Raw genomic sequence first — 115343 nt, 5'->3', positions numbered from 1 at the left:
GCCTCCGGTGCCTCCGAGGTTGTCCTGCTCGGTGACACCGCCATGGCGCCCGCGCCGTCGTGAACTGGGCCCAGTCCGTTTGGGGAGTGTGTGGTGACGGGGCAGATGTGATCTGAGGAGTCGGACCTGACGTCAGCGGGAACGCTGGGGGCGCGCCGAGGGCCGCCATGGGAGGGGCACGCCGGGGAGGCACGCCGGGGCGCCGTTTCAGGCCGTGCCCCTGGACCTCACACCTCGTACCTCACACCTCACACCTCGCACCCGGCACTGGCACTGGCACTGGCGCTGGCGCTGGCACCTCACAGACTCATCGTCAGGATCCGTGCGTTGCGCCGGGGGTCGAGGGATGCCGCCCAAGCGGTGGGTGCCCGGTGCGCGGTCGTGGGGGCGAAGCCGTACCGCAGGAAGAGGTCGCCGCCACCGGTCGTCGCCGTGAACAGCGCGCTCAGCGAACGGGCACGTGCCACGGTCAGAACGGCGCGGAGAAGCCCCGCTCCCACACCGCGGCCCTGACGGTGCCCGGCGACGCAGAAGTTGTACAGCACGCCCACAGGTCCGGGGCCCTCCCCCGGCCCCGCCGGATACAACCGCAGCCCCACGCAGCCCGCCAGGGAGCCCGGGGAGCCGGCGGAGGCGTCCGCCACGAGGAAGTCGTCGGACTGGGCGGCGTACAACGAGGCCGGTCGTTCGCGCAGCGCGCCGGAGCGTACGAAGGGGCGGGACAGAGCCACGAGGGCCGGGGCGTCCTCCGCTCGGGCGGAGCGCACGGAGGGCGCCGGCAGGGAACCGGAGGACGTCGGCACGTACGCAGAGGTTGCTGGCGCCGAGGCTTCCGACGCTGCGGACGGTGTCCGTGCGATGAGTGCGTGCGGCAGCTGGGCAGGGCGCGGCGTAGCCGTGATCAAGGCTGTACCTTTCCGGTTCCGCGGTCGGAGGGCGGCTCGACGCCGTGGCACAGCCCCGACGAACCGAGCTCAATAAGGCTAGCCTTACCTAAGTCATGAGTCCAACCGGCGCAGGACCACCAGGCACCTCAGGGGCACCGCAGGGGCACCGCAGGGAGACCGCGCAGGAGGACCTCAGGGAGCCTCCACGAGAAGTCGAGCGCCGGGCGTCGGCGTAGGGGGAGACGAGCTCGAACGGCACACCGAACACCGGACACCGGACACCGGACACCGGACACCGGACATCAGCCGTACAGAACGGCACAAAACAAAAGGCAAGAGGGAGTGCCCACCTCTTGCCACTCTCAACTTATAGCGCACCGGGGGGCTTGCGGCAAGGCCCCCGTGCTGCCGCACAATCACTGGCCTCGGAACGGAGTGACGACGTGAATCCCCTGGCCACCAGTGCTTTCAACCTTCCCGACAACCTCTCGGCCAAGGCCGACCCGGCGTTGATCGCCGCCGACGAACGGCACTTCGCGGCCATCGCGGAGAGCCTCGACCAGACCGTCACCGAACTCTCCGGACGGCTCGACGCCTTGCGCAGGGCGCCCGGCGGCATCGGCCGGGAGGCGCTGGAGCGGGACTCGGAGATCCACCGGGTCAGCAGCCGGCTGCGCGCCCTGCGCCGGTTCGGTCTCGACCTGTGCCTCGGGCACGTCGTCGGTGCCGACGGCGCCGAGCCCCTCTACATCGGACGCCTCGGCCTCACCGACAGCGAGGGCCGCCGGTTGCTCGTCGACTGGCGCTCCCCCGCCGCCGAGCCGTTCTTCGCGGCGACGCACGCCCATCCAATGGGGCTGGCGAGCCGCCGCAGGTACCGCTGGTCCGGTGGGCGGATCAGTGACTACTGGGACGAGGTGTTCACGGCCGACGGCCTCGAACACCACGCCGCGCTGGACGATCAGTCGGCCTTCATCGCGAGCCTGGGCAGCAACCGTTCGGCGCGGATGCGTGACGTGCTCGGCACCATTCAGGCCGATCAGGACGCCATCATCCGCGCGGGCTCGCGCGGCGCCCTCGTGGTGGACGGTGGTCCGGGCACCGGGAAGACGGTGGTGGCCCTGCACCGTTCCGCCTACCTGCTCTACTCCGACCCCCGCCTCGGGCACCGGCGCGGTGGGGTGCTCTTCGTCGGTCCGCACGAGCCCTACCTGGGGTACGTGGCGGACGTCCTGCCCAGCCTCGGCGAGGAGGGCGTCCAGACCTGCACGCTGCGGGATCTCGTCGCCGAGGGGGCCTCCGCGGTGCCCGAGAGGGATCCGCAGGTGGCCCGGCTGAAGTCGTCGGCGGGCATGGTGCGGGCGATCGAGAAGGCCGTCGCCTTCTACGAGGAGGCGCCCGCCGAGAGCATGACGGTCACGACGCCGTGGTGCGAGGTACGGGTGAGCGCCGACGACTGGGCCGAGGCGTTCCGGGCGCCGGGCCCGGGGACCCCGCACAACGAGGCGCGTGAGCAGATCTGGGAGGAACTCGCCACGATCCTGATGGACAAGCAGGGCATGGACGAGGACGAGGACGGTGTCGCGCCGGAGCAGTTCCTGCGGGCGCTGCGGCAGGACAGGGAGCTCGTCACCACCCTCCACCGCGCGTGGCCGCTGCTGGAGGCGGCCGATCTCGTGTCCGACCTGTGGACGGTCCCCGCGTATCTGCGGTTGTGCGCGCCCTGGCTCGACCGCGACGAGGTGGCAAAGCTGCAGCGCAAGGACGCGCCGCAGGCCTGGACCGTCTCCGATCTGCCGCTCCTGGACGCGGCACGGCAGCGGCTCGGCGACCCGGAGGCGGCGCGGCTCAAGCGCCGTCAGGATGCCGCCGTCGCCGCCGAGCGCGCGCGCATGGCCCTGGTCATCGACGACATCATCGCGGCCGCCGACTTCAACTCCGCGGGTGACGACAGCGAGGGCGCGGTACGGATGCTGCGCGGCAAGGACCTCCAGGACAGCCTGATCGACGAGAGCGCACTGCCCACCGCCGCACCGGACCGGCTCGCCGGGCCGTTCGCGCACGTCGTCGTGGACGAGGCGCAGGAACTGACCGACGCGGAGTGGCAGATGCTGCTGCTGCGGTGTCCGTCGCGGAGCTTCACCGTCGTCGGGGACCGGGCGCAGGCGCGGCACGGGTTCGCCGAGTCGTGGGAGGAGCGGCTGAAGCGGGTCGGGATCGACCGAATCGACTTGGCCTCGCTCGGCGTCAACTACCGTACGCCGGAAGAGGTCATGGCGGAGGCCGAGCCGGTCATCCGGGCCGCGCTGCCCGACGCGAACGTGCCGACGTCGATCCGCAGCAGCGGAGTTCCCGTCGTCCACGGGCCGGTGGAGGATCGGGACGCGATCCTCGCGGCGTGGCTCGACGAGCATGCCGAAGGGGTGGCCTGCGTCATCGGCGACCCCACGTTCCGGGCCACGTCCCGGGTGCGGTCGCTGACGCCGGAGCTGTCGAAGGGGCTGGAGTTCGACCTGGTCGTCCTCGTCGACCCGGAGACGTTCGGCGACGGGATCGAGGGGGCCGTCGACCGCTATGTCGCGATGACCCGGGCGACCCAGCGGCTCGTGGTGCTCAGGAGTTCCCCGCGGGCGTCCGCGGACTCGTCTCCCCAACTCTCCCTAGCGCTCCATGACTCTCCCTAGCTCTTCCTAGAGGACACCGCAGGTCTCCCTGGAGGACACCGCAGGTCTCCCTGGAGGACACCGCACGCCCGCCCACGTACGTGGCCACCACCTCGATGTCGCCGATCCGCTCCACGTCGACGTGGTGCGGGTCGTCAGCGAGCACCGTCAGGTCGGCGAGTTTGCCCGGCGTGAGGGAGCCCAGGGTGTCCTCCCAGTGGCAGGCCCTGGCGGCGGCCACCGTGTAGGCGTGCAGGGCCTCGTCGACCGTAATGCCCTCGTCGGGGCCGATCCTCCGGCCGGACGCGGCGGCGCGCTCGACCATGAACTGGACGGCGCGCAGCGGGGATCCGTCCGTGACCGGGCGGTCGGAGCTGCCCACCAGGGGGACGCCGTGGTCCAGGAACGCCCTGCCGCGGTAGAGCCAGGGGGCGCGTTCCTCGCCCATGATCGTGGCGTAGTCGTCGCCGAAGTACCGCAGGAAGTTGGGCTGGACGACCGCGGCGACGCCGAGCCGTGCCATGCGCGGCAGTTGGTCGGGGCGGATCAGGCCCGCGTGCTCGATGCGGTGCCGGGCGTCCGGTCGGGGGCGGCGGCGCCGGGCCTCTTCCAGTGCGTCCAGCGCGAGGTCGGCCGCGCGGTCGCCGATCGCGTGGACGGCGAGCTGCCAGCCCGCGAGGTGCCCCGCCACGATGGTGTCCGCGAGCGCCTGCGGGTCGTCCTGCAACTGGCCCGTGTGGCCGAGGCCTTCGTACGGGCTGCTGAGCGCGGCGGTACGGGCCATCATCCCGCCGTCCGTGTAGATCTTCAGCGCGCCCACCGAGAGCCGGTCGTCGCCGAAGCCGGTGCGCAGGCCCAGGTCGAGGGCACGGGGGATGCCGTCGGCCCGGTGTGCGGCGACCGGGCGCAGCCGGTCGGCGGAGACCATGAGCTGCACGCGCAGCGGCAACAGGCCCTCGTCGCGGGCGAGTTGATAGGCGCCCAGCTCGACCGGACTGTGACCGAAGAGGGTGCCGCCGATGCCCGCCTCGGCGCAGGCGGTGACGCCCTCGGCCAGACAGGTGCGGGCGGCGCGGCCGATGGCGTCGGCCAGTTCGCGCTGGGAGTACGGCAGGCGCAGCGCGCGGGCGGCGCCCATGGCGCCCTCGGCGAGGAAGCCGTTCTCGTGCGGGAGGTCGCCGGGCAACAGCGCGAGGACGGCGGAGTTGACGACGCAGCCGTGTCCGGAGTCGTGCAGCAGGTACACCTTGCGTCCGCGGCTGACCCGGTCCAGGTCGGCGGCGGTCAGATGGCGGCCGAGGGCCCGCTGGTCGTAACCGGCGACGTTCACCCAGGCGCCGGGCGGGCTCTGCGCGACGGCTTCGGCCACGACGGCGAGCACGTCGTCGATCCGGGTACGGCCCGCGATGCTCGGGGTCCGCTGCTTGAACCCCGTCCAGGCCAGGTGCACATGGGCGTCGATGAACCCGGGCAGCACGGTGGCGCCCCGGAGGTCGACCACCTCGGCCGCGGGCAGTGACGTCACGGCCTCGTCGAGGCCGACGATCCGGCCCCGCCAGATGCCGAGGTCATGGGCGACGGGGTGGTCCGGATCCATGGTGAGGAAGCGCGCGTTGGTCAGTCGGGTGCAGAGCATCGACGGGGTTCCTCCACGCCGTGGCGCGGTGGGTCAGCTGTCCATCGAGGCGATGAGGGACTTGGGGCGCAGGTCGGTCCAGTTGGTCTCGATGTACTCGAGGCAGGCCTCCCGCGAGTTCTCCGGGAAGGCGGTCGTCCACCCGCCGGGCACCTCGGCGAACGACGGCCAGAGCGAGTGCTGGCCCTCGTCGTTCACCAGGACGAGGAAGCGGCCCTCGGGGTCGTCGAAGGGGTTGGTGCTCATGGGTGAGTGCCTCCTTGGGCTGACGGGCTGACCAGGGATGGAAGGGAAGAGCTTGATTAGGTTAGGCTCCCCTAAATTACTGCGAGCTTAGCCTCTTCCCCTTCCCTCTCACAAGGAGACGTTCATGCGCCCGGGTGCCGATACGGAGAACGCTTCCCACGCCTTCGACGCGTACGGGCTACCCGGTGAACCCGGTACCGACGCGTTCTGGGCCGCGGTCGGTGCGCCCGTCTCCGTTCCCGCCGACGCCGACGGCGACAGTGACGGGGGCGGCGGCGGGGGTTGGACGATGTTGTTCCTGTGGCGCGGGGCGCCGGCGACCCTCTCCTTCGAGAGCTGGTCCGACCCCGTCCCGCTGCGTCGCTGGCGGGATTCGGACTGCTGGTACGCCGAGGTGGCGATGCCCGCGCGGTTGTGCGTGACCTATCAGTTCCTCGTGGGCGGGGACGGGGACGGCGGCGGGGACGTGGGCATGGACGGTGCCGCGTACGCCGATCCCTTCAATCCGGCCGGCGCGGGCGGTGACCGGTCCATCGCCGCCACGCCCGACGTCCCGGCCGCGCCGCACTGGCCGCTCGTCGGTGCCGATGACGTCCTGCCCCTGCCGCGCACCCGCATCCGCTGGGCCAGCGAACGGCTCGGCGGGCGGCGGACCGTACGGGTCCATCCGGTGGGCGGCGGCGGGCCGTTGGTGCTGCTGCTCGACGGGGACGACTGGCTGTATCTGCACCCGGCCATGACCGCCTTCGACGCGGCGGTGGCCGCGGGCGAGATGCCTCCCGTCACCCTCGTCTTCCTGCCGGCCAAGGACCGGGCCGCCGAGTTCGGCTGTGACCCCGCGCTCTGGGAGGCGGTCCGCGACGAACTGCTGCCGTTGGTCGCGGAGAGCGGCGTGCCGGGTGATCCGGGGGGGCTCGTGGTCGTCGGGCAGAGCCTCGGCGGACTCAGTGCGATGTACGCGGCGTTGGAGTTCCCCGAGTTGGTCTCCCGGGTCGCCTGTCAGTCGGCGTCGTTCTGGTGGACGCGGGACGCCTTGGGGCGGGCGGATCTGATGGCGGGGCCGCTGGGTGGTGCCGTCGCCGAACGGTTGCGGGAGCGCCGGGCCGACCTGTCGGGGCTGCGGGTCGCGTTCGATGTCGGGGAGCACGAGGTGGGGATGTTGCCGCACTGTGAGGTGGTTGAGGGGCTGGTGGCGGAGGCGGGGGCGCGGGTTCGGGTCGACCGGGGGGCGTGCGGGCATGATCGGGCGGGGTGGCGGGGGGCGGTGCTCAGGGATGTGGCCTGGGCTTTGGGGTAGCTCCCTGGGGGGCTGTGATCTTGCGGGGTCCGCGGGGCGGGGTGGGCGAGTTGGCCGTCCGGCCGGTGGGGGGTGGTCGCGCGGTTCCCCGCGCCCCTTTGCCTGCGCCGTGTGTGGCCTTGGACGTCTCGGCCCCCGGCGACGGGGTGTGTGAGTTGGCCGTCCGTCCGGTGGGGGCTGGTCGCGCAGTTCCCCGCGCCCCTTAATCGGCGCCGTACCTGACGTCGTACGTTCGCGACCCTTAACCGGCGCCGTGCGTGACGTCGTACGTTCGCGACCCTTGACCGGCGTCATACGCGACCTCGTACGTTCGCGACCCCTACCGGCGCCATACGCGACCTCGTACGTTCGCGCCCCGGGCCGGGGCCCACCCCCTGCCCCTCAGCTCAGCAGCTCACCTCACCTCCCCCTCAACGCGCCACCGCCGCGCAGTACTCCTCGTCGTGGGTCAGGAGGTTTCGGTGGGTGTCCTCCCTGGTGATCGTGCCGTCGGACAGGATCAGGACGCGGTCCGCCGCGTCCAGGAGGGCTGGGCTGCTGGTGATCACGAGTGTGGTCCGGCCCCGCCGGAACTTCGCCACGTTGCGGGCGATGAGCTGCTCCGTGACCGCGTCGACGGCCGTCGTCGGGTTGTGCAGGACGAGGACGTCCGTGTCGGCGGCCAGGGCGCGGGCCAGGGACAGGCGTTGGCGCTGTCCGCCGGAGAGGTTCGCGCCGCGGTCGCGGACCGCGTAGTCGAGGCCCTCGCGGTGCAGCGCGACCACATCGGTCAGCATGGACGCCTCGACCGCCTCGGGGACCGAGCCACTCGTGCCCGCCGGGTCGATGTTGCTGCGCAGCGTGCCCGCGAAGATCTCCCCGTCGTACGGGTTCACCAGCAGGTGCTCGCGGACCGACTCCACCGACAGGGCGGCGATCTCCTGCCCGCTGACCCGCACCACACCCTCGTACGCCTCGGGCGGCACGTTCACCGCCAGGATCGAGGCGAGGTCGGCGACCGCGCGCGGCTGGTAGCCGGCGATGGCCACGAACTCGCCCGGTGCCACCGTGAACTTGAGCTCGCGCAGCGACCCGTACCGGACGCCGTCGACCTCCAGGCCGCCGCCCGCGGCCGGGCGCCCCGTCCCCGGGTCCGACACCGGCGGCGCGGCGAGGACCAGCGCCATCCGCTGCGCCGACGCCCGCGCGATCATCACGTACTTGGGCATCTCCGAGAACATCTTGAGCGGCTCCATGATGAACTGCGCGAGGCCCACGGCCATCACGAGCTCACCGATGGTGATCCGGCCCTCGAACGCCAGCCAGCCCGCCGTCAGGGTCACCGCGGCGGCCAGGACGGCGTTGAGGGCCTGCGCGGTGCCCGCGTACACGCCGTTCACCCGGGCGACGGTGACCGACTGGTGCATCGCCTCCGCGCTGACCTCGCGGTACGAGCGGAACGCCGCGTGGTTGCCGCCGAAGCCGTGCAGCGGGCGCAGGCCGCTGATCAGGTCGGCGACCTTCGCGCCCGCCCGCGCCACCCGGGCCTGCTGCTCCCGGGTGCTGGAGCCGATGCGCTTGGACATCACGCTCAGGATCGACAGGATCGCTACCGTTCCCACCATCACGAGCAGACCGAGCCGCAGATCGGCCAGGCCCAGGGCGACGGCCGCAACCACCACCGCGACCAGCGAGCTGACCAGGAGCGGCACCACCTCGATGATGTCCGCGGTCTGGTCGGCGTCCTCGGTGGCGATGGTCAGCACCTCGCCGGACTTGAGGTCGACGTCCCGGGCCACCGGCTGCAGCCCGCACCCCGCGACCCGCACCCGCCAGCGGTGCGCCTCCGTCGTGTTGGCCTTCTGCAGGACGCGCATCCCGAACCGCCACGACAGCGAGACGGTCGTGATGATCACGGCGAGCGCGGCGATCGACAGGCCGAGGGCGCCGAGGGTCCGGTCGTCCTTCATCGTGTGCTCGACGATCATGCCGAGTGCGATGGGGAAGGCCGTCTCGCCCGCCTGGTACAGGCCCATGAGCAGGGTGCCCAGGGCCATGGCGCCGATGTTGCGGCGCAGGGCGGTCCTGAGGATGTCGGAGCCCTTGCGGGGCCGCGGCGGGTCGGGAGTCGTGTCAGGAGTTGTCATCGAGATGGCGGGCAATCGCTTCCGGGGTTCGCAGGGTGAACAGGTCACGGATGGTGACCACGGGGCCGTACTCGCGGCGGAGCAGCCCGATGAGGCGCACCGCCAGCATGGAGTGTCCGCCGAGGGACACGAAATCGCTCACCGCGCTCACCTCGTCGTCGTCGAGGTCCAGGGCTTCGGCGAAGAACTCGCAGACCACGCTCTCCGTCTCGGTCTCAGGGCCGCGCTCCCCCGCCGTGGTCAGCGCGCCGAGGGGCTTGGCCTCCGGCAGCGCCTTGGTGTCAGCCTTCCCGTTCACGGTGAGCGGGATGCCGTCGACCTCGGCGTAGTGGGTCGGGCGCAGGAAGTCCGGCAGTGCGGCGCCCACCTCGGCGGCGACGGCGGCCAGGTCGGCGCCGTCCAGGACGAGGTAGGCCGCCAGCCGGTACGCGCCGTCGACCTGCGGGTCGGCCTGCGCCACCGCCGCCGCGAACCGGACCGCCGGGTGGGCCGCGAACGCCGCCTCGACCTCGCCCAGTTCGACCCGGTGGCCGCGGATCTTGACCTGCTGGTCGGTGCGGCCCAGGTACGTCAGGTTCCCGTCGGGCCTGCGGACCACCAGGTCGCCGGTGCGGTACATGCGCTCGCCGGGTGCGCCGAACGGACACGCGACGAAGCGGTGCGCGCTCTGGCCGGGCTGTCCGAGGTAGCCGCGGGCGATGCCGACGCCGGCCACGTACAGCTCACCGGGGACGCCGTCCGGCAGGGGCCGCAGCCACGGGTCGAGGACGTACACGTCGGTGTTGTCGATGGCGACGCCCACCACCGGGTCCTGGCACTCGAAGGTGCCGACGCCGAGGGTGTTGATCGTGTACTCGGTCGGTCCGTAGAGGTTGTAGCCGACCGTGCCTTCGGTGTCGGCGAGCCGCTGCCACAGCGACGGGGTGACGGCCTCGCCGCCGAGCAGGACCAGCGCGGGGCGCCGCTCCGGGCGGTCGAGCAGGCCCTCGGCCACCAGCTGCTGGGCGTACGTCGGCGTCACGTTGATGACGTCGATGCCGTGTTCGGCGCAGTACGCGACCAGTCCCGGCGCGTCACGCCGCAGCTCCTCGTCGCAGATGTGCACCTCGTGGCCGTCGGCGAGCCACAGGAGCTCCTCCCACGACATGTCGAACGCGAACGACACGGTGTGCGCGATCCGGAAGCGCCGGTGGCCGTGGACCGCGAGGACCGGCTCGAAGATGCGGCGCTGGTGGTTGATCAGCATGTTGGTGAGACCGGCGTACTCGGTCACCACGCCCTTGGGCTTGCCGGTCGATCCGGAGGTGTAGATCGTGTACGCGGGGTGGCGCAGCCGGTCCGGGTCGTCCGGCGCGAACGTCACGAAGGGTTCGGCCGCGGGCAACGGCCGGTCCAGTTCGATCAGTTCGCAGGCGCCGGCGAGGCGCGGGGACACGGGGCTCACCGTGAGGATCACCTCCGGGCGGGCGTCCGCGACGATCGCCGCGATCCGCTCGTCCGGGTGGTCGAGCTCCAGCGGTACGTACGCGGCGCCGACGCGCAGCACCGCGAAGAGCGCCACGATCGAGTCGAGGGAGCGCGGGACCGCGAGACCCACCGTGGTCTCGGGGCCGATGCCGCGTGCGGCGAGGACACCCGCCACCGCGCGGCTGCGGTCCCGCAGCCCGGCGAAGGTCAGGGTCGCGCCATGGGCGACGAGGGCGGTCCGGTCCGGGTCGCGGTCGGCGGCGCGGTCGAACCGGTCGACGACGGTGTCCGTGCCGACGTCCGTGCGCGCGGCGGGTGCGGGGTGCTCGCCGAGGCCCGGCAGCGCGCCGAGCGGCCCCCTCGCGCGGGCGAGGTCCTGCAGGACGCGCACGTAGTCGTCGAGGAGGCGCCGGGCGTCCGCGGTGTCGCCGTGGCGGTGCTCCAGCTTGATCGTGAGCTTCTCGCCGGGCGTGACGACCCAGGTGTACGGGTAGTGCGTGGAGTCGTCGGCCTTCACCGAGGTGATGCCGTGCCGGGAGTTCATCTCCGCGAACGCGTCCATGTCCAGGAAGTTCTGGAGCACGAACAGGTTGTCGAAGAGCGTGTCGTGCCCGCTGGCGCGCTGGATCTCGCCGAGTCCGAGGTGCTCGTGCTCCATCGCGTCGACCCGGGAGGCCTGCACGGCGGACAGGTAGCCGCCGACGGTGTCGTCGGGGCGCGCCCTCGTCCACATCGGCACGGTGTTGAGCAGCACGCCGACGATGTCGGACAGGCCCTCGCCGTCGCGCCCGGAGACGGTCACGCCGAACACCGCGTCGGCGCGGCCGGTGTGCGCGCCGAGCAGGAGGCCGAAGGCGCCGGTCAGCACCGAGTTCAGGGTGACGCCGTGCTCCTTGGCCGCGTTCCGCAGCAGCTCCGACTGCTCGGCGGAGAGAGTGTGCACGAGCGCGGGCGGCAGCTCCTCGGTCAGGGTGGGCCTCGGTCCGGCGAGCAGGGTCGGGCCCGTCAGCTCGGCCAGGTGCTCCGCCCAGAAGCGGGTCGACACCTCCGGGTCCTTGGCGGCGAGCTCCCGCGCGTACTCCTCGAAGCTCGGCGTGGCCGGGCTCGCGTCGAGCGGCTCGCCCGCGACGACGGCCTCGTAGGCGTCGAAGAGGTCGCGCAGCACGATCTCGCGGGACCAGCCATCCCACAGCAGCAGGTGGTAGCTGAGCAGCAGGCCGTCGCGGCCGTCCGGCAGGCGCACCACGGTCAGCCGGATCAGCGGCGGCTCGCCCGGGTCGAAGCCCGTGTCGCGGTCGCGGGTGCGCAGCGCGTCGACCTCGGCCTCGCTCGTGAGCTCGACGGTGCGGACGGCGACGCGGCGGCCCGCCTTGAGGACCTGGACGGGGTTGCCGTCGTCGTCGGTGGTGAAGCCGGCGCCGACGACCGGGTGGCGTGCGATGACGTGCGCCATGGCGTCGGCGAGCGCGTCGGTGTCGAGCCGCCGGTCGAAGGTGAACCAGCTCTGCGCGACGTAGTGGCCCGCGGTGCCGGCCAGCTGCGCCTGGAAGAACAGGCCGCGCTGCAGCGGGGTGACCGGCGCGGTGCGCTCGGCGGTCACGGCGGCGTCCGCGAGGTGCTCCAGGGCGCTCGTCCAGTGCCCGGTGATCTCGTCGGGCACACCCTCGGCGAGGGTGAAGGCGGCGTGCAGGCTGCCGGTCGCCTCGTCGGTCCAGGCGTTGACCTCGACGGCGTACGGGCTCGGCTGGTCGCCGCCGGTGACGTGCACCGCCCGGGACTCGCCGCCCCGGCCGAGGTAGTTGAACAGCACCTGCGGGCGTGCGGTGAGCAGCGGCGCCGTCTGCGGGTTGAGGTAGCGGAGCCTGCCGTACGCGGTGTGGCCCTCCTCGTCCGGCTGGCGCGCGGCGACCTCGTGGGCGGCGGCGACGGGGTCGGTGTGCGCCGTGAGACGCACCGGCGCGATGGAGGTGAACCAGCCGACCGTGCGCGTGTAGTCGTGGTGGGCGAGGGCCGGGACCCGGCCGTGCCGCTCCAGCTCGACCGCGAGGTCGGTGGGGTCCTCCTGGACGTGGGTCAGCGCGGTGCGCAGCGCGCCGCAGAGCAGTTCGGTGAGGCCGACGCCGAGGGCGCCGGGCGCGGTGCGGGTGACGCGGTCGCTCACCTCGGGCGGCAGGACGACGGTCCTCTCGCGCAACGCGCCGACGGCGGGCAGCAGTTCGGCCGCCCGGAGCGTGTCGACCCAGTGGCCGAGGGAGTCGGCCGGCTCGGTGGCCCGCAGCGTCAGCGCCTCGGCGTACTCCGCGTAGGACGTGGTCGGCGGCGCGAACTCCGCGCCGCGCATGGCGGCGGTCAGGTCGTCGGCGATGACCAGCCAGGACACCGCGTCGACGGCGAGGTGGTGCACGGTGACGACCAGGGTGCGGGTCGACTCCAGCCAGGAGAACGCGACGACGTTGCCGGCCTCGGGGTCGAGCCGGTCGGCGGCCTCGTGCGCCGCCGCCGTCGCGTCGGCCGCGTCGCTGCGGACGACGGTGATCACGCGGGCGGGCTCGGTGCTCAGCGCCCACACGCCGTGCTCGACGCGCAGCCGCAGCCGCAGCGCCGGGTGCGCGGCGACGACGGCGTGCGCGGCCCGTTCGGCCTCGGCGAAGCCGGCGCCCTCCGGCGCCGGGACCGTCCTGGCCTGCACGAACCGGTCGAGGGAGCCGCCCAGTTCGCGCTGGCGCAGGATGATCGGCGTCGGCGGCAGGGGTCCGTCGGCGCGCCGGTCGGGTGCGGGCGCGGGCGTCCGCGGCGTGCTCGTCCCCAGGTGGGCGGCGAGGGCGCGCGGCGTCCTGAGCAGGAACACGTCCCGGGGCGCGATCGGCAGGCCGAGGGCGCGGGCGCGGTTGATGACGGTGATGGCGACGATGCTGTCGCCCCCGGCGGCGAAGAAGTCGGTGTCGGCGTCGACGGCGGAGCCGGGCAGCACGTCCGCGAAGACGCCGGTCAACTGGGAGAGGGCCGAGGAGCCTTCGGTCGCGGGCGCGTCCTGACCGGGGCACGCGGGCGCGTCCTGACCGGGGCCGCGCACGCCGGTGTCGTCGGCGGTCGCGGCCGCCCGTGCCACCAGGGCCTTCCGGTCCAGCTTGCCGTTGACCGTCAGCGGCAGCGCGTCGAGCGGCAGCACCCGGCCCGGCACCATGTGCACGGGCAGCTTCGCGGCGAGCCGTTCGGCGAGGTCGTCGGGGGCCCGGCCCACGACGTGTGCGACCAGGTGGTCGCCGCTGTCCGCGACGGTGACCGCCACGTCGACGACACCGTCGAGTTCGCGGACCGCGGACTCCACCTCGCCGAGCTCGATGCGGAACCCCTTGAGCTGCACCTGGTCGTCGGCGCGCCCGGCGAACTCCAGCTCGCCGTCGAGGGTGCGGCGGGCGAGGTCGCCCGTGTGGTACATCCGGGAGCCGTCGCCGGCGAACGGGTTCGCCACGAAGCGGCCCGCGGTCAGCCCCGGCCGGCCCAGGTAGCCGAGCGACACCTGGTCGCCCGCGACGTAGATGGCGCCCACCTTGCCCGGCGGCACCGGCCGCAGCCGGTCGTCGAGGACATGCACGACCAGGCCGGGGATGGGCCCGCCGATGGGACTGAGGTCACCCTCACCGACGAGGTCCGCGCCGAAGTCGCCGAAGTCCGCGTCCGTCAGCACCCGGTGCGTGACATGGACCGTCGTCTCGGTGATTCCGTACATGTTGACCAGCTCGGGCGAGCCGGTACCGTGCCGCTCGACCCAGCCGCGCAGCCGTCCGAGGTCCAGCGCCTCGCCGCCGAAGATGATCCGGCGCAGCGCACCGGCCGGCTCGTCGGCGTGCTTGTCGGCCTCGATGAACTGGTAGAACGCCGACGGCGTCTGGTTGAGCACGGTCACACCGCGCTCGCGGACCAGGCGGTGGAAGTCGACGGGCGAGCGCGTCAGGCCGTACTCCGGCACCAGCAGCTCACCGCCGTGGACCAGCGCGCCCCACAGCTCCCAGACCGCGAAGTCGAAGGAGAACGAGTGGAACTGCACCCATACGTCGTCCGGCCCGAAGCCCATGTCCGGCCGGGTGTTGGCGAGCAGCGTCACGACGCTGGAGTGCGGGACGACGACGCCCTTGGGGCGCCCGGTCGAGCCGGAGGTGTAGATGACGTACGCGGGGTCGTGCCAGCCGGCCTGCGGGGCGGGCGCGTCCGTCGCGTCGTGCGGCGGCTCCTCGCCCTGGACGAGGACGCGGGCGCGCACCCCGGTCCGGTCGAGGAGCGCGGTGAAGCGGTCCCGCTGCTCGCGGTCGACGAGGACGACCTGCGGGGCGGCGTCGGTGAGGATGTACTCCAGGCGCTCGTCCGGGTAGGCGAGGTCCAGCGGGACGTACGCGCCGCCCGCCGTGACGATCGCGACCAGCGCGGTGACCTGCTCGACGGAGCGCGGCACGGCGACGGCGACCCGTCGTCCCGGGCCGACCCCGGCGGCGCGCAGGGTGGCGGCCAACTCGTCCTTGGCGTGCGCCAGTTCGCCGTACGTGAGGGAGCGGGTGCCGCCGTCCAGGGCGCACTGGGTGACGGCGGTGGCGGCCGGGTCGCGGTGGGCGGCGGCGTCGAACAGGGCGCCCAGGGTGGCCGGTTCGACGCGGGCGGGCAGCCGGGAGTCCCCGGGCACGAGGTCGCGTACGAGCGCGTCGGGGCGGGTGAGCAGGCTCGTGAGGGTCTCGCCGAACGTCCGCAGGATGTCCTGGGCGCTGTCCTCGCGCAGCAGTTCACCGTCGTAGATGAGGTTGAAGCGCGGGCGGCCGTCGAGCGCGCGCTCGACGACGAGGGTGAGCGGGTAGTGCGGGGCGCCCTCGTTCACGAGGTCGGTGATGACGAGCTCGGCGTCGGGGGTCCGCAGGCTGTCCAGGTCGGTCGCGACGTCGAAGACGACCAGCGTGTCGAAGAGCGATCCGGCGCCCGCCTGGCGGCCGATCCGGGCCAGCGAGACGTGCTGGTGCGGCAGGACGGCGCCCTGGTGTTCGCGTACGGAGGCGAGCAGCTCGCGTGCGGTGGTGGCCCCGGACCAGCGGGCGCGGACGGGGATCGTGTTGATGAACAGACCCACCATGTCGCCGATGCCGGGCACGTCGGCGTCGCGTCCGGAGACCGTGGAGCCGAAGACCACGTCGTCGCCGTGCAGGATGCCGCCCAGCGTCACCGCCCAGGCGCTGTGCACGGCCGCGCTCAGCGGGACACCGGCGTCCCGGACCGCCGCGTCGACGTCGGCCTGCGCCTCGGCGGCGGTGTCGGCGAACCGGTCGGAGGGCGTGTGCCCCTCGGCGACCAGCGAGGCGCCGGGCAGCCCGGCGAGCTCCTCGCGCCACACCCGGTCGCTCTCGTCGTCGTCGCGTCCGGCCAGCCAGTGCACGTAGTCGGCGAAGCCGCCGACCGGGTACACGGTGCCCGGCGCGTGGTACTCGGCGAGCAGCGCGCGCAGCATCGGCGGCACCGACCAGCCGTCGGCGATGATGTGGTGCACGGTCTGCACCAGGACGGTGCGGCCCTCCCCCGCGCGGATGAGCGTGTACCGCATCAGCGGACCGGTGGCGAGGTCGAACCCGGCGCGGCGGTCGCGCTCGGCGAGCTCGCGTATCTCGGCGTCGGTGATGCCGGGGCGGTCCAGCGTGGTGAAGGGCGCCTCGACGCCGTGCTCCAGGACGGAGACCACGCGTCCGTCGGCGAGGGCAGTGAAGCGCGCCGCGAGGTTCGGGTGGAGGGCGAGGAGCCGGGTGGCTGCGGCCGCGAGCCGGTCGGCGTCCACCTCGCCGTCCGGCGTCTCAAGGGTGAGGAGCTGCTGTTCGACGTACGCACCGGCCGAGTCGTCGTCGAACACCGAGTGGAAGTACAGGCCTTCCTGCAGCGGGGTCAGCGGCAGGACGTCCCGCAGCGACGGGCCGTCCAGGGCGTCCACGTCGGCCTGGGTGAGCGGCACCAGGGGGAAGTCGCTGGGCGTGTGGCCGCCCCCGTCGAGCGCGGCGAGACCGGCGAGGGCCACCCGGAAGTAGCCGCCGAGGGTCTCGACGTCCTCGTCGGTGAACAGGCCCTCGGGCCAGGAGATGGTCGTGACGAGCTCGTACTCACCGCCGTCCGCGGCCGGTTCGGCGATGGCGTTGAACTCCAGGGCGCGCGGCAGCCGCATGGCGGGGTCGCGCTTCTCGCCGAGCTGGCCGGTGGCGCCCGCGAGGTTCCAGTCGCCCTGCGCGCCCGCGTCGAAACGGCCGAGGTAGTTGAAGAGCACCTGCGGCGCGGGAGCGTCGAACGCGGTGTCGGCGAGGTAGCGCAGCGCGCCGTACGAGATGCCGTTGCTCGGGACCCGCGCGAGGTCTTCCTTGACCGCCTTCAGGGCGGCGGCGAGGTACTCGGGCGAGGTGAGGTCGGGGGCGGTGCCGGGGTCGACGGTCACCGGGAAGAGGGTGGTGAACCAGCCGACCGTGCGCGAGAGTTCGGGTTCGAAGCCGGCGGCGTCCGCCACGTACCGGCCCTCGCGGCCGTGGCCCTCCAGCTCGATGTGGGCGAACGTCTGGTCCTGGCCGAGGTCACGGCGCCAGCGGGCGAGGGTGACGGCGAGCGCGGTGAGCAGCACGTCGTTGACGCCCGCGTGGAACTTGGCGGGGATCTCGCCGAGGAGCGCGGCGGTGACCTCGGGGCCGACCGAGACGGTGCGCAGCCGCTCGCGGGCGACGGTGTCGGCCGCGGACAGCGCGCGCCGGCCCACCGGCCGGTCCTCGCCCGGCAGGGGGCGCCGGAAGTACGCGTGGTCGGCCTCGAAGTCCGAGCGCCCGAGCAGCTGCGTCCAGCGGCGGAACGAGGTGCCCTCCGGCGGCAGTTCGACCGGCGTGCCCGCGGCGCACTGGCGCCAGGCCGTGGCCAGGTCCTCCATCAGGACCCGCCAGGAGACGCCGTCGACGACCACGTGGTGGACGACGACGACCAGTTGGCGCTCCGCGCGGCGCCAGACGGCGCGCAGCATCGCGCCGCCGTCGGGGTCGAGCCCGTCGGTCGCGAGCGTGACGCACGCGTCGAGCGGCAGGTCGCTCTCCCGCCACACCGGGGCGGCCGGGGCGCTCTCCGGGATGTCGAAGCCCCAGCGCTCGCCGCGCACCAGGCGGGCGCGGAGCATGGGGTGCCGGGCGAGGAGCGCGGAGAGGATCTCGTCGAGCGCTTCGGGGGTCAGGTCTACGGGGGTGTTGAGCACCACGGACTGCACGAAGCCGTCGATCGCGTCGGTCGTCTCGCCGAGCCACCGCACGATCGGTGAGCCCTCGACGGGCCCGGTCGCGACGTCGCCGTGGTCGACGGTGGAGACGTCCTCGCGGCTCGCCACCGCCGCCAGGGCGCCGACAACGCTGTGGTCGAAGATCTGGCGCGCGGTGACGTAGAGGCCCGCCTCGCGCAGCGCGCTCAGCAGCGAGATGGTCAGGATGCTGTCGCCGCCGAGCTGGAAGAAGTCCTGGTCGACGCCGACTTCGTCGAGCTGCAGGACGGCCGCGACCGCCGCGCAGACCGCGCGTTCGTCCTCGGTGGCGGGCGGGACGACGGCGCCGGTGCCGGTGGTGGGCTCGGGCAGCGCCTTGCGGTCGAGCTTGCCGTTGGCGGTAAGCGGGAACTCCGTCATCACGACGAGGTGGGCGGGCACCATGTACTCGACCATGTGCGCGGTGGCCCACGCCTTGACGTCCTCGGCGCGCAGCCCCTCGTGGCCGGCGGCCGGGATCACGTATCCGACGAGGTAGGTGCCGCCCGCCGTGTTCTTCTTGGCGACGACGCAGGTGTGCCGGACGCCGGGGTGCTCGGCGAGGCCGACCTCGACGTCCTCGATCTCCAGGCGCATGCCGCGGATCTTGATCTGGTTGTCGGCGCGGCCGAGGAAGTCCAGGGAGCCGTCCGGCTGGAACCGGGCGAGGTCGCCGGTGCGGTAGAGCCGGGAGCCGTCCGCGGCGAAGGGGTTCGCGATGAAGCGGGAGGCGGTCAGGCCGGGGGCGTTGACGTAGCCGCGGCCGAGCAGGAAGCCGCCCGCGTACAGCTCGCCGCCGACGCCGACCGGCACCGGGCGCAGCTCGTCGTCCAGGACGTACAACTGGGTGTTGGGGTTGGCCTTGCCGATGGAGGTCGACAGGCGTTCCGCGGCGCCCCGGTAGATGACGTGCGAGACGCCGATGGTCGTCTCGGCCGGGCCGTAGCCGTGGTACATCGGGATGTCGAGCCGGGTGCGGAACCGCTCGTACAGCTCGGGGGTGAGCACCTCGCCGCCGCACCAGACGTGCCGCAGGCTGTCCAAACGTCCGGAGTCGCCGGCTATCTCCAGGAGCACGTCCAGCATGGACGAGACCAAGTACGTGAAGGTGACGCGCTGTTCGGCGATCACGCCGAGCAGGTGGTGCGGGTCGCGTTCGCCGCCGGGGCGCAGGACGACCAGGCGGCCGCCGCTGACCAGCGGCAGGAAGATCTCGTTGATGGAGATGTCGAAGGACAGCGGCGCCTTGAAGAGCGAGGCGTCGTCGTGGCCGAAGTGCAGGATCTCGTCGACCTGCCAGAGCAGCCGCTCGGCGATGGCCTCGTGACGGATCATCGCGCCCTTGGGCCGCCCGGTGGAGCCGGACGTGAAGATGACGTACGCAAGGGCGTCACCCGGCACGGTGACCTCGGGCGCCTGGGTCGGCTCGGCGCCGAACCGCCAGTCGCCGAGGTCCACCTGGACGGCCTCGGGCTCGTCCGGGTCGCCGGCGCCGGAGTCGTCGAGCTGCAGCACGACGCGGGCGTCCTCGATGACGACGGCGCGGCGCGCGGCAGGCCACTGCGGGTCGAGCGGCACGAAGGCGCAGCCTGCCTGCAACACGCCGAGCAGGCCGATCACCATGTCCGCGGAGCGGCCGAGCGAGATGCCCACGACCTGTTCGGCGGTGAGCCCGCGGCCGACGAGGTGGTGGGCCAGCTGGGCGGAGCGTTCGGCGGCCTCGCGGTAGGTGAGGGACCGGTGTTCGTCGACGATCGCGACGGCGTCGGGGCGGTTGCGCGCCTGCTCCCGGAACATCTCGACGATGGTCGGGCGGACCCGCTCCGCGTCGGTGTCGTTCCACGCGAGGAGGGTCCGCAGCCGCTCCTCGGCGCCGGTCGCCGCGATGGTGCCGAGCGGCCGGTCGGGGAAGTCGGCCAGGTCGTCCAGGGCGAGCTGCGCGTCGGCCTGCGTGACGCCGTCCGGGACGGCGATGCTCCAGCCGTCCTCGCCGGCGTCCCGGCTGCCGGGCCCGGTGCCGCCGTTGGCGACCCAGCCGAGCACGTCGGCGAAGAGCGTGGCGTCGGTGAGCTCGATGCCTTCGGGGCTCTGTCCGGTGGCCCAGTACGTCAGCGCGACGGCACACGCGTCGGCGAGGGTCCGGTCGCGGTGGTCACCGGCCCGCCGACGCAGATCGGCCAGGCGCGGGGGAGAAAGCAGTACGAGGCGAGCGCTCGGTTCCATCATCGAAGACAGCGTCCCTTCCAGGTCATCGCAGTTAGGCTAACCTAAATAAGGGTTGCCTAACTACCCTCTCGCCAGGCCCGCCACAGACGCGCGTACCGGCCGCCCAGGGCCACCAACTCGTCGTGGGTGCCCTGCTCCACCACCCGGCCCGCGTCAAGCACGGCGATCCGGTCCGCCGCCATCGCCTGCGTCAGCCGGTGCGCCACGAACAGCGTGGTCCGGCCCGCGCACGCGGCCAGGACGGCACGCTCCAGCTCCGCGGCGCCCTCACTGCCCGCCTCGGCGGTCGACTCGTCGAGCACGACCACCGGGGTGCGGCTCAACACCAGGCGGGCCAGGGCGATGTGGGCGACCTTGGTGACGTCGAGGCGCTCGCCGCCCTCGCCGACCAGGGTGTCCAGACCCTCGGGCAGCGCGTCGACCCAGTCGGCGGCGCCGACCGTGCGCAACGCGTCCATCAGTTCGGCGTCGGTCGCCGTCGGCGCGGCGAGCCTCAGGTCCTCGGCGAGCGGGCCGGAGAACACATGCGTCTCCTGCGTCAGAATGCTCACCAGGGCCCGCGCCCCCGCCTCGTCCAGCTCACCGAGGTCCTGCGCACCGACCCGCACCGACCCGCTCTGCGGCGTCCCGATGCCCGCGATCAGCGCGGCCAGCGTGGACTTGCCCGCACCCGTCGCGCCCACCAGGGCCAGCGAACCGCCCGCCGGAATCGTCAGGTCGACGTCCCGCAGCACCGGGTCGTCGGTGCCGGGATAGCTGAACGTAAGGCCCCGCACCGTCACCGGATGGGGCCCGGTGCCGGCCGCCTCGACCGAGGCGTCACCCACGAGCCGCTCCTGCCCGGACTCCCCGAGCACCCCGACGAGACGGGTCAGGCTCGCACCCGACTTCTGCGCCTCGTCGAAGGTGAACATGATGGCGCCGAGCGGCGTGAACAGCCGGTGGAACATCAGCGGGGCCGCCGACACCTCGCCCAAGGTGGCGGCGTCCGCCTCCAACAGGGCGTATCCGACGACGAGGATCAGGACGAGCCCGATGAACTCGGCGCGGTTCTCCCGGCCGACGAACCGGCCGAAGAAGCGGAACACCTCGATCCCGAGGTCGCGCACCCGCCAGGACTCCTGGGTGACCTTCTCGCGGACCCCGTCCTCCAGGCGGTAGGCCCGCACGGTGTCGATCCCGTCCAGACCGCTGATCAGCGCCTGCGCGCGGTCGGCCTGGGCCACCCGCTGCTTGCGGTAGAGCGGGGCGGACCGCGGCAGGTACCAGCGCAGGGCCAGCGCGTACGCGGGCAGCGCGCCGGCGCCCGCGAGGCCGAGCCGCCAGTCGAGACCGAACATGCCGACGGTGGCGATGAAGACCAGCACCCCGGCGGAGAACACCGTGGGGATGGCCGTGCGGATGCCCTTGGACAGCACGGCCACGTCGTCACCGACCCGGGAGAGCACGTCGCCCCTGCCGACCTGCTCTATCCGCGCGCTCGGCATCCCGAGCACCGCGCGGACGGCGCCCTCGCGCAGCCGCGCGAGCAGATCCGCGCCAAGCCGGCCGATCAGATAGGTCGACAGGGCGGTGGCCACCGCGCCGAGCAGCGCGGCGGCCCCCATCAGCACCCCGATCGTGGTGAGGACCGAGCGCGACTCGCCCCCGGCCACCCCGTCGACCACCCGGCCGAGCAGGAGGACCGGGAGCACTTGGAGCGCGGCCCCCGCCACCGTGCTGAGCACGGTGGCGGCCGACAGCCAGGGCACCTCGCGGCAGTGGGCCGAGACCCACCGGGTGGCCTCGCGTCCGGTCGCCGTGCGCAGGGTCGCCGGGGCGGCGGGGGTCTCGGTGGTCGATGTCTCGATGGTGCTCACACGCTGGCCAAGTCGGGGTGGGGACGGGACGGGTGGAACGGCATCGCTAGGAGACCGACTTGACGAGCTCGTCGATCGCGTACGGCAGGGAGAGCGCGGTGCCCTGGGACATCGCCGCGCCGACGGCGGGGCCCTCGCTGTCCAGGAGGTAGGACACGTGGCCCTTCTTCACGGCCTTCAGGTTCTTGAACAGCTCGAACTTCTTCAACGCCGCCGTGTCCGCCTTGTCGTTGATGACGACGACGCGGTCCACGTCGACCAAGTCCGTGCGCTCGGGCGAGAGTTCGGTGGAGAACTTGCCGCCCGCGATCTCGTCGATCTTCGTCTGGTACGTGAAGCCCATGCCGGTCAGGAGCCGGCCGCGCACGTCCTTGGAGGTGAACGGGTTGATGGAGTCCTTGTACCAGGACAGCGCGACCGCCTTCTGGTCCGCGAACTCGGGGTGCGCCTTCTTGGCCGCGGCGAGCTTGTCCTCGATGCCGCTGACGAGCTTCTTGCCCTCGTCCTCCTTGCCCAGCGCCTTGGCGATGTGCACCGTGTTGTCCTGCCACGGGGCGCTGAAGAGCTCCTTCTCGCCCTTGGTGCGGCCCACGGTCGGGGCGATCTTGGAGAGCTTGTCGTAGCCGGCCTTGTCGATCTCCGAGTACACGGCGATGATCAGGTCGGGCCGCAGGGCGGCGATCTTCTCGTAGTTGGGGCCGGAGTCGCCGTTCTTCATGACGACCTCGGGCTTGGTGTCGCCCCACTTGTCCTTGACCCAGGGCCACTGGGTGTTGATGTCGGGGGACTTGCCCGAGGGGTTCGGGTACTGGTCGACCATGCCGACCGGCTTGGTGCCGAGCGCCAGGGCGGCCTGGTCGTCGGTGTAGCCGACGGTGACGACCCGCTGGGGCGCCTTGGTGATCTTGGTGGATCCGAACGCGTGCTCCACGGTGACCGGGAAGTTGCCGCCGCCGGCGGCCGCCGGGGTGTCGCCCGCCTTGTCCTCCGAGTCGGAACCGCATCCGGCGAGGAGGCCGACGCCGAGCGTCGTGGCAGCGAGCACCGCGGCCAGCCGCCGCCAAGGCTTCGTGAGCGTCGTTCGATGGAGGAGCATCCGGATTCCCTTGCTTTCGCGCTGACCGCTGCGCCCTGATGCAGAGCGAGCCAAACCTTAACCCGTACAGGTGAGGTTAGCCTAGCCTTACCGGTGCTTTCCTTCGCGGGGTCAGTCGAGTTGCACGTGCGTACGACCGATCGGCACGATCAACGGCCGGTCGCTCGCCGGGTCGTCGACCACCCGGGCGCGCAGTCCGAAGGCCTCGTGCAGCAGATCCGCGGTGATCACCTCGCGCGGGTGGCCTTGGGCGAGGATCGAACCCGCCTTCATCACCACGAGGTTGTCGCTGTAGCGGGTGGCCAGGTTGAGGTCGTGCAGGACCATCACGACGGTGTTGCCCGACTCGTGCAGGTCGTCCACCAGGTCGAGGACGTCGATGGCGTGCGCGAGGTCGAGGTAGGTGGTCGGCTCGTCGAGGAGGAGCAGATCGGTGCCCTGGGCCAGGGTCATGGAGATCCAGACGCGCTGACGCTGTCCGCCGGAGAGCGAGTCGACGGGGCGGTCGGCCAGGTCGGACACCCCGGTCATGGCCAGGGCGTGCGCCACGACGTCCGCGTCGTCCGACGACCACTGCCGCAGCCAGCTCTGGTGCGGGTGGCGGCCACGGGCGACCAGGTCGGCCACCGTGAGCCCCTCGGGGGCGACCGGCGCCTGCGGCAGCAGGCCCATCTTCTTCGCCACGTCCCGGGTCCTGAGCTTGTCGATGTCCTCGCCGTCCAGGACGACCGAGCCCTTCGCCGGCTTGAGCAGCCGGGTCAGGGTGCGCAACAGGGTCGACTTTCCGCAGCCGTTGGGGCCGATGATCGTGGTGATCACTCCGGGCGGGATGGCCACGTCCAGGTCGTCGATGACCGTACGGCTGCCGTAGCCGACGGAGATGCCCCGGGCCGCGAGGCGTGCGGCGCCCTCGGCCCCGGACACGGCGTCGGACCCGATCTCGGTGATGAACTGCGTGGCCACAAGCCCCCCTAATATTAGGTTTGCCTCACCTTTGTACCAGCTATCGGTGCCGTACCGGCTATTTGAGGTTCGCCCGGACCAACAGATAGACGAGGAAAGGGCCGCCGATCGCGGCGGTCACCACGCCGACCGGGAGGCTGACCGGCAGCCCGGCGCGCGCGGTGAGGTCCGCGCCGATCAGCAGCAGCGCACCCACCAGCCCCGAGGCCACCAGCGGCGGCGTCGGGCGGCGCGCGAGCCGCATCGCCACCTGCGGCGCCACCAGGGCGACGAACGGTACGGGTCCCGCCGCGCTCACCGCCACCGCGGCCAGCAGCACCGCGCACAGCAGCAGGACCGCCCGCACCCGGGAGTGGCGCACGCCGAGCCCCGCGGCGACGTCGTCCCCCAGGTGCAGCGGCTTGAACTGGAAGGACGCGGCGGCCACCACGACGAGCAGGGCGAGCGAGCACCAGAGCGCCACCCGGACCTCGTCCCACGACCGGTTGTCCAGCGAACCGACCAGCCACGCCTGGGCCCTGGCCACGTCCCTGATGTCGGCGGAGACGAGCAGCCAGGTCGTGACCGCCTCCATCACGGCGCTCACCGAGATGCCGATGAGGATGAGGCGGAAGCCGTCGATCCCGCGCCGCCAGGCCAGGAAGTACACGAGCAGTCCGGTGGCGAGACCGCCGCCGAGCGCCGCCGCCGACAGGCCCACGGAGTCGACGGCCGCCGCGGCGGCGCCGCCCGACACCGTGACGGAGAACACCGCGACCGCCCCTGCGCCGCCGGTGATGCCCAGGATGTCCGGGCTGGCCAGTGGGTTGCGCGCGATCGACTGCGTGATGGCCCCGGAAACGCCGAGGGCGACGCCGACGACGAGCCCGGCGAGGGCCCGCGGCATCCGCAGGTCCATGATGACGAACTCGTCGACCTGCTCGCCCCGTCCGACGATCGTCGCCAGCACGCGCGACAGGTCGATGGGGAAGTCACCGACGCTGATCGAGAGGCAGAACACCAGGAAGGTGGCGGCCGCGAGGAGCAGCGTGACGAGCACGAGCCAGGGCCGCCACACGAACGACATCCGGCCGAGCCGTACGCCCGACGCCACCGAGGCCCGCACGTCCGTCCCGCTCATCCGCTCCCGCATTCCGTCCGTGCGCTCGTCCGTCCCGCTCATGCGCTTGTCCCGCTCATGGGCCGTCCCGCTCATGCGTTCTTGAACTTTCCTCGCCACACCATGACCGCGAAGAAGGGCGCCCCGAGCAGGGCCACGACCACCCCCGCCTCCAACTCGCCAGGCCGCACGACCAGTCGGCCCACGATGTCGCAGACCAGCAGGACGACGGCGCCGAGCAGTCCCGCGTACGGGACGAGCCAGCGGTAGTCAGGCCCGGTCAGATGGCGGGCGACATGGGCCACCATCAGACCGAGGAAGGCGATGGGTCCGCACGCCGCCGTGGCCGCGCCGGCGAGCAGGGTGATCGCGAGGATGCCGATGGTGCGGCTCAGCGCGATGTTCACGCCGAGCCCGCGCGCCACGTCCTCGCCGAGGTTGAGCAGGTTGAGCGCGGGCAGCCGGCTCAGCGCGAGCAGCAGACCGACGCCGACGAAGAGCGTCACCGGCCAGATGACGTCGAAGCCGACGCCCGCGACCGAGCCGGCGTTCCAGAACCGCAGGGCGTTCAGCGACTTCTGGTCGGAGAGCGCGACCGCCGTGGTCATCGCGGCGAGGAACACGGTGATCCCCTGCCCGGCGAGCGCGAGCGTCAGCGGATTGCCGGCCCCGCGGCCGATGCTGGCGAGACCGAACACGACGACCCCGGAGACCGCGGCACCGAGGAACGCGAACCACACGTACTGGAACGGGTTGGAGAGCCCGAACACGGCGACCACCGACACCACGGCGAACGAGGCGCCGGCGTTCACCCCCAGCAGACCGGTGTCCGCGATGGGGTTGCGCGTGTACCCCTGGATCAGGGCGCCGCCGACACCCAGGGCGATGCCCGCCACGATCGCGAGCACCGTCCGGGGCAGCCGCACGGTCTGCACGATGAGCCGGATCTCGGTGAGCCGCTGGTCCGACTCCGGCGCCGCGAACAGCCCGTGCCAGACCTCGGTGGGGCTCAGCGAGCGCGCGCCGACGGCCAGCGAGAGCGCGGCCGCGATCACCAGGGCCGCGGCGAGCGCCGCGAGCCCCACAAGCCGCTTCCGGCGGGCCTCCGTCGCGCCTCTCGCCAGGGGGCGCTCCACTGCAGTCGTGCTCATTCGACGTACGTTATCCCTTTGATCGGACCGGGACGCACGGCCGGTGGGCCGACGCGGGACCGCGGCTACCGTGCGGCGCTGCCGGTCTCGCCGGCCACCGGGCGGGCCGCGTCGGGGGCGAACCCGGCGGTGCGGGTGCGCAGCGAGTCGAGGATCTCGCCGACCCGTATCGCGATGTTGGACAGCAGCGACGACGTGATGCCGTGCGTGTGCTCCGTACCGCCCTGCAGGTAGATGCCGCAGCGCAGTTCGGGGTCGGTCGCGATGCGGTAGTCGCGCTCGACGCGGACGCGGCCCTCGTCGTCGCGCAGGCAGCGGTCGGCGACCTCGCCGAGGATGCCGACCGGGTCGGCGGGGCTGTAGCCGGTGGCGAAGACCACGACGTCGGCGTCGAGGGAGGTCTCCTCCCCCGTGACGAGGGAGGTGACGGTGGCGCGGGCGCCGTCGTCCGTCTCCTTGACGCCGGTGAGCCGCGAGACGTTGATGAAGCGCAGCCGCTCGGTGCCGAGCACCTTCTCGCGGTACATCTCCCGGTACAGGTCGTCGATCAGGTCGATGTCCACCACGGAGTAGTTGGTGTTGCCGTGGTAGTCCATCAGCCGGCGCTTGACGCCCTCGGGAGCGGCGAAGTACTCGTCGACCGCGTCGGGGTCGAAGATCCGGTTGGCGAAGCTGCTGTCGTCGGCGGGGCTGTAGCCGTAGCGGGAGAAGACCGCGCAGACCTCGGCGTCGGGGAAGCGGCGGTGCAGGTACGCGACGTTCTCCGCGGCGCTCTGTCCGGCGCCCACGACGACGAAGCGGGAGGGCGCGGTGCCCTCCAGCGAGTCGACCTTCGTCAGCAGGTCGGAGTTGTGCCAGACGCGCTCGCCGCGCTCCACGCCCTCCGGCATGAGGGGGCGCAGGCCGGTGCCGACGACGAGGTTGCGCGCGCGGTGGACGGCGAGGCCCTCGGCCGAACGGACCGTCACGTCGAGGTACTCCACGACGCCGTCGCGGTGGTGCGGCGTGACGCCGACGACCTCGTGGCCGTAGGAGACCTGGTCGTCGACCTTGGCCGCGGCCCACTCCAGGTAGTCGTGGAACTCCACGCGCAGCGGGAAGAGGTTCTTGTGGTTGATGAAGTCGGTCAGGCGCCCCTTGCTCTTCAAGTAGCAGAGGAAGCTGAACTCACTGGTGGGGTTCCGCTGGGTCACCAGGTCCTTGAGGAAGGACACCTGCATGGTCGCGTCGTCGATCAGCATGCCGCGGTGCCAGCCGAAGCGCGGCTGCTGCTCGAAGAAGTGGGCGGTGACCGTCTCCTCCCTGCCGACGCCTGCGTTGTGCTCGCTGAGCGCGATCGCCATGGCCACATTGGACGGGCCGAAGCCGATGCCAATGAGGTCGTGGACCAGTGGTGCGTCGCCAGGAAGAACCTGTGACATGTCACTCCCATCGTGCGGGGAAGCCGCCTGTCAGGCGTGGGGAAGGTACAGATGGTGGGCACGTCGACACAGCAGCCCACCCGGAACTTAGGTGAGCCTAAGCTAATCCGGCTGAGCTGTCGACCCGCTGGAGGGGAGTCACCTTCCAACTCGGGCACAAAGCCACTGCGTTGCCTAATAAGGTAAGGCTTGCTTTACTTGTCGTCGGCTATTCCCTGCTCTGAGGAGGAACCCCATGCGGGTCGTCATGTTCGGTTACCAGACCTGGGGGCACCGCACCCTGCAAGCCCTCCTGGACTCCGAGCACGACGTGGTGCTGGTCGTGACGCACCCCAAGAGCGAGCACGCGTACGAGAAGATCTGGAGCGACTCCGTCGCGGACCTCGCCGAGGAGCACGGCGTACCCGTGGTGATCCGCAACCGCCCCGACGACGAGGAGCTGTTCCAGCGCCTCAAGGAGGCCGACGCGGACATCATCGTCGCCAACAACTGGCGTACGTGGATTCCGCCACGCATCTTCAACCTGCCGCGGCACGGCACGCTGAACGTGCACGACTCGCTGCTGCCGAAGTACGCCGGCTTCTCCCCCATCATCTGGGCCCTGATCAACGGCGAGCCCGAAGTGGGCGTCACCGCGCACATGATGGACGACGAGCTCGACGCCGGTGACATCGTCCGCCAGGAGTCGGTCGCCGTCGGCCCGAAGGACACCGCCACCGATCTCTTCCACAAGACCGTCGACCTCATCGCCCCGGTCACCATCGGCGCGCTCGACCTCATCGCCGCGGGCCGGACGGAGTTCACCCAGCAGGACCGCTCGCAGGCGACCTTCTTCCACAAGCGCTCCGTCGAGGACATCCGCGTCGACTGGACCTGGCCGGCCGAGGACCTGGAGCGACTCGTCCGCGCGCAGTCCGCGCCGTACCCGAGCGCCTTCTGCTTCCACAAGGGCAAGCGCCTTGAGATCGTCTCCGCCGTGGTCTCCGAGGGCCGGTACGGCGGCACGCCGGGCCGTATCTTCTACCGCGAGGGCGAGGGCGTGGTGATCGTCGCCGGCGCCGACGCACGCACCGGCCGCAACCACGGTCTGGCCATCACGCGCGTGCACACCGAGGAGGGCCAGGAGCTGCCCGCCGCCGAGTACTTCACCTCCATGGGCGGCTACCTGACCAGCCGCCCCTGAGGCCCCTCCGCCCGGCGGATCAGCCCGCCGCGGCGAGGACCAGGGGCAGCACCTGCTCGGCGCCCGCCCGCCGCACCAGGCGGGCGGCGACCGCCAGCGTCCAGCCGGAGTCGGTGAGGTCGTCCACGAGCAGGACGGGACCCGGCGTCGCGGCCAGCGCCTCGGCCAGCTCGTCCGGGACCACGAACGCGTCCGACAACGCCCGCAGCCGCTGTGCGGAGTTGCTGCGGCGCGCCGCGTGCGCGCCGTCCGGGCCGGTGTACGCCAGGGTGCCGAGGAGGGGGAGGCGGCCGATGGTCGCGATCCCCTCGGCGAGCGAGCCGACGAGCTGCGGGCGCGTCTGCGAGGGCACGGCGACGACACCCACCGGGCGGGGCGAGGCGTCCGCGACGCCGGGCGCCCAACCGCCGGGCGAGCGCGCCCAGTCGGCGATGACCGCCACCGCGGCCCGCAGCACGTCGTCGGGGACCGGGCCGTCCGGCGCGTGCTCCGCGAGGAGCGGGCGCAGCCGGTTGCCCCAGCCGATGTCCGAGAGCCGTCCGAGCGCGCGGCCGGTGGAGCACTGCTCCCTGGCCGGGATGCGCCCCTTGAGGTCCACGCCCAGCGCGGCCATGCCGGTCGGCCACATGCGGCGCGGCTCGATCTCCACTCCGGGGCGGTCCAGTTCCTTCGTCGCCCCGGTGAGCGCCTCCGTGGAGACGGACGCGTCGGTCCAGGGGCCCGCGCAGTTGTCGCAGCGGCCGCAGGGCACCGCCCCCTCGTCGTCCAGCTGCCGGCGCAGGAACTCCATCCGGCACCCGTCCGTGCTCACGTAGTCCCGCATGGCCTGCTGTTCGGTCCGCCGCTGCCCGGCCACCCACGCGTACCGCTCGGCGTCGTACACCCACGGCTCGCCGGTGGAGATCCAGCCGCCCTTGACCCGCTTGACCGCTCCGTCCACGTCGAGCACCTTCAGCATGGTCTCCAGGCGGGTGCGCCGGAGCTCGACCTGGGCCTCCAGCGCCGGTACGGACAGCGGCCGCCCCGCGCCGGCGAGCGCCGACAGGGTCTGGCGGACCTGCTCCTCGGGCGGGAAGGCGGTGTCGGCGAAGTAGCGCCAGATGGCCTCGTCCTCCTTGCCCGGCAGCAGCAGTACGTCGGCGTGCTCCACCCCGCGGCCCGCACGGCCCACCTGCTGGTAGTACGCGATCGGCGAGGACGGCGACCCGAGGTGGACGACGAAGCCCAGGTCCGGCTTGTCGAATCCCATGCCGAGCGCGGAGGTGGCGACCAGCGCCTTGACCCGGTTCTCCTGGAGGTCGATCTCGGCCTGCAGCCGGTCGGCGTTCTCCGTGCGGCCCGTGTAGGACGCCACCGTGAAACCGCGCTGGCGCAGGAAAGCGGTGGCCTCCTCGGCCGCGGCGACGGTCAATGCGTAGATGATGCCGGAACCCTGCAGCTCGTCCAGGTGTTCGGCGAGCCAGGCCAGCCGGTGCGCGGCGTCCGGCAGCTCGACGACGCCGAGGCGCAGGCTCTCCCGGTCCAGCGGGCCGCGCAGCACCAGCGCCTCGCCCGCGCCGGTGCCCAGCTGCTCGGCCACGTCGGCGGTCACGCGCGCGTTGGCCGTCGCGGTGGTGGCGAGCACCGGCACGCCGGCCGGCAGCTCGGTGAGCATCGACCGCAGCCGCCGGTAGTCCGGCCGGAAGTCGTGTCCCCAGTCGGAGATGCAGTGCGCCTCGTCCACGACGAGGAGTCCGGTCGTGGCGGCGAGCTTGGGCAGCACCTGGTCGCGGAAGTCCACCGAGTTGAGCCGCTCCGGGCTGACGAGCAGGACGTCGGTCTCGCCGCGCTCGACCTCGCCGTAGATCGCCTCCCACTCCTCCGGGTTGGCCGAGTTGATGGTGCGCGCCTGGATGCCGGCGCGGGCGGCCGACTCGACCTGGTTGCGCATCAGCGCGAGGAGCGGGGAGATGATCACCGTGGGCCCGGCGCCGCGCCGCCGCAGCAGGGCCGTGGCGACGAAGTACACGGCCGACTTGCCCCAGCCGGTGCGCTGCACCACCAGGGCCCGGCGCCGCTCCTCGACCAGGGCCGCCACCGCCTGCCACTGGTCCTCGCGGAGCCGGGCCGGACCGCCCGGATCGCCGACGAGCTCGGCGAGGATGGCGTCGGCTTCGGTGCGGAGCTCCAGGTTGTCCATGCCCCCATGCAACCCGATGCCACTGACAATCGCCGAATCTGCGGCGGGTCTGCGGCGGGTTGGCGCCGGGCCGCAGCGGTTCCCTGCGTCAGGAGGGGAAGGGGCGCGTCGGAGGGGGACGCACTGGGCAGGAATAGGCAGTACGTGATCGGACCCCGCGTGGCGTCCTGTCCGTGATCCACGCGCATGATCCATCGCCCTCCGCTCATTGCCGCGAGCGACCGAGGCGGGAACAATTGGAAGCGCTCCCGTGCGGCTCCTGCGACCGGCAGGGGTCTGCCCTGGCGCGCTCCCGCAGTCCGACCCCGCCCGTCTGGGGCGCGTAGCCGAAGGGAGGACCGTGACCTTCGGATTCGCGTCGTCCGGTGCGGCGTCGGTGCCGGAGCTGCCGGGTTCGCCCGAGCTGTCCGCCGACTCCGACCACCGCCTGGGCCGGATGCTGGAGCCCGCCGAGTGGTCGGCCGCGGGAATTCCCCTGCTGCGCAACCCCCGTGAGGTCGTGGCCGGTCTGCACACCCGCCACCGGCCGACCCCGTCGACGGCCGTCGTGGCCGTGCTCGACCCGGACGAACGGCTGCGGGCCAGCGCCTCGTTCCGCCGCCAGACCACCCCGACCGACGGCTGGGTCTTCCGCAACGCGCTGCTCGCCCAGTTGCGCCGGATCATCCCGCACGACCTGCGCCGCCGCACCCCGGTGCGTACCGCCGTCCTGCTCTACTGCCGTGACGGGGACGCCCGTTGGACCCACGAGGACGGCGCCTGGATGTGGGGCCTGCGGGACGCCTGCACCCTGCACGGGCTGCGGTGCGGCGCGTACATCACGCTGACGCGCGACGGGTGGCAGGTGCTCGGCGAGGGGCGGGGCGGTCGCCGGCCGAGCGCCGGTTCACGGCCCGAGGCGTTCGCCGGGACGGATCCGCCTGCGCCACGTACCGGAGGCGCCGCCTCCGACGTCCTGCGCCGCGCGGCGGCACGCTGACGCCACGACGGGTACAGGCCCACGCATACGTGGCCCCTCATACGTGGTCCCGCATACGTGCCCCCCGCATACGTGCCCCCCGCATACGGAGACGCGCGTACGAACTCGTACGCGCGAACTCCGTGGGCGTACGTCCGCTGCGTCGGCCTCAGACGCCCGCGCCGAGCGCCGAGTTGATGCGCTGCGGGTCGCCGCAGACGATCAACAGGGTGCTCGCGCGGGTGAGCGCCGTCGGCAGCGCCGCGACCGCGGTCTCTTCGCTGCCGCCGTTGACGGCGACGACGACCACGGGCCGGGCGGCGGCACGGGACAGCGCGGCGGCGTCGGCGTAGAAGACGTCGTCGCCCGCGTCGTGCTGCGCCCAGTAGGCGCTCTCGCCGAACGACAGCTCGTGCGCGGCCCACGGGTGGGGGTCGCCGGTGGTGATCACCAGGACCTCACCCGGGGCACGCCCGGCGTCGAGCAGCAGGTCGACGGCTTCCTCGGCCGCGTCCAGCGCGCCCTCGGCCGAGGCCGGGACGAGCTGGATCTGCGGAGCCGAGGCCGCGACGGGAGCGGGGGCGGCAGGGGCGGCCGGGGCGGAGGGCCCGGGCTTGGCGGCCGTGTCGCGCGGGGTTCGCTGCGCGGGCGGCATCGGCCGGGCAGGACCCGGACGGCCGGGACGCGGCGGAGCCGCGGGACGCGGACCGGGTACGGGGCGGGGGGTCGGCGCGACGCGGCCGCTGGCCTGCGTGGCGCGGGGACCCTGGGCACTCTCGTGAATCTGAGGCTCCTCGGGAATGAGAGGCATGAAGTGTTGTCTATCAAACGCCGACGCGACTCGCGTCGGCGGGTGGCACATGAGTGCGACCGGACGTGCCGGAAAAGCGTCAGAACTCAAAGCCGAGCTGACCCTCGATTTCCGGAACGTTTCCGTCCGCCCAGCTGCGGGCCTTCTTGAGGTGCCGCCACTGGGGCAGCGCATCAAGATACGCCCACGTGAGCCGGTGGTACGGGGTGGGCCCCCGCTCCGCCAGCGCGGTCTTGTGCACCGGCGACGGATAGCCGGCGTTGGCCGCAAAACCGAAGTCTGCATGTTCGATGCCCAGTTCGGCCATCATTTTGTCGCGCCGGACTTTCGCGATCACGGAAGCCGCGGCGACGGCCACACAGGACTGGTCCCCCTTGATCACCGTACGGACCTGCCAGGGAGCACCGAGGTAGTTGTGCTTTCCGTCGAGGATGACCGCGTCCGGGCGGACCGGCAGCCCCTCCAGCGCACGCACCGCGGCGAGCCGCAGCGCGGCCGTCATGCCCAGGTCGTCGATCTCCTCGTGCGAGGCGTGACCGAGGGCGTGGGCCGTGACCCAGGTCTCCAGCTCCGCCGCGAGCGCGGTGCGCCGCTTGGGGGTGATCAGCTTGGAGTCGGTGAGCCCCTCGGGCGGCCTGCGCAGTCCGGTGATCGCCGCACAGACGGTGACCGGTCCCGCCCACGCGCCGCGCCCGACCTCGTCGACACCGGCGACGATCTTCGCTCCGGTGGTGGCGCGCAGGGAGCGCTCGACGGTGTGGGTGGGTGCTTCGTACGGCATGGCGTCCTCAGCCTACGCCGCCGGGAACCGCCCGCGACACCCAGGCCCCGGCCGAGCCCCGCGGCGGGACCGTCACGGTCGCAGCAGCGGGCCGTCATGGCCGCAGCAGCGGGACCATCACCTGGTCGATGAGCGCCTCGAACTCCTCGTCCCGCCATTCGCTCGCGCACACCTTCGTGCGGTACATGAACATCGCCGGGATCACGTCGCACACGTACGCGTCCGTCCCACCGGAACGCACCTCTCCGCGCTCGACACCTCGGCGCAGCACCTCCTTGATCAGCTTCACGCTCGGCTCGATGACGCCCTCGAAGATCACGTCGTGGAAGAGCTCGGCCGTCGTCGTGTCGCATTCGTGAAGCACCGCGCGCAGGGCGAACCCGGTGCGCGAGAACATCGTGACCCGCATCTGCTTGCACAGCTGCAGCAGGTCCTCCCGGACGCCGCCGAGGTCCGGGACGCTGTCGAGGCGGGGCAGCCCGGCCCGCAGGGCGTGCACGACGAGGTCCTCCTTGGACGGCCAGCGGCGGTACACGGCCGCCTTGCCGGTCTGCGCCCCCGCGGCCACGCCCTCCATCGTCAGACCGCTCCAGCCGACCGTGCTGAGCTGCTCGAGGGCGGCATCGAGGATCGCGCGCTCCAGGACGGGCCCCCGCCGACGCGGGGACACCGTCCGGGCGGGAACGGCCGTCCAGCGCGAAGTAGCCATCTATTTCTCTCCGTTGAGCGAGCAGATGCATCAGGAACCAGCAGACACATCGAGAACCAGGTACCGAGAACAAAGGTGAGTGAACGCTTGCGTTCACTCAAGAGGAGTCACTACCGTCGTAGTGAACAGTGAACGGGCCCGTTCACTAAGGAACTTGCGGGGGATCATGACGACGACCTCTCAGCTGACACACGATCACAAGCCCGGGGCCGCCCGCCGGGAGGGGCATCCCGGCCTGGCCCTCACCGTCATCGCGGCCTGCCAACTCATGGTGGTCCTGGACGCGACGATTGTGAACATCGCGCTCCCCCACATCCAGGGAGCGCTCAAGTTCTCGACGACCGACCTCACGTGGGTCGTCAGCGCGTACACCCTCACCTTCGGCGGTCTGCTGCTGCTCGGCGGCCGCGCCGGTGACATCCTCGGACGCCGTCGCGTCTTCATGTCCGGCATCCTCCTCTTCACGCTCGCCTCGCTCCTCGGCGGATTCGCCCAGGAACCCTGGCAGTTGCTGGCCGCACGCGCCCTGCAGGGCGTCGGTGGCGCGATAGCCTCGCCCACCTCGCTGGCCCTCATCACGACGACCTTCCCCGAAGGGCCCGAGCGGAACCGCGCGTTCGGCGTTTTCGCCGCCGTCTCCGCAGGTGGCGGCGCGATCGGCCTGCTGGCGGGCGGCATGCTCACCGAGTGGCTCGACTGGCGCTGGGTCCTGTTCGTGAACGTACCCATCGGCGTCCTGATCGCCGTCCTCACCCCGCTCTACATCAACGAATCCGAGCGTCACCCCGGCCGCTTCGACCTCACGGGCGCGCTGACCTCCACGCTCGGCATGGTCTCCCTGGTCTACGGATTCATCCGTTCCGCCGAGGAGGGCTGGCGCGACGGCATCACGCTGGGTTCGTTCGGCGCGGCGGTCGTCCTGCTCGCGGCCTTCGTCCTCGTCGAGAAGCGGGCCAAGGAACCGATCACGCCCCTGCGGATGTTCGCCGACCGCAACCGCTCGGGCACGTATGTGATCATGCTCAGCCTGGCCGCCGCGATGTTCGGCATCTTCTTCTTCATCGTGCTCTTCGTGCAGAACATCCTGGGCTACACCCCGATCGAGGCGGGCCTGGCCTTCCTGCCGGTCACGGTGGTCATCGCGGTCGGTGCGGGCCTGTCGCAGAAGTTCCTTCCGGTGCTCGGCCCGAAGCCGTTCATGGTGTCGGGTTCGGTCATCGTCGCGCTGGGGCTCGGCTGGCTGACCCTGCTCGGTCCCGACAGCTCCTACCTCGGCGGCGTGCTCGGTCCGATGCTGCTGTTCGGCTTCGGCATGGGCCTGAACTTCGTGACGCTGACGCTGACGGCGGTCTCCGGCGTGGCCCTCCACGAGGCGGGCGCGGCCTCCGGCCTCCTCAACACCACCCAGCAGGTGGGCGGTTCGCTCGGTCTGTCCATCCTCACCACGGTCTTCGGCACGGCGAGCCGCAACGAGGGCAAGGACCAGATGGCGGACTTCATGGCCCACGCCTCCCCGGAGCAGAAGGCCCAGTTCGCCAAGACCCATGAGCTCCCGGCGCCCTGGGGTCACGAGGTGCTCTCCGAGGGCATCTCGACCGCCTTCATCCCGGCGGTCGGCATGGCCGTCCTCGCCCTGCTCACCGCCGCCCTGGTGATCCGCGTCCGCAAGAGCGACCTGGACGCGCTGGCCGGCACGGCGAGCGCCGCGGGCCCGGCCGCCGGCTGACGACACATCCCTCGCACCCGGGTGCCGGGTCGACCACGCCGGCGTGGCCGATCCGGCACCCGCTTGTGCGTTGACCAGAGCGACCCGAGAAGCCAGGGCGGGCGGCGCGAGTGCGGCACGTGCGGCGGACACTTCAGGCGGCATGAGGCGTGCGTACGTCGGGGCCTTGTCGTTCAGTACGAGGTGGTGGAGGGGTCGAGGTCGCGGCCGGGGTCACTCCCGCCGCACCGGGTGGCATCCACCGCGACCACCGGCCGCTTCTCGATGATCCGCCGGGCCCTTGCCTCCCCCACGCTGGTCGCGAACCACGGTCCACGCTCGTCACCGAGCTCGTCGGCCATCTCCTTCAGCGCGCAGGAGCGCTGCGGCTCCGGAAGCCCGTCCAGCGCCGGCACCGCGTCGGCCGACAACTGGCGCGCGTAGTCCAAGTCGAACTTCCCGGTCTCCTCGTAGCGCTGCACATTGCGCTCGGCTATCAGCGCGTCCGGCGACAGCAGCCCGAACGCCAGCACACCCGCCGCCGCACTGGCCGCCACGGCACGCGGCAGCCACCGGGCACCCCAGACGCCCGCGGCCATGATCAACAGGAGGATCACACCGAGCCAGAGCTCCACCGCGACCACCGAGATCCGCAGCCTGGTCAGCCCGTACGCCTCCACGTACATGTCCATGCGGCGCACCGCCGACGCCACCACGACCAACGTCATCACGCAGAGCGTGCCGAGCACCCCGCGCACCAACGTGCGGTCCCGCGCCCCGTCACGCGGCGCCCAGCGCAACGCGAACACGATCACCAGCAACGTGAGCAAGGTCGCGAGCAGCAACTGCCAGAACCCCTGCCGCGCATAGGCGGAGTACGAGAGTCCGGTCTTGTCGAGAACGGTGTCGTACCCCCCGAACAGCACGGCCAGCTGCACCGCGTTGAACGCCGCGAACAGCGCGGTGAGCACGACCAGCGGCAGCGCCCATTCGACCCGTCCCCGCGCCCGTCCGGGACCCACCACGAGCCGGTCCCAGCGCACGGGCGACGCGGCGGTACGCGCCACCGCGAGCGCTCCGACCACCCCCGCGGCCAGGAGCAGGACACGCCACGGGCCCCCGGCGACCGACGCATCGGGTATCAGCTCCCCGAGCAGGTCCGCGAAGGCCGCGTCCGCCCCGGCGAACAACGCCCCGAACACCACCAGCAGCACCACGGTCACCGCGACCGCCCGCAGCACGGGCGCGGCGCCCCGCGCCTCCCCCGCCCGCTCCCGCACCCCGGACCAGCCCCAGCGCAGCCCCGGGACGACCGCCTCGAACACGCCGAGCGGACTCAGAATGACACCCGTCCACGTCCGGGAACCGTGCAACGCCAACGACCCGAGCGCGAACGCGGCGACGATCGCCAGAAACGACGGCCACCCCGCGTCCCGCAACGCCGGCACGACCAACAGCGCGAGCACGCCCCCGGCCCACACCCACGACCACGGACGAGGCCACCGCCCCCGACGTCCGCCCCGCTGCGCCGAAAACCACGCGGCGACCCCGACCGGAACGGCGACCATCAACAGGTTCCACGCCAGCCCGTCCCCGAGCAGCACCATGCTCAACAACCCGGCGCCCAGCACGGCGCCCAACGTCACTGGCCCCACAGCCTCCGGCGGCTCACCCCGCAAATCGTCAAGGAGCGGCGCCACCTGCTCCTTCGCCCCCTCCCCGTCCTGCGTCCTCACCCGCTCCCCCGCACGCTCACTCGGCATCGGCCTTGGCCGCGGATAGCCACGCGCAGCACCGTACGAACCCGCCCTCACGGCCCGCCCACGCCCCCCGGCACCAGGAACTCCGTCAGCCACCTCGGCAAGCTCAGCTGCCTCAGCACTCTTGGCTGGCTCGGCAGACTCAGCTGCCTCGGCGGTCTCGGCTGGCTCGGCTGCCTCAGGGGTGTCGTTGGCCTCAGGCCCACCCCCAGACGACGGAGAACCGCCCGGCACCTCACGTCCGTCCGCCGCATCACGTCCAGCTGATGTATCCGACACGGGACCCCTCCCCCAAACCGGCCCTCTCACAGCACGCGGCCCACAACAGGTGGCCTCGGAGCTGCCGGAACCGGCACCCAGTTCAACGCACGCAAGGCCGACGCCAAGATCAACTGGTGGCCCGCCTCAGCGTAGCCGGGCGCCGCACTCACGCCCCCGGGCCGATCCATGCCTGTGGCATGACCGTGACAGTGGGACGTGCCGTTACCGAGCCCCGGGAACCCACCCAGGCAGGTCCTCGGTCCGCTCCAGCCACTCCCCAGGCGGCGCTCCGCCCTCGCCGGCCGCCACCACACCGCCCACGATGGCGCAGGTCGTGTCCATGTCCCCGCCCACCCGTGCCGTGTCCCAGACGGCGCGTTCGTACGACCCGAGCCCCCGCGCGGCGGACCACAACGCGAACGGCACCGTGTCATGGGCCGTCGTACGACGCCCGCACCCCAGAACCGCCGCGACCGTCCCCGCATCGCCGTAGTCGAGCATGTCCCGCGCCCTGCGCAGTCCCGCCCCCACCGCGCTGCGCGGCACCAGGTCGATCACACCGTCGAGAAGCTGCTGCGGCGTGGGCGGCCCGGTGGGAGCTGCCGTCAGCGCCGCCGCCGCGGCCACCGCCATGGCCCCGACGACCGCCTCACGGTGCTGGTGCGTGGGGTACGCCGAGATCTCCGCCTGATGCGTCGCCTGCTCCGGGTCGTCCGCGTACCAGGCGCCGAGAGGAGCGATCCGCATCGCGGCCCCGTTCCCCCAGGACCCCTGTCCCTTGAACAGTGCGGAGGCCAGCTCACGCCAGTCCCCGCCCTCCCGGACCTGACCCAGCAACCGGTTCACCGCGGGACCGTATCCACGGTCGACGTCATGGTGCTCGGCGAACGACCGGGCCAGCGCGTCCTGGTCGATCCGGCGATGCTTCATGAGGACGGTCAGCACGGAGCACGCCATCTCCGTGTCGTCGGTCCACTGCCAGGGGGCATCGGGCAGCTGTCGGCGCTTGAGCAGCGGGTAGTGCGCGGGCACGAAGAACTGTGAGCCCAGCGCATCCCCCACCGCCAGTCCGCGCAGGCTGGCCAGAGCGCGCTCGAGGCGCAGGTCGGGAGAGGAGTCAGCGGTCATCGCCCTGCCACTCTATCCGGTGAGGCCGCATACATTCGGTGAGGCCGCATCCATGCGTTGAGGCCATACCCATGCGGTGAGGCCATGTCTATCCGGTGACGCCGTACGACTCGGGCTCCCGCCACTGTTCGAACGGCCGGTCCATCGTGTACTTGCCGTCCTCGCCGAGCACCAGCACCCTCATCTCTCCGTTCCCCGGGTTGGACAACGACTCGAACTCCGCGACCGACCAGTGGAACCACCGCATGCAGAACAAGCGCATGGTCAGTCCGTGCGTCACAAGCAGGACGTTCGGCGGATGGTCCGGGGCCTCGAAACTCCGGTAGAGACTCTCCAGGAAGGCCCCCACCCGGTCATAGACGTCGGCCCCCGACTCTCCCTGCGCGAAGCGGTAGAAGAAGTGCCCGTACGCGTCGCGGTAGGCCTTCTGCAGGCGCACGTCGTCCCTGTCCTGCCAGTTGCCCCAGTCCTGCTCCCGCAGCCTCGGTTCCTCGCGCACCCGCACCAGCTCGGGATCGAGCCGCAGCGCCTGGAAGGTCTCGTGGGTGCGGCGGTAGGGCGAGACGTACACGCTCACCCGCTCGCGTCCGACCAGTTCCCGCAGGTGCTTGCCGGTCTCCTCGGCCTGGGACCACCCCGTCTCGGTGAGGGCGAGTGCGTGGTCGGGCTCGCGCTCGTACACGGTGTCGTCGGCGTTTCCGGCCGACTCGCCGTGCCGGACGAGGAAGATGCGCCGCGGGCGTGCCATACGGAAAGCCTAGATCGGGTCACCGGCGGGCTGCTCAGTCGGGTAGCCGCCCGGACTCCATCCGGCGTATTCGCCCCGTGAAACGCCGGCGCAGCAACCGGTCGTGCGAGACGACCACCAGGGCTCCCGTCCACTGTTCGAGGGCCGCCTCCAGCTCCTCGACCAGGCCGAGCGCCAGGTGGTTGGCGGGCTCGTCGAGCAGGAGCAGGTCGGCGGGTCTGGCGAGCAGCCGCGCGAGGGCCAGCCGCCGCCGCTGGCCCGCGGACAGGGACCCCACCGGGACGTGCAGGTCGCGGGGGCGGAACAGGCCGAACGAGAGGAGCAGTTCCCGCTGCTCGTCCATGGCGAGCCCCAGCCCTCTGCCGAACACCTCCAGGACGCGTTCCGTGGGCCGTCGGACCGGTATTTCCTGGGCGAGATAGCCGATCCGGCCTCTGCGGACGACGGTGCCCGCATCGGGTTCGAGCACGCCCGCCATGGCGCGGAGCAGAGTGGATTTTCCCGCGCCGTTCCCGCCATGGATCAGCAGTCGTTCGCCGGCCGAGACGGTGAGCGAGTCCACGGTGAGGCGCTCGCCCACGCGCACGTCCCGCAGGGTCACCAGGGCTCCCTCGGCCGCGCCCGTCACGGGTCGCGCCACGAACCGCAGCGGTTGCGGAGGTTGGGGCACCTCCTGTTCCCGCAGTCTGCGGAGCCGCTCCTGGGCGTTCCGAACCCGCCCGGAGACGGACGCCTGAACCCGCCCTCCGGCCCGGTCGTAGGCCATCTTGTTGTTGTCCTTCATGCCGCGGCCACCGGCAACGGTGTGTGCCGTCGTCGCCATGAACTCCTGGAGGCGACTCGTCTCCTCGCACCACTGCGCGTACTCCTGCTCCCAGCGTTGTCTGGCGGCCGCCCGCTCCGCGACGAGTCCTTGGTAGCCACCGCCGTGCCGCACGACGGAGCGGCGGTCCGCGTCCACTTCGAGGATCGCGGTCGTGACGCGCTCCAGGAACGTGCGGTCGTGGGAGACGGCGACCACCGTGCCGCGGTGTGCGGACAGGGCCTCCTCCAGCCAGTCCAGCGCGCTCTCGTCCAAGTGGTTGGTCGGTTCGTCCAGGAGCATGAGCTCGGGTGACGCGGCCAGCAGGCAGGCGAGGCCCAGCCGGGCCTGCTCGCCGCCGGACAGGCTGCCCAGGATTCTGTCCCGGTCGATGTGGGCTAGGCCCAGTCCGTGCATCGCCTTGTCCACGCGCGCGTCCGCCTCGTAACCACCCCGCAGCTCGAAGGCGGTCAGGAGGTCGCCGTACTCGCCCAACTCCCGCTCGGTGGCGGCTCCGAGTCCGGATTCGAGATCGCGCAACCGCGCTTCCATCGTTCGCAGTTCGGCCAGCGCCGCGTCGATCGCGTCCGCGACGCAGCGGTCGGCCGGGAGTCGTGGCGTCTGCGCGAGGAGGCCGACACCTCCCTCTGCGACGGTCACCACTTCGCCCCCATCGGGCCGCTCGTCGCCGGAGATCAGGTGCAGCAGCGTGGACTTCCCCGCGCCGTTCTCCCCCACCACTCCTATGCGCTCGCCCGGACGGATCGCGAGAGACACCCCGTCGAAGAGCAGGCGCTCCCCACGAGTCTTGGTCACACCATGCAGAGAGATCTGAGTAGGCATGGGCAAAGCACCCCCCGGTTTCACGTCCGGCCAACAAACGCTACGGCCACCAAACGCAACTGCTGTCGCATTACGACGAGTGTGACACACTGTCGAAGCTAATGCAACGCGAGTAGCGATAAATTTGCGGCGCGAGATTCCGCGGGAGCCGCGGCATGCCGAGGGAGAGGAACGAAGCGATGAGCGAGCGAGATGAGGAGCCGGCGAACCCCGCCCCCGGCACCCGCCGCCCCGGCGGCCGCACGGCCCGCACCCGCGCAGCCGTCCGGGACGCCGTGCTGAGCGGCCTCGCCGACCACGGCTACCCGGGCCTCACCGTCGAATACGTGGCCGATCACTCAGGGGTGCACAAGACCACGCTGTACCGGCGCTGGGGCGGCCTCGAGGGCATGGTCGCGGACGCCCTGGACATGGCGGGTGAGGACACCTGGACCCCGCCGGACACGGGAAGCCTGGAGGGTGACCTGCGCGAGCTGGCCCGCGAGGTGGTCGAGTCCTTCTCCGACGAGGCGGCCGCCTCCGCACCGACCGCGTTCGTCGCGGCGGCGTTCCAGTCGCAGAGGGCCGCCGACGCCCTGCACGCCTTCTACGCCGAGCGGTTCGGACGCTGCGAGACGGTCGTGGCGCGCGCCGTGGCCCGCGGCGAAGCTCCCCCGGACACGGACGCGGCAGCGCTCGTCCGCGCCGTTTCGGCCCCGCTGCTGCTCCGCGTATTCATCACCCGCGAACCGGTCGACGCGGCACTGGCCGACCAGTCGGCGGCGGCAGCCGTCGCAGCGACCCGCGAGGGCGCGTTCGCTCGGAGGTGACGCATGGCAGATCAACCAGCCACCCCGGCCACCCGGCCACTGACTCACCCAGTCACCCAGTCACTGAGTCACTGAGTCACTGAGTCACACCGTCCACGACGGCTCCAACTCCACGATGTCTCCCGCGAGCGCGGAGACATCGGCGTCCGTCTGCGCCCGGAGCGACAGGCGTTCCACCCGCTCGGCGCGGTACTTGCCGTGTTCGGCGGCCGACTGCCACATGGAGAGCACCAGGAACTCGTGGCCCGGCGCCTCTCCGAAGAGTCCGCGCACCATGCCCGGTGAGCCGGCCATCGCCGGGTTCCAGACCTTCTCCTGCATCAGCGCGAAGTGTTCGACCCGCGCCTCCCGGACCCTGCAGTGCGCGACACGCACCACGTCGGCGTCCGTGAAGCGCGGCTCGAACCCGGTCTTCACGTCGAAACGGTGGTCGAAGAGCTTGGCCCGGAGGTTCTTGTGCGTGCCCGCCTGCGCGGCCGCGAGGCGGTCGTGCGAGCGGGCCATGAAGGAGTCGTAGAAGGCGCGGCTCTCCCAGAACGCGAAGACGTGCGCGACGCCCTGCCGCCCCCGGCTCCACCCCCCGCCCTGCCCCCGGAACCCCGGCTCTCCCAACAGCCCCGCCCACTTTCGCTGACCTCGTTCGAACCCCCGACGGTCCACCACGGTGCAGCGAATCCACTTGACCAGCACCGCGCCATCGTACGGCGCGGAGCCCGGCCCGGGTCACGCTCCGGCGTAGTGCGCCCTGATCAGCTCCGCAGCGTCGGCCGCATCGAGTTCGATACCGAACTCCCGGTCGAGAACGGACATCAATTCGCCAACAGGAACGCTTCGTTCGTCCACCGTGCCCTCCGCGCGCGTGAGCGTGAACTGATCGCCCACGAGGCGCCGACGGACCTTTGGCCCGGCCTTCTGCAGTACTGGGCGGCGGATGAACGACGACCGGGGATGGGTCGACGTGTAGTGGTTCATCACCACGTAGTCGACGGGAAGGCGGCGTTCCTGGGTGTACGCGTAGAGGTCGAACCAGCCGTCGGGGCTCTGCGTCTGCAGCACCAGGACGCCCTCGTCCTCCTGCTTGATGCGGTAACGCCACTCTCCTTGTTGCCGTTCCACGCCGGCGCGCAGCGGGATGGGTTCGAGCAGCCCGTCGGCGCCGAAGCCGACGTCGCAGTGGAACGCCTCGCCGTCCACCTCGACCTTCAGGAGCATGTGCGTCACCGCGCGCGTGACGGAGGCCCCGGCCCTGACGCGGGCCCCGAGGCCGGTGACGTCGAAGCCGAGGCGTTCGAGGGCGGCCGCGAAGAGCAGGTTCTGCTCGTAGCAGTAGCCGCCCCGCCGGCTGTGGAGCAGCTTGTTCTGCAGTGCGGGCAGGTCCAGCGGGACCGGCCGGCCGAGCATCATCTCAAGGTTCTCGAAGGGGATGGCCGCCACGTGCTCCCTGTGCAGGAGGCGCAGCGTGTCCAGATCCGGCTTCGTCCCGCCCGTGTGCCCGAGTCTCGCCAAGTAGGCCTCGATATCGAGTTCTTCCCCGTTCCAAGTCATACGCCCATGATCCCCCGTTGTCAGGGGTACGTCGTAGCGTGGGTGTCGGACATGCCTGGTGGATCCGCAGCGGCCAGGTCACGAGGAGGGGGATATCCGGTGAGCAGTGTCAGCAAGGGAATCAAGAAGGTCGAAGTCGGGCTCAAGTGGGACCCGAGCCCGGCCGGGACGCCGCCCAATGATCTCGACATCATCGCCGCGACGTACGCGGCGGACGCCCCGTACGGCAGCCCGGTCTATCTGGTGCACTTCGACAGCCGCTCCCCCGACGGCACGATCACCCTCAACCGGGACAGCAGGACGGGGCAGGGGTTCGGCTTCGACGAGGTCATGACCCTGGAACTGGACCGGCTGGCGGGCTCGTTCGTCCGGGTCGTCGTAGGTGTGGCCATCCAGCAGCAGGAGGGGCAGAGGGTCTTCGGAGAGATCGCGAACACCGCGGTCCGCATCCGCGAGGGGTACACGGAGCTGGCGCAGCTCGACCTGTCCGAGGTCTCCGGGTACCCGGCGTCGACCGTCGCCGAGTTCACCCGGGACGAGTCCGGGGCCTGGTCGTTCCGCCAGGACGTCCGCGGCTTCGACACCGACCCGACGACGTTCGCCTCGGTCATGGGCTCCGAGCGCTGAGCCCCCGCCGCCGTCCGTCCGCGCAGCCGCGGCGGCGACGTACTCGTCGGAGCCGGCGGACGGGCGGCGTGGCCGAACAGGGTCCCGACGCAGAAGGGAGGGGCGACGGCCCATGGCCATCGCCCCTCCCTCACAGAGGACGCGCTTCGGGTTCAGCTACGTCGAATCTCGCATCCGACGCCGTTCCACCCGGTCACAGCGGCTCCGCCCGGTCAGCGCCCGGTCAGCTGCAACCGCTGGTCGAGCCGCAGCCCTCGCAGATGTAGCAGGAGCCCGCACGCTGCATCTTCGTACCGCACGAGAAGCACAGCGGCGCGTCGGCCTGGATGCCCAGCTGCATCTCCACGAGCTCGGCGCTGGTGTGCGCCTGCTGCGGAGCGGCCTTGGTCGCCTCCGACTCGGCCTGCGGCGTGGCGACGGCCTTCAGGGACTCGGTCTGCCGGGGGGCGGACTGCGCCAGGCCCTCGACGTCGACCTCGTCCTCGTTGGGCTCGTACGACCCGGTCTCCAGGTGGCGCTGACGCTCCTCGGCGGAGTGGATGCCGAGCGCGGAGCGCGTCTCGAAGGGCAGGAAGTCGAGCGCCAGGCGGCGGAAGATGTAGTCGACGATCGACTGCGCCATCCGCACGTCCGGGTCGTCCGTCATGCCGGCCGGCTCGAACCGCATGTTCGTGAACTTGGAGACGTACGTCTCCAGGGGCACGCCGTACTGCAGACCGACCGAGACGGCGATCGAGAAGGCGTCCATCATGCCCGCGAGGGTCGAGCCCTGCTTGGACATCTTCAGGAAGACCTCGCCGAGACCGTCGTCCGGGTAGGAGTTGGCCGTCATGTAGCCCTCGGCGCCACCCACCGTGAAGGACGTGGTGATGCCGGGACGCCCCTTCGGCAGACGCTTGCGGACCGGGCGGTACTCGACCACCTTCTCGACCGCGGCACGGATCGTGTCCTCGGTCTTCTCGGTGATCTCGGCCTTCGCCTCCTCCTTCTTCTTGGCGGAGAGGGGCTGGCCGACCTTGCAGTTGTCGCGGTAGATGGCGAGCGCCTTGACGCCCATCTTCCACGCCTCGAAGTAGACCTCTTCGACGTCCTCGACGGTGGCGGTCTCCGGGAGGTTGACCGTCTTGGAGAGGGCGCCCGAGATCCACGGCTGGATGGCGGCCATCATGCGGACGTGGCCCATCGCGGAGATGGAACGCTCGCCCATGGCGCAGTCGAAGACCTCGTAGTGCTCGGGCTTGAGGCTCGGGGCGTCGATCACATTGCCGTTCTCGGCGATGTGGGCGACGATCGCCTCGATCTGCTCCTCCTGGTAGCCCAGGCGGCGCAGGGCCTGCGGCACGGTGCCGTTGACGATCTGCATCGAGCCGCCGCCGACGAGCTTCTTGAACTTCACCAGGGCGAGGTCGGGCTCCAGGCCCGTGGTGTCGCAGGACATCGCGAGACCGATGGTGCCGGTCGGGGCGATGACCGACGCCTGGGAGTTACGGAAACCGTTCTTCTCGCCGAGGCGGACCACGTCCTGCCAGGCCTCCGTGGCGGCGGCCCAGATCGGCGAGTCCAGGTCGTCCACGCGGATGGCCGAGGCGTTGGCGTCGGCGTGCTGCTTCATGACGCGCTGGTGCGGCGTGGCGTTCTTGGCGTACCCGTCGTAGGGACCGACGACCGCGGCGAGCTCGGCGGAACGCTTGTACGAGGTACCCGTCATCAGCGACGTGATGGCGCCGGCGAGGGCGCGGCCGCCGTCGGAGTCGTACGCGTGACCGGTGGCCATCAGCAGGGCGCCGAGGTTGGCGTAGCCGATGCCCAGCTGACGGAAGGCGCGGGTGTTCTCGCCGATCTTCTGGGTCGGGAAGTCCGCGAAGCAGATGGAGATGTCCATCGCGGTGATGACCAGCTCGACGACCTTGGAGAAGCGCTCGGAGTCGAAGGACTGGTTGCCCTTGCCGTCGTCCTTCAGGAACTTCATCAGGTTCAGCGAGGCGAGGTTGCAGGACGTGTTGTCCAGGTGCATGTACTCGCTGCACGGGTTCGAGCCGTTGATGCGGCCGGACTCCGGGCAGGTGTGCCAGGCGTTGATGGTGTCGTCGTACTGGATGCCGGGGTCGGCACACGCCCACGCGGCCTCGGCCATCTTGCGGAAGAGCGACTTGGCGTCGACCTCCTCGATGACGTCACCGGTCATCCGGCCCCGCAGACCGAACTTGGAGCCGGACTCCACGGCCTTCATGAACTCGTCGTTCACGCGGACCGAGTTGTTGGCGTTCTGGTACTGGACGGACGTGATGTCGTCGCCGCCCAGGTCCATGTCGAAGCCCGCGTCGCGGAGCGCGCGGATCTTCTCCTCTTCCTTCACCTTGGTCTCGATGAAGCCCTCGATGTCGGGGTGGTCGACGTCGAGGATGACCATCTTCGCCGCGCGGCGCGTGGCGCCACCGGACTTGATCGTTCCTGCGGAGGCGTCGGCACCGCGCATGAAGGAGACGGGACCCGAGGCGTTGCCTCCGGAGGACAGCAGTTCCTTGGAGGAACGGATGCGGGAGAGGTTCAGGCCGGCGCCGGAGCCGCCCTTGAAGATCATGCCCTCTTCCTTGTACCAGTCGAGGATCGACTCCATGGAGTCGTCGACGGCCAGGATGAAGCAGGCGGACACCTGCTGCGGCTGGGGCGTGCCCACGTTGAACCAGACCGGCGAGTTGAAGCTGAAGATCTGGTGCAGGAGGGCGTACGCCAGCTCGTGCTCGAAGATCTCGGCGTCCGCGGGCGAGGCAAAGTAGCTGTAGTCCTCACCGGCCTTGCGGTACGTCTTCACGATGCGGTCGATCAGCTGCTTGAGGCCGGTCTCGCGCTGCGGGGTGCCGACGGCCCCGCGGAAGTACTTGCTGGTGACGATGTTGACCGCGTTCACCGACCAGAAGTCGGGGAACTCGACGCCACGCTGCTCGAAGTTGACCGAGCCGTCGCGCCAATTGGTCATGACGACGTCTCGGCGCTCCCAGACCACCTCGTCGTACGGATGCACGCCGGGGGTCGTGTGGATGCGCTCGATACGCAGACCCTTGCTGGCCTTGGACCCCTTGGCGCGGGAACCTCGTGCCGGGCCGCTCGTCGTCTCGGTCATGCCGCCTCCCTGTATCAGGCTAAAACGCCCTGAAGTGCCACGTTCTTCCCTGTGGCACGGATGTGTGTCTGGTGTTGCGGACGTCGCAGAGGACGCCCTCAACAGGTCTGGTTCGCCGCCGGCCGGTCGGTCAGCCGGTCAGTCGGCGGCAGTGGCGGGCACCGGGACTTCGGCAGTCCCTCCGGGCCCGCGGTCGTTCACGACGCGCTCTCCGCCCGCGTCGCGCGGCTCCGCGTACAGCCGCTGTTCCCTCAGCTCTCCGATGGCGGCCTCGAAGTCCTCGAGCGAGTCGAAGGCCCGGTACACGGACGCGAAGCGCAGGTAGGCGACGAGGTCGAGCTCCTGCAGCGGGCCCAGTATGGCAAGGCCCACGTCGTGTGTGGTCAGCTCCGCGCTCCCGGTGGCACGCACGGCCTCCTCGACCCGCTGGCCGAGCAGCGCGAGCGCGTCCTCGGTCACCGGCCGGCCCTGGCACGCCTTACGGACACCGTTGATGACCTTGGTGCGGCTGAAGGGCTCGGTCACGCCGCTGCGCTTGACCACCATCAGTGAGCACGTCTCCACCGTCGTGAAACGGCGGGAGCAGTCGGGGCACTGACGGCGTCGGCGGATCGACGTGCCGTCGTCGGTAGTACGGCTGTCGACGACGCGGCTGTCGGGGTGCCTGCAGAAGGGGCAGTGCATGGAACTCCCAACCCTCCTTCACGGCACGACTCATAAGCCTCAACGACCCCTTGGGGCCCTCGAAGCAGCCCCCAGCATAGGCGATCCGCGAGGTCCTGGAAGACCACGGACCACAACTTCTGGGCTGCTGCCGCAATCCAACCACTAGATCTGGGGTTGGGCCGCTTTTTCGGTACCGCGCGTGTCGCGTCGCCCCGTCGGGCGCCGGGCGGACACGGCCGCCCAGTACGCCGCTCGCGGCGGGGGGCCGGTGCGGGGTTGACGGGGCGCCGGATGGCACTATGGGAGCCCCGCTGAGGGGCTCACGGTCCCGGCGGTGAAGCGTACCGTAATGAACCGAATTGCCTTTCGGTCAGAGCGTCGGCCATACACCCAAACACGTGATCGCGGCAGGCAACCTGCAATTTTTCACTCGAACGTGTGTTTGGCGCAACCTTTCGAAAGCAACTACCGTTGGCTAGCTAGGGAGAGAACATCTCGAGAGGGGCCGACCGACGTGACCACCACCGCTGACAGCGCCACCATCACTGCCCAGGACCGTTCCCAGAGCCGACTCGAGCCGGTGCATGCCATGAATGACGCAGCCACGAACCAGGAGGGGCCCGCGCCCACCCGCTCCCTGCCGGGCCGACCTCCAGGCATCCGCGCCGACAGCTCGGGACTGACCGACCGGCAACGCCGGGTGATCGAGGTCATCAGGGACTCCGTGCAGCGGCGCGGCTACCCGCCGTCGATGCGGGAGATCGGTCAGGCCGTCGGCCTTTCCAGCACCTCCTCCGTCGCCCATCAGCTGATGGCCCTGGAGCGCAAGGGCTTCCTGCGCCGCGACCCGCACCGCCCGCGGGCGTACGAGGTGCGGGGCTCGGACCAGCCGAGCAGCCAGCCCACCGACACCACCGGCAAGCCCGCCGCTTCGTACGTCCCGCTCGTCGGCCGTATCGCGGCCGGTGGGCCGATCCTCGCCGAGGAGTCGGTGGAGGACGTCTTCCCGCTCCCCCGGCAGCTCGTGGGCGACGGTGAGCTCTTCGTCCTGAAGGTCGTCGGCGACTCGATGATCGAGGCCGCCATCTGTGACGGCGACTGGGTCACGGTCCGCCGTCAGCCCGTGGCGGAGAACGGCGACATCGTGGCCGCCATGCTGGACGGCGAAGCGACGGTCAAGCGCTTCAAGCGCGAGGACGGCCACGTCTGGCTGCTCCCGCACAACTCCGCGTACCAGCCCATCCCCGGTGACGAGGCGACGATCCTCGGCAAGGTGGTGGCGGTGCTGCGGCGAGTCTGAGGACTCCGCCCCTGACCGGGCCCCGGGACCAACTGCGCCGGTCCCGGGGCCCTGCTGCGTCCGCGGCGGGTGGGTGGGCCGACGGGTGTCCGACCCAAGCCCGTATGCCGTGCCTGCCAGGCCCCGCCGCGTCTGCCAGGCCCCGCCTCCCGCGCCCTACGCGTCGCCCTCGACGGCCTTGGCCGCCGCGTCGATAGCGGCCAGCGAGCGGCGCGCCTGGTTGCGGTCCGTCGTGTACCAGAAGTCGGGCAGCGAGGCCTTCAGATAGCTGCCGTAGCGCGCGGTGGCCAGGCGGGGGTCCAGGATGGCGACCACGCCGCGGTCCCCTGACGCCCGGACCAGACGCCCCGCCCCCTGCGCCATCAGCAAGGCCGCATGGGTCGCCGCGACGGCCATGAAACCATTGCCGCCGGCGTCGTCCACCGCCTTCTGGCGGGCGCTCATCAGCGGGTCGTCGGGGCGCGGGAACGGGATCTTGTCCATGATCACCAGCTGGCAGCTGGGACCCGGCACATCGACGCCCTGCCAGAGCGAGAGCGTCCCGAACAGACACGTCCTGGGGTCCGCCGCGAAGCCCTTGATCAGCTCGCCCAGCGTTTCCTCGCCCTGCAGCAGGATGGGCACGTCCAGCCGCTCCCGCAGTTCCTCCGCGGCCCCCTGAGCGGCGCGCATGGAGGAGAACAGGCCGAGGGTCCGGCCGCCGGCCGCCTCGATCAGCTCTGCCAGCTCGTCCAGCATGTCGCCGCGGGTTCCCTCGCGCCCCGGGCGGGCCAGGTGCTTGGCGACGTACAGGATGCCCTGCTTGCTGTAGTCGAACGGCGAGCCGACGTCGAGGCCCTTCCAGACGGGAGCGTCCTCGGACTCCGTACCCTCCGGGGCGAGGCCGAGCGACGCGCCCACGCCGTTGAAGTCGCCGCCGAGCTTCAGTGTGGCGGAGGTGAGGACCACCGATCGGTCGGCGAAGAGCTTCTCCCTGAGCAGCCCCGACACGGACATGGGGGCCACCCGCAGGGAGGCACCGAAGCGCTCGTGCCGCTCGTACCAGACGACGTCCCACTCGGAGCCGTTCGTGATGCGCTCCGACACGTCGTGGATCGACTCCACGGAGGCGAGCGCCTGCTTGCGGACCGCGTCCTCGTCCTGCACCGACTTGTCGCGGGTCGAGCCGAGCGCGGAGATCACCGTCCGCGCGGCGTCGCGCAGCGCCATCAGTGCGTACCCGAGGTCTTCGGGGATCTCTTCCAGCCGGCCGGGCAGCGCCAGCTCCATCAGCCGCTCGAAGCCCTCCGCAGCGGTCTGGAGCTGGTCCGCCGCCTTTTCGTTGACCAGCTTGGCCACGCGGCGCACGGCGCGGTTCACCTGTCCCGGCGTGAGCTCGCCGGTGGCCACGCCGGTGACCCGGGAGACCAGCTCGTGCGCCTCGTCCACGATCAGCACCTCGTGCTGGGGCAGGACGGGGGCGCCCTCGATGGCGTCGATGGCGAGCAGCGCGTGGTTGGTGACGACGACGTCGGAGAGCTTGGCGCGCTCGCGGGCCGCCTCGGCGAAGCACTCCGCCCCGTAGGCACACTTCGAGGCGCCCAGGCACTCCCGGGAGGAGACGGACACCTGGGACCAGGCGCGGTCGGACACGCCCGGGGTGAGGTCGTCGCGGTCGCCGGTCTCGGTCTCGTCCGCCCAGTCCCGCATCCGCAGCAGGTCCTGGCCCAGCTTGCTGGTGGGGGCGGCCGCCTCGAACTGGTCGAAGAGCCCCTCCTCCTCGTCCTGCGGCATGCCCTCGTGGAGGCGGTGCAGACAGAGGTAGTTCGAGCGCCCCTTGAGCATCGCGAACTGAGGGCGGCGGCGCAGCAGCGGATGCAGCGCGTCCACCGTCCGCGGCAGGTCCCGCTCCACGAGCTGGCGCTGCAGGGCGAGGGTGGCCGTGGCGATCACCACGCGCTCGCCGTGCGCCAGGGCGGGCACCAGGTAGCCGAGGGACTTGCCGGTGCCGGTGCCGGCCTGGACCAGCAGGTGGGAGCCGTCGTCGATCGCCTCGGCGACGGTCTCGGCCATGGACACCTGGCCAGGGCGTTCCGTGCCGCCGACGGCGGTGACGGCGGCGTGCAGGAGCTCGGGGAGGGAGGGCTTCGTCATAGCGCGACCACCCTACGGTGCCCCACTGACATTTCGCCGATCAAGGCTGATGGAGGGGGTTGGCCACGGTCCCGTGCACGGCGGCGTGCGGGCGCTGCGCCCGGTCGCGGTAGCCGTCGAGGTGGAGGCGGTTCCGGTTGAGGCACAGCCGCTCGATACGGGGTGTGAGCAGGTCGAACATCTCGTATCGCTCCTTGAGCTCCGGGGCGCGGGCCTGGTACCTGAGGATCTCGGCACGCACATACGCCCAGAAGTCGCCCTCCGTGATCCCCAGTTGTTCCTCGCAGAGCGGCGCGAGATAGCGGAAGACGCCGACGAAGAGGCCCGAGTGGATGAACTGCGTGAGGAAGCCGGGCGGCTCGGTGAGGAGTACGTCGCGAACGGCGGCCGGCATCGAGTCCTGTTCGGGCAGCGATATGGCACTGAGGTTGACGTCGTCCACGAAGTCCTTCACCGCCAGGCGGACGGGCACGTCCTTGTCGTCGAAGACCACGATCGTGTTCTCCCCGTGAGGGGAGAACACCGTGCCGTAGCGGTACAGGAAGTGCAGCAGGGGTGGCAGCAGCGCGGCGAAGAGCCGGCGCAGCCAGGTCGTCGGTGCCAGCCCAGAGCGCTCCACGAGTTCCGCGACGAAGGCCCGCCCCGTGGGGTCGGTGTGGGTGAGCGAGGCGAGGGTGCGGGCGCGCTCCCCCGGCGCGAGATGGCGGCCGACCGGCTCGCGCCAGATCGCTCCGAGGAGTTCCCGGTACTGGTACGGGACTTCGGGCAGCCCGTCGTAGACGGGGTGTTCGACGGCCACCGAGGCGACCTCGCCGAGCAGGATCACCCCGCACTCGTCCCGGAGGAAGGGATCTCCGTCGCGGAGTGCGTGCATCCAGGCCGTCACGGCGGGGGCGGCGACCGTGCGGCTCGTCGGCAGCCCGCGCCACACCAGGGTGTTGAGGACCGACAGGGGCAGCTTCACGGTGTGCCGGTCGGGGCGGGACACGTTGAGGAACGTACGGATGGACTGCTGGGGGAGGCGCAGGTCGCCGTCGCTGCAGAGCGGCACGATGGCGTCCGCGGCGATGGACGGGGCGAAGAGCGGCAGCACGATCTCGTCCCACTGCCAGGGGTGCACGGGGAGGTACAGGTACTGCCGCGGGTCCAGTCCCCGTGCCCGGAGTAAGTCGGCGAAGGCCTGCCTGGTGTCGGCGGTGAGTTCGACGTCGTAGAGCTGCTGGGCGGTGTCCAGTCCCGTGACGCCGCGGTACACGGCGAGGTCGGTGTGGACGGCGATCCACGGGAGCGGTGTCGAGCGGCGGGCCTCGGGCGCCCACCGGTCGGTGTCGGCCGCGGAGAATCCGATGCGGCCCTTGTTGAGGACGATCCAGGGGTGGCCGGTCTGGTGCCCTTCGAGTTCCGCGTAGCCGAGGTCCGCGAGCTGGGCCGCGCTCAGCGCCGTGTGGTCGATCCGGGCATCGGCGCCGAGCGTGACCGTGAGCTCGCGGATGAGGTGACCGAGTGTGGCGCCGTCCAGGCCGAGGGTCCGGCGGGCCAGGACGAGGAAACGCACCGGGTCGTCGACGGCGACGGCCGGCCCGTCCCCCTCGGTGAGGGTCAGGCCGGCCGTGTCCACGTACCAGCTGCCGTACGAGCCGCGTCGGGCCCGGAAGGTGAGGCAGGCGTCCTGCCCTCCGTCGGACGGGGAGGCTGCGTCCCGCCCGGCCGGTTCGAGGCGGAGCCGGTAGGTGTCCGGCTCCTCGTCCGCCGCCGGTACGGGGTGGATGACCTCCTCGTACGCGAACTCGCCGATCATCTTGGCCAGCAGGCGGCGGCCGGCCTCCCGCCATCTGTCCTGGGTCAGTTCGGGCGGGTCGTACAGCTCGGCGGCAGGGCGGGGGATCTGGCCGGCGGACGGATTCGGCACGGGGACTCCTCAGGGAGGGAACCGGATCGGGTCGAGCGGAGTTACTGAGAGTGACGGGGTCAGAGCACGGCGCGCAGGGCCCGGTCACGGATCATGAGCGCCGCGCGTTTGTCGGGCAGATCCACTTCGGCGGAGAAGCGGAAGCCGGCGCTCAGGAATGCGGAGACGGAGGGGGTGTTGCGAAGGTCGGGTTCTGCCACGACGCGTGTGCACGCGGGGCGATGGTCGAGGACGTGGTCGGCCACGGCCCTGAGCAGCGAAGTGCCGAGGCCACGGCCCCGGTTGGCGACGCCGCCGATCAGGAGGTGGATACCGGTGTCGTGCGGGCGCGAGGGATAGTGACGGGCCAGGGGGTCGAGATCCGCGCGGTAGATCTCCCAGTAGCTCATCGGCATTCCCTCCAGCACGCCCAGACAGGGGACGCTGCGTCCGTCGCCGTCGAGCTGGGAGCGCAGATGGGCTTCGGTGACGGCCTCGGGCCCCGACAGCTCCCAGAACGCGGCCACGGTCGGATCGTTCATCCAGCGGCTGATGAGCGGGAGGTCGCGTTCGAGTCGCACGGGTACGAGGCGGAAGGCACCGGCGTCTGTGGGGGTGCACCCCCACCCCCCGACGCCGCCCAGGAGATCGTCCCGCACCGCTGTGTCCCGCCCGTCGCCCTCGGCCAGCAGGGCGACGAGCTCCTCGGGCAGGCGCAGGTCGAGGGTGTCCGCGCAGTCGGCGCCCGGCGGGGCGGATCCGGTCCCGGCGTCGGTGCTCGCGTCGGTGGGAGTCACGGAGTCGCTCCTGTCAGAAGAGGTGGGGCTCAGGAGGGGTGGGGCTCAGGTGAGGTGAGGCATGTCCTCAGGAGTGGAGGGGGTTGGGGATGGTGACGTAGACGGACTGGGTGTCGACCGGGCCGACGAGCTCGTCGAGGCCGTGCAGCCGGGTCAGCAGGTTGGCCTTGCAGCGGAGTACGGGTGAGTCGAGCAGGATCGCGGGCAGCGGGGTGCGCAGCCGGTCGGGCCCTGTCGCGACATCGCCGAGGAAGCGGCGGAAGGCGGCGAGCAACAGCCTTTCGTCCGCGAGCCGTTCGGCGCCGAGGGCTCCGATGAGGCCGAAGACGTTGTTGATGCCGAGGTAGTAGGCGAACCGCTCGTCCGTCACCTCGTCGGAGACGAAGGTGTCGCTGTCGCGCCCGATGCCGGGAAGCCGGCGTTCGAGTTCGGCGCGCCGGGATTCGCGGAAGTAGTAGCCCTGGTTGTCGCGGTACCGGCCGCCCACGGGCCAGCCCTCGGGGTCGAGCAGCAACAGGGTGTTCTGCTGGTGCGCTTCCAGGGCGACGCCGGCCTCACTGTCCAGCCAGAGCACGGGACGTACGACCGATTCGAGGTAGCGCAGGAACCACTCGGCGGCAACGGCGCCTCGCGGGCGGCCTGTTCGGCCCGCGAGGCGGGTGACGGTCTCGCCGAGCCGGGAGCGCATCACGTGGCGTTCCTGGCCGGCGGGCAGTGTCGACGGCCGGGGCGAGACGAGTCCGGCGAGGCAGGTGGCGTTGTCGCCGAGTCCGAAGGGGTTGTGCCGGATCATGACGTCGAGCCCGGGGACGGGCGCGCCGTCCGGGCCGGTGACGCCGAGCCAGGCGGGGTCGCGGACCACGTCGAAGCAGGGGTGGGCCGACTGCCACTGTTCGGCGAGCCCGCTGCGGAGCAAGCGGTGGACCTCGACGCCGCGGCGGAGTTCCTTACGGAGGTTCTCACGACGGGAGTTGGTGATGCGCAGGCCGAGCGAAAGCTTCAGCATGGCGGCCGCGCCGGAGCGGTAGAGGGTACGGACGGAGGAGGTGGGGTGCCAGGGAGCGCCGTGCGGGCCGAGGTCCTGGAGCAGCCCGGCGTCGAGCAAGGCGGCGGCGGTGGGGCGGTGCCGGAGTTCGCGGATCTGCCAGGGGTGTACGGGCAGGGCGACGCGGCCGTCCGGGAGCGGCAGGTCCGGGCCTGCGAGGCGGGCGGTCAGGTGGTCGGCGGGGACGGTGCGTCCGCGCTCGGTCCAGGCCGAGTCGCAGGCGAGTACGGAGCGGTCGACGGCCAGCCAGTGCAGGGCGAACGCGCCGCGCAACTCCGGTGAGTACAGGTGGGATTCGGCGTCGGAGAGACCCTCGCGGCTTTTGGGGGTCGGATGCAGGGGGTGTCCGAGGAGCAGGGACTGTTCGGCGGCGAGGAAGGGATCGGGCTCGTCGTCCGGCCGGCTGCGGCGGTCGGCGATGAACTCGGCCGTGCGCCGGACCGAGTCGGCGACCCGGCCGACCAGGTCGGCGCCGTCGACGGGCTCGGCGGACCCGGCAGGCTCCACGGGCTCGGCAGGCTCGGCGGGCCCGGCAGGATCCACGGGCTCGGCAGGTTCGGGCGCGCGGGGGGCCTCGGCGGCTGCGGGGACATCGGCCGGAGCGGTGGCGTTGCCCGGGCCGGGCGGCCCCGTCGGGGGTTCCGTCGCGTGGCGGGCGGTCTCCCGGCTGAGCAGGGCGGCGACGGTGACGGCGTCCACGGCCGGGGCGCTCGTGGGCCCGTCTTCGAGGTACGGGAGGCTGAAGCGGTGCCATCCGCTGGCCGACCAGTACTGCACGGGGACGAGCAGCGCCGTTCCGCTGGCCTCCAGGGGGACGCGCAGGACTCCGCGGTCCGGGGCGGGGAGGTTGTTCTCCCTGACCCAGCAGCGCAGGAGGTTCTCGACGGCAGCCGCCTGGGCCGCGGTGTACGGGTCCGGGTGTTCGAGGAGGTCGGTGGACGTGCCGCGCAGGCGCTCGGCCTCCTGGCCGCCACCCTTCTGCCGCGGGACCGTCTCGGACTCCGCCACCACTGAGGTGCACGCGCCGCACGCGTCTGGGGCGTGGGGCTGGGGGCGGCCTTCGGATGCGGGGGTGGCGTTCAAGAGGGCTTCCTTGTGAGGTTGTCCGGGGCTCCGTGTGGCGACGGGTCCGGTGCGCTTCGGCGGTCAGTGCCTCCGCGTCGAAGGGCCGGGTTCCGTCGTGGTCATACGTGGTGGGTACGCGCCGCGGTCGCCAGCGCGTCGGCCAGGCGGTCGAGGACCGCGGCAGCCTGTTCGTCGGTGATGGTCAGCGGAGGAAGGAGTCGTACGACACTGGAGTGCCGGCCGCCGAGTTCGACGATCAACCCCCGGCGCAGGCACTCGCGTTGGACGGCCGCGGCGAGTTCGGGCGCCGGCGGATGAGGCCGGCCGGTGCCGGCCAGGTCACCCAGTACCGAGGTGCCGGGCCCCGACTCACCCGGTCCTGACTCCTCCCCCGCGGGATTCACCAGTTCCACTCCGATCATCAGCCCTCGGCCGCGGACTTCGCCGATGCACGGGTGTTCCGCGGCCAGGGAGCGCAGTTCGGCGAGCATACGGGCGCCGAGGGTGGCGGCGCGTTGGGCGAGGCCGTTCTCTCGGACGTAGGCGAGGGTGGCCGCCCCCGCGGCCATGGCGAGTTGGTTGCCGCGGAAGGTGCCCGCGTGGGCGCCGGGCGGCCAGACGTCGAGGTCGTCGCGGTAGACCACGACGGCCAGGGGGAGGCTGCCGCCGATCGCCTTCGAGAGCACCATGACGTCCGGGACGACGCCGCTGTGTTCGACGGCCCAGAAGGCGCCGGTGCGGCCGACGCCCGTCTGCACCTCGTCCGCGATGAGCGGGATACCGCGCGCGGCGGTGATCTCGCGCATCCGGCGGAGCCAGGCGTCCGGGGCGGGGAATACTCCGCCCTCGCCCTGGACCGGTTCGAGGATCATGCCGGCGGGCGCCGGGACGCCCGACTTGGTGTCGTCGAGGAGGCTCTCGGTCCAGTGGGCGGACAGCTCCGCGCCGCGTGCGCCGCCGAGCCCGAAGGGGCAGCGGTAGTCCTGCGGGTAGGGCAGGCGCGCGACCCGTACGTCGCGGGAACCGCCGGAGACTTCGAGCGCGCCGGCCGTCATGCCGTGGTAGGCGCCGGTGAAGGCGAGCATGCCGTCGCGGCCGGTGGCCGTGCGGACCAGTTTCAGTGCCGCCTCCACCGCGTCCGTGCCCGCGGGGCCGCAGAACTGGATCCGCGCGCGCTCCGCGAGGCCGCGCGGCAGCGTGTGGAAGAGCTCGGTGGTGAAAGCGTCCTTGACGGGTGTCGCCAGATCGAGGACGTGGAGCGGGGCCCCGGAGTCGAGGACCTTCCGGATCGCTTCCAGCACCACGGGGTGGTTGTGCCCGAGGGCGAGGGTTCCGGCGCCCGAGAGGCAGTCGAGGTAGCGGCTTCCGTCGGCGCCCTCGATCGTCAGACCGCGCGCCCGGACCGGCACGATCGGCAGGGCTCGCGCGTAGGTGCGCGCCGCGGACTCGCGGGCCGACTGGCGCCGCAGGATCGCCTCTTGAGCCTGTGCGGCTCCGGGTTGAGCCTGTGCTGCTCCGGGTTGAGCCTGTGCGGTCCCCGGCGGATCGTCCCTCGTCGGCTGAGGCGCCGGGTGCGGCAGGGGATGCGGCAGGGGATGCGGCACGGGGTGCGGTGCGGTCTGTGTCACGGGACGCCCTGCGGACACCGCCGCGGGCGCAGGCTCGGTCACGGCCACGACTGTTGGTCCTCCCGCTGGGGGCGGGCGCGTCCGTCCGGTGCGGCTCCGGGGGAGCTTCATGGGGCCGGTCGCGCGGGCGAGTTGGCAGGGGGATGAACGCAGGCCGCGGCTCCCCCGTACCTACCAACGACGAGGGGGCCGGAGGATCACGGGTCAACGGAAGATCCTTGCCGTGACGGAACCGTTGCCCTTCCGTCGGCCGTCCCCAACGGCATCGGCATAGTGTGGGGGCCGTTCATCAGCGACAGGTGCACCGCTCCCCCGAGCAAACCGGAGCAAATCCAGCGAAGGGGTGCCGCACCGGTGGCAACGGGTGCCGCTCGCCCGGATGTCCAGCACTTTGGAACGATTTCGAGGCCCAGGGGGATTCTCACCATGCGACCCATACGTCCGCTCTTCACCGTTCGCAATAGGAGGAGCGCGCGCACCAGAACGTCCCCCGTGGCGGCCGCCGTGGCGCTCGGCGCCACTCTCGCGCTGACCGCCACCGCCTGTGGCCCGAGCGACGACAACGCCGGTGGCGACTCGTCCGCTTCCCAGCCCGGCGACAGCAACGGCGACGACCCGCTCAAGATCCCGGACGACCTCAAGGACAAGCTCAAGGACCACGGGTTCGACCTGGACAAGTGGAAGAACGGCGCCTGGAAGAACTGGAACAGGGACGACTGGCTGCGCGAGGCGGGCGACTTCGTCAACCCGATCATCAAGGGTCTGTGGGACTCCGACCGGATGCGGGACGCCGACAAGAACCCGGACCGGGAAGTCGACGAGAACGACATCTCCGGTGACCAGGGCGTCACCGACCCCACCCCGAGGCCCGTCAGGGCCGCCGCCGTGCAGTCGCCGTACCACGGCCAGAAGCCCGCGTCGGGCAAGCTGTTCTTCGACAGCCCCAAGGGCTCGATGGTCTGCTCCGCCACGGTCGTGAAGGACCCGGCCCACCCCGGCAAGTCCAACATGGTGTGGACCGCGGGCCACTGTGTGCACGACGGCGCCAAGGGCGGCTGGTACCGCAACATGGTCTTCGTGCCCTCGTACAACGACAGCGGCAAGTCGGCCGAGGAACTGCGCAACGCCCCGAAGGAAGAGGTCGCTCCGTACGGCGTCTGGTGGGGCGACTGGGCGCAGACCTCCGACCAGTGGATCGAGCAGGGCGGTCCGACCGGCGGCAAGGGCGCGCCGTACGACTTCGCGGTCATGCACGTGAAGCCCGAGAAGGGCAGCGAGGGCAAGTCCCTGGAGGAGACCGTCGGTTCGGCGCTCCCGGTGGACTTCAACGCCCCGGCCGTGCCGCAGATCAAGGACATGACGGCGACCGGCTACCCCGCCGCTCCGCCGTACGACGGGCAGAAGCTGTTCCAGTGCTCCGACAAGCCGGGACGCCTCTCGCTCAGCAAGCCCGACCCGACGATGTACCGCATCGGCTGCACCATGACCGGCGGTTCGTCCGGCGGCGGCTGGGTCGCGCAGGGGCAGGACGGCAAGCCCGCCCTCGTCTCCAACACCTCCATCGGCCCGGTGACGGCCGGCTGGCTGGCCGGTCCGCGCCTCGGCAAGGAAGCCAAGGGCATCTACAACGCCGTCAGCAAGAAGTTCGCCGGTCAGTAGATCGGTAGTGCCGTAGAGCGGTAGTGCCGCAAGGCATTAGTGCCGCAGGGCATTAGCGCCGCAGAGCTGCCGGGACCGGCAGGACGGCGTGGCGGCGGGGCACCGTAAACCTTCACGACCCCGCCGCCGTTCGTCCCCGACCTCACGGGCATAGTGAGGTGTTGCGTCGGCGCGGATCCGCACGGAACTCCGCGCCCATGCATGACACGTACATGGCACATCTTTTCCAACGGGGGTAACAGCACCATGCGTTCCACTCGTGCGCCCTTCGCGCGCAGTCGCGGACGGCGGGTCGCGCTCGCCGCCACCGGCCTCGCGGCGACCCTGGCGCTCACCGCGACGGCCTGCGACCCGAGCGACGACAAGGCGAGCGACAAGCCCGAATCCACCACGTCCCAGGGATCCGACGGTTCCAGCTCCGGTACCGGCTCCGACTCCAAGCTGCCCGCCGGCCTCGCCGACAAGCTCAAGGAGAAGGGCATCGACCTGGACGACTGGAAGAAGGGTGCCTGGAAGAACTGGGACAAGGACGACTGGGTCCGTGAGGCGAAGGACTTCGCCAACCCGGTCATCGAAGGGCTCTGGAAGCCCGAGCGGATGAAGAAGGCCAAGGACCCGAACAAGACGATCGCCTCGAAGGACGCGGCCGCCGACCAGGGCGCGACCGATCCCGAGCCGACGCCGGTCCGGGCCAAGCCCGAGAAGACGCCGTACCACGAGAACGCGGCCCCCGTCGGCAAGATCTTCTTCGACTCCCCCAAGGGTTCGATGGTCTGCTCCGGCACCGTCGTGAAGGACCCCCGCAACCCCGGCAGGTCCAACCTCGTGTGGACCGCGGGCCACTGCGTGCACGCCGGCAAGAACGGCGGCTGGTACCGCAACATCGCCTTCGTGCCCGCGTACAACGACCTCGGCAAGTCCGAGGCCCAGCTGCGCAACGCGGCCCCGCAGGAGATAGCCCCCTACGGGCAGTACTGGGCGGACTGGATCTCGACCTCCAACGAGTGGATCGACGGCGGCGGTCCGACGGGCGGTTCGGGCGCCACGTACGACTACGCCGTCCTGCACGTGAAGCCCGAACAGGGCAGCAAGTCGCTGGAGGAGACCGTCGGCAACGCGCTCGACGTCGACTTCTCGACCCCGGCCACGCAGAGCGTGAGCGCGATGGGCGCCTGGGGCTACCCCGCCGCCCCGCCGTACAACGGCCTGATGATGCACAAGTGCGTCGACAAGCCGGGCCGCCTCTCGCTGTCGCCGTCCCTGCCGACGATGTACCGCATCGGCTGCACCATGACCGGCGGTTCGTCCGGCGGCGGCTGGTTCCGCATGGTGGGCGGCAAGAAGAAGCTCGTGTCGAACACCTCGATCGGCCCGGCCGAGAACACCTGGCTGGCCGGACCGCAGCTGGGCCGGGGCGCCGAGCAGGTCTACGACATGATGAGCAAGAAGTACGGCTCGCAGTAGGGCTCCCGGTAGCCGCTCACGAGCGAGCACTGATTCCACGGCGAAGGCCCGCCCCCTACGAGAGGGGGCGGGCCTTCGCCGTGTGTGCTGACGACCTACGTGCTGACGGTCTGTGTGCCGACGGTCAGTGCGCGGCCGGTACGTACGGAGCGAGCTCCGCGGCGAGTTCCTCGTGCACCTGCGCCTTGAGCAGGGTGCCCTCGGCGGTGTGCTCCTCGGAGAGCACCTCACCCTCGGCGTGCGCGCGGGAGACGAGCTGGCCGTGCGTGTACGGCACCAGGGCCTCGATGTCGACCTCGGGCCGGGGCAGCTCGGTGTCGATCAGCGTGAGCAGCTCGGCGATGCCGGCGCCGGTGCGCGCCGAGACCGCGATCGCGTGCTTCTCGTTGCGCAGCAGGCGCTGGAGGACCAGGGGGTCCGCCGCGTCCGCCTTGTTGATCACCACGATCTCGGGCACGTCGGTCGCGCCCACGTCGCGGATCACCTCGCGCACGGCGGCCAGCTGCTCCTCCGGCACCGGGTGCGAACCGTCCACCACGTGCAGGATCAGGTCGGAGTCGCCGACCTCTTCCATGGTGGAGCGGAACGCCTCGACGAGGTGGTGCGGCAGATGCCGCACGAACCCGACGGTGTCGGCCAGGGTGTAGACGCGGCCGCTCGGCGTCTCGGCCCGGCGCACGGTCGGGTCGAGGGTGGCGAACAGGGCGTTCTCCACCAGGACGCCGGCGCCCGTGAGCCGGTTGAGCAGGGAGGACTTGCCCGCGTTCGTATACCCGGCGATCGCGACCGACGGCACCTTGTTCCGCCGGCGCTCCTGCCGTTTGATGTCGCGACCCGTCTTCATCTCCGCGATCTCCCGGCGCATCTTCGCCATCTTCTCGCGGATCCGTCGCCGGTCCGTCTCGATCTTGGTCTCACCGGGGCCACGGGTGGCCATGCCGCCACCGCCGCCGCCACCCATCTGACGGGAGAGCGACTGACCCCAGCCGCGGAGCCTCGGCAGCATGTACTGCATCTGCGCGAGGGCGACCTGCGCCTTGCCCTCTCGGGACTTGGCGTGCTGGGCGAAGATGTCGAGGATCAGGGCGGTCCGGTCGACCACCTTGACCTTGACGACGTCTTCCAGGTGGATCAGCTGGCCGGGGCTGAGCTCACCGTCGCACACGACGGTGTCGGCTCCGGTCTCGAGCACGATGTCGCGCAACTCCAGGGCCTTGCCCGAGCCGATGTACGTCGCGGGGTCGGGCTTGTCGCGGCGCTGGACGACGCCGTCGAGCACGAGCGCGCCCGCCGTCTCGGCGAGGGCCGCCAGCTCGGCGAGGGAGTTGTCCGCGTCCTGCACCGTCCCCGACGTCCATACGCCGACGAGCACCACCCGCTCCAGACGGAGCTGTCGGTACTCGACTTCGGTGACGTCCTCGAGCTCGGTGGAGAGGCCCGCGACGCGGCGCAGGGCCGCACGCTCGGAGCGGTCGAACTGGTCGCCGTCCCGGTCTCCGTCGATCTCGTGGCTCCAGGCGACGTCCTCTTCCATCAGGGCATCGGCCCGAAGACCTTCGGGGTAGTTCTGCGCGAAGCTCTGTGCGTCCTGGGAAGGGGAAGAAGAGGAGGTCATTGGGTCCTTACGTCGATCCGTCGAGGGGAAAGCGACGGATGCGGGATCCGTCACAGTCGACAACGCCCGAGCAGGTCCGGAGATTCCCGGAGCCGTCCCGGTCCGGCCCTGAGATGTCCCCGAGGGGATGTCCCGGACGGGCCGCGCCGTCGACCTGAAGATGGTTGCACGACACGGCCCGTCTCGTCATCCGGGTTATGCGCCGGACTTCCAGTCGGGGTGCCCCGGCATCGGCGGCGTCTTCTTCCCGTACAGCCAGGCGTCGAAGAATCCGCCCAGGTCACGCCCGGCGGCCAGGGAGGCGAGCCGTACGAAGTCGGCGGTCGAGGCGTTGCCGTCGCGGTGGATGCGCACCCACTCCCGCTCCACGCGCTCGAAGGCCCGCTGCCCGATCTCCTGGCGCAGGGCGTAGAGCACCAGCGCGCTGCCGTCGTAGACGACGGGACGGAAGATGCTGATCTTCTTGCCCGGCGCGGGCGCCTTGGGCCTGGCGGGCGGGCCGCCGGCGGTGCGCCAGCCGTCCGAGAGGCGGTAGGCGTTCCGCATCCGGGCCGTCAGGGCCTTCTTCGCGCGGTCCTCGGAGTTCTCCGCGTTCTCCTCGGTGTAGAGGGCCTCGTACCAGGTCGCGTGCCCTTCGTTGAGCCACAGGTCCGACCAGTTCCGGGGGCTGACGCTGTCCCCGAACCACTGGTGGGCGAGCTCGTGCACCATGATCGATTCGATGTACCACGCCGGGTACTCGGGGCGCGTGAAGATCTCTCTCTCGAAGAGAGAGAGCGTCTGCGTCTCCAGCTCGAAACCGGTCTGCGCGTGGGCGATCAGCACGCCGTAGGTCTCGAAGGGGTAGCGGCCGACCTTCCGCTGCATCCAGTCGATCTGGCCGGGCGTCTTCTTCAGCCAGCGCTCCACGACCTTGCGGTCCTTGGTGGGCACCACATCGCGTACCGGAAGGCCGTCCGGACCCTCCCGGTGCACCACGGTGGAGCGGCCGATGGACACCTGGGCCAGTTCGGTCGCCATCGGGTGCTGGGTGCGGTACACGCTGGTGGTGGTGCCGCCCTGCCGGGTCTTGCCGACCGGCAGCCCGTTGGCGACCGCCGTGAGCCCCTTGGGGGCGGTGATCCGGAAGGTGAATTCCGCCTTGTCCGCGGGGTGGTCGTTGCACGGGAAGACCAGGTGCGCGGCGTCCGCCTGATTGGCCATGGCGAGCCCGTCGGAGGTGCGCAGCCAGCCGCCCCCGGCGTCCTTCGTGGGGAGGGGGTCGCTGGTGTGCCGCACGGTGATCCGCAGCCGGTCACCGCGCCCGATCGGTGCGTCCGGGGTGACGACCAGGTCCTCACCGCTGCTTTCGAAGCGCGCACGTTCGCCGTTGACCTCGACGGAACGCGCCTTGCCGTGCGCGAAGTCGAGGTTCACGTGCTTCAGGGGCTCGGTCGCCCAGGCCTCGATCTTGGTGACGGTCTCCAGGGGCTTGCGGTTGTCGCCTCCGTAGGTGAAGGCGATGTCGTACGACGCCACGTCGTAGCCGGGGTTGCCCAGGTGCGGGAAGAGCGGGTCGCCGATGCCGAGCGGGGCGACGGGGGCCGGGGCGCTCGCCGCGACGAGGGCGGCGGACGCGGTCGCCGCGAGCACGGCGACGGCGATGCGATGGGTGCGAAGGGCCTTCGGCCGACGGGCCGAGGTCCGAGGGGTGAGCAGCATGAACTACCGCTATCAGCGCACGTCTTCCCGCCGTGTGAGGGCGCGCTCCGAGCCACCCGAACGAGTCTCCGTCGTTCAGTGGGCGGCGGCAGCCGGGTGCTGGGCGCGGTTCACGTCGTACACCCCGGGGACCGCGCGCATGGCGCGCATCAGGCCCGGCAGGTGCGACGCGTCGGGGAGTTGCAGCGTGTACGTGTGGCGCACGCGCTGCTGGGTCGGCGGTTCCACGGTGGCGGAGATGATCGCGACGCCTTCGAGGGCGATGGCCTCGGTGAGGTCGGCGAGCAGATGGGCCCGGCCGAACGATTCGGCGATCAAGGTGACCCGGCACTCGGCGGTGTCCCCCCAGCGCACGCCGACCTCCGGACGTCCCACTTCTTTCATCCGCTCCACGGCCGGACAGCCGACCCGGTGGACGGTCACCACGCCGCCGCGGACGGCGAAGGCGGTGACGTCGTCCGGCGGCACCGGCGTACAGCAGCCGGCCAGGCGCACGGTGGCGCCCTCGCGGTCCACGACGGCGTTCGCGGAGGCGGGCCGTCCGGCTCCGGGGGCCTCCGCCCTGGAGACGCCCGCGGGGGCCTGCTGGGGCGGCCGCTGCACGGAGGGGGCGGGCGCGGTCGGCGCGGGCGCCGGGTGGGTGGTCAGCCAGCGCCGGATCGCGATCCGCGCGGCGGGCGTACGGGCGTGGTCCAGCCACTCGCGCGAGGGGCCCGACGTGAGGTCCTGGCCCATGAGCAGCTGGACCGTGTCGCCGTCGTGCAGGACCGTGCTGAGCGTCGCGAGGCGGCCGTTGACGCGCGCGCCGATGCAGGCGTGCGCGTCCTCGCCGTACTGGGCGTACGCGGCGTCCACGCAGCTGGCGCCCGCGGGCAGGCCGAGCGTGCCGCCGTCGGGCCGGAAGACGGCGATCTCGCGGTCCTGGGCGAGGTCCTCCCGGAGCGTGGACCAGAAGGTGTCCGGGTCGGGGGCGGCCTCCTGCCAGTCGAGGAGGCGGGAGAGCCAGCCGGGCCGCGTGGGGTCGATCCGCTCGTCGTCGACGCTGTCGGCGGGCTCCTCCGCGGGCGGGGCGTAGGGGTTGCGCAGCGCGACCACGCCCGCCTCGGCGACCTGGTGCATCTGATGCGTGCGGATGAGGACTTCGGCGACCTCGCCGTCGGAGCGGGTGACCGCCGTGTGCAGCGACTGGTAGAGGTTGAACTTCGGTACGGCGATGAAGTCCTTGAACTCCGAGACGACCGGCGTGAAGCAGGTGTGCAGCTCGCCCAGGACGCCGTAGCAGTCCGCGTCCTCGTTGACGAGCACCAGGAGGCGGCCGAAGTCGGAGGCGCGCAGCTCGCCGCGTTTGCGGTGCACGCGGTGGACGGAGACGGAGTGCCGCGGCCTGATGAGCACCTCGGCGGTGATGCCCGCGTCGCGCAGCACACCGCGGACCTCGCCCGCGATGTCCCCGAGCGGGTCGCCCTCGCTCGCGTCGTTGGCGGCGATCATGGCCTTCACCTGGGCGCACTCCTCCGGGTGGAGGATCGCGAAGACGAGGTCCTCCAGCTCGGTCTTGAGCGCCTGCACACCGAGGCGCTCGGCGAGCGGAATGAGGACGTCCCGGGTCACCTTGGCGATGCGGGCCTGCTTCTCGGGGCGCATGACGCCGAGGGTGCGCATGTTGTGCAGCCGGTCGGCGAGCTTGATCGACATGACGCGCACGTCGTTGCCGGTGGCGACGAGCATCTTCCGGAAGGTCTCGGGCTCCGCCGCCGCTCCGTAATCGACCTTCTCCAGCTTGGTGACGCCGTCGACCAGGTAGCAGACGTCGTCCCCGAACTCGGTGCGCACCTGGTCGAGCGTGACGTCGGTGTCCTCGACGGTGTCGTGGAGCAGCGAGGCGGTCAGGGTGGTGGTCTCCGCGCCGAGCTGGGCGAGGATCAGGGTCACCGCGAGGGGGTGGGTGATGTACGGCTCGCCGCTCTTGCGCATCTGGCCGCGGTGCGAGGACTCGGCGAGGACGTAGGCGCGGCGCAGGGGCTCCAGGTCGGCGTCCGGGTAGTGGGCCCGGTGGGCCTCCGCCACATGGCCGATCGCGTCCGGGAGGCGGTCCCGGGTGCCGGAGCCGAGCAGGGCCGCGCGGCCGAGCCTGCGCAGGTCGAGACGGGCGCGGCCGCGCCTGCGCTGGGCCCCGGGCGGCACGGGGCCGGGCGTGGCCGGGTTCGTGGCCTCCGCACTCATGAGCACCTCCGGCTGCTTCGACCGGCGGTGAACGGACGGCGGCATACTCCGTCCGGGCCGGTGCTTGATGCTACCGAGCCCATCACGCGGTGCTGACCGCCTCTCGCCGAGCGTGAAACGGATCACCCATTCGAGCGACAGTTCATGGGAGTACCGTTTCGAGCCATTCGGACGCGATCTCGCCTTCCGCGACGATCACCGCGCCACCGGTCATCTCGATCTCGCCGTCGGGCCGCTCGGTGATCACCAGGCGTCCGCCGGGCAGGTCGACGGTGTACGTGACGGGGGTCCCGGTCACGGCCGGGTCCACGCCGTCCTTGCGGGCCGCGGCCACGGCGACGGCGCACGCGCCCGTGCCGCAGGAGCGGGTCTCGCCGGCGCCGCGCTCGTGCACGCGCATGGCGACGTGCCGCGGGCCGCGGGGGGCGACGAATTCGACGTTCACCCCGTCCGGGTAGGCGGACGCGGGGCTGAAGGGCGGCGGGTCGTAGAGGCTGCCCGCTTCGGAGAGGTCGTCGACGAAGGCGACGGCGTGCGGGTTGCCCATGTTCACGTTCCGCGCCGGCCAGCGGTGGTCGCCCACCGCGACGGTGACGTCGCCTTCGGGGAACGAGGCCTTGCCCATCCCGACGGTGATGTCGCCGCCGGACTCCTCCTTGGCGATGTGCACGGTCTTCACGCCGCCACGGGTGGCCACCGCCAGATCGCCCTCGGCTGCGTACCCCGCGCGCTGCAGGTATCTGGCGAAGACGCGCACTCCGTTGCCGCACATCTCGGCGATCGAGCCGTCGCCGTTGCGGTAGTCCATGAACCACTCGGCGCGGTCCGCGAGGTGGCGCGCGTCGGGGTGGGCGGCGGACCGGACGACGTGCAGAAGGCCGTCGCCACCGATGCCCGCACGGCGGTCGCACAGGGCGGCCACCGCGGCCGGGCACAGCTCGACGGTGTTGTCGGGGTCGGGGATGATCACGAAGTCGTTCTCGGTCCCGTGCCCCTTGAGGAAGGCGATCCGCGTGCTCATTCCTCGATCGTACGGGGTGGCTACGACAGACGGCTCAGGCGGTGCGGCGGTCGCGGGCCACCACGGGCTCCCGCCCCGGTCGGCGGCCTCCCGCGCGTCCTCAGCGGAGCCTGGCCACGCGCCACACGGCGAGGACCACGGCGCCCAGGAACAGCAGCGAGTACGCGGAGACGACCCGCCAGTCCGGACGGCGGCCCGAGCCGCGCTCGGGCAGGCCGGGCCAGGTGTGCCCGACGCGACGGGCGGCCATCATGCCCCAGCCGGCGGCGCAGCAGCTGATCAGCAGACCGAGCATGGCGACCACCGCGCCGCCGTCGCCGAACTCGAAGGCGAGCGGGAACGCGAACATCAGGGAGCCGACCGCGGCCAGGACCACGATGGGCGCGAGCTGCCAGATGCGCAGGCGGCGCTGCGGGCGCAGCTCGACCACCTCGACCTCGGCCTCCGCCGACATCTCGTCGGCCCCGGGTCCGTCGTCCGTCACGCCGCCCGGGGTCTCGTCGGGACCATCCGGACTGAGCTGCTCTTCGCCGTCATGTGCGGTGTCACGAGGGCCGGCCTCCATCGCCACGCGCCCTCCTACTTCGGACTCCACCGGTCGATCGATGGTCGATGATGGCACGGTGTCAGGTGCCGGGATGACCGCCGGAGCGTCCCGATGCCATCACGTGATCAGGCTGTGACCGGTCGTTCGACCAACGCCAGTGCGCGTGCCGGGAGTTCCGCCCGGTCGGCCGCGGCACCGCTGAGCCAGTTCACCCGGGGATCGCGGCGGAACCACGAGTCCTGACGGCGCGCGAAGCGTTTGGTGGCGCGCACGGTCTCGACGCGCGCCTCCTCCAGCGTGCACTCCCCCGCGAGCGCGGTCAGCACCTGCTGGTAGCCGAGCGCGCGGGACGCGGTCCGTCCTTCGCGCAGCCCCTGCGCCGCCAGCTCGCGCACCTCGTCGACCAGGCCGCCCTCCCACATGCGGTCCACGCGCGTGGCGATGCGTTCGTCCAGTTCGGGGCGGGCCACGTCGACGCCGATCTGCAGGGTGTCGTAGACCGAGTCGTGGCCGGGGAGGTTGGCCGTGAAGGGCTTGCCGGTGATCTCGATGACCTCCAGGGCGCGGACGATCCGGCGGCCGTTGCTGGGCAGGATCGCCTGGGCCGCCCCGGGGTCGGCTGCGGCGAGGCGGGCGTGCAGCGCCCCGGAGCCGTCGCGGGTGAGCTCGTCCTCCAGGCGGGCCCGGACGGCGGGGTCGGTGCCGGGGAACTCCAGGTGGTCCACGGCCCCCCGCACGTAGAGCCCGGAACCGCCGACCAGGATGGGCCAGCGCCCCTCGGCGAGGAGACGGTCGATCTCGGTGCGGGCCAGCTTCTGGTACTCGGCGACGCTGGCGGCCTCCGTGACGTCCCAGATGTCGAGGAGGTGGTGGGGGATGCCGCCCCGCTCCTCGGGCGTCAGCTTGGCGGTGCCGATGTCCATCCCCCGGTAGAGCTGCATGGAGTCGGCGTTGACGATGTCGCCGCCGAGACGCTGGGCGAGGAAGACGCCCAGATCGGACTTTCCTGCCGCGGTCGGACCGACGACGGCGATGACCCGCGGGGCGGGGGTTGCACTACTCACCGCCCCAGTCTCGCAAACTCGCCGCCCGCTTCCCGAACGAGCTACGTGACGGCACGGCTTCGGGGTCGTTGCCTGTTGCGAGGTTCCGGCCGCCGGTTTCGAGGACCGATCACCCGGGCGCCGCAATGAGACGCACCGGGCGGGGCGGGATTTCGCCCACACGAGTAACGTATGGAGTAGATATGGGCGTTTTTGCACGGTTCCGCCGGAAGACCAAGAGCAGCGAAGAGGCGGCGGCCACGGAGGCGGCCACCGATACGGAGACGGCCGAGAAGGCGGCGGAGGGCTCCCCTGAGGCCGCAGCCGAGGCCGCCACCGATACGGATGCCAAGACCCCTGCCGAGGCCGGGACGGACGCCGAGGGCGCCGCCGATGAGGAGTCCGAGGAGTCCACGGGGTCCGCGGCGGCGGACGCCACGACCGTGGCCGAGCCGACTGGATCGACCGGCACCGATGGTGCGGCCGGTCCGGATGGCGCGGCCGACGCGGATGGTGTGGCCGACGCGGACGGTGTGGAGATCCCGAAGCAGCAGTCCGCGGAGGCGGCTGCCGACAACGAGGCCGGTGAGGGCGCCCGCAAGTAGCTCCCCGGCGAGGGAAGGTGTACCCATGAGCTTTCTGGACCAGCTGAAGGCCAAGCTCGCCCCGGCCAAGGGCAAGGTCTCGGACCTCGCACAGCAGCACGGGGACAAGATCGACCAGGGTCTGGAGAAGGCCGCGAAGGTCGTCGACGAGAAGACCAAGGGCAAGTACAGCGACAAGATCCAGGCGGGTACGGGGAAGGCGAAGGACGCCGTCGACCGTCTCGCCGGGGCGGACGAGGGCAGGAACGCGGGTGGCGGCACCACCCCTCCGTCACCCCCGCCGCCCCCTCCGGCATCCTGAACCACAGCGGCGGACGGCCGCGGAGCACCTCGCTGCGCGGCCGCCACCGTCTGTTGCCTCGGCCGGATGCCGGATGTCTGTTCCTCGGGTCCGGTGGGCCCCGCCGGACTATGACCAGGTGGCCACCACGTACCCCACGCCGTACGGCGCGTCCTCGTAGAGCAGTTCGCCGCTCAGGCCCGCGCCGTCCGCCGCCCCCGCGAGCACCTGCCACGGAGCGCGGCCCGCGGCCTTCAGCTCGTACGCGAGCTCCTCGTCCAGCGCCTTCAGTGCCGCCACGTCGGCCGCGCCGAGGGCCCGCCCCACCTCCGCGTCGAAACCGGCCGCCCGCTCGTCCAGATACCCCGGCGCCTTGAGCGTGCGGCAGGCGCTGGAGTCGCCCATCACCAGCAGTGCCACCCGGTCGGCCCGCTTCCCGATCTCCCCGCCGACCTGGATGCACCGCTCGGGGGCGAGAGGCTCCCCCACGCCGAGGCCTTCCACCGGAGCGGACGACCAGCGCGCGTGCGCGAGCAGCCAGCCGGCCACGGCGAGCGACGGCGGCAAGGGGCGCTGAGTTTCCGGTGAGGTGGCGGAGGCGTCCGGCGCCGGCGCGGGACCGAGGCGTACGTCAAGGTCCACGCCGAACCCCTGGAACGAGCCGCGCGCACCCTGGGGGTGCGGCCCGCGGCCGCTCTGCTCGGCGGGGCCGATCACCACGAGGAGGTCGGGCCGCGCCGCGGCGAGCACCGCGACGGCGTCGGAACAGGCCGCACGCGCGGCGTCCAGTTCCGGGGCGGCACCCGCGGCGACCTCGGGGACGAGCAGCGGCGGACAGGGGCAGACGGCTGCGGCGACAAGCATGGTCCGCAGGGTAACGCCCGCCACTGGGGCGGCCCGCTGCCGCGCCCGTCGCAACGATCACTGCCACGTCCCGTCAGGGCGCGCGCGTACGGCCTCCCGCGCGCCCAGGGACGTCGCCCAGGGACATCACCCAGGGACGTCAGTCGCAGCCGCAGCCGCTGCCCGTGGCGACCGGGAGCGGTTCCGGGACGCCGATCTTCGGCAGGCCCAGCATGACGCCGGCGGGCTTCGCGGCCGCCTCGGCGTTCCGCTTCTCCCAGGCGTCGCCCGCGCGCGTGGGACGCACGTTCAGCACGGCGCCCTCGGCGAGCAGGTGGTGCGGCGCCGCGTAGGTGATCTCGACGGTCACCACGTCGCCGGGGCGCACCTCGGTGTCCGGCTTGGTGAAGTGGACCAGACGGTTGTCGGGGGCGCGGCCGGAGAGGCGGTGCGTGGCGCCGTCCTTGCGGCCCTCGCCCTCGGCGACCATCAGGTCCAGGGTGCGGCCGACCTGCTTCTTGTTCTCCTCCCAGGAGATCTCCTCCTGGAGGGCCACCAGCCGCTCGTAGCGCGACTGGACGACCTCCTTGGGGATCTGGTCCTCCATGGTCGCCGCCGGAGTGCCGGGGCGCTTGGAGTACTGGAAGGTGAAGGCGCTGGCGAAGCGGGCCTCGCGGACCACGTGCATCGTCTGCTCGAAGTCCTCCTCGGTCTCGCCGGGGAAGCCCACGATGATGTCGGTGGAGATCGCCGCGTCCGGCATGGCGGCGCGGACCTTCTCGATGATCCCCAGGAAACGATCCTGCCGGTACGAGCGGCGCATCGCCTTGAGGATGGGGTCGGAGCCGGACTGCAGCGGCATGTGGAGCTGCGGCATCACGTTGGGCGTCTCGGCCATGGCGGCGATCACGTCGTCGGTGAAGTCGCGCGGATGCGGCGAGGTGAAGCGCACGCGCTCCAGGCCGTCGATCGTCCCGCAGGCGCGCAGCAGCTTGCTGAAGGCCTCGCGGTCGCCGATGTCCGAGCCGTACGCGTTCACGTTCTGCCCGAGGAGGGTGATCTCGCTGACGCCCTCGCCGACGAGCGCTTCGATCTCCGCGAGGATGTCGCCGGTCCTGCGGTCCTTCTCCTTGCCGCGCAGTGCGGGCACGATGCAGAAGGTGCAGGTGTTATTGCAGCCGACGGAGATCGAGACCCACGCCGCGTACGCGCTCTCGCGGCGGGTCGGCAGCGTCGAGGGGAAGGCCTCGAGCGACTCGGCGATCTCGACCTGGGCCTCTTCCTGGACGCGGGCACGCTCCAGGAGGACCGGCAGCTTGCCGATGTTGTGCGTGCCGAAGACGACGTCCACCCAGGGCGCCCTCTTGACGATGGTGTCGCGGTCCTTCTGGGCCAGGCAGCCGCCGACGGCGATCTGCATCCCCGGACGCTTGGTCTTCATCGGCGCCAGGCGGCCGAGATTGCCGTACAGACGGTTGTCGGCGTTCTCGCGCACGGCGCACGTGTTGAAGACGACGACGTCGGCATCGCCGTCCGCCCCGTCGGGCGCACGCTCGTAACCGGCGTCCTCCAGCAGGCCGGAGAGCCGCTCGGAGTCATGGACGTTCATCTGGCACCCGTAGGTGCGCACCTCGTAAGTCTTCGCGCTCATCTCGCCCCCCAGGGTACGGGGTCGCCACGCGCGCGTGGCGGCGGATTGCGCCTGCGGTGCCGGGGGACGCCTCCGGGGACGGTGCCCTGTCATCCCACCCCTGGTCAGCACGGTGGAGGGCTGGCAGGATCGCGCGCATGCTCACGGCACTCCCCCACATCGGCAGACGCCGCGCCCTGCAGGGTTCGGTCGCGGCGCTCGTGGTCTTCGGGCTGCTGCTGTGGTGGCTGCTGCCGGTGGGCGAGGACTCACCGAGCGGCCGGATGACGTTCAGCACGGGCGTGCAGAAGGGTGTGTACGAGCGGTACGGCAAGCTGCTGCGGACGGCGATCTCCCAGGACATGCCGGACGTCGACGTGAAGCTCCTCAACAGCGAGGGGTCGCAGGAGAACGTCGCGCGGGTGGCCACCGGGAAGTCCGACTTCACCATCGCGGCGGCCGACGCCGTGGAGACGTACCGCCTGGACGGCGCCCCGGGCTGGCACCGGCTGCGGGGCTGTACGCGGCTGTACGACGACTACGTCCAGCTGGTGGTGCCGCGGTCCGCGCACATCGACTCCGTCGAGGACCTGCGGAACAAGCGGGTGGCCGTGGGGCAGCAGCACTCGGGGGTGCGGCTGATAGCCGACCGGGTGCTCAGCGCGGCGGGCCTCGATCCGGTCGCGGACATCGAGCCGGTGGCCGCCGGCATCGACACCATGCCCGCCCTCCTGAAGAGCGGCTCCATCGACGCCTTCTTCTGGTCGGGCGGACTGCCGACCACGTCCGTGCGGGAACTCTCCGAGGAGATGGACATCTCGCTCGTGAAGCTCGGGTACCTGGTCGACGCGCTGCACAAGCAAGGGGGCGGCTCGCGCTACTACCGGGCCGCGACGATGCCGGCCGACGCCTACCCCAAGGCGCAGCAGGGCTCCGCCGTGCCGACGCTGGCGGTGGCGAACCTCCTGGTCACCACGGACCGGGCCGACCCTCGGCTGACCGAGGGGCTGACCCGTACCGTCATCGACAGCCGGGACCACATCGGTGACCAGGTGCACGCGGCGCAACTGGTGGATCTGCGCACGGCGCTGTTCACGGATCCGCTCCCGCTGCACGAGGGCGCGCGCCGCTACTACCGCTCGGTCAAGCCCTGAGAGGCTCTCAGCCGTCCTGTGAGGCGCCAAGGCGCCCGGGGGCGCCCTGAGCGGCTTCCCGTCGCCCGGTGAGGCCCCTGAGCGCCTCGGCGTCCCTCACCGCGTCGAGGGCTCGCTGCGCGGCACGCTGACCGTCACCTTCAGCCCGTGCGGTGTGTGCCGGGCGTACGTGAGGGAGCCGCCGCCCGCGGCGAGCAGGGCCCGCGAGATGGACAGGCCGAGTCCCGAACCCTGCACGTTCTGGTGGCGGTTGCTGCGCCAGAAGCGGTCGCCGACGCGGGCCAGCTCGTCCTCGGTGAGGCCGGGGCCGCCGTCGGTGACCACGACGGTCGTCGTCGCCTCGCTGGAGGAGACCGACACGTGGACCGGGCCGCCCTCCGGGGTGAACTTCAGGGCGTTGTCGATCACCGCGTCCAGCGCGCTGGAGAGCGCGACCGGGTCGGCCCAGCCGGTGGTGGCGGGGCAGTCGCCCGTCAGGCGCACGCCCCGCTCGTCGGCGAGCGGCCGCCAGGAGGCGACGCGTTCGGCGGCCAGCTCGCCGATGTCGGTGAGGCTCAGGTCGGCCGCCGCGTGCTCGGCGAGGGCCAGGTCGAGCAGGTCGTCGAGGACCTGCGTCAGCCGCTTGCCCTCGGTGCGCACGGAAGCGATCTCCTCGTTGCCCTCGGGCAGTTCGAGGGCGAGGAGCTCGATGCGCAGCAGCAGCGCCGAGAGGGGGTTGCGCAGCTGGTGCGAGGCGTCGGCGACGAAGGCGCGCTGCTGCTCCAGGACGTCCTCGACGTTGTCGGCCATCTCGTTGAACGACCGGGCCAGGCGTCTGAGTTCCGGCGGGCCACCCGCCGCCGCGACCCGGGACTTGAGGCGTCCGGTCGCTATGTCGTGCGTGGTCGCGTCCAGGACGCGCACCGGCCGCAGCACCCAGCCGGTGAGCCGCAGGGCCGCGCCGACGGCAAGCAGCATGGCGGCGAACTCACCGGCGACGATCAGGAGCCAGCCGCGCAGCGTCTGTGACCGCATGCGGCCGGTCGGCGAGTCCGTGACGACGACGGCGATGACGTCGCCGTCCTTGATCACCGGGGATGCGACGGCCAGCCGCCCCCGCTGCCACGGCCACACCTGTTCGGGGTCGTGACTGCCGCGCGACCGGAGCGCCTCCTCGAAGGCGTCCCGTACGTCTCCGTGCCGGGGCATGAACCAGTCGCTCGGCGCGTTCGCCATGGGCCCGTCGTCGCGGTAGAAGACGCCCGCGCGGATGCCGTACACGTCGTAGTAGTCGTCGAGTTCCTTCTGCAGCGTGTCGCGGCGCTCGTCCTTGCTCCCCACGACCCGCGACCCCGCGGGACGTTTGGTGACGAACTGCGCGAGCGACGCGAAGCGCGCCGTGTCGTCGATCCGGTCGACGACCACCTTCTGCTGCTGGGCCGCCGCGACGCTGACCGCGAGCGGGAAGCCGAGGGCGAGCAGGACGCCCGCCATCAGGATGATCAGCAGCGGGAGGAGCCGGGAGCGCACCTGTCGTCGCCGGGACTACGCGGCCGGGGCGACGAGCCGGTAGCCGACGCCGCGCACGGTCTCGATCAGGGCCGGCATGTGCAGCTTGGACCGCAGCGACGCGACGTGCACCTCCAGGGTGCGGCCGGTCCCCTCCCAACTGGTCCGCCACACCTCGCTGATGATCTGTTCCCGGCGGAACACCACGCCGGGGCGCTGCGCGAGGAGGGCGAGCAAGTCGAACTCCTTGCGGGTCAGTTGCACGACCGAGCCGTCCACGCTGACCTGGCGGGTGGGCAGTTCGATCCGTACGGAGCCGAGCCGCACGTCGCTGTCGCCGCCGGCCACCGCGCCGTCCGCCGTGGGACGCCGGATGACCGCGTGGATACGGGCGATGAGCTCCCCGGTGTCGTACGGCTTCACCACGTAGTCGTCGGCTCCGAGGTTGAGGCCGTGGATCCGGGAGCGTACGTCCGAGCGGGCCGTCACCATGATCACCGGCGTCGAGCCGCGCTTGCGGATCTTTCCGCACACCTCGTAGCCGTCCTGGTCGGGCAGTCCGAGGTCGAGGAGCACCACTCCGAAGGGGGGCGCCTGGGCGGGCAGCAGCGCCTGCAGGGCTTCCTCGCCGCTGCGCGCGTGCACGACGTCGAAGCCGTGCCGGGCCAGGACCGCGGACAGGGCGGCGGCCACATGGTCGTCGTCCTCGACGAGAAGCAGTCGCATAGGGGCCCCCTCCAGTTCATCGGTCGTTCCGTCGTCGCAGGTAGTGGCGCCCCTCGCTCGCGGGCGCACAAGGCATCCACGCCGATGGATAAGGACCGCGTCAAGAGGGCCCGGGTCGTCGGCACGTTCCGTTACCCACCCGGTACGCGCTCCGTGGACCCTCTTCACACGGAGTGTCCGGTTGCGGCCGGATCGTTATGCTCAATTTCCCCTCAGATGTAATGACGCTGGTCGCACTGGGTTATTACTGTCCTCCCAACCGAGGAGGATGGAGCAACAAGCCGTGACCGAAGTATCGGTGACCAAGGACGCCATACCGTCTGGGGCCGACGACCTGGTCGTGCTGAAGAACGTCAACAAGCACTTCGGCGCTCTGCACGTCCTCCAGGACATCGACCTGACCATCGCCCGCGGCGAGGTCGTCGTCGTGATCGGCCCCTCCGGGTCCGGCAAGTCGACGCTGTGCCGCACCATCAACCGCCTGGAGACGGTCGATTCGGGAGACATCTCGATCGACGGCAAGCCGCTGCCCCAGGAGGGCAAGGAGCTCGCCAGGCTCCGCGCGGACGTGGGCATGGTCTTCCAGTCGTTCAACCTTTTCGCGCACAAGACCGTGCTCGAGAACGTGACGCTGGGCCAGACCAAGGTGCGCAAGATCGGCAAGGCGGAGGCGGAGACGAAGGCGCGCGGCCTGCTGGACCGCGTGGGCGTCGCCTCCCAGGCCGACAAGTACCCCGCGCAGCTCTCCGGTGGACAGCAGCAACGCGTCGCCATCGCGCGCGCGTTGGCGATGGACCCCAAGGTGATGCTCTTCGACGAGCCCACGTCGGCGCTCGACCCGGAGATGATCAACGAGGTCCTCGAGGTGATGCAGCAACTCGCCCGGGACGGCATGACGATGATCGTCGTCACGCACGAGATGGGCTTCGCCCGCTCCGCGGCCAACCGCGTCGTCTTCATGGCCGACGGCCGGATCGTCGAAGAGGCCACGCCGGACCAGTTCTTCAGCAACCCGCGCAGCGACCGGGCCAAGGACTTCCTCTCGAAGATCCTTAAGCACTGAGGCTTCCACGCCGTCTCCACACCAGTCGAACCAAGAGGATGTTCACCATGAAGCTCCGCAAGTCCGCAGCTGCCGCGGCGGTCGTCGCCGCCCTCGCCCTCACCGCCACCGCCTGCGGCGGCGAGGAGGGGACCGCCGGCGACAAGCCGAAGGACCCGACCGGCGGCAAGAACGCGCCCAAGCTGCCGACGTACGACGTGAAGTCCGGCGTCAAGGTCGACTCCGACGTCCTGAAGAAGGCCCAGAAGGCCGGCAAGATCGTCATCGGTGCCAAGGACGACCAGCCGTACCTGGGCTTCAAGGACAGCGCCGGCAAGCGCTCCGGCTTCGACATCGAGATCGCCAAGATGGTCGCGGCCGACCTCGGCTTCAAGCCCGACCAGATCGAGTTCAAGACGATCGACTCCGGCGTCCGTGAGACCACCATCTCCAAGGGCGACGTCGACCTCTACGTAGGCACGTACACGATCAACGACGAGCGCAAGAAGCAGGTCGGCTTCGCCGGCCCGTACTTCATGGCCGGCGCCGACCTTCTCGTCCGCCAGGACGAGAAGAGCATCACAGGGCCGGACTCCGTGAAGGGCAAGAAGGTCTGCTCGATCGTCGGCTCCACTCCGCTCCAGGAGATCAAGAAGCCGAAGTACGGCGCCAAGACCGTCGAGCTGGCCAAGTACTCGGAGTGCGTGCAGCAGCTCATCAACAAGGAGGTCGACGCCGTCACCACCGACGACGCCATCCTCAAGGGCTACGCGGCGCAGCAGCCGAAGGTGCTGAAGGTGGTCGAGAAGCCGTTCACCAAGGAGCCGTACGGCATCGGCATGAGCAAGGACGACAAGGCGCTGCGCGACGCGGTCGCGGACGCCGTCGAGGCGCACCAGAAGAACGGCGACTACAAGAAGGCGTACGACGCGACGCTCGGCCTCTCGGGCGCCAAGTTCACCGAGCCGCCGGCCCTCGAGCGCTACTGACGCAGCCGCTCACCCGTTCCACTCCCCGGCAGTGAGCTGACCGGACTCCCGTACGCACCGAAAGCGGTGCGTACGGGGCCGGCTCCCCCTGCCCGACCACTGCCGCCCACGAGGACATCCCCGTGAATGTACTGCTCGACCATTTGGCGGAATTCCGCGAGGGATTCATAGGCACCGTCTGGCTGACCGTCGCCAGTGGCGCGCTCGCGCTGCTCCTCGGCATCGTGCTCGCCGGTTTCCGGGTCTCGCCGGTACCACCGCTGCGGTTCTTCGGCACCGCCTGGGTCACCCTGTTCCGGAACACGCCGCTGACGCTGCTCTTCCTCACCATCTGGTTCGCGGTGCCGCAGGTCTTCGACTTCGGCTTCGACCCGTGGACCAAGGCGCTGATCGTGCTCAGCGTCTACACCTCGTCGTTCGTCTGCGAGGCCGTCAGGTCCGGCATCAACACCGTGCCCCTGGGGCAGGCGGAGGCCGCCCGATCGCTCGGCATGACGTTCTTCCAGACCCTCGGCACGATCGTCCTTCCCCAGGCCGTGCGCACCGTGCTGCCGCCGCTGAGCAGCATCTTCATCGCGCTGACGAAGAACTCCGCCATCGCGGGCGCGTTCAGCGTCACGGAGCTGTTCGGCTGGCAGAAGTTCCTCAGTGACCAGGGCTTCGCCATCGCCTGGCTCTTCCTCTGGGTGGCGCTCGGCTACCTCGTGATCACATTCACCATCAGCGGTCTGTTCCGGCTGCTGGAGCGGAGCATGGAGGTCGCACGATGAGCTCCAGCGTCCTGTACGACGCTCCGGGCCCCAAGGCCCGGATGCGCAACCGCATCTACTCCGTCGTCGGCACGGTCGCCATCATCGGCCTCGTCGTCTTCGTGATCATGCGCCTCGCGGACCGCGGACACTTCGCGTCCGAGGTCTGGAACACCTTCAACTACTCCAATGTGCGGACCACCATCCGCGACGGCATCGTCACCACGCTGAAGGTCTTCGTCCTCGCCGGTGCGCTGTCCCTGGTGCTCGGTGCGCTGCTCGCGGTGGCCCGCGCGTCGGACCACCGCCCGGTCCGCTGGGTGGCGACCGGATTCATCGAGCTGTTCCGTGCCATCCCGCTGCTGATCACGATCTACGCGCTGTGGGTGCTCTTCCTCACCTACAAGGGCGACCTGGGCTCCATCGGGACGAACAACGGCTTCTGGGCCCTCGTCATCGGTCTGGCCATCTACAACGGCGCCGTTCAGGCGGAGGTGCTGCGAGCCGGCTTCAACGCCGTGCCGCGCGGTCAGGTGGAGGCGGCCTACGCGCTGGGGCTGCGCAAGTCCCAGGTCATGACCATGCTGCTGATCCCGCAGGCGGTCAGGTCCATGCTGCCGACGATCATCAGCCAGCTGGTGGTCACGCTCAAGGACACCTCGCTCGGCTACATCATCACGTACGCGGAGCTGCTGTACGCGGGGCGCCAGCTGGCCAACACCACGCTCGTCAACGGCCAGTACATCTACGTTCCGGTGATCATGGTCGTCGGCACGATCTACGTGGCGATGTGCATGGCCCTCTCCGCGCTCGCCACCTGGGTCGAGAAGCGCGGGCGGCGCACCAAGACGGGCATCGTCGTGGCGGCGGCCGCCGAACCGGCCGAGGCCCCCGGGGTGCTCGACCCGTCCGAACCGCTCGGCCCGACGTCGGACGCCGCGCGGTCGACCGACACGCTCCTGGCCGAGCCGAAGACCGACACGGCACGTGACGACGGTCCCGGCCACGAGCCGCCCGCCAAGGGCGACTGATCACGCATCAGGAACCGGCCTGCGGTGACAGGTGACAGCGGAGGCGGTGGCCCGGCGGCCGCCGCCTCCGCTGTTTTCCGTGCACGGGGCGCGTCCTCCTCCCCGTGGACGCGGCCGACGGGGCGCCCGCCACGGCGAACACGCGATCGATGAGACGATCGGACAAGGCCGTGACGGTCGCGGTCGTGTCAGCACCGCCGTCGCTTGACGCAGGCACAAGCAGTGGGTTGCATACGTTCTGTGATCGTGCACCGGGCTCCAACTGCCAGTTCTCGTACGTACGTCCAGCGCTTCCGGGCAGCCCGGACCCTCGGAGCCCAGCGGGGCGGAGGGTGTGCGCCGTGGACCCGGTGATCGTCGTCGGCGCGGGCCCGGTCGGACTCGCGCTCGCCCTCGCCCTCGCCCGCCACTCGGTGCCCACCGTCGTCCTCGACGGGGGCCCGGGCAAGGACGAGCAGCGGCCGGCGCGGACCGTCGTGCTCCGCGAGGACACCGCGGCGTTCGTGGAGCGACTCGCCGGCCATTCGTTCGGAGATACGGAGTCGGGCGCGCGGTGGGCCGGCTGGCGGTCCGTACGGCGCAAACAGCTGATGCGCGAGCTCGACTTCGACGACGAGACCCCCTCCCCGCTCCACCTGCCGCAGCACACACTGACCGGCGCGTTGCGCGAGGCCATCGCCGACGAACGGCTCGTCAAGATCGCGGTGGACAACAAGCTCGACTCCCTGGAACAGGACCCCGCCGGGCTGACCGCCCATACACGCGGGCCCAAGGGCACGTGGTGGCGCGGCAGTTATCTGGTGGGCTGCGACGGCGCACGTTCCACGGTGCGCAAACTCCTCGACGTGCGCTTCCCCGGCCGCACGGCCGTCGAACGACACGCCGTCGCCTCGCTGCGCACGGAACTTCCCTGGCCCCGCCAGGCGTTGTTGCATCGGATGCCCCCGTGGCGCGGCGGGGGCGCCGAAGTGACGGGCCGCCCGCTCGCCGACGGGGTGTGGCGGCTCGACTGGCTGCTCCCGCCCCGCGGCGAGCTGGTGACGCCCGACGCCCTCGTCACCCGCATCCGCGAGACCCTGGCCGGCTGGTGCGGCGGCTCCACACCGCCGTACGAACTGCTCGACACGGGTGTGCACACGGTCCACCACCGGCTCGCCCGACGGTGGCGGGTCGGCCGCGCCTTCCTCGCCGGGGACGCCGCGCACCTGCTCGGCGCGCTCGGCACCCAGGGGCTCGACGAGGGGCTGCGGGACGCCGACAACCTCGCCTGGAAGCTGGCGCTCGCCTGGCACCACGGCGGGCACGAAGCGCTGCTCGACAGCTACCAGGTCGAGCGGCGGGCCGGCGTGGCCGCACGCCTGCGCGCCGCCGATCAGTCGCTGCCGGTGCTGCGCGGCGGCAAGGGACTGCGTTCGTACGTGCCCGGCAGCGCGCGCGGGCACGACACGCTCCTCACGGACGGTCATGTGGGGCGCGGGACGCTCGGCGCGCCCTCGTCGTACGCCGAGTCGCCGCTGGCACCCGCCCCCTCGGAGTCCGTCCTTCCGGTGGGCACGGAACCGGGCGCGCCGGTCGCGGACGTACGGGTCACGGCCCCCGACGGGTCCTTCGTCCGGCTGCGCGACCGGCTCGGGTTCGGGCATCTGATCGTCCTGCTGGTCGCGCCGGGAACCGGGGTGTGGGAGCGGCGGCACTGGGTGACGGCCGGGATCATGCCGCGGCTCGCCGCCGCCGTGACGGCGCTGCCGCACCCGGCCGAGCTGCTCGTCGCGGAGAGCTATCCCGGGGCCGCCGCCCACGCGGTCCTCCTCATCCGCCCGGACGGCCACCTGGTCACCGCGCTCTCCGGGGTACGCCCTGCCGAGCTGTACGCGGCGGCCGAGGCGGCACTGGGCGGCCCGGCACCGGCGGGCCGGAAGGCCGGGGCGGGGACGGGGGCAGGGGCGGGGACCGCGGGGCCGGCCGCCCGTTCTGATCGGGAGGGCGAGGCGGAGAGGGCGGAGAAGGCGGCGGGGGCGGAGAGTACGGCGAGGGCGGCCGGGGGTGTACGGCCTAGGGCGTAGGCGGGGAGGGGCGGAGGCGCGGGGGCGGGGGCTGCTCGTCGGCCGTGCGGACGAAGCCCCCGCCTCCGCCCAGGGCGCCGCCGCCCGCCCCCGAGGGCTGACGGCCGCATGCTGAGCCAGGGTTGACCGGTTTCCACCCCCGTGGTCTACTCCGGATCGTGACCGACACCGATGTACGCCTGTGGCGGAGGGTCCACATGGACCTCGTCCGCTATGCAGGCTGCGTGTGTCACCCGTCCTGCTGAATTCGCCTGATCTCCTCGCGCGCTGAGCGCCCCCCAGGGGCCGTCTCGCGCGCGCTTCCGCGAACCTCCAGGACGGTACTTGTGTCTGTCGCCCCTTCCTCCGCCGTACCCGCCACCGCCGCCACGACTTCGTCGGCGCCCACCGCGGCCGAGCTCCTCGCCTTCGTCCGCCGCACCGCGGCCGACGCCGAACTCATCGCCTCCCTCCCGCTCGACCCCGAAGGCCGCACCTGGGTGCGGCTGCAGGGCCCCGGCGGCAGCGAGGCCTGGCTGATCGGCTGGCCGCCCGGAACCGGCACCGGCTGGCACGACCACGCGGAGTCGGTCGGCGCCTTCCTCACCGCGGCGGGCACCCTCAAGGAGAACTCGCTCGCCGCACGCCTGCCCACCGACGGATGGAAGACCCTCGAACTCTCCGACGACGTCGACCGCCAACGGGAGTTGACGACCGGCGAGGGCCGCGCCTTCGGCACCAACCACGTGCACGAGGTCCTGAACGAATCCACGACCGAGCACGCCGTCTCCGTGCACGCCTACTACCCGCCCCTCCCCCGGATCCGCCGCTACAGCCGCACCGGCGACGTGCTCCGCCTGGAGTCCGTGGAGCGCCCGGAGGACTGGCAGTGACCGGAGCAGGAGCAGTGGGTGGAGGACCGGCCGCGAGTAGAGGACCGGCAGTGAGCGACCGCGACCGCCTCGGTGAACAGCCGCCCGGCATCGACGAGTTGCTGGAGCGCGTCCGGCTCGATCTCGACCGGCTCACTCCTCAGGAGGCGTACGAGACGGCCGAAGCCGGTGGCCTGCTGGTCGACATCCGCTATGCGGCGCTGCGTGAGCGCGACGGCTTGATCCCCGGCGCGCTCGTCGTCGAGCGCAACGAGCTGGAGTGGCGCCTCGATCCGCGGGGCAGCCATCGCGCGCCGGAGGCCACCGGTCACGACCTGCGCGTCGTCGTGGTCTGCAACGAGGGATACGCCTCCAGTCTCGCGGCCGTCTCCTTGCGGCAGTTGGGGCTGCGGCACGCCACCGACCTGGTCGGCGGCTTCCAGGCATGGCGGGCGGCAGGGCTCCCGGTGGTCACCGCCGAGGCGTGAGTACGCACGCGTGGGTGCCGCTCACCGAGACCCGGGTGACTGTGGCTCGGTGAGGGGCACCCGCCCTCACGTCGGACAGGCGTGCGTCCGGCCCAGGATGCGGGAGTCGTTCCGGCTGCCGCCCCACCCCCGTGGGAGCGGCCCGCTCAGAACGCCCCGTACCCCAAGTCGTCCGTCTCCTCGCCCTCTTCCTCCAGGGCCTGGCGGACCACTCTGAGCGCCATGCCCTCCCCGTAACCCTTACGGGCGAGCATGCCCGCGAGGCGGCGCAGGCGCTTGTCCCGGTCGAGGCCGCGCGTGGAGCGGAGCTTGCGGGCGACCAGCTCGCGCGCGGTGGCCTCCTCCTGCTCCGAGTCGAGCTGCCCCACGGCTTCGTCGATCAGCGTGGAGTCCACGCCCTTGGTGCGCAGCTCCCGCGCGAGCGCGCGACGGGCCAGGCCCCGGCCGTGGTGCCGGGACTCCACCCACGCGTCCGCGAAGGCACTGTCGTTGATCAGACCGACCTCTTCGAAGCGGGAGAGGACTTCCTCCGCCACCTCGTCGGGGATCTCCCGCTTGCGCAACGCGTCCGCGAGCTGCTTGCGCGTCCGCGCCGTGCCGGTGAGCAGGCGCAGACAGATCGCCCGCGCCCGCTCGGCCGGATCCTGCGGCTCCCCCTTCTCGGCCCTCGACGAGGTAGAGGGGCCGCCGTCCTGATGGCCGTCGGAGCCACCGCGCCGGCGGCGGCGTCCGTGCCCCCGGCCGTCACCGTCCCGACGGCCGTCCTCCCGGAGGCCGCCGCCGAAGCCGACGCCGACGCCGTCGCCGAAGTCGTCACCACCGAGGCCGTCACCCTCGATGGCCTCCGAGCCGCCGCGCCCGCCGCCGACCCAGCCTGTGCCGTCCTGATCCGCACCGTCCCCGTGGCCCCGCCCGGCGGGGCCGGGGCGGCTTTCGGGGGCGGTGTGGTCCGCCCAGTCGGTTCGTCGCGTCACGGGCTAGCTCTTGGCCGCCGCGGTCTTCTTGGTGGCCTTGACCGCTGGCGCGGGCACCGTCTTGGCGTCGTCGGCCACGGCAGCGGGCGCCGCCGCGTCCACGACCGGCTCCTCGGCGGCAGGGGCCTCGGGCTTCACCCCGACGCCCAGCTTCTCCTTGATCTTCCTCTCGATCTCGTTGGCGAGGTCGGGGTTGTCCTTGAGGAAGTTGCGGGCGTTCTCCTTGCCCTGGCCGAGCTGGTCGCCCTCGTACGTGTACCAGGCGCCGGCCTTGCGGACGAAGCCGTGCTCCACGCCCATGTCGATCAGGCCGCCCTCGCGGCTGATGCCCTGGCCGTAGAGGATGTCGAACTCGGCCTGCTTGAAGGGCGGCGCGACCTTGTTCTTGACGACCTTGACGCGGGTGCGGTTGCCGACCGCGTCCGTGCCGTCCTTGAGGGTCTCGATGCGGCGGATGTCCATGCGCACCGAGGCGTAGAACTTCAGGGCCCGGCCACCGGTCGTGGTCTCGGGCGAGCCGAACATCACGCCGATCTTCTCGCGGAGCTGGTTGATGAAGATCGCGGTGGTCTTGGACTGGTTGAGCGCGCTGGTGATCTTCCGGAGCGCCTGGCTCATCAGACGGGCCTGGAGGCCCACGTGCGAGTCGCCCATCTCGCCCTCGATCTCCGCGCGCGGCACCAGGGCGGCGACGGAGTCGATGACGATCAGGTCGAGGGCGCCGGAGCGGACCAGCATGTCGACGATCTCGAGGGCCTGCTCGCCGTTGTCCGGCTGGGACAGGATGAGGTTGTCGATGTCGACGCCGAGCTTCTTCGCGTACTCGGGGTCGAGGGCGTGCTCGGCGTCGATGAAGGCCACCGAGCCGCCGGCCTTCTGCGCGTTCGCGACTGCGTGCAGCGTCAGCGTCGTCTTGCCGGAGGACTCCGGTCCGTACACCTCCACCACACGGCCGCGCGGGATGCCGCCGACGCCGAGCGCGACGTCGAGCGCGGTCGACCCGGTGGGGATGACCTCGATGGGCTCGTTCGGCCGCTCGCCCATGCGCATCACTGCGCCCTTGCCGAATTGCCGTTCAATCTGTGCGAGCGCGGCGTCGAGCGCCTTCTCGCGGTCGGTTCCTGCCATGGGTTCCACCCGATTTGCTTGAGTCGATCGCTTCACGTCAAAGACGCTAACGCCTGCCACTGACAATCCGCCCCGACGCCCGTCCAGCCTGTGGATAACTCGAGGCCCCGGCCCCTGGCCGACTCCTCGTCACACCCTCTGGAGCGTCCCGGGAAACCTCCGCTCAGCCCCGGAAAATCGCCGCCGGACACCCCATAAGAATGGATGTTCGATTTCAGTGTCAAGCGTGGCACGCCGCAGCCGGCGGCGTCGTCAGAGGCGGTACTCCTCCGAGCGTACGACCGGTGTCTTCGGCCGGAGGACGACCTCGACGGCCGCTCCGGCCAGGCTTCTCCCCATGGACATCCGCAGCACGGACATCCCCGGCCGGCCGCGGGAGCACGGCCACCACCCCGACGACGGCCCGCGTCCCGTGCCGTCCGTGCGCCCGGCCGAACTCCTCTGCCACGGGATCGCGGCCGTCCTCGTCGTCTCGGGCCTGGCACACCTCGTGGTCTTCGCGGTCGACGGCGGCCCGTGGGAGGGGCCCGTCTCCTGGCGCAAGCCCGTGACGTTCGGCCTCTCCTTCGGCGTGACCCTGTCGGCGATCACCTGGGTCACCTCATACCTGCGGAGGAGCGACCGCGCCCGGACCGTCCTGCTCGTCGTGTTCGCCGCCGACTGTGTGCTGGAGGTCGGCGGAATCACCCTGCAGGCCTGGCGTCGCGTGCCCTCGCATCTCAACATGGAGACCGGCTTCGACTCCACGGTGACCATGGCCCTCGCGATGGGCGGAGCAGTCCTAGTCGTCCTGCTCTCGACGTTCGCGCTCATCTCGTTCGGGCGGCGGCCCGAAGGCCCCGTGGGGATGCCATTGGCGGTCCGGGCGGGCTTCGGGGCACTGCTCGTCGCACTGGCGTCGGGCGCCGCGATGATCGCCCGCGGCGTGTACCTCACCCGGACCGGACACCAGGAGGAGGCGTACGCCTCGACGGCTCCGCTCAAGACGCTGCACGGAGTGAGCCTGCACGCCGTGCTCGTCCTGCCCGCCCTCGCCTGGCTGCTGTCCCGCACGTCCTGGAACGAGGGTTCGCGGCTCCGGATCGTGGGCGCGGCGGTCGGCGTCTACGGAGTGGCCGTTCTCGCCGCCGGAGTTTGGGGCGTCTTCTCTCACTGACCCCGGGCCGGTTCCGTATTGGCGCCAGCTGGCCCGGTCCCAGGTCCATTCTCCTACTCCCCCTGGTCCCGCTTCGGCCGCTCCTCTGCGGAGGTGGGGGGCGCCTCCGGATGGTTCGGTCCGCGCAGTCCGCGCCGCACGCGGGCGAGGAGCGGCGCTCCGACCTGGCGCCGGTGGCCGTGCACCCGGGGGTCGTCCGTGACGTCGTACCTCTTCACGTACGCCCCCAGGAAGGCCTGCAGCGTCGCGACCGCGGGGATGGCGATGAGCGCACCGACCGCGCCGAGGAGCGCGGTGCCGGCGATGACCGAGCCGAAGGCGACCGCGGGGTGGATGTCCACGCTCTTGGCGGTCAGCTTGGGCTGCAGCACGTAGTTCTCGAACTGCTGGTAGACGACCACGAAGACCAGCACCCAGAGCGCATACCAGGGATCGACCGTGAAGGCGATCAGCATCGGCAGAGCGCCCGCCAGGTACGTGCCGATGGTGGGGATGAACTGGGACACGAGGCCCACCCACACGCCGAGCACGGGCGCGTAGGGGACGCTGAGCACCTGCAGCAGGATGTAGTGCGCGATTCCGGAGATCAGCGCCATCAGGCCGCGCGAGTAGAGGTAGCCGCCGGTCTTGTCGACCGCGATCTCCCAGGCGCGCAGCACCTCGGCCTGCCGCGCGGGCGGCAGCACCGAGCACAGCGCGCGCCGCAGCCGCGGGCCGTCGGCCGCGAAGTAGAACGAGAACAGCAGGATCGTCAGGAGCTGGAACAGCCCGCCGAGGACCTGCGCGGAGACGTCCAGGACGCCGCTGGCGCTGTTCTGCACGTACTTCTGGAGCCAGTCGGAGTGGACCAGGCTGTCCTGCACCTCGACGCGGGAGAGGTCCGTGTGGAAGGTCTGGTTGATCCAGCTGATGACCTTGTCGAGGTAGTCCGGGAAGTCCTCCACCATGTCGACGATCTGGCCCGCGAGCATGGACCCCATCAGCGTGATGAAGCCCGCGCCGACGATCACGACGCTCAAGAAGACCAGGAAGGTGGCGAAGCCCCGGCGCAGCCCGCGCGCGGCCATCCAGCTCACCGCGGGCTCGACCGCCAGCGCGAGGAAGAACGCGATCAGAATGTTGATCAGCAGCCCGGTCAGCTGATGGAACGCCCAACTGCCCAGCTGGAAACAGGCGATGAGCGCGAGGGCGAGCACCATGGCGCGCGGCAGCCACCGCGGCATGCGGGCGGCCGGCCCTGCCTCCTCGGCCCCGGCCCCGGCGGGGGGCTGTGCGGGCGGCGTCGTGCCGAGGGGAGCGGTGTCCTTGGTGACCTGCGCGGTCTCATCTGTCGGTGCCACGGAGCCAGTCTCGCCCACGCCGCCGACAATCGACCGCCGCCCTCACATCTTGGGACGCTTCCGTGAGCGAGCCGGGCGGACGCACGCGCGCGTGCAGCCCGTCCGCGCTCCGGCCGACCAAGGTCAGCGCCTGTCGTCCGGCACGCCCATCGCCGTGCACACCGCGCGCCAGACGTCCTTGGCCTCCCAGCCCGCGTCCAGCGCCTCGTTGACCGTGCGGCCGCCCAGCTCCGACATCACGTGATCGCGCGCGAAGGAGTCGGCGTAGCCCGCACCGAAGTGAGCCGCCATCCGCTGCCAGAAGACCGTCAACCGCATGCCTCCAGTATCGCGCCCCTGAGAGTGCAGCCCGGCACAGGGGGCTTGCCGAGAACGCTTTCCGCCCTACCGTCGGAACATGGCCGAAACCGGAGCATCACCCGACGCCGTGCGCTCCCCCGACGCGGCGCCCTCCCCGGTCGCCCGCGCCGAGCGCTTCGTCTGGCTCACCGCGCGCGTCCTCGAGCAGCGGAGGTTCGCGTACCACTTCCTCGAGGGCGCGGGCGGGGCCCCGGCCGCGGACGCGGTCGAGACCGCTCTGACCTCGTACGCCACGGCTGACGGCGGGTACGGCTACGCGCTCGAACCCGATCTGCGCGGCCCCGTCGGCCAGCCCCTGCACGTCGGGCACGCGCTGCGCGTACTGGACTCGATCCACCGCTGCGGCGGCCAGCGGGTGGAGCGCGTGTGCCGGTATCTCACGTCGGTGTCGACGGCCGCGGGGGCCCTGCCCGCGATCCATCCCAGCCAGCGCGGCTACCCCTCGGCGCCGTTCGTGCCCGTCGTGGAGGACCCGCCCGGCGAGCTGCTCGCCACCGGCCCGGTGGTGGGTCTGTTGCACCGCAACGACGTGTGGCACGCCTGGCTCTTCCGGGCCACGGACTTCTGCTGGGCGGCCGTCGAGTCGCTCGAGAAGTCACACCCGTACGAGATCCAGGCGGCGGTCGCCTTCCTGGACGGCGTGCCCGACCGCTCCCGCGCGCGGGCCGCCGCCGACCGGCTCGGCCGCCTCGTGCGGCGGCAGCGGCTCGCGGCGCTGGATCCGGCGGACCTGGCCGCGTATCCGGTGGCGCCCGGTTACGCACCGGGAGAGCACCACTTCCCGCACGACTTCGCGAGGACCCCGGAATCGCTCGCCCGCTCGTGGTTCACCGATGCGGAGATGGAACGTTCGCTCGACTTCCTGGCCCGGGAACAACAGGAGGATGGCGGCTGGCCCGTCCGCTGGCGGCAGTGGGCACCGGGCACGGCCCTGGAGTCGCGCCCGATCGTCACCATCCAGGCGCTGCGCACGCTCCGGGCGTACGGGCGGCCCATCGGCTGACGGAGTCCGGCTCCCCCGCACGACCGATCCGGTCGCCCCGTCGGCCGCGCCCCGCTCCGCGGCCTGCGCGACGTCCGGGACGTGCGCGACGTGCTGGACCCTCTGATCCGCAGGTCGGCGCCGTTGTCAGTGGCGGGGTGCACGATGGGGGCATGGTCAGCTCCGCGTCCCGTGCCGACGGCGCCCGCAGCGCCCTTGACGGATTCTCCCCCGCGACCCGCGGCTGGTTCACGGGGGCCTTCTCCGCGCCCACCTCCGCCCAGGCCGGGGCGTGGCAGGCCATCTCGGAGGGGTCCGACGTGCTGGTCGTCGCGCCCACCGGTTCCGGCAAGACCCTGGCCGCCTTCCTCGCCGCCCTCGACCAGCTGGCGTCGACGCCCCCGCCCGCCGACCCGAAGAAGCGCTGCCGGGTGCTGTACGTGTCCCCGCTGAAGGCCCTCGCGGTCGACGTGGAGCGCAATCTGCGCAGCCCCCTGACCGGCATCCGGCAGGAATCGGTGCGCCTCGGCCTGCCGGAGCCGGAGGTGCGGGTCGGCATCCGGTCGGGTGACACACCGGCCGCCGAGCGGCGGGCCCTGTCGACCCGCCCGCCGGACATCCTGATCACCACCCCCGAGTCGCTGTTCCTGATGCTCACCTCCGCCACGCGGGACGCGCTCACCGGCATCGAGACGGTGATCCTCGACGAGGTGCACGCCGTCGCGAGCACCAAGCGCGGCGCCCATCTCGCGCTCTCCCTGGAGCGCCTCGACGAGCTGCTGCCGAAGCCCGCCCGCCGCATCGGCCTGTCGGCGACGGTCCGCCCGGTGGACGAGGTGGCGCGCTATCTCTCGCCCAAGCGCAAGGTCGAGATCGTCCAGCCGCCGTCCGGCAAGCAGTTCGACCTGTCCGTGGTCGTTCCGGTGGAGGACCTCGGGGAGCTGGGCGGATCCCCGGCCACCGACGCGGCCGACGGCCCGGGCGCCGAGGCGGAGCGTCCGTCGATCTGGCCGCACGTCGAGGAGCGCATCACCGACCTCGTCCAGGCGCACCGCTCCACCATCGTGTTCGCCAACTCACGCCGTCTCGCCGAGCGCCTGTGCAACCGCCTCAACGAAATCGCGTACGAGAGAGCGACCGGTGAGCCCCTCCCCGAGGACCACTCCCCGGCGGAGCTGATGGCCGAGTCGGGCGCCGCCAAGGGGGCTCCGCCGGTGCTGGCGCGGGCCCACCACGGCTCGGTCTCCAAGGAGCAGCGCGCGCAGGTCGAGGAGGACCTCAAGGCGGGCCGGCTGCCGGCCGTCGTCGCCACGTCCAGCCTGGAGCTGGGCATCGACATGGGCGCGGTCGACCTGGTGGTGCAGGTCGAATCGCCGCCGTCCGTGGCCTCCGGGCTGCAGCGCGTGGGCCGCGCGGGCCATCAGGTGGGCGCGGTCTCCACGGGCGTGGTGTTTCCGAAGTACCGGGGAGACCTGGTGCAGGCCGCCGTCGTCACGGAGCGGATGCAGACCGGCTCCATCGAGTCGTTGCGCATCCCGGCCAATCCCCTGGACGTGCTGGCCCAGCAGCTGGTGGCGATGGTCGCCCTCGACACCTGGCAGGTAGACGACCTCCTGACGGTGGTCCGCCGGGCGGCCTCCTTCGCCTCCCTCCCGGAGTCGGCGTTCACGGCCGTCCTGGACATGCTCGCCGGCCGCTATCCCTCCGACGCCTTCGCGGAGCTGCGCCCGCGCGTGGTCTGGGACCGCGTCGCGGGCACCGTCACGGGCCGGCCGGGCGCCCAGCGGCTGGCAGTGACTTCAGGGGGCACGATTCCCGACCGCGGCCTCTTCGGGGTCTTCCTGGCGGGCGCCGACCCCAAGAAGGGCGGCGGCCGCGTCGGGGAGCTCGACGAGGAGATGGTCTACGAGTCCCGGGTGGGTGACGTCTTCACGCTGGGCACCAGCTCCTGGCGCATCGAGGACATCACGCGCGACCGCGTCCTCGTCTCCCCCGCTCCCGGCGTCCCGGGCCGCCTCCCCTTCTGGAAGGGCGACCAGCTGGGCCGGCCGCTCGAACTGGGCCGTGCGCTCGGCGCATTCCTCCGGGAGGTCGGCGCGCTCTCGCGGGAGGACGCGCGCGGGCGGCTGCTGGCCACCGGCCTGGACGCCTGGGCCGCCGACAACGTCCTGTCCTACCTCGCCGAACAGCGCGAGGCCTGCGGGCACATTCCGGACGACCGCACGATCGTGGTCGAGCGGTTCCGCGACGAGCTGGGCGACTGGCGGGTCGTCGTGCACTCCCCCTTCGGAGCGCAGGTGCACGCCCCCTGGGCCCTCGCCCTCGGCGCCCGCCTCACCGAGCGGTACGGCATGGACGCCCAGGTCATGCACGCCGACGACGGCCTGGTCCTGCGGCTGCCCGACGCCGATCTGATGAGCCTCGACCTGCTGGACCAGGAGCCCGCCGCTCCCCCCGTGGAGTACGACGCCGAGAAGGCCCCGGTCGGCGCCGGCGACGTGGTCTTCGACAAGGGCGAGGTCAACCAGATCGTCACCGACGAGGTGGGCGGCTCGGCGCTGTTCGCCTCACGGTTCCGGGAATGCGCCGCCCGCGCGCTGCTGTTGCCGCGCCGCAGCCCCGGCAAGCGCACCCCGCTGTGGCAGCAGCGTCAGCGCGCCTCCCAGCTGCTGCAGGTCGCCAGCGAGTTCGGGTCCTTCCCGATCGTCCTGGAGGCGATCAGGGAGTGCCTTCAGGACGTCTTCGACGTGCCGGGGCTCACCGAGCTGATGGGCGACATCGAGTCCCGCCGCGTCCGCCTCGTCGAGGTCACGACGAACGAACCCTCCCCGTTCGCCCGCTCCCTCCTGTTCGGGTACGTCGCCCAGTTCCTGTACGAGGGCGACTCCCCCCTCGCCGAGCGGCGCGCGGCAGCCCTCTCCCTGGACTCGCGGCTGCTCGCCGAGCTCCTCGGCCAGGCGGAATTGCGCGAGCTCCTCGACGCCGACGTCCTGATGGAACTGGAGCAGGAGCTCCAGTGGCGTACGGAGGACCGCCGCATCAAGGACTCCGAGGGCGTCGCCGACCTGCTGCGGCTCCTCGGACCGCTCACCACGGCCGAGTTGGTGGAGCGCGGCGCCGAGCCGCAGTGGCCCGAGGAGCTGGCGTCCGCCCGCCGCGCGATCCGGGTCCGCATCGCGGGCGCCGAGCACTGGGCGGCGATCGAGGACGCGGGCCGGCTGCGCGACGCCCTCGGCACGGCCCTGCCGGTCGGCGTTCCCGAGGCCTTCATGGAGCCGGTCAAGGACCCGCTCGGCGACCTCCTGGCCCGCTTCGCGCGTACGCACGGCCCCTTCACCTCCGCCACCGCCGCCGCCCGCTTCGGCCTCGGAGCGGCGGTCACCGAAGGCGCGCTGCAACGCCTCGCCGGGAACGGCCGCGTGGTGCAGGGCGAGTTCCATCCGGCGGGCATCGGCCAGGAGTGGTGCGACGCCGCCGTCCTGCGCCGTCTGCGTCGCCGCTCCCTCGCGGCCCTGCGGCACGAGTTGGAGCCGGTTCCCCCGGCCGCGCTCGCCCAGTTCCTGCCCCAGTGGCAGAACCTCGGCGGGCACGGACTGCGGGGCATCGACGGCCTGGTGCGCGCCGTCGAACAGCTGCAGGGCGCCACCGTCCCCGCCTCCGCCCTCGAGAAGCTCGTCCTGCCGTCCCGCGTCACGGGCTACAACCCGGCCATGCTCGACGAGCTGACCGCGGCCGGCGAGGTGATCTGGGCCGGCGCCGGATCCCTGCCGGGCAAGGACGGCTGGGTCTCCCTGTACCTCGCCGACACCGCGCCCCTGCTCCTGCCTCCCCCGCACCCACTGGAGCTCACCGCCCTGCACGAGGCGGTCCTGACCACCCTCTCCGGGGGGTACGGCCTCTTCTTCCGCCAGATCGCCGACCAGGTCCGCGCCACCACCCACCCCGGAGTGCTGGATCCGCAACTGGCCGACGCCATCTGGGAGCTGGCCTGGTCGGGCCGGCTGACCAACGACACCCTCGGCCCGATGCGCTCGCTCCTCGGTTCGGGCCGCACCGCGGGAGCCACCGCCCACCGCGCCAAGCGCAACGTCCCGCGCGGGCGCTACGGCAGCCTGACCGGGGCCGCCCGCCCCACCTCGCGCACCGGCCCGCCGACGGTCGCCGGCCGCTGGTCGCTGCTCCCCGACCGCGAGACGGACCCGACCCTGCGCGCGCACGCCCTGGCCCGCGCCCTGCTGGACCGGCACGGCGTGGTGACCCGCGGCGCGGTGGCGGCCGAGGGGGTCGAGGGCGGCTTCTCCGCCACGTACCGCGTCCTGTCGGCGTTCGAGGACAGCGGCCAGGCGCGCCGTGGCTACGTGGTCGAGGGTCTCGGCGCGGCGCAGTTCGCGATGGACGGGGCGGTGGACCGGCTGCGCGCCACGGCGAACGCGCGGGAGCGTACGGACGGTGCGCGCCCCTCCGACGCCTCGGCCGCCGTGGTGCTCGCCGCGGCCGACCCCGCCAACGCGTACGGGGCCGCGCTCCCCTGGCCCGAGCCGCCGAAGGACACCACCCACAAGCCGGGCCGCAAGGCGGGCTCCCTCGTCGTCCTGGTCGACGGCGAGCTGACGCTCTACATGGAGCGCGGCGGCAAGACGCTGCTGGCCTGGCCCGCCTCTCCGGAGGATCCGCTCGGCGACGACCCGCGCCTGCACGCCGCCGCCGAAGCGCTCGCCGGGGCGGCCCGGGCGGGGTCCCTCGGCACGGTCACCGTGGAGCGGGTCAACAGCGTGGCCGCCCTGACCTCTCCGTTCGCCCCTCTCCTGGAAGGAGCCGGTTTCCACGCCACCCCGCGCGGGCTGCGGCTGCGGGCGTGACGGCACGCGGCCGTGTGCGAGGGCGGCCCCGCAGGCCAGGACCGGCCCGGGGGCTAGGGCGAGCGGCCGTGGGCGAGGGCACGCACGTAAACGACGGTGCGCCCGTAGGCGAGGGCGCGCGGCCGTGGGGCGTAGGCGCGCGCGTAGACGTCAGTGCACCCCTAGGCGACGGCGCGCCCCAAGGCGAGGGCAGGACGTCCGGGCGACGGGCAGCCCCTAGGCGCCTGCGCCCCATAACCGCCGGCACCCCATAACCACCCCACCCCGCCCCCGTCATGCCACCCTTGATCTCATGCCCGAAGGTGACACCGTCCTCCAAGCGGCCCGGCGCCTGCACACCGCCCTGGCCGGGCACACCCTGACGCGCTCCGACCTGCGCGTGCCCAAGCTCGCCACCGTCGACCTCACCGGCCGCACCGTCCTGGACGTCACCCCGCGCGGAAAGCACCTCCTCACCCGCATCGAGGGCGGCCTCACCCTCCACTCCCACCTGCGGATGGACGGTTCCTGGCGGGTGTACGCGCCGGACGAGCGCTGGCGCGGCGGCCCCGGACACCAGATCCGGGCGATCCTCGGCAACGCCGAACGGACGGCCGTCGGCTACCGCCTGCCCGTCCTCGAACTGCTCCGCACCACCGACGAGTACAAGGCCGTCGGCCACCTGGGCCCCGACCTCCTCGGCCCCGACTGGGATCCGGAGCGCGCGCTGGGCAACCTCCTCGCCGCGCCCGACCGCCCCCTCGGCGAGGCCCTCCTGGACCAGCGCAATCTCGCGGGCATCGGCAACGTCTTCAAGAGCGAGATCTGCTTCATCCTGGGCGTCACCCCCTGGCTCCCGATCGGCGAACTCCCCAAGGAGAAGGCCGCTCGCCTCCCCGCCCTCTGCAAGAAGCTCCTGGAAGCCAACCGCGACCGGTCCTCCCGCACCACCACGGGCCGTGACCGCGACGGCCAGCGCCTCTTCGTCTACGGACGCGCACCACGCCCCTGCATGCGCTGCCGCACCCCGATCCGCGTCGGCGAACAGGGCGACGGTTCGCGCAGCCGTCCCACCTACTGGTGCCCGACCTGCCAGTCGGGCCCGACACCGTGATCCCTGGCCCGCCACCCCCTCCCCCCAAGCCGTAATCGGCCACGCACGCCTACTAGTTGACGCCCCGTCAGGTGGAGCCGTACCGTCCCGTCATGCCCGTCATGGCGTACGACCTCACCGGACGCACCGCCTTCGTCACCGGCGCCGCCAGCGGCATCGGCCGCGCCACCGCGCTGCTCCTCGCGGAGGCGGGCGCCACCGTCCACTGCGCCGACCGCGACGAACAGGGGCTCCACGAGACCGCCGCCCTCATCAAGGCGGCCGGCGGCGCCCCGTACACGTACGCTCTCGACGTCGCGGACCGAACCCAGGTCGACCGAGCCGTGACGACGGCCGCGACCACACCTGCGGCCCCCGCCGAAGCAGCGCCCACAACCAGAACCACACCCACAGCCAGAACCACGCTCGTAGGCACCGCCACAGCCCCGCTCACCCCCGGCGACACCCCCCGCCTCGACATCATGGCCGCCATCGCCGGCGTCATGCACAGCAGCCCGGTCCTGGAGACCCGTGACGAGGACCTCGACCGGGTTCTGAACATCAACTTCAAGGGCGTCCTGTACGCGTGCCAAGCAGCGGCCCGCACGATGATCGACGCGGGTTCGGGCGGGAGCATCATCACGATGGCGTCCGGCGCCGTCGACACCGGCGGCCCCGGGCTCCTCTGCTACGGAGCGGCCAAGGCGGCCGTCGTCCAGCTCACCAAGACCCTGGCCACGGAGGTCGGACCGCACGGCATCCGCGTCAACGCCGTCGCGCCGGGCTGGATCCGCACCCCCATGACGACGCGGCACGACACCGCGGCCCCGGCCCGATCCCAGCCACAGAGCCAGCGACAGGCTCAGCCACAGAGTCAGGCGCACACCGAGAAGATCATGGTCCGCATGTCGCCCCTGGGCCGCGTCGGCGAACCGGAGGACATCGCGCACGCCGTACTGCATCTGGCCTCCGACGCCGCGTCCTTTACGACGGGCCAGATCCTCCGCCCGAACGGCGGCGTTGCCATGCCTTGGTGACCCCGACCCGCACCCCTGCCCGCACCCGCTCCCCTGCCCGCGTCCGCTCCCACACCCCCAGGGCTCGCCCCCTCAGCCGCCCCAGAAAACCGCCGGAACGCCGTACAGGCCCCTCCCCCTCGACCTCAACCCCACCATCGACCTCAACCCCACCCGCCACACCAGCCGCCCGCGCCTTGGACACACAGTGCACCGGCAGCACGCTCAGGCCCCACCCACCGGCCGCCACGGCCCCCTCCAGCACCCCCGCATCGGGCACGAACGCGACCCTCAGCACGCCCCACCACCACAGCGCGCCGAACGCGAGGGCAGGCACCCACCGCGCGGCGCGCCTGGATATCGCCGCTCCGTCACCGCTCACCGCAGCCACAGAAGCCACCTCCCACGAGAGGGCGCGTCGTCGTCACCGGAAAGAACCACGGTGCAATCGATGATGGCACCGACCCGGTCACAGCGCCCCACGATCGGGGGCGCTCGCCCACCCGCACCCCGGCGCACGAGCCGGAGCCGACCGGAGCGCCGACCGAGGCCCGAGGCCGCCGGGGGCAGACACGCCAGCATGGCCCGCGCAGACACGCCAGCATGGCCCGCGCGGAAACGCCAGAGCGGCCCGGCCCCCCAAGGGACCGGACCGCCCACGCACATCAGCCGGCCGGCGCATCAGCCGCCGCAGCGCGCTCAGCCGTTCTCCGCCTGGAACATCCAGTGGTGCTTCTCGAGGTCCGCCGTGATCCCGATGAAGATGTCCTGGCTGACCGGGTCGGCCTCGCCCGTCGCGTCGACCCGCTCCCGCATTCGGGTGATCACCGCGCCGAGCGCGTCCACGAGCGCCCCCACGGCGTCCACGTCCTTGACCCAGCCCTCGGGCGTCTTGCCGATCCCGCTGCTCTGCGCCACCGTGGCCGCGCGCCCGTCGGGCGAGACGCCGAGCGTCGAGGCGCGCTCCGCCACCGTGTCGGAGTGCTGCCGGGCCGTGTCGACGACCTCGTCCAGCTGCAGATGCACGGAACGGAAGCGCGGGCCGACCACATTCCAGTGAATCTGCTTGGCCACCAGGGACAGGTCGACCAGGTCCACCAGCGCGCCCTGCAGGGCCTCCGAGACCGTCTTCAGATCCGCATCGGACAGCGGGCTCTTCACGACGTACATCTGTCTCCTCCAACTCACGATCGAATGAGGTAAATCCCCACCAACCATGTCATAAAACCGCCAAATAGGTCGATTCATGAATCCCAGGTCACGTGGGGTGCACCCCGGACAAACAGAAGCCCCGACCGGGTACCCGGTCGGGGCTTCCACACACTTCTTCGGAACGTCACGCCGCGACGACGTCGACCGCCTCCGCGGGTGCCTTGATCGTGACCCGTTCCGGTGGCACACCGGCCACGGAGACGGAATTGAGCATCGAACGAACCGGTGCGCGCACCGGCTCCGGGACTGCTGCAGACTCAGCCAGCTCGGCGAGCGACAGCTCGTCGCTCACTTCACGCATGAGCTCGGACATCCGTACGTCAAGCGCGTCGCAGATCGCGGAAAGCAGCTCGGAGGAAGCCTCCTTCTGCCCCCGCTCCACCTCGGAGAGATAGCCGAGCGAGACTCGGGCGGACGAGGAGACTTCGCGCAGAGTACGGCCCTGGCGCTGGCGCTGCCGACGCAGCACGTCACCCAGCAGGCGACGGAGCAGAATCATCGGTGGCTCCCTCCTCGGACCGCGTAGCCGCATCCTTCACGCCCCACCGTACCGCCTTGCGCGGCGGCCGTGCGGGGAGCGATGTCGTGTTCACTCAGGGCTGCAAACATCAATTCCCCCCGTTCTGTTCCGTATCCTGTGCCCGCCCGTTCCCCGGAGGTTCGCCGGACAGCTGTTCGATGAGCAGCGTGAGGACGCTCCGTACGCTTTCCCTACGGATTTCCGCACGCCCACCGTTCAACCGCAGGGCGGCCACTTTTACCTGGGCTCCGCCATCGGCGTAACCGCGCATGTTCTCGGTTTTCGTACCGGAAGCCGCTTCCGGGCCCGCGTCCCGCGCCGGCCCGGCGACCGCCACGTACACGGTCCCGACCGGCTGTCCGTCCTGCGCGTCGGGGCCCGCGACCCCGGTGGTGGCGAGCCCCCAGTCCGCGCCGAGGGCCGTCCGCACGCCCGCCGCCATCTGCCGCGCGACCTCCGGATCCACCGCCCCGCGCTGGTCCAGCAGAGTGCCGTCGACGCCGAGCACGTCCCGCTTCAGCTCCGTGGCGTACGCCGTCACGGAGCCGCGGAAGACCTTCGAGGCCCCGGGCGTCGACGTGATCTCGGCGGCCACCAGGCCCCCGGTCAGCGACTCGGCGACGGCGAGCGTCTCGCCGCGTGCGGCCAGGAGCCGCAGCAGCGTGCGCGCCGGCGCCTCGGACGCCGAGTGCCCGGGGGATGTCACTTCGCCGCCTCCCGGGCGGACGCGTCCGCCGCCGCACGCGCCTCGGCCCTGCCCTGCCTGCGCAACACGACGGCCTGCTTCACATAGTCGAGTCCGGTCACCACGGTCAGCACCACGGCGAGCCCCATCACCCAGAACCGCAGTGTGGCGAGCGGTCCGGTCAGGGCCAGAACGTACATCCCGACCGCCGTGCCCTGCGCGAGCGTCTTCATCTTGCCGCCGCGGCTGGCCGGAATGACGCCGTAGCGGATCACCCAGAAGCGCAGCAGCGTGATCCCGAGCTCACGCCCGAGAATCACCCCGGTCACCCACCAGGGCAGGTCACCGAGCCAGGAGAGACAGATCAGCGCGGCGCCCATGATCGCCTTGTCGGCGATCGGGTCGGCGATCTTCCCGAAGTCCGTGACCAGGTTGTACGTGCGGGCCAGGTGGCCGTCGAACAGGTCGGTGATCATGGCGACGGCGAAGGCCGCCCAGGCGAACGAACGCCAGGCCGGGTCGTACCCGCCGTTGCCGAGCAGCAGCATCACGAAGCCGGGCACGAGCAGCAGCCGGACCATGGTCAGCAGGTTCGCGACATTCCACAGGCTGGCCTGATTGACCGCCGCGGCGCCCAGCTTCCCGCCCCGGACCGGCTTCGTCCCCGGTGCGCCCGGCGCACCGGAACCACCCGCGGGTGCCGGGACTCCTGTCATCTGCCGGCCTCCTGCAGACACTCAGCCACCAAGTCCACGCCCTCCGTGCCGACGACCTTTGCCACGACCATACGGCCGACGTGCGGGCCGTCCGCACCGATGGTGCCCGTCAGCCGGATCTGGCCGTCCGTCTCGGGGGCCTGGTGCGCGGCACGGCCGAGCGGGCCCTCTTCCTCGTCGAGGGACTCCACGAGCACCTCCAACGTCTCGCCGAGCCGCTCCTCGGCGCGCTGCGAGGTGAGCTCCTCGGCGAGCCGCGCGATGCGGGCGAGCCGCTCGTCGACGACGTCCTGGTCGAGCTTCTCGTCGTACGTGGCCGCCTCGGTGCCCTCCTCGTCGGAGTACCCGAAGACGCCGATGGCGTCCAGGCGGGCGCCGGTCAGGAACCGCTCGAGCTCCGCGACGTCCGCCTCACTCTCGCCGGGGAAGCCCACGATGAAGTTCGAGCGCACGCCGGCCTGCGGGGCCTTGGAGCGGATGGTGTCCAGGAGCTCGAGGAAGCGGTCGGTGTCACCGAAGCGCCGCATGGCGCGCAGCACGCCGGGCGCGGAGTGCTGGAAGGACAGGTCGAAGTAGGGGGCGACCTTCTCCGTCGAGGTGAGGACGTCGATGAGGCCGGGGCGCATCTCGGCGGGCTGCAGGTAGCTGACGCGCACCCGCTCGATCCCGTCGACGGCGGCGAGCTCCGGGAGCAGCGTCTCCAGGAGACGGATGTCACCGAGGTCCTTGCCGTACGAGGTGTTGTTCTCGGAGACGAGCATGACCTCCTTGACGCCCTGCTCGGCGAGCCAGCGGGTCTCGCCGAGGACGTCGGAGGGGCGGCGCGAGATGAACGAGCCGCGGAAGGAGGGGATGGCGCAGAACGAGCAGCGCCGGTCGCAGCCGGAGGCCAGCTTCACGGAGGCGACGGGGCTGGAGCCCAGGCGGCGGCGGAGCGGCGCGCGCGGGCCGGAGGCGGGCGCGAGGCCCTCGGGCAGGTCCTGCGGGGCCGGCGCGGGCTCGACGGGCGCGTGGCCCGGCAGCGCGACGGCGCCCTGGGCGTCCTGCCGCTCGGCGGGGCTGATCGGCAGGAGCTTGCGCCGGTCGCGCGGGGTGTGGGCCTCGACGCTGCCACCGCTGAGGATGGTCTGCAGCCGACCGGAGATGTCGGCGTAGTCGTCGAAACCGAGCACGCCGTCGGCCTCGGGCAACGCCTCGGCGAGCTCCTTGCCGTACCGCTCGGCCATGCAGCCGACCGCGACGACGGCCTGGGTCTTGCCGTGACCCTTCAGGTCATTGGCTTCGAGGAGGGCGTCGACGGAGTCCTTCTTGGCGGCTTCGACGAAGCCGCAGGTGTTGACGACGGCGACGTCCGCGTCCTCGGCGTCCTCGACGAGCTGCCAGCCGTCCGCCTCCAAGCGGCCTGCGAGCTCCTCCGAGTCCACCTCGTTACGGGCGCAGCCAAGAGTGACAAGGGCGACGGTGCGGCGTTCGGGCATGGTCTCAAGACTACTTCGTCCCCGCCCCGGCACCTCCCGCCAGGGTTGCCCGCCGGTCCGCCCCAGGTCGGCGGCGCGTCACCCGGACGTTGCCGCGCCCCGCGGAGCGTCGCTGGTCGGACGCCCTCGCGGGCCGCGGTCAGCCCGCCTGCGGGTCGCCCTTCGTGTACGTGAGGCGCTCGACCTGGCCGGGCTCGAATTCGTTGTCGACCTGCTTGCCGTTCACGTACAGCTGGATCGCGCCCGCGTCGCCGAGGACGAGATCGATCTTCTGCTTGTCCTGGAAGGTCTTGTCCTGACCCTGCTCAAGGACGCCGTCGAAGAGGGTCCGGCCGCTGTGGTCCTTGGCCGAGATCCAGCTGCGGCCCTCGGGGGCGACGACCTTGACCGTGACCTTGTCGCGCGGGACACCGGCGATGGCGCTGTCCGACGGGTCGGGCTTGGGATCGGCGGGCTTGGAGGGCTTCGGCTTCTTCACCGGCTGGGAGGCCGCGGGCGTGGGGCCCTCGGCGAGCGACTTCGAGCTGTCCTTGTCGTCACCGCCGCCGAACGCGGTGAAGCCGACGAAGCCGATCACCGCGACGATCGCGGCGACCATGGCTGCCGTCCAGTTCGGCCGGCGCGGCTCGGAGCGGATGCGTTCGGCCTCGAAGAGGGGCGCCGCAGGGGTGGGCGCGGGCGGACGGCCGCCGTGCGCCTCGTCGTACTGGGCGAGCAGCGGAGCCGGGTCGACCCCGACGGCGCGCGCCAGCGTTCTGATGTGGCCGCGGGCGTACACGTCGCCGCCGCAGCGGGAGAAGTCGTCCTGTTCGATCGCGTGCACGATCGGGATGCGCACGCGCGTGGAGGTGCTGATCTCGTCGACGGTCAGACCCGCGTCGATACGGGCCTGCCGCAGGACACGGCCGATCGGGAGCCGGTCGTCGGCCTGGCGGTCGGCGGCCTGCGTCCTGTCTGCCGCGCTCTCGTCTGCGGCGCGGTCGGGGCGGTCGAGGCGGTCGTCTGAAGGACGGTCGTCTTCAGGGGAGTTGCCGATGGACACGGGGGCGCCTTTCGAGCGTGTAGCCACCTGCCGGAGGTTCAGTTTAGGCGGGTCCTGAAAGGGTGGGGCAACCGGACGGACGGACTTTGTACGCCATCAGAATGGCCGGACATCCTGATGGTGGGACATCGTGCTCTTATCTCCCTCAACTTGACGTGCGTCGAAGGGAAACGGTTGCCTGCTGATCCCTTACGGGTGAGCCCGGCCCGGCCTTATGGGCTAGCCTCCCCGCGGATCACCGCGAGCACGCCGTCCAGCTCGTCAGGTTTCACAAGAACGTCACGTGCCTTGGATCCCTCGCTGGGCCCGACGATGGAGCGCGACTCCATCAGGTCCATCAGCCGGCCGGCCTTCGCGAAGCCGACGCGCAGCTTGCGCTGCAGCATGGACGTGGACCCGAACTGGGTGGAGACCACCAGTTCAGCGGCCTGGCAGAGCAGATCGAGGTCGTCGCCGATGTCCTCGTCGATCTCCTTCTTCTGCTTGGTGCCGACGGTGACGTCGTCCCGGAAGACCGGCGCCATCTGGTCCTTGCAGTGCTGGACCACCGCGTGGATCTCGTCCTCGGTGACGAAGGCGCCCTGCATACGGGTGGGCTTGTTGGCGCCCATCGGCAGGAAGAGACCGTCGCCCTTGCCGATGAGTTTCTCCGCGCCGGGCTGGTCGAGGATGACGCGGCTGTCGGCGAGCGAGGAGGTCGCGAAGGCGAGACGGGAGGGCACGTTCGCCTTGATCAGGCCGGTCACGACGTCGACCGAGGGCCGCTGGGTGGCGAGCACCAGGTGGATGCCGGCCGCGCGCGCGAGCTGGGTGATGCGCACGATCGAGTCCTCGACGTCGCGCGGGGCGACCATCATCAGGTCGGCGAGCTCGTCGACGATCACCAGGAGGTACGGGTACGCCTGCAGCTCCCGCTCGCTGCCCTCGGGCGTCTTGAGCTTGCCCTCGCGCACGGCCTGGTTGAAGTCGTCGATGTGCCGGTAGCCGAAGGCGGCGAGGTCGTCGTAGCGCAGGTCCATCTCGCGCACGACCCACTGGAGCGCCTCGGCGGCCCGCTTGGGGTTGGTGATGATCGGCGTGATCAGGTGCGGGATGCCCTCGTACGCGGTGAGCTCGACCCGCTTGGGGTCGACGAGGACCATCCGGACGTCCTCGGGCGTCGCTCTTATCATGATCGAAGTGATCAGGCAGTTGATGCACGACGACTTGCCGGAGCCGGTGGCACCGGCCACCAGGATGTGCGGCATCTTCGCCATGTTGGCCATCACATAGCCGCCCTCGACGTCCTTGCCGAGCGCGACGAGCATGGGGTGGTCGTCCTCGGCCGCGTCGGCCAGGCGCAGCACGTCGCCGACGTTGACCATCTCGCGGTCGGTGTTCGGGATCTCGATGCCGACCGCGGACTTGCCGGGGATCGGCGAGATGATCCGGACGTCGGGCGAGGCGACCGCGTACGCGATGTTCTTGGCCAGCGCGGTGATCTTCTCGACCTTCACGGCGGGGCCCAGCTCGATCTCGTACCGCGTGACCGTCGGCCCGCGCGTGAAGCCGGTGACGCGCGCGTCGACCTTGAACTCGGTGAAGACGTTCGTCAGCGAGTCCACGACCGCGTCGTTGGCGGCGCTGCGGGTCTTGCCGGGGCCGCCGCGCTCCAGGAGGTCGAGCGAGGGCAGCGCGTAGGTGATGTCGCCGGCCAGCTGGAGCTGCTCGGCGCGGGGCGGCAGTTCGCGCGGGGGCTCGGGCGCGGGCTTGGTGAGGTCCTGTACGGCGCTCTGAGCGGGCGCCTGCGGCTTCTTCTTGAGCTTGCCGGGCACCGGAGCGTCGGTGGCGCGCGCGGTCGGTACGGGGGCCGCGGGCTCCCGCTCCTCGCTGTGTTCGCGCTCCTCCCGCTCCCCGGAGACGCCCTGGGTCAGATCGGCGACCAGCGGCGACGGCGGCATGCCGTGCAGCACGGCACCGTCCAGGGCGGCGGCAGCGGCGGCCGCCACGTCCACGGCGTCCATCGGCCGGTCCATGTCCGGCTGTACGGGGGTCCTGCGCGGCCTGCGCCGCTTGGAGAGGGCGTCCTCCTCGGCCCGGTCGGGACCGTAGCCGTCCGGGTCGTATGCGTCGGGGGCGGGGGTGCGCCGGCGCGCGGGGCGGGCGGGCAGCGCCTCGCGCCACTGGTCCTCGTACCGCTCGTCGTCGTCGAAGTAGACCTCGGCCTCCGGCTCGGGCTGGACGACGCCGAGCTTGGTGCCGAGCAGCCGCAGGCGCTGCGGGATGGCGTTGACGGGCGTGGCCGTGACGACGAGCAGCCCGAAGACGGTGAGCAGCACCAGGAGCGGCACCGCGAGGATCTCGCCCATGGTGAAGATCAGCGGCGTGGAGGAGCCCCAGCCGATCAGACCGCCGGCATCCCTTATCGCCTGCATCCCGGAGCTGCGGGCGGGCGAGCCGCACGCGATGTGGACCTGTCCGAGGATGCCGATGACCAGGGCGGACAGGCCGATCACGATGCGGCCGTTGGCCTCGGGCTTCTCCGGGTGCCGGATGAGGCGTACGGCGATGGTGCCCAGCAGCAGCGGCACCAGCAGGTCGAGGCGGCCGAACGCGCCGGTCACCAGGACCTCCACGAGGTCGCCGACCGGACCGCGCAGGTTCGACCAGGTGCCCGCGGCGACGATCAGCGCGATGCCGAGCAGGAGCAGCGCGAGGCCGTCCTTGCGGTGCGCCGGATCGAGGCCCTTGGCGCCGCGCCCTATGCCGCGGAACATGGCGCCGACTCCGTGCGCGATGCCCAGCCAGACGGCGCGCGCCAGCCGGTACACGCCCCCGGTGGGGCTGGGCACCGGCCTGGGCGCGGGCTTCTTCGCCGCGACCTTCTTGGCCGGCGCCTTCCTGGCGGGCACCTTCTTTGCCGCGATCTTCTTCGCGGGCGGTCTGGCAGCGGCCTTCTTCGCCGGAGCCTTCGTCGGCGCGGCCGCCTTCTTCGCGGGCGTCTTCTTGGCTGCGGACTGACGTGAGGCCATGGGTGTGAGGTTACCGGTGTCGACCACTGCGGACACGTGTGCCCACTGCTTCACCCGTTTGTGTCGCCCTTGCGGTGGCGGAGAACTGACGGCGCTTCACCGCGCTCACGCGGCACGAAACCTCGTCAGGGAGGCTCCGTGCCACGTCAGTTCTGCGAGGGGACCGAGGGCGCGCCGCTGCCGGTGCCCGGCTCCAGGGCGTCAAGCGCCCGGCGCAGGCCGGTGAGTTTGCGTTCGAGATGGGCGGCGGTGGCGACCGCCGCGGCATCCGCCGACTCGTCGTCCAGCTGTTTGGACAGCGCCTCGGCCTGCTCCTCGACCGCCGCGAGCCGCGCCGACAGCTCGGCGAGCAGCCCCGCGGGCTCCTTGGCGTCGCCGGCCACGGCCTTGCCGCTGCCCTCCAGCTGCAGCCGCAGCAGCGCCGCCTGCTCCCGCAGTTGGCAGTTCTTCATGTACAGCTCGACGAAGACCGAGACCTTCGCGCGCAGCACCCACGGATCGAACGGCTTGGAGATGTAGTCCACCGCGCCCGCCGCATAGCCACGGAAGGTGTGATGCGGTCCGTGGTTGATGGCGGTGAGGAAGATGATCGGGATGTCCCGCGTCCGCTCCCGCCGTTTGATGTGCGCGGCGGTTTCGAAGCCGTCCATTCCCGGCATCTGGACGTCCAGCAAAATGACCGCGAAGTCGTCCGTGAGTAGTGCTTTGAGCGCTTCCTCCCCGGACGATGCCCGCACCAGTGTCTGATCGAGCGCAGAGAGGATGGCCTCCAGCGCCAGCAGATTCTCCGGCCGGTCATCGACCAGGAGGATCTTGGCCTTCTGCACCATGGCCCGCCCTCCTCGCCCCGGCGGTACACCGGGCGCCGCCCCAGAGGACGACTCCCTTGCGCCGCCCGTCCTTGTGCCGGTCATGGTAGCCGCACCCCGCCTGTCGCCACACCCTGTCACCGCGATGTCACTGTGCACGTAGCAGAAACGCGGCGGGAGACCAGAAGGTTCCCCGCACACCGCGGTTCTACACGACCTCCGCCACACTCTGTCAGCAACTCCGTGTGACGAAGCCGGTTCTCGGTCACTCAGCGCGCATCCACTGCTCCATCACCGACAACAGATGATCCGGGTCGACCGGCTTCGTGACGTAATCGGAAGCTCCGGAGTCGATGGCCTTCTCCCGGTCGCCCTTCATCGCCTTGGCGGTGAGCGCGATGATCGGGAGACCGGCGAACTGCGGCATCCTGCGGATCGCCGTCGTCGTCGCGTACCCGTCCATCTCGGGCATCATGATGTCCATCAGAACCACCGTCACATCGTCGTGCTGCTCCAGCACTTCGATGCCCTCGCGGCCGTTCTCCGCGTACAGCACCGCGAGGCCGTGCTGCTCCAGGACGCTGGTGAGCGCGAAGACGTTGCGGATGTCGTCGTCGACGATGAGGACCTTCTCGCCGCCGAAGTGGATGCCGGGCCGGGACGCGGCAGGGGCCGGGGTCTCCTGCACCGAGGGCCACTGCTCCTGCGGGCGCTGCTCCTGGGGCCGCTGCTCCTGTGCGCCGGGAGCCGACTGTCCCGGCAGCGCCGAGGGCTCCTGCGCGGGCGCGGAACGGCGCCGCCTGCGGAAGAGCGACGCGGGGCCCGTGGACGTCTCCTGGCGCGCCGGGGCGGTCTCGGGCCGGGCCGTGCCCTCGGTCGAGGGGGCCTCCTCCAGGGCGGGCAGTTCGCGCGGCTGGGGCGCGGGCGCCAGCTGCGTGTAGCCCTGGGGCGGCAGTTCGCTCGGGTGCAGCGGCAAATAGAGCGTGAAGGTCGAGCCGCGGCCCGGCTCGCTCTGCGCGTGGATCTCGCCGCCGAGCAGCCGCGCGATCTCCCGGCTGATGGAGAGGCCGAGCCCGGTGCCGCCGTACTTCCTGCTCGTCGTGCCGTCGGCCTGCTTGAACGCCTCGAAGATGACCCGCATCTTGCTGGCCGCGATGCCGATGCCGGTGTCCGTCACCGAGAAGGCGATCAGGTCGGCGTCCGCGTCGCGCAGCGAGCCCGCCTCCAGGAGCTGCTCGCGGATGGCGTTGGGCACGTCGTTGTTGGCGTGCCGGATCACCAGCTCGACCGCTCCGGAGTCGGTGAACTTCACCGCGTTCGACAACAGGTTGCGCAGCACCTGGAGGAGGCGCTGTTCGTCCGTGTGCAGCGTGGCGGGCAGTTCCGGGGAGACCCGTACGGAGAAGTCGAGTCCCTTCTCCGCGGTCAGCGGCCGGAAAGTGGCCTCTACGTAGTCGACGAGTTGGACCAGCGCGATGCGCGTCGGGGAGACGTCCATCTTGCCGGCCTCGACCTTCGACAGGTCGAGGATGTCGTTGATCAGCTGCAGCAGGTCCGATCCCGCGCCGTGGATCGTCTCAGCGAACTCGACCTGCTTGGGGGTGAGGTTCGCGTCGGCGTTGTCGGCGAGCAACTTGGCCAGGATCAACAGGGAGTTGAGCGGCGTGCGCAGCTCGTGCGACATGTTCGCGAGGAACTCGGACTTGTAGCGCATCGAGACCGCGAGCTGCTCGGCGCGCTCCTCCAGAACCTGCCTGGCCTCTTCGATCTCGGTGTTCTTGACCTCGATGTCACGGTTCTGCTGGGCGAGCAGCTCCGCCTTCTCCTCCAGCTCCGCGTTGGAGTCCTGAAGGGCCTTCTGCCGGTTCTCCAACTCGGCGGACCGCTCCCGCAGTTGCTCGGTCAGCTCCTGCGACTGCTTCAGCAGCACCTCGGTCTTGGTGTTGACGCTGATGGTGTTGACGCTCGTCGCGATCATCTCAGCGATCTGGCTGAGGAAGTCCTTCTGGATCTGCGTGAAGGGCTGGAAGGAGGCCAGCTCGATCACGCCGAGGACCGTTCCCTCGAAGAGCACCGGGAGCACGATGACCTGCGCGGGCGGCGCCTCGCCGAGCCCGGAGGCGATCCGCAGATAGCCGGACGGCGCGTTCTCCACGAGGATCGTGCGCCGCTCCTTGGCGGCCGTCCCGATGAGCGTCTCGCCGGGCCGGAAGGACGTCGGCATGGACCCCATGGAGTACCCGTAACTGCCGAGCATCCGCAGCTCGTACGCGTCCTCGTGGTCGCCCCCGAGGTCCTGCCCGTCGTCCGTCGGCATCGCCAGGAAGAACGCGCCGTGCTGCGCCGAGACCACCGGTGTCAGCTCGCTCATGATCAGCGAGGCGACGTCGTCCAGGTCGCGGCGGCCCTGCATCAGACCGGAGATCCGCGCGAGGTTGCCCTTGAGCCAGTCCTGTTCCTTGTTGGCCAGGGTGGTGTCGCGCAGGTTGGCGATCATCGTGTTGATGTTGTCCTGCAGCACCTGGATCTCGCCGGCGGCGTCGACCTCGATCTTGAGGTTGAGGTCGCCCCGGGTCACCGCGGTGGCGACCTTGGCGATGGCGCGCACCTGCCGGGTGAGGTTTCCGGCCATCTCGTTCACGGACTCGGTGAGGTCCCGCCACGTGCCGTCGACGTCACGCACGCGTGCCTGGCCGCCCAGCTGGCCCTCGGTGCCCACCTCGCGGGCGACCCGGGTGACCTGCTCGGCGAAGGACGACAACTGGTCGACCATGGTGTTGATGGTGGTCTTCAGCTCCAGGATCTCGCCCCGGGCGTCGATGTCGATCTTCTTGGTCAGGTCACCCTTGGCGATCGCCGTGGTGACCATCGCGATGTTGCGGACCTGACCGGTCAGGTTGGACGCCATCGAGTTCACGGACTCGGTGAGGTCCTTCCACGTACCGGAGACGCCCGGCACCCGCGCCTGACCGCCCAGGATGCCGTCGGTGCCCACCTCACGGGCCACGCGCGTGACCTCGTCGGCGAACGAACTCAGCGTCGTCACCATGGTGTTGACCGTGTCGGCGAGCTGCGCGACCTCGCCGCGCGCCTCCACCGTGACCTTCTTGGTGAGGTCGCCGTTGGCGACCGCCGCCGAGACCTGGGAGATGTTGCGCACCTGGCTGGTCAGGTTGTTGGCCATCAGGTTGACGTTGTCGCTCAGGTCCTTCCAGATGCCGGTGACGCCCGGCACCCGCGCCTGACCGCCCAACTGGCCCTCGGTGCCCACCTCGCGGGCCACCCGGGTCACCTGCTCGGCGAACGACGACAGCTGGTCGACCATGGTGTTGACGGTCGTGACGAGTTCGAGGATCTCGCCCTTCGCGTCGACGGTGATCTTCTTGGAGAGGTCGCCCATGGCGACGGCCGTGGTGACCTCGGCGATGTTCCGCACCTGCAGGGTGAGGTTGTTCGCCATGCCGTTCACGGACTGCGTGAGGTCCTTCCAGGTGCCGGAGACACCCTGCACTTCGGCCTGGCCGCCCAGGATGCCGTCCGTACCCACCTCGCGGGAGACCCGCGTGACCTGCTCGGCGAAGGCGGACAGCTGGTCCACCATCGTGTTCAGGGTGTTCTTCAGCTCCAGGATCTCGCCGCGCGCGTCCACGTCGATCTTCTGCGACAGGTCGCCGCGCGCCACCGCCGTCGCCACCTGCGCGATGTTGCGCACCTGCGCGGTGAGGTTGCCGGCCATGCCGTTCACGGAGTCCGTCAGATCCCGCCACACACCGGCCACGCCGGGCACCTGCGCCTGACCGCCCAGGCGCCCCTCGGTGCCCACCTCGCGGGCCACCCGGGTCACCTGGTCCGCGAAGGCGGACAGCTGGTCGACCATCGTGTTGATGGTGTTCTTGAGTTCGAGGATCTCGCCCCGCGCGTCGACCTCGATCTTCTGCGACAGGTCGCCGCGCGCCACCGCCGTGGTGACCTGCGCGATCTGGCGCACCTGCGACGTCAGGTTGCCCGCCATGAAGTTGACGGAGTCCGTGAGGTCCTTCCACGTACCGCTCACGCCGTCCACGCGCGCCTGGCCGCCGAGCCGGCCCTCGGTGCCCACGTCCCGCGCCATCCGCGTGACCTGGTCGGCGAAGGACGACAGCTGGTCCACCATCGTGTTCACGGTGTTCTTCAGCTGGAGCATCTCGCCGGAGACGTCCACGGTGACCTTCTGCGACAGGTCGCCGTTGGCCACCGCCGTCGTCACCTGCGCGATGTTGCGGACCTGCCCCGTGAGGTTGCGGAACGCGGTGTTCACCGAGTCGGTGAGGTCCTTCCACGTACCGGCCGCGCCCTGCACCTGCGCCTGACCGCCGAGCTCACCCTCGACGCCGATCTCCCGCGCCACGCGCGTCACTTCGGAGCCGAAGGCGGAGAGCTGGTCGACCATCGTGTTCGTGGTGTTCTTCAGCTCGAGCATCTCGCCCGCGACGTCCACGGTGACCTTCTGCGACAGGTCACCGTTGGCCACCGCCGTGGTCACCTGCGCGATGTCGCGCACCTGCGTCGTGAGGTTCCGGAAGACCGTGTTGACCGAGTCGGTGAGATCCTTCCAGGTACCGGCCGCGCCCGGCACGTTGGCCTGCCCGCCGAGCTGCCCCTCCGCGCCGACCTCGTTGGCCACGCGGGTGACCTCGTCCGCGAACGTCCGCAGCGTCTCGGTCATCTGGTTGATCGTCTCGGCGAGCTGGGCGACCTCGCCGCGCGCGCTCACCGTCACCTTCTGGGACAGATCGCCGTTCGCGACCGCCGTCGTGACCTGCGCGATCCCCCGCACCTGGGCGGTGAGGTTGCCGGCCATCAGGTTCACCGAATCGGTGAGGTCCTTCCACACGCCCGCCACACCCGGCACCTGCGCCTGGCCGCCGAGCTCGCCCTCCGTACCGACCTCGCGGGCCACCCGCGTCACCTCGGAGGAGAACGACGAGAGCTGGTCCACCATCGTGTTGACGGTGTTCTTCAACTCCAGCATCTCGCCCGCGACATGAACCGTGACCTTGCGGGACAGATCACCCTTCGCCACGGCCGTCGTCACCAGCGCGATGTCCCGCACCTGGGCGGTCAGGCGGTACGCCATGGTGTTCACGGAGTCCGTGAGGTCCTTCCACGAACCGGACATCCCGCGCACCCTGGCCTGCCCGCCCAGCTTGCCCTCGGTGCCGACCTCGCTGGCCACGCGCGTGACCTCGTCCGTGAAGGTGGAGAGCTGGTCGACGAGGTTGTTGACCGTCCGTCCGACCTTCAGGAACTCGCCGCGCAGCGGGTGGGCGGCCCCGTCGACCCCCTGGGCCCGCAGCTCCATGCGCTGCTCCAGGTCGCCCTCCGCGACCGCGGACAGCACCCGGCCGACCTCGGAGACGGGACGTACGAGATCGTCGACGAGCGCGTTCGACGCGTCGATCGCGGCCGCCCACGAGCCCTCGCTCGCCCCGGCCTCAAGTCGTTCCGTGAGTTTTCCCTCACGCCCGACCATGCGCCGCACCCGGGAAAGCTCACCGGTGAGGTGCAGGTTCCGGTCAGCCACCTCGTTGAAGACGGCGGCGATCTCGGACATCACGTCGTCGCCGGAGACCGTCAGCCGCTTGCGGAAGTTGCCGTCCCGCATCGCCGCCAGGGCCGCGAGCAGCCTGTTCAGAGCCGCGGCGTCCACTGAAGCCGTCGTCCCGTTGCGCGGTTTGCGCTGTTTGTTCAGGGACTGTCCGTCTTTCGCGCGCGTTTTAGAACCCCGCGTCGCTGCGCCAGACTCCACTGTGTCCCTCCCGCAAGGGTCGACCGGTACTGCTCGGGTATTTCTGGGCTGTCTCCATGAAGCTTGCCCAGTGTTTCACCATGGCTGAACCAGGCCATAACAGTTCGGCAGCTTCGCACACCGTCCGCACACCCTCCGGGCGGAAACACTGACAACCGGCATCAGCATGGACGGCGAAGGTAAGTAACCTTGCATCCGGCTGTCCAACCACCCCGGTCCTGCCCGGCCAGGGCGGTGGTACACGAACAAGCGGGCATCGGAGGGGCGGCCGTCACCATGGGTTCGGGAGAACTGGGCGTCGATACAGTCGACACTGTCGATACTCGTACGAGGAGTGCTGTGATCACCGCGCGCGCGGCTGCCACCTTCGACCCCGTCGGACGTTCCGTCGCGACGGCTCGCTCCTTCGTGCGCGACACCCTGCAGGGCTGGGGCTTCTCGGACATCGTCGACGACGCCGTGGTCCTCACCAGCGAGCTGGTCACCAACGCCGTGGTGCACGCCGGGACGGCCGCCGACGTCGAGTGTCTGCGCAGCGAGGACGCCGTACGCATCGAGGTCTCCGACCGCTATCCGGAGCGCGAGATCCCGCTTCAGCAGTCCTCGGTGAACATGGGCAGCCCCGACCGCGAGGGCGGCCGCGGCCTCCAGCTCTGCGCGGCACTCGCGTCCCGCTGGGGCGTCGACTACACGCCCACCCACAAGCAGGTCTGGTTCCAGCTCGACCTGCCCCACCGCCCCGTGGGCACCCGCTCCGCGGGCCCCGCGCTGCCGGCCGCGCTGCTGCCCATCGCCGACGGCAGAGTCCGCGTCGCCGTCATCCAGATCGACCGCCTGGGCGCCATCTCCGCCTGGAACGAAGACGCCGAGGAACTCTTCGGCTACGGCTCCGAGCAGGTCATGGGCAAGCCGCTCAACGACCTCGCGGCCTGGCCGCACACCCCGGGCACCAGCACCGGCATCGCCGAGGCCCTGCAGCTCTCCCGCTGGGAGGGCAGCTACGGCGTCCGCGGCGCCGACGGCTGCGTGATCCCGGTCTACGCCTCGCACCTGCGCGTCCGCGACGCCGACGGCGAACCCTCCACGGTCTGCCTGCTCGTACGCGACGACGAACGCGCGGTGCTGCAGACCCCGCTGCGCGGCGCACCCCCCGAGCCGGGCTCGCGCACCGAGCCGCACGCCACGGACCCCTTCGAGGTGTTCATCGGCTCCCCCGCCCCCGACGACCTCGACGGCCTGCTCCAGCGCACCGTCGAACGGGCCCGCGACATGCTCGACGGCGACGCGGCCTTCCTGCTCCTCGCCACCGACGACGAGACCGAGCTGGAGGTCCGCGCCTCCACCGGTCTGCCGTCCGCCCGCCAGCGCTTCGCCCGCGTCCAGGTCGAGTCGGCCCCCGGCCGCTACGGCTCCGCCCGCATGCCGGCCGTCCACGAGGACCTGACGGTCGTGCCGGGCGCGGTCCCGCTGCTCGCCGGCACGGGCATGCGCTCCGTCGTCACCGTCCCGCTGAAGGTGGAGGGCCGCCTCACCGGCTCCCTGGGCGTCGCCGCCGAGGCCTCCGGGCGGTACTCGAACGAGGAGGCCCTGCGCCTGCAGTTCGCCGCCGACCGCATCGCCCTGGCCGTGGAGTCCGCGCGCCTCGGCGAGCTGGAGCGGCTCCGCCGCGGCTCGCTCTCCTTCCTCGTCGAGGCCTCCGACCTCCTCGCGGGCACCCTGGACCGCGACCAGACCCTGGCCCTCATGGCCCAGATGACGGTCCCGACCCTGGCCACCTGGTGCGCCGTCTACACGATCGCCGACCAGTCCGCCGAGCCCTATCTCTCGTACGTCCTGCACGAGGACGAGGAGCGCATCGACGGCCTCAAGGCCCTCCTCTCCAAGATCTCGCCGCCGGACCCGGTGCCCACCCCCGGTGCCCGCATCTGGGCGGCCCCGTCCGAGGCGGCGCACCAGGCGGCCCTGCGCACCTCGATGCGCAGCCTCGGCCTCGGCGAGCCCATGACCCTCGGCTCGGGCATCGGCACGACGCTCTCCACCGCGTCGGCGGTGGGCGGCGAGACGGTGGTCCTGCCCCTGGTCGCCCGCAACCGCGTCATCGGCATGCTCACCCTCGGTAAGCCCGCCGACGAACACTTCCGCCAAGAGATCCTGGAATTGGCCGAAGATCTCTCCCGCCGGGCGGCGCTCGCCCTCGACAACGCCCGCCTCTACTCCGAGCGCATGGCCATCAGCCAGTCCCTGCAGCGCAGCCTGCTGCCGCCGGGGCTCCCGCCGGTCCCGGGCGTCGAGGTCGAGGTCATCTACCGCGCGGCCGGCGAGGGCAACGAGGTCGGCGGCGACTTCTACGACCTCTTCCCGATCCGCGACGGCGCGTACGGCTTCGCGATCGGCGACGTCTGCGGCACGGGTCCGGAGGCCGCGGCCGTCACGGGTCTGGCCCGGCACGCCCTGCGTCTGCTCGCCCGCGAGGGATTCGGCGGCCCGGCCGTCCTGGAGCGGCTCAACGCCGCGATCCTCGACGAGGGCGCCCGCAGCCGCTTCCTGACGCTCCTGTACGGCGAGTTGTGGCCCCAGGAGGACGGCTCGGCGGTCCTGAAGGTCGTCTGCGCCGGCCACCCGCTGCCGCTGCGCCTGCGCCAGGACGGCACGGTCGAGCCGTACGCGGAACCGCAGCCGCTGCTCGGCGTCATGGACGACCTCGAACTGTACGAGCAGACGATGACGCTCGACCCGGGCGATGTCCTGCTCTGCGTGACCGACGGCGTCACCGAACGCCGCGAGGGCACCCGCATGTTGGGTGACGACGGCCTCGCGGACGTCCTGACGACCTGCACGGGTCTGACGGCGGGAGCGGTCGCGGCACGCATCATGCGCGCGGTGGAGCGCTTCGCGACGGACGCGCCCTCCGACGACATGGCGATCCTCGCGATGCGGGTGCCGGGTCTCCAGAAGGACTGAGTACGCAAAAGGCCCCCGCCCAGTTGGGCGGGGGCCTTCTTTACGTGAGCCCCCAAGCGGAATCGAACCGCTGACCTTCTCCTTACCATGGAGACGCTCTACCGACTGAGCTATAGGGGCCTGCTGCCTTGTGGGGGTTTTCCCCGCGGCAACGGAATAGATCATACCTGAAATCGAAGGGTGCCTCGAACCGCCTTCCGACTTCCCGCTTCCGGCTTTCGACCTCTCAGAACGCGGGCTGCAGCAGTCCGCCGAGCGCATTGCACGCGGAGACGACACGGTGGAGCTCGCGCCGCGACAGGGACGCGTCGGCCGGCAGCGCCAGCGTCTCGTCGGCGGCCCGCTCGGTCTCGGGCAGACACACGTCCCGCCAGAACCGCGGCATGCGGTGCACGGGCGTCTTCACCGGCACCCGGCAGTCAACTCCCTTGGCCCGTACGGCGCGTGCGAAGGCGTCCCGGTCGGGCCGCCCGTTCCCCGGCACGCGCACGACGTACTGCTGGTAGTCGTGCCCCTCACCGCCGTCGGGCGTCACGACGCCACGAAGGCGCCCGCTGAGATACGCGGCGTGCGCCCGCCGACGCTCCAGCAGGTCGTACGAGGTCTCCACGGCCGCGGCCTCCGGCTCCCTGCGCTCCAGTACGAGGAGCCCCTGCCGGTTCCCGACGTCCCGCAGCCGCTGCACCTCGGCCTGGTTGCCGAAGCGGTGCACGACGACGACGGCGGCCGTCCGCGGGGTCACCACGGCGTTCACGGCGTCCGGGTCGAGGCAGTACGTGGCCGGGTTTATGTCCGCGAAGACGGGCACCGCACCGGCGAGGACCACGTCCTCGGCGACCTCGGCGTTCCCGTAGGCCGGCACGACGACCTCATCGCCGGTGCCCACACCGGCGGCGCGCAACAATCCAACTGTCCCCATGCCAGGCGATGTTGGTCGCACGACGTGAACGGAAGGTGACGCACAACAAAAAAGAGCTGGTCCCCGAACCGAAGTTCAGGGACCAGCTCTTATCAAAAGGAGTTCGGCGGCGTCCTACTCTCCCACAGGGTCCCCCCTGCAGTACCATCGGCGCTGTGAGGCTTAGCTTCCGGGTTCGGAATGTAACCGGGCGTT

General features: G+C 71.4%; 79 protein-coding genes, 1 tRNA gene, 1 rRNA gene and 1 pseudogene. 27 read left to right on the top strand and 55 right to left on the bottom strand.

Annotation, left to right across the window (positions count from 1 at the left end):
- Positions 1-299: 299 nt before the first annotated feature.
- Positions 300-803: a GNAT family N-acetyltransferase gene (locus ACZ6CV_RS19990; protein WP_469252091.1), complete on the bottom strand. Its 504-nt coding sequence runs from the start codon at positions 801-803 to the stop codon at positions 300-302.
- Positions 804-1330: 527 nt separating this feature from the next.
- Here ACZ6CV_RS19990 and helR point away from each other — a divergent pair.
- Complete coding sequence (helR, locus tag ACZ6CV_RS19985) at positions 1331-3571, top strand: RNA polymerase recycling motor ATPase HelR (protein ID WP_469252090.1); 2241 nt, start codon at positions 1331-1333, stop codon at positions 3569-3571.
- On the opposite strand, the gene ACZ6CV_RS19980 is transcribed toward helR, so the two are convergent.
- Together ACZ6CV_RS19980 and ACZ6CV_RS19975 are read right to left on the bottom strand one after the other, a co-directional pair.
- The gene (locus ACZ6CV_RS19980) at positions 3501-5186 is read right to left on the bottom strand and encodes an amidohydrolase (protein WP_469252089.1); all 1686 of its coding nucleotides are present in this window, start codon (positions 5184-5186) and stop codon (positions 3501-3503) included. The genes helR and ACZ6CV_RS19980 overlap by 71 nt on opposite strands.
- Positions 5187-5219: 33 nt before the next feature.
- Complete coding sequence (locus ACZ6CV_RS19975; RefSeq protein WP_355804394.1) at positions 5220-5432, bottom strand: MbtH family protein; 213 nt, start codon at positions 5430-5432, stop codon at positions 5220-5222.
- 124 nt (positions 5433-5556) lie between these two features.
- Between ACZ6CV_RS19975 and ACZ6CV_RS19970 the strand changes: the two genes are divergently transcribed.
- Entirely contained in the window at positions 5557-6729 is a 1173-nt protein-coding gene (locus ACZ6CV_RS19970) for an alpha/beta fold hydrolase (protein WP_469252088.1), read from the top strand.
- A 410-nt stretch (positions 6730-7139) separates the two neighbouring features.
- Here the strand turns inward: ACZ6CV_RS19970 and ACZ6CV_RS19965 are convergent, their stop codons facing one another.
- The 8 genes from ACZ6CV_RS19965 to ACZ6CV_RS19930 form a co-directional block, all read right to left on the bottom strand.
- The gene (locus ACZ6CV_RS19965; protein WP_469252087.1) at positions 7140-8855 is read right to left on the bottom strand and encodes an ABC transporter ATP-binding protein; all 1716 of its coding nucleotides are present in this window, start codon (positions 8853-8855) and stop codon (positions 7140-7142) included.
- Entirely contained in the window at positions 8842-19827 is a 10986-nt protein-coding gene (locus tag ACZ6CV_RS19960; RefSeq protein WP_469252086.1) for a non-ribosomal peptide synthetase, read from the bottom strand. The genes ACZ6CV_RS19965 and ACZ6CV_RS19960 overlap by 14 nt, the downstream gene beginning before the upstream one ends.
- A gap of 56 nt (positions 19828-19883) precedes the next feature.
- On the bottom strand, positions 19884-21686 hold the full coding sequence (locus ACZ6CV_RS19955; RefSeq protein WP_469252085.1) for an ABC transporter ATP-binding protein: 1803 nt from the start codon (positions 21684-21686) through the stop codon (positions 19884-19886).
- Positions 21687-21732: 46 nt separating this feature from the next.
- Positions 21733-22782, bottom strand: coding sequence for an iron-siderophore ABC transporter substrate-binding protein (locus ACZ6CV_RS19950; RefSeq protein WP_469252084.1), 1050 nt, complete (start codon positions 22780-22782; stop codon positions 21733-21735).
- Positions 22783-22893: 111 nt separating this feature from the next.
- Entirely contained in the window at positions 22894-23745 is an 852-nt protein-coding gene (locus ACZ6CV_RS19945) for an ABC transporter ATP-binding protein (RefSeq protein WP_469252083.1), read from the bottom strand.
- Between the two features lie 58 nt (positions 23746-23803).
- On the bottom strand, positions 23804-24865 hold the full coding sequence (locus tag ACZ6CV_RS19940) for a FecCD family ABC transporter permease (RefSeq protein WP_469252450.1): 1062 nt from the start codon (positions 24863-24865) through the stop codon (positions 23804-23806).
- Between the two features lie 71 nt (positions 24866-24936).
- Positions 24937-25995 carry a FecCD family ABC transporter permease gene (locus tag ACZ6CV_RS19935; protein WP_469252082.1) on the bottom strand — a complete coding sequence of 353 codons (1059 nt, stop codon included), beginning with the start codon at positions 25993-25995 and terminating at the stop codon, positions 24937-24939.
- Positions 25996-26060: 65 nt separating this feature from the next.
- Entirely contained in the window at positions 26061-27416 is a 1356-nt protein-coding gene (locus ACZ6CV_RS19930) for a lysine N(6)-hydroxylase/L-ornithine N(5)-oxygenase family protein (RefSeq protein WP_469252081.1), read from the bottom strand.
- A 235-nt stretch (positions 27417-27651) separates the two neighbouring features.
- On the opposite strand from ACZ6CV_RS19930, the gene ACZ6CV_RS19925 reads away from it, so the two are divergent.
- Positions 27652-28599: a methionyl-tRNA formyltransferase gene (locus ACZ6CV_RS19925; RefSeq protein ID WP_469252080.1), complete on the top strand. Its 948-nt coding sequence runs from the start codon at positions 27652-27654 to the stop codon at positions 28597-28599.
- Positions 28600-28618: 19 nt separating this feature from the next.
- Here the strand turns inward: ACZ6CV_RS19925 and ACZ6CV_RS19920 are convergent, their stop codons facing one another.
- The gene (locus tag ACZ6CV_RS19920; RefSeq protein WP_469252079.1) at positions 28619-30778 is read right to left on the bottom strand and encodes a RecQ family ATP-dependent DNA helicase; all 2160 of its coding nucleotides are present in this window, start codon (positions 30776-30778) and stop codon (positions 28619-28621) included.
- Between the two features lie 340 nt (positions 30779-31118).
- On the opposite strand from ACZ6CV_RS19920, the gene ACZ6CV_RS19915 reads away from it, so the two are divergent.
- Positions 31119-31757 carry a hypothetical protein gene (locus ACZ6CV_RS19915; RefSeq protein ID WP_469252078.1) on the top strand — a complete coding sequence of 213 codons (639 nt, stop codon included), beginning with the start codon at positions 31119-31121 and terminating at the stop codon, positions 31755-31757.
- A 148-nt stretch (positions 31758-31905) separates the two neighbouring features.
- Here the strand turns inward: ACZ6CV_RS19915 and ACZ6CV_RS19910 are convergent, their stop codons facing one another.
- The 3 genes from ACZ6CV_RS19910 to ACZ6CV_RS19900 all read right to left on the bottom strand — a co-directional run bounded on the left by ACZ6CV_RS19910 (position 31906) and on the right by ACZ6CV_RS19900 (position 34037).
- On the bottom strand, positions 31906-32547 hold the full coding sequence (locus ACZ6CV_RS19910) for a hypothetical protein (RefSeq protein ID WP_469252077.1): 642 nt from the start codon (positions 32545-32547) through the stop codon (positions 31906-31908).
- Between the two features lie 79 nt (positions 32548-32626).
- Positions 32627-33328, bottom strand: coding sequence for a ribonuclease HII (locus ACZ6CV_RS19905; protein WP_469252076.1), 702 nt, complete (start codon positions 33326-33328; stop codon positions 32627-32629).
- A gap of 94 nt (positions 33329-33422) precedes the next feature.
- A complete protein-coding gene (locus tag ACZ6CV_RS19900) occupies positions 33423-34037 on the bottom strand; it encodes a TetR/AcrR family transcriptional regulator (RefSeq protein WP_362375928.1) in 615 nt (204 codons plus the stop codon).
- Positions 34038-34203: 166 nt separating this feature from the next.
- Between ACZ6CV_RS19900 and ACZ6CV_RS19895 the strand changes: the two genes are divergently transcribed.
- Complete coding sequence (locus ACZ6CV_RS19895; protein WP_469252075.1) at positions 34204-35763, top strand: MFS transporter; 1560 nt, start codon at positions 34204-34206, stop codon at positions 35761-35763.
- Between the two features lie 173 nt (positions 35764-35936).
- Here the strand turns inward: ACZ6CV_RS19895 and ACZ6CV_RS19890 are convergent, their stop codons facing one another.
- From ACZ6CV_RS19890 to abc-f, 4 genes are all read right to left on the bottom strand, one after another.
- A complete protein-coding gene (locus tag ACZ6CV_RS19890; RefSeq protein WP_469252074.1) occupies positions 35937-37781 on the bottom strand; it encodes a DUF4153 domain-containing protein in 1845 nt (614 codons plus the stop codon).
- A 204-nt stretch (positions 37782-37985) separates the two neighbouring features.
- Positions 37986-38891 carry an ADP-ribosylglycohydrolase family protein gene (locus ACZ6CV_RS19885; protein WP_469252073.1) on the bottom strand — a complete coding sequence of 302 codons (906 nt, stop codon included), beginning with the start codon at positions 38889-38891 and terminating at the stop codon, positions 37986-37988.
- Between the two features lie 88 nt (positions 38892-38979).
- Entirely contained in the window at positions 38980-39639 is a 660-nt protein-coding gene (locus ACZ6CV_RS19880) for a histidine phosphatase family protein (RefSeq protein WP_469252072.1), read from the bottom strand.
- 34 nt (positions 39640-39673) lie between these two features.
- Positions 39674-41284 (bottom strand): ribosomal protection-like ABC-F family protein, encoded by a 1611-nt coding sequence (abc-f, locus tag ACZ6CV_RS19875; protein WP_469252071.1) that lies wholly within the window; start codon positions 41282-41284, stop codon positions 39674-39676.
- A gap of 179 nt (positions 41285-41463) precedes the next feature.
- Here abc-f and ACZ6CV_RS19870 point away from each other — a divergent pair, with 179 nt between their 5' ends.
- Entirely contained in the window at positions 41464-42093 is a 630-nt protein-coding gene (locus ACZ6CV_RS19870) for a TetR/AcrR family transcriptional regulator (RefSeq protein ID WP_469252070.1), read from the top strand.
- A gap of 84 nt (positions 42094-42177) precedes the next feature.
- Here the strand turns inward: ACZ6CV_RS19870 and ACZ6CV_RS19865 are convergent, their stop codons facing one another.
- Together ACZ6CV_RS19865 and ACZ6CV_RS19860 are read right to left on the bottom strand one after the other, a co-directional pair.
- A complete protein-coding gene (locus tag ACZ6CV_RS19865) occupies positions 42178-42783 on the bottom strand; it encodes a YdbC family protein (protein WP_359326615.1) in 606 nt (201 codons plus the stop codon).
- A 33-nt stretch (positions 42784-42816) separates the two neighbouring features.
- Positions 42817-43638 carry an arylamine N-acetyltransferase family protein gene (locus ACZ6CV_RS19860; RefSeq protein WP_469252069.1) on the bottom strand — a complete coding sequence of 274 codons (822 nt, stop codon included), beginning with the start codon at positions 43636-43638 and terminating at the stop codon, positions 42817-42819.
- Between the two features lie 51 nt (positions 43639-43689).
- Here ACZ6CV_RS19860 and ACZ6CV_RS19855 point away from each other — a divergent pair, with 51 nt between their 5' ends.
- Positions 43690-44265, top strand: a complete 576-nt coding sequence (locus ACZ6CV_RS19855; protein ID WP_469252068.1) for a TerD family protein — start codon at positions 43690-43692, stop codon at positions 44263-44265.
- A gap of 223 nt (positions 44266-44488) precedes the next feature.
- On the opposite strand, the gene ACZ6CV_RS19850 is transcribed toward ACZ6CV_RS19855, so the two are convergent.
- Together ACZ6CV_RS19850 and nrdR are read right to left on the bottom strand one after the other, a co-directional pair.
- Positions 44489-47386 carry a vitamin B12-dependent ribonucleotide reductase gene (locus tag ACZ6CV_RS19850; protein ID WP_469252066.1) on the bottom strand — a complete coding sequence of 966 codons (2898 nt, stop codon included), beginning with the start codon at positions 47384-47386 and terminating at the stop codon, positions 44489-44491.
- Positions 47387-47524: 138 nt separating this feature from the next.
- Positions 47525-48070, bottom strand: a complete 546-nt coding sequence (gene nrdR / locus ACZ6CV_RS19845) for a transcriptional regulator NrdR (protein WP_355804347.1) — start codon at positions 48068-48070, stop codon at positions 47525-47527.
- A 496-nt stretch (positions 48071-48566) separates the two neighbouring features.
- Between nrdR and lexA the strand changes: the two genes are divergently transcribed.
- On the top strand, positions 48567-49352 hold the full coding sequence (gene lexA / locus ACZ6CV_RS19840) for a transcriptional repressor LexA (RefSeq protein WP_355804345.1): 786 nt from the start codon (positions 48567-48569) through the stop codon (positions 49350-49352).
- 156 nt (positions 49353-49508) lie between these two features.
- Here lexA and ACZ6CV_RS19835 read toward each other — a convergent pair whose 3' ends face one another.
- The 5 genes from ACZ6CV_RS19835 to ACZ6CV_RS19815 form a co-directional block, all read right to left on the bottom strand.
- Complete coding sequence (locus tag ACZ6CV_RS19835) at positions 49509-51485, bottom strand: ATP-dependent DNA helicase (RefSeq protein ID WP_469252065.1); 1977 nt, start codon at positions 51483-51485, stop codon at positions 49509-49511.
- 40 nt (positions 51486-51525) lie between these two features.
- Positions 51526-53394, bottom strand: a complete 1869-nt coding sequence (locus tag ACZ6CV_RS19830; protein WP_469252064.1) for an IucA/IucC family protein — start codon at positions 53392-53394, stop codon at positions 51526-51528.
- Positions 53395-53453: 59 nt separating this feature from the next.
- The gene (locus ACZ6CV_RS19825; protein ID WP_469252063.1) at positions 53454-54170 is read right to left on the bottom strand and encodes a GNAT family N-acetyltransferase; all 717 of its coding nucleotides are present in this window, start codon (positions 54168-54170) and stop codon (positions 53454-53456) included.
- 67 nt (positions 54171-54237) lie between these two features.
- Positions 54238-56298 carry an IucA/IucC family protein gene (locus ACZ6CV_RS19820; RefSeq protein WP_469252062.1) on the bottom strand — a complete coding sequence of 687 codons (2061 nt, stop codon included), beginning with the start codon at positions 56296-56298 and terminating at the stop codon, positions 54238-54240.
- Positions 56299-56399: 101 nt separating this feature from the next.
- A complete protein-coding gene (locus ACZ6CV_RS19815) occupies positions 56400-57752 on the bottom strand; it encodes a diaminobutyrate--2-oxoglutarate transaminase family protein (protein ID WP_469252449.1) in 1353 nt (450 codons plus the stop codon).
- A gap of 582 nt (positions 57753-58334) precedes the next feature.
- Here ACZ6CV_RS19815 and ACZ6CV_RS19810 point away from each other — a divergent pair.
- Positions 58335-59567 carry a trypsin-like serine peptidase gene (locus ACZ6CV_RS19810; RefSeq protein ID WP_469252061.1) on the top strand — a complete coding sequence of 411 codons (1233 nt, stop codon included), beginning with the start codon at positions 58335-58337 and terminating at the stop codon, positions 59565-59567.
- A 246-nt stretch (positions 59568-59813) separates the two neighbouring features.
- Positions 59814-61031, top strand: a complete 1218-nt coding sequence (locus ACZ6CV_RS19805; protein ID WP_469252060.1) for a trypsin-like serine peptidase — start codon at positions 59814-59816, stop codon at positions 61029-61031.
- Positions 61032-61155: 124 nt separating this feature from the next.
- Here the strand turns inward: ACZ6CV_RS19805 and hflX are convergent, their stop codons facing one another.
- The 6 genes from hflX to miaA form a co-directional block, all read right to left on the bottom strand.
- Entirely contained in the window at positions 61156-62646 is a 1491-nt protein-coding gene (gene hflX, locus ACZ6CV_RS19800; protein ID WP_355804331.1) for a GTPase HflX, read from the bottom strand.
- Between the two features lie 195 nt (positions 62647-62841).
- Positions 62842-64347: a M1 family metallopeptidase gene (locus tag ACZ6CV_RS19795; protein ID WP_469252059.1), complete on the bottom strand. Its 1506-nt coding sequence runs from the start codon at positions 64345-64347 to the stop codon at positions 62842-62844.
- A 75-nt stretch (positions 64348-64422) separates the two neighbouring features.
- Complete coding sequence (locus ACZ6CV_RS19790; RefSeq protein ID WP_469252058.1) at positions 64423-66570, bottom strand: RelA/SpoT family protein; 2148 nt, start codon at positions 66568-66570, stop codon at positions 64423-64425.
- 142 nt (positions 66571-66712) lie between these two features.
- Positions 66713-67591, bottom strand: a complete 879-nt coding sequence (gene dapF, locus ACZ6CV_RS19785) for a diaminopimelate epimerase (RefSeq protein WP_469252057.1) — start codon at positions 67589-67591, stop codon at positions 66713-66715.
- A gap of 100 nt (positions 67592-67691) precedes the next feature.
- Positions 67692-68156, bottom strand: a complete 465-nt coding sequence (locus ACZ6CV_RS19780) for a hypothetical protein (RefSeq protein ID WP_362376078.1) — start codon at positions 68154-68156, stop codon at positions 67692-67694.
- Positions 68157-68263: 107 nt separating this feature from the next.
- Positions 68264-69202 carry a tRNA (adenosine(37)-N6)-dimethylallyltransferase MiaA gene (gene miaA, locus ACZ6CV_RS19775; RefSeq protein ID WP_469252056.1) on the bottom strand — a complete coding sequence of 313 codons (939 nt, stop codon included), beginning with the start codon at positions 69200-69202 and terminating at the stop codon, positions 68264-68266.
- A gap of 182 nt (positions 69203-69384) precedes the next feature.
- Here miaA and ACZ6CV_RS19770 point away from each other — a divergent pair, with 182 nt between their 5' ends.
- Both ACZ6CV_RS19770 and ACZ6CV_RS19765 read left to right on the top strand, forming a co-directional pair.
- On the top strand, positions 69385-69786 hold the full coding sequence (locus ACZ6CV_RS19770) for a hypothetical protein (protein ID WP_469252055.1): 402 nt from the start codon (positions 69385-69387) through the stop codon (positions 69784-69786).
- A gap of 25 nt (positions 69787-69811) precedes the next feature.
- Positions 69812-70087: an antitoxin gene (locus ACZ6CV_RS19765; protein ID WP_355804319.1), complete on the top strand. Its 276-nt coding sequence runs from the start codon at positions 69812-69814 to the stop codon at positions 70085-70087.
- Between the two features lie 108 nt (positions 70088-70195).
- On the opposite strand, the gene ACZ6CV_RS19760 is transcribed toward ACZ6CV_RS19765, so the two are convergent.
- A complete protein-coding gene (locus tag ACZ6CV_RS19760) occupies positions 70196-70930 on the bottom strand; it encodes a class III extradiol dioxygenase subunit B-like domain-containing protein (protein ID WP_469252054.1) in 735 nt (244 codons plus the stop codon).
- A 139-nt stretch (positions 70931-71069) separates the two neighbouring features.
- Positions 71070-72560: a tRNA (N6-isopentenyl adenosine(37)-C2)-methylthiotransferase MiaB gene (gene miaB, locus ACZ6CV_RS19755; RefSeq protein WP_469252053.1), complete on the bottom strand. Its 1491-nt coding sequence runs from the start codon at positions 72558-72560 to the stop codon at positions 71070-71072.
- A gap of 137 nt (positions 72561-72697) precedes the next feature.
- Between miaB and ACZ6CV_RS19750 the strand changes: the two genes are divergently transcribed.
- Positions 72698-73693, top strand: coding sequence for a TAXI family TRAP transporter solute-binding subunit (locus tag ACZ6CV_RS19750; RefSeq protein ID WP_469252052.1), 996 nt, complete (start codon positions 72698-72700; stop codon positions 73691-73693).
- 96 nt (positions 73694-73789) lie between these two features.
- Here the strand turns inward: ACZ6CV_RS19750 and ACZ6CV_RS19745 are convergent, their stop codons facing one another.
- A complete protein-coding gene (locus ACZ6CV_RS19745) occupies positions 73790-75202 on the bottom strand; it encodes a sensor histidine kinase (protein WP_469252051.1) in 1413 nt (470 codons plus the stop codon).
- Positions 75203-75217: 15 nt separating this feature from the next.
- The gene (locus tag ACZ6CV_RS19740) at positions 75218-75907 is read right to left on the bottom strand and encodes a response regulator transcription factor (RefSeq protein WP_362375991.1); all 690 of its coding nucleotides are present in this window, start codon (positions 75905-75907) and stop codon (positions 75218-75220) included.
- 283 nt (positions 75908-76190) lie between these two features.
- Here ACZ6CV_RS19740 and ACZ6CV_RS19735 point away from each other — a divergent pair, with 283 nt between their 5' ends.
- The 8 genes from ACZ6CV_RS19735 (at position 76191) to ACZ6CV_RS19700 (ending at position 83120) form a co-directional block, all read left to right on the top strand.
- Positions 76191-76970, top strand: a complete 780-nt coding sequence (locus tag ACZ6CV_RS19735) for an amino acid ABC transporter ATP-binding protein (RefSeq protein ID WP_355804307.1) — start codon at positions 76191-76193, stop codon at positions 76968-76970.
- Between the two features lie 47 nt (positions 76971-77017).
- On the top strand, positions 77018-77938 hold the full coding sequence (locus ACZ6CV_RS19730; protein ID WP_469252050.1) for a glutamate ABC transporter substrate-binding protein: 921 nt from the start codon (positions 77018-77020) through the stop codon (positions 77936-77938).
- 122 nt (positions 77939-78060) lie between these two features.
- Complete coding sequence (locus ACZ6CV_RS19725; protein ID WP_355804303.1) at positions 78061-78708, top strand: amino acid ABC transporter permease; 648 nt, start codon at positions 78061-78063, stop codon at positions 78706-78708.
- Positions 78705-79718, top strand: a complete 1014-nt coding sequence (locus tag ACZ6CV_RS19720; protein ID WP_469252049.1) for an amino acid ABC transporter permease — start codon at positions 78705-78707, stop codon at positions 79716-79718. The genes ACZ6CV_RS19725 and ACZ6CV_RS19720 overlap by 4 nt, the downstream gene beginning before the upstream one ends.
- A gap of 341 nt (positions 79719-80059) precedes the next feature.
- A complete protein-coding gene (locus tag ACZ6CV_RS19715; RefSeq protein ID WP_469252048.1) occupies positions 80060-81781 on the top strand; it encodes an FAD-dependent monooxygenase in 1722 nt (573 codons plus the stop codon).
- Positions 81782-81939: 158 nt separating this feature from the next.
- Positions 81940-82026, top strand: coding sequence for a putative leader peptide (locus ACZ6CV_RS19710; protein WP_336621184.1), 87 nt, complete (start codon positions 81940-81942; stop codon positions 82024-82026).
- An 81-nt stretch (positions 82027-82107) separates the two neighbouring features.
- Positions 82108-82653 (top strand): cupin domain-containing protein, encoded by a 546-nt coding sequence (locus ACZ6CV_RS19705; RefSeq protein ID WP_469252047.1) that lies wholly within the window; start codon positions 82108-82110, stop codon positions 82651-82653.
- A gap of 50 nt (positions 82654-82703) precedes the next feature.
- The gene (locus tag ACZ6CV_RS19700) at positions 82704-83120 is read left to right on the top strand and encodes a rhodanese-like domain-containing protein (protein ID WP_469252046.1); all 417 of its coding nucleotides are present in this window, start codon (positions 82704-82706) and stop codon (positions 83118-83120) included.
- A gap of 146 nt (positions 83121-83266) precedes the next feature.
- Here the strand turns inward: ACZ6CV_RS19700 and recX are convergent, their stop codons facing one another.
- The gene (gene recX, locus ACZ6CV_RS19695) at positions 83267-84094 is read right to left on the bottom strand and encodes a recombination regulator RecX (protein WP_469252045.1); all 828 of its coding nucleotides are present in this window, start codon (positions 84092-84094) and stop codon (positions 83267-83269) included.
- 3 nt (positions 84095-84097) lie between these two features.
- Positions 84098-85222, bottom strand: a complete 1125-nt coding sequence (recA, locus tag ACZ6CV_RS19690) for a recombinase RecA (protein WP_355804291.1) — start codon at positions 85220-85222, stop codon at positions 84098-84100.
- A gap of 337 nt (positions 85223-85559) precedes the next feature.
- Here recA and ACZ6CV_RS19685 point away from each other — a divergent pair, with 337 nt between their 5' ends.
- Positions 85560-86378, top strand: coding sequence for a hypothetical protein (locus ACZ6CV_RS19685; RefSeq protein ID WP_469252044.1), 819 nt, complete (start codon positions 85560-85562; stop codon positions 86376-86378).
- Positions 86379-86431: 53 nt separating this feature from the next.
- On the opposite strand, the gene ACZ6CV_RS19680 is transcribed toward ACZ6CV_RS19685, so the two are convergent.
- Complete coding sequence (locus tag ACZ6CV_RS19680) at positions 86432-87718, bottom strand: AI-2E family transporter (protein ID WP_469252043.1); 1287 nt, start codon at positions 87716-87718, stop codon at positions 86432-86434.
- 123 nt (positions 87719-87841) lie between these two features.
- Positions 87842-88036 (bottom strand): DUF3046 domain-containing protein, encoded by a 195-nt coding sequence (locus ACZ6CV_RS19675; protein WP_355804287.1) that lies wholly within the window; start codon positions 88034-88036, stop codon positions 87842-87844.
- A 79-nt stretch (positions 88037-88115) separates the two neighbouring features.
- Between ACZ6CV_RS19675 and ACZ6CV_RS19670 the strand changes: the two genes are divergently transcribed.
- The 4 genes from ACZ6CV_RS19670 to ACZ6CV_RS19655 all read left to right on the top strand — a co-directional run bounded on the left by ACZ6CV_RS19670 (position 88116) and on the right by ACZ6CV_RS19655 (position 96028).
- Positions 88116-89081: a hypothetical protein gene (locus ACZ6CV_RS19670; RefSeq protein ID WP_469252042.1), complete on the top strand. Its 966-nt coding sequence runs from the start codon at positions 88116-88118 to the stop codon at positions 89079-89081.
- Positions 89082-89233: 152 nt separating this feature from the next.
- A complete protein-coding gene (locus ACZ6CV_RS19665) occupies positions 89234-93919 on the top strand; it encodes an ATP-dependent helicase (protein ID WP_469252041.1) in 4686 nt (1561 codons plus the stop codon).
- Between the two features lie 292 nt (positions 93920-94211).
- A complete protein-coding gene (locus tag ACZ6CV_RS19660) occupies positions 94212-95012 on the top strand; it encodes an Fpg/Nei family DNA glycosylase (RefSeq protein ID WP_469252040.1) in 801 nt (266 codons plus the stop codon).
- A gap of 92 nt (positions 95013-95104) precedes the next feature.
- Positions 95105-96028 carry an SDR family NAD(P)-dependent oxidoreductase gene (locus ACZ6CV_RS19655; protein WP_469252039.1) on the top strand — a complete coding sequence of 308 codons (924 nt, stop codon included), beginning with the start codon at positions 95105-95107 and terminating at the stop codon, positions 96026-96028.
- 151 nt (positions 96029-96179) lie between these two features.
- Here the strand turns inward: ACZ6CV_RS19655 and ACZ6CV_RS19650 are convergent.
- From ACZ6CV_RS19650 to ACZ6CV_RS19605, 10 genes and pseudogenes are all read right to left on the bottom strand, one after another.
- Positions 96180-96368, bottom strand: a pseudogene (locus ACZ6CV_RS19650) (hypothetical protein); the annotation flags it as partial.
- 338 nt (positions 96369-96706) lie between these two features.
- On the bottom strand, positions 96707-97177 hold the full coding sequence (locus ACZ6CV_RS19645) for a Dps family protein (RefSeq protein ID WP_358777083.1): 471 nt from the start codon (positions 97175-97177) through the stop codon (positions 96707-96709).
- 166 nt (positions 97178-97343) lie between these two features.
- Complete coding sequence (locus ACZ6CV_RS19640) at positions 97344-97718, bottom strand: helix-turn-helix domain-containing protein (protein ID WP_055564110.1); 375 nt, start codon at positions 97716-97718, stop codon at positions 97344-97346.
- Between the two features lie 109 nt (positions 97719-97827).
- On the bottom strand, positions 97828-98445 hold the full coding sequence (locus ACZ6CV_RS19635) for a CinA family protein (protein WP_469252038.1): 618 nt from the start codon (positions 98443-98445) through the stop codon (positions 97828-97830).
- Positions 98442-99140, bottom strand: coding sequence for a CDP-diacylglycerol--glycerol-3-phosphate 3-phosphatidyltransferase (pgsA, locus tag ACZ6CV_RS19630; protein WP_358713061.1), 699 nt, complete (start codon positions 99138-99140; stop codon positions 98442-98444). Before pgsA ends, ACZ6CV_RS19635 begins: the two co-directional genes overlap by 4 nt.
- Positions 99137-100618: a 30S ribosomal protein S12 methylthiotransferase RimO gene (gene rimO / locus ACZ6CV_RS19625; protein WP_469252037.1), complete on the bottom strand. Its 1482-nt coding sequence runs from the start codon at positions 100616-100618 to the stop codon at positions 99137-99139. The genes pgsA and rimO overlap by 4 nt, the downstream gene beginning before the upstream one ends.
- 139 nt (positions 100619-100757) lie before the next feature.
- A complete protein-coding gene (locus ACZ6CV_RS19620) occupies positions 100758-101660 on the bottom strand; it encodes a helix-turn-helix domain-containing protein (protein ID WP_469252036.1) in 903 nt (300 codons plus the stop codon).
- Between the two features lie 212 nt (positions 101661-101872).
- Positions 101873-104671: a DNA translocase FtsK gene (locus ACZ6CV_RS19615; RefSeq protein ID WP_469252035.1), complete on the bottom strand. Its 2799-nt coding sequence runs from the start codon at positions 104669-104671 to the stop codon at positions 101873-101875.
- Positions 104672-104817: 146 nt separating this feature from the next.
- Complete coding sequence (locus tag ACZ6CV_RS19610) at positions 104818-105501, bottom strand: response regulator (protein WP_355804268.1); 684 nt, start codon at positions 105499-105501, stop codon at positions 104818-104820.
- 244 nt (positions 105502-105745) lie between these two features.
- The gene (locus ACZ6CV_RS19605; protein WP_469252034.1) at positions 105746-111268 is read right to left on the bottom strand and encodes a HAMP domain-containing protein; all 5523 of its coding nucleotides are present in this window, start codon (positions 111266-111268) and stop codon (positions 105746-105748) included.
- A gap of 339 nt (positions 111269-111607) precedes the next feature.
- Between ACZ6CV_RS19605 and ACZ6CV_RS19600 the strand changes: the two genes are divergently transcribed.
- Positions 111608-114229, top strand: coding sequence for a SpoIIE family protein phosphatase (locus ACZ6CV_RS19600; RefSeq protein WP_469252033.1), 2622 nt, complete (start codon positions 111608-111610; stop codon positions 114227-114229).
- 47 nt (positions 114230-114276) lie between these two features.
- Here the strand turns inward: ACZ6CV_RS19600 and ACZ6CV_RS19595 are convergent.
- The 3 genes from ACZ6CV_RS19595 to rrf form a co-directional block, all read right to left on the bottom strand.
- Positions 114277-114349 (bottom strand) — tRNA-Thr (locus ACZ6CV_RS19595).
- A gap of 106 nt (positions 114350-114455) precedes the next feature.
- Positions 114456-115133, bottom strand: a complete 678-nt coding sequence (locus ACZ6CV_RS19590) for a DegT/DnrJ/EryC1/StrS family aminotransferase (protein WP_469252448.1) — start codon at positions 115131-115133, stop codon at positions 114456-114458.
- Positions 115134-115249: 116 nt separating this feature from the next.
- Positions 115250-115343 (bottom strand): 5S ribosomal RNA (gene rrf / locus ACZ6CV_RS19585); the annotation flags it as partial.

Source organism: Streptomyces sp. NPDC041713 (assembly GCF_055591085.1).
This window is presented reverse-complemented; position numbering and strand designations above follow the sequence as displayed.

Bases quoted from the DNA above. Each gene is read 5' to 3' on its own strand.
- ACZ6CV_RS19760 (WP_469252054.1), bottom strand. From the start codon at position 70,930: ATGCTTGTCGCCGCAGCCGTCTGCCCCTGTCCGCCGCTGCTCGTCCCC.
- miaB (WP_469252053.1), bottom strand. From the start codon at position 72,560: ATGAGCGCGAAGACTTACGAGGTGCGCACCTACGGGTGCCAGATGAAC.
- ACZ6CV_RS19980 (WP_469252089.1), bottom strand. From the start codon at position 5,186: ATGCTCTGCACCCGACTGACCAACGCGCGCTTCCTCACCATGGATCCG.
- dapF (WP_469252057.1), bottom strand. From the start codon at position 67,591: ATGAGCACGCGGATCGCCTTCCTCAAGGGGCACGGGACCGAGAACGAC.
- ACZ6CV_RS19730 (WP_469252050.1), top strand. From the start codon at position 77,018: ATGAAGCTCCGCAAGTCCGCAGCTGCCGCGGCGGTCGTCGCCGCCCTC.
- ACZ6CV_RS19670 (WP_469252042.1), top strand. From the start codon at position 88,116: ATGGCCGAAACCGGAGCATCACCCGACGCCGTGCGCTCCCCCGACGCG.
- ACZ6CV_RS19790 (WP_469252058.1), bottom strand. From the start codon at position 66,570: ATGAGTGCGGAGGCCACGAACCCGGCCACGCCCGGCCCCGTGCCGCCC.
- ACZ6CV_RS19960 (WP_469252086.1), bottom strand. From the start codon at position 19,827: ATGATGGAACCGAGCGCTCGCCTCGTACTGCTTTCTCCCCCGCGCCTG.
- ACZ6CV_RS19655 (WP_469252039.1), top strand. From the start codon at position 95,105: ATGCCCGTCATGGCGTACGACCTCACCGGACGCACCGCCTTCGTCACC.
- rimO (WP_469252037.1), bottom strand. From the start codon at position 100,618: ATGCCCGAACGCCGCACCGTCGCCCTTGTCACTCTTGGCTGCGCCCGT.
- ACZ6CV_RS19920 (WP_469252079.1), bottom strand. From the start codon at position 30,778: ATGGACAACCTGGAGCTCCGCACCGAAGCCGACGCCATCCTCGCCGAG.
- ACZ6CV_RS19765 (WP_355804319.1), top strand. From the start codon at position 69,812: ATGAGCTTTCTGGACCAGCTGAAGGCCAAGCTCGCCCCGGCCAAGGGC.
- ACZ6CV_RS19950 (WP_469252084.1), bottom strand. From the start codon at position 22,782: ATGCTCCTCCATCGAACGACGCTCACGAAGCCTTGGCGGCGGCTGGCC.
- ACZ6CV_RS19660 (WP_469252040.1), top strand. From the start codon at position 94,212: ATGCCCGAAGGTGACACCGTCCTCCAAGCGGCCCGGCGCCTGCACACC.
- ACZ6CV_RS19905 (WP_469252076.1), bottom strand. From the start codon at position 33,328: ATGCCGTACGAAGCACCCACCCACACCGTCGAGCGCTCCCTGCGCGCC.
- ACZ6CV_RS19970 (WP_469252088.1), top strand. From the start codon at position 5,557: ATGCGCCCGGGTGCCGATACGGAGAACGCTTCCCACGCCTTCGACGCG.
- ACZ6CV_RS19900 (WP_362375928.1), bottom strand. From the start codon at position 34,037: ATGGCTACTTCGCGCTGGACGGCCGTTCCCGCCCGGACGGTGTCCCCG.
- ACZ6CV_RS19860 (WP_469252069.1), bottom strand. From the start codon at position 43,638: ATGACTTGGAACGGGGAAGAACTCGATATCGAGGCCTACTTGGCGAGA.
- recA (WP_355804291.1), bottom strand. From the start codon at position 85,222: ATGGCAGGAACCGACCGCGAGAAGGCGCTCGACGCCGCGCTCGCACAG.
- ACZ6CV_RS19645 (WP_358777083.1), bottom strand. From the start codon at position 97,177: ATGTACGTCGTGAAGAGCCCGCTGTCCGATGCGGATCTGAAGACGGTC.
- pgsA (WP_358713061.1), bottom strand. From the start codon at position 99,140: ATGACAGGAGTCCCGGCACCCGCGGGTGGTTCCGGTGCGCCGGGCGCA.
- ACZ6CV_RS19850 (WP_469252066.1), bottom strand. From the start codon at position 47,386: ATGACCGAGACGACGAGCGGCCCGGCACGAGGTTCCCGCGCCAAGGGG.
- ACZ6CV_RS19805 (WP_469252060.1), top strand. From the start codon at position 59,814: ATGCGTTCCACTCGTGCGCCCTTCGCGCGCAGTCGCGGACGGCGGGTC.
- ACZ6CV_RS19925 (WP_469252080.1), top strand. From the start codon at position 27,652: ATGCGGGTCGTCATGTTCGGTTACCAGACCTGGGGGCACCGCACCCTG.
- ACZ6CV_RS19975 (WP_355804394.1), bottom strand. From the start codon at position 5,432: ATGAGCACCAACCCCTTCGACGACCCCGAGGGCCGCTTCCTCGTCCTG.
- ACZ6CV_RS19610 (WP_355804268.1), bottom strand. From the start codon at position 105,501: ATGGTGCAGAAGGCCAAGATCCTCCTGGTCGATGACCGGCCGGAGAAT.
- ACZ6CV_RS19615 (WP_469252035.1), bottom strand. From the start codon at position 104,671: ATGGCCTCACGTCAGTCCGCAGCCAAGAAGACGCCCGCGAAGAAGGCG.
- nrdR (WP_355804347.1), bottom strand. From the start codon at position 48,070: ATGCACTGCCCCTTCTGCAGGCACCCCGACAGCCGCGTCGTCGACAGC.
- ACZ6CV_RS19685 (WP_469252044.1), top strand. From the start codon at position 85,560: ATGGACATCCGCAGCACGGACATCCCCGGCCGGCCGCGGGAGCACGGC.
- ACZ6CV_RS19835 (WP_469252065.1), bottom strand. From the start codon at position 51,485: ATGACGAAGCCCTCCCTCCCCGAGCTCCTGCACGCCGCCGTCACCGCC.
- abc-f (WP_469252071.1), bottom strand. From the start codon at position 41,284: ATGCCTACTCAGATCTCTCTGCATGGTGTGACCAAGACTCGTGGGGAG.
- hflX (WP_355804331.1), bottom strand. From the start codon at position 62,646: ATGACCTCCTCTTCTTCCCCTTCCCAGGACGCACAGAGCTTCGCGCAG.
- ACZ6CV_RS19780 (WP_362376078.1), bottom strand. From the start codon at position 68,156: ATGGAGGCCGGCCCTCGTGACACCGCACATGACGGCGAAGAGCAGCTC.
- ACZ6CV_RS19810 (WP_469252061.1), top strand. From the start codon at position 58,335: ATGCGACCCATACGTCCGCTCTTCACCGTTCGCAATAGGAGGAGCGCG.
- ACZ6CV_RS19750 (WP_469252052.1), top strand. From the start codon at position 72,698: ATGCTCACGGCACTCCCCCACATCGGCAGACGCCGCGCCCTGCAGGGT.
- ACZ6CV_RS19930 (WP_469252081.1), bottom strand. From the start codon at position 27,416: ATGTCACAGGTTCTTCCTGGCGACGCACCACTGGTCCACGACCTCATT.
- ACZ6CV_RS19940 (WP_469252450.1), bottom strand. From the start codon at position 24,865: ATGAGCGGGACGGACGTGCGGGCCTCGGTGGCGTCGGGCGTACGGCTC.
- ACZ6CV_RS19880 (WP_469252072.1), bottom strand. From the start codon at position 39,639: ATGGCACGCCCGCGGCGCATCTTCCTCGTCCGGCACGGCGAGTCGGCC.
- ACZ6CV_RS19795 (WP_469252059.1), bottom strand. From the start codon at position 64,347: ATGCTGCTCACCCCTCGGACCTCGGCCCGTCGGCCGAAGGCCCTTCGC.
- ACZ6CV_RS19855 (WP_469252068.1), top strand. From the start codon at position 43,690: ATGCCTGGTGGATCCGCAGCGGCCAGGTCACGAGGAGGGGGATATCCG.
- ACZ6CV_RS19910 (WP_469252077.1), bottom strand. From the start codon at position 32,547: ATGCCTCTCATTCCCGAGGAGCCTCAGATTCACGAGAGTGCCCAGGGT.
- ACZ6CV_RS19720 (WP_469252049.1), top strand. From the start codon at position 78,705: ATGAGCTCCAGCGTCCTGTACGACGCTCCGGGCCCCAAGGCCCGGATG.
- ACZ6CV_RS19870 (WP_469252070.1), top strand. From the start codon at position 41,464: ATGAGCGAGCGAGATGAGGAGCCGGCGAACCCCGCCCCCGGCACCCGC.
- ACZ6CV_RS19885 (WP_469252073.1), bottom strand. From the start codon at position 38,891: ATGACCGCTGACTCCTCTCCCGACCTGCGCCTCGAGCGCGCTCTGGCC.
- ACZ6CV_RS19895 (WP_469252075.1), top strand. From the start codon at position 34,204: ATGACGACGACCTCTCAGCTGACACACGATCACAAGCCCGGGGCCGCC.
- ACZ6CV_RS19770 (WP_469252055.1), top strand. From the start codon at position 69,385: ATGGGCGTTTTTGCACGGTTCCGCCGGAAGACCAAGAGCAGCGAAGAG.
- ACZ6CV_RS19965 (WP_469252087.1), bottom strand. From the start codon at position 8,855: ATGACAACTCCTGACACGACTCCCGACCCGCCGCGGCCCCGCAAGGGC.
- ACZ6CV_RS19665 (WP_469252041.1), top strand. From the start codon at position 89,234: ATGGTCAGCTCCGCGTCCCGTGCCGACGGCGCCCGCAGCGCCCTTGAC.
- ACZ6CV_RS19640 (WP_055564110.1), bottom strand. From the start codon at position 97,718: ATGATTCTGCTCCGTCGCCTGCTGGGTGACGTGCTGCGTCGGCAGCGC.
- ACZ6CV_RS19935 (WP_469252082.1), bottom strand. From the start codon at position 25,995: ATGAGCACGACTGCAGTGGAGCGCCCCCTGGCGAGAGGCGCGACGGAG.
- ACZ6CV_RS19675 (WP_355804287.1), bottom strand. From the start codon at position 88,036: ATGCGGTTGACGGTCTTCTGGCAGCGGATGGCGGCTCACTTCGGTGCG.
- ACZ6CV_RS19740 (WP_362375991.1), bottom strand. From the start codon at position 75,907: ATGCGACTGCTTCTCGTCGAGGACGACGACCATGTGGCCGCCGCCCTG.